Source organism: Caulobacter sp. BP25, from assembly GCF_002737755.1.
Lineage (GTDB): Bacteria > Pseudomonadota > Alphaproteobacteria > Caulobacterales > Caulobacteraceae > Caulobacter.
In genome coordinates, this window is record NZ_PEGH01000018.1 from 1 (window position 1) to 110,941 (window position 110,941).

The window sequence follows — 110,941 nt, forward strand, 5'->3', positions numbered from 1 at the left end:
TTGAGTACGGAAGAGGTATGTGGAACTCCGAGTGTAGAGGTGAAATTCGTAGATATTCGGAAGAACACCAGTGGCGAAGGCGACATACTGGTCCGTTACTGACGCTGAGGCTCGAAAGCGTGGGGAGCAAACAGGATTAGATACCCTGGTAGTCCACGCCGTAAACGATGAGTGCTAGTTGTCGGCATGCATGCATGTCGGTGACGCAGCTAACGCATTAAGCACTCCGCCTGGGGAGTACGGTCGCAAGATTAAAACTCAAAGGAATTGACGGGGGCCCGCACAAGCGGTGGAGCATGTGGTTTAATTCGAAGCAACGCGCAGAACCTTACCACCTTTTGACATGCCTGGACCGCCACAGAGATGTGGTTTTCCCTTCGGGGACTGGGACACAGGTGCTGCATGGCTGTCGTCAGCTCGTGTCGTGAGATGTTGGGTTAAGTCCCGCAACGAGCGCAACCCTCGCGATTAGTTGCCATCAGGTTTGGCTGGGCACTCTAATCGTACTGCCGGAGTTAATCCGGAGGAAGGCGGGGATGACGTCAAGTCCTCATGGCCCTTACAAGGTGGGCTACACACGTGCTACAATGGCGACTACAGAGGGCTGCAATCCCGCGAGGGGGAGCCAATCCCTAAAAGTCGTCTCAGTTCGGATTGTTCTCTGCAACTCGAGAGCATGAAGTTGGAATCGCTAGTAATCGCGGATCAGCATGCCGCGGTGAATACGTTCCCGGGCCTTGTACACACCGCCCGTCACACCATGGGAGTTGGCTTTACCCGAAGGCGCTGCGCTAACCGCAAGGGGGCAGGCGACCACGGTAGGGTCAGCGACTGGGGTGAAGTCGTAACAAGGTAGCCGTAGGGGAACCTGCGGCTGGATCACCTCCTTTCTAAGGATGCTTCTCCAGTCTCTCACGAGACTATTGAAGCTCCAGACACGGTGCGCTTGACGCACCAAAAAGAGCGGATCGCCGCCGTCTTCGTTTCTCTTTCCACTTGTTCTGGACCGTCGAGGTTCAGGACACGATCGCGAGCCCTGGAGCGGATCAACTGATCCGATCTGAGCGGCCTATGGGCCCGTAGCTCAGTTGGTTAGAGCGCACGCTTGATAAGCGTGAGGTCATAAGTTCAAGTCTTATCGGGCCTACCACTCTTTCCAAACATACGGACCGCACCGACCAGCTCCGCTGGGCAAGCAACTTACACTGAAGTGTGAGGGGCCATAGCTCAGTTGGTAGAGCGCCTGCTTTGCAAGCAGGATGTCGTCGGTTCGAATCCGTCTGGCTCCACCATTTTTCCTCGCAATCCTCGCTACCGCTTCGCTGCTTGAGCGAGGCTAGCTGGTATGGTTGGGAAAATCGCGATCGGGAATGATCAAGTTTGCAGCGGCTTTCGAGCCGATGCGAAGTGACATTGTGAAGGCAGGGTTCCTCCGCCAACCGTAGCTCACCCCTGGGATACGGACCTGGTTTAAGGATGGACTTAAGAAGACATCATTGTCTGACTAAAGGTAGAGCTCATGCTCGATCCCTTCCCGCGAGATGCGGCTAGGGTCGATTATGCATGGGTTTTGCTGAGAACGATCAAGCGCATAAGGGCTTCTGACGGATGCCTTGGCATTGAGAGGCGATGAAGGACGTGGCACGCTGCGATAAGAGCCGGGGAGGCGCGAGCACCCTTTGATCCGGCTATCTCCGAATGGGGAAACCCACCTTTATGGTCACCCAACTTAGTCTCAGCTTCGGCTGGGTCCAGGATTGGATGATCAGAAGAGGTATAATGACCTGAATACATAGGGTTCATTAAGCAAACCCGGGGAACTGAAACATCTCAGTACCCGGAGGAAAGGACATCAACCGAGACTCCCGTAGTAGTGGCGAGCGAACCGGGACCAGGCCAGTGCTGTCGTGACATAAAGCTGAAGGATCTGGGAAGGTCCGCCATAGTGGGTGATAGCCCCGTAAGCGTCAAATAGCGACAGACTCGAGTAGGGCGGGACACGTGAAATCCTGTCTGAACATGGGGGGACCACCCTCCAAGCCTAAGTACTCCTCAATGACCGATAGCGAACAAGTACCGTGAGGGAAAGGTGAAAAGCACCCCGACAAGGGGAGTGAAACAGATCCTGAAATCGGAAGCCTACAAGCAGTCGGAGCCACCGCGCGTGGTGACGGCGTACCTTTTGTATAATGGGTCAGCGACTTCATGTGCCGTGCAAGCTTAAGCCGTTAGGTGTAGGCGCAGCGAAAGCGAGTCTGAATAGGGCGAATAAGTACGTCGCATGACGACCCGAAACCAGGTGATCTATCCATGAGCAGGTTGAAGGTAAGGTAACACTTACTGGAGGACCGAACCGGTGAATGTTGAAAAATTCTCGGATGACTTGTGGATAGGGGTGAAAGGCCAATCAAACCTGGACATAGCTGGTTCTCCGCGAAAACTATTTAGGTAGTGCCTCGGACGTATTCCTTGGGGGGTAGAGCACTGAATGGATGCGGGCGGCGCGAGCTGTACCAATTCTAATCAAACTCCGAATACCCAAGAGAACTATCCGGGAGACACACGGCGGGTGCTAACGTCCGTCGTGAAAAGGGAAACAACCCTAACCATCATCTAAGGCCCCCAAGTTCTGGCTAAGTGGGAAACGATGTGGGTTTGCTTTGACAACCAGGATGTTGGCTTAGAAGCAGCCATCATTTAAAGAAAGCGTAACAGCTCACTGGTCAAGCGAACCTGCGCGGAAAATGTAACGGGGCTCAAGCCAGACGCCGAAGGTATGGGTGTGCGTAAGCACGCGGTAGCGGAGCGTTCCGTAAGCCGATGAAGGTGAGGCGCGAGCCTTGCTGGAGGTATCGGAAGTGAGAATGCTGACATGAGTAGCGATAAAGAGGGTGAGAGACCCTCTCGCCGAAAGCCCAAGGGTTCCTGCGTAAAGCTAATCTGCGCAGGGTTAGTCGGCCCCTAAGGCGAGGCCGAAAGGCGTAGTCGATGGGAATCAGGTGAATATTCCTGAACCAGTTGGAAGTGACGGATCTGGTAAATTGTCAGGGCTTATTGGATTGCTCCTGGCAGTGAACAGGTCCCTGGAAATAACTCCAACGGAGACCGTACCCGAAACCGACACAGGTGGGCAGGTAGAGTATACCAAGGCGCTTGAGAGAACTGTGCTGAAGGAACTCGGCAAATTGCACGCGTAACTTCGGGATAAGCGTGACTCTCTTTTGGGCAACCAGATGAGAGTGGCACAAGCCAGGGGGTAGCGACTGTTTATCAAAAACACAGGGCTCTGCGAAGCCGCAAGGCGACGTATAGGGTCTGACGCCTGCCCGGTGCCTGAAGGTTAAAAGGAGGGGTGCAAGCTCTGAATTGAAGCCCAGGTAAACGGCGGCCGTAACTATAACGGTCCTAAGGTAGCGAAATTCCTTGTCGGGTAAGTTCCGACCTGCACGAATGGCGTAACGACTTCCCCACTGTCTCCAGCACAGGCTCAGCGAAATTGAATTCCCCGTGAAGATGCGGGGTTCCCGCGGTCAGACGGAAAGACCCTATGAACCTTTACTGCAGCTTCGCCTTGGCGTTAGCAACAACATGTGTAGGATAGGTGGGAGGCTATGAAACTCGGGCGCCAGTTCGAGTGGAGCCATCCTTGAAATACCACCCTTATTGTTGCTGACGTCTAACCGCGGCCCGTTATCCGGGTCCGGGACATGGCGTGGCGGGCAGTTTGACTGGGGCGGTCGCCTCCCAAAGTGTAACGGAGGCGCGCGATGGTGGGCTCAGACCGGTCGGAAATCGGTCGTCGAGTGCAATGGCATAAGCCCGCCTGACTGCGAGACTGACAAGTCGAGCAGAGACGAAAGTCGGCCATAGTGATCCGGTGGTCCTGCGTGGAAGGGCCATCGCTCAACGAATAAAAGGTACTCTAGGGATAACAGGCTGATTTTGCCCAAGAGTCCATATCGACGGCAAAGTTTGGCACCTCGATGTCGGCTCATCACATCCTGGGGCTGGAGCAGGTCCCAAGGGTTCGGCTGTTCGCCGATTAAAGTGGTACGTGAGCTGGGTTCAGAACGTCGTGAGACAGTTTGGTCCCTATCTGCCGTGGGTGTACGAGACTTGAGAGGATCTGTCCCTAGTACGAGAGGACCGGGATGGACACACCTCTGGTGGACCTGTCATGGCGCCAGCTGTGCAGCAGGGTAGCTAAGTGTGGAATAGATAACCGCTGAAAGCATCTAAGCGGGAAACTAACCTCAAAACAAGGTCTCGCTGAGAGCCGTGGAAGACCACCACGTTGATAGGCCGGGTGTGGAAGTGCGGCGACGCATGGAGCTTACCGGTACTAATAGCTCGATAGGCTTGATCGTTCTTCAGTCAAACCCATGCAACAGCATGTCTCTACTTCAGACACTGATGTCTTCTTCACAATCTCCGGTCCCGCAAGGGACTGGATGATATCCTTTTCGCTGACCTGGTGGCTTTGCCGGGGGTTCCCCACCCGATCCCATTCCGAACTCGGTCGTTAAGTCCCCCTGGGCCAATGGTACTTCGTCTCAAGGCGCGGGAGAGTAGGTCGCCGCCAGGTCCGCCAAAAGGATATCTCGATTAAGTCCGCAAACCCTGCACACAATCTCACAATAACACCCTGACGCGGGGTGGAGCAGCCCGGTAGCTCGTCAGGCTCATAACCTGAAGGTCACAGGTTCAAATCCTGTCCCCGCACCCAAGGGTCTAGAACGATAAGACGCCGCCTTTGGGCGGCTTTTTTCGTGTCTGGGCCTTGGCTTCACCAGAAGGTCCGGGTGTCGCGAAGGTCCTTCAGCGCCTTACGGGCGGCGTCCAGCAGGGCCTGGTCCTCTTCGCCCAGCACCACACGCCGCGCGGCGCGCGCCAGATCGGGGTCGCCGTGGGCGGCCAGGTCGACGAGTCCTTCCCGCACCGCGCGGTCGTTGAGGGCGCCCAGTGTGTCCTGTGCGGCCTTGGCGGCCTTGACGAAGCGGTCGGCGCGATCAGCGTGCTCGGGAAACAGCGGCGCGAGGTCCTCGGCGGCGTAGCGCAGCGTCTTGCCCTTCAGGCGCAGCCGGTGGCGGGCCTCGGCGTCGAGATCGTCGAAGTGCTTGGCGCGTTTCCTAACCGCCTTGCGACGCGCGTCAAGCGCCTCGGCGGCGTAGGCTCTGGCTGGGCCGTCGCGGACCTGGGCCAGGGCCGGATCGGTCGTCCAGTCGCCGGCCTCGAGCCAGGCGGCGGCTTCCAGAAGCACGGCCCGGGTGCGAGGGCTTTCCAGGGCCGCTTCCATGCGAAGGTAGGCGTTGGCGTGGACGGCCTGAAGCCCGCGTTCGAAGGCGTCCTTGCCGGTGAAATCCGCGCCGGGCGCCGCCCCGCGCCAGACCTCGCCCACGAAGACGTCCAGATCGCGCGCCGCGTCGAACTCGCCCGCCAGCCACGACAGTTCCTGGTCGAGCCGCCGCGCGGCCTCGTCCTGGGCCAGGGGCTTGAAGATCTTCAGCAGGGCGCGCAGCCGCCGCGTCGCGACGCGGGCCTGATGCACGGCCTCCGCCCCTGGCCGGTCGCGCAGAGCCTCCAAGGCGGCGCAAAGATGGCCAAGGTCCGCGCGGCCCAGGGCCTGCAGCGTTTCGCCCACGCTCGCCTTCCGCCCCAGCTCGGTCGGATGCCGACGCCGCGGTAGGCCGGTCTCGTCGGCCGCCAGCTCGTAGCCGCGCTCGGCCTTGCTGACCAGCGACAGCCGCAGCGGCACGCGCGCGGCCAGGGTGCGGGCCAGGTCGAAAAGGGCGCGGGGCGGTCCCGCCTTCAGCTCCAGCTCCAGTTCGCAGACGAGCGCGCGGCGATCGGCGGCGCTGAGCTCGCCACGGTCGAGCGCGGTCTCGATGCTGGCCTCGCCGACCTGGATCAGCTGCGCGATCCGCTCGACATGGGTCGTGAAGACCGGCGCCAGCGGCCGGTCTTCCAGCATCGCCGCCGCCGGCGTCAGGGCCAGGGCGTCGCGGTCGGGCTCGGGCCCCTCGACGCGCGTCTCCCATTCGCCGCGCGAAAAGACGCCGCCCGCCGAGGCCGATTTCAGGGTCTGCTTGCGCCCACCCTCGCCATCGCGGACCCGAAGACCATAGCCAGCGCGGCGCAGGGCGTGGTCGGGGGTGTCGAAATAGGTGGCGTCCAGCTGACGCACCGCGCCCTCGCCGCCCTGCACGGCCTTGAGCTCGGCCAAGGCCAGGCTGGCGGCCTCGGGCGGCAGCAGGAACTTCAGCTCGATCTCGCGATCCATGACCTGATCCACTCCCGCGCGGGCCGCAACGACGCCGAGCCCGCTTCAGCCCTATGGCGACGAACGCCCACCCTGGCAAGCCGTTGCCGGCCAAGCGCGCGCCCAAACTCTTGCCAAGACCATGGCGCCGGTCCAAACGTGCGCGCCATGAGCAAGATCAACGCGTTCGAGCCCCGTCACGACTGGACCCTAGTCGAGGTCGAGGCCCTTTTCGACCTGCCGTTCATGGACCTGGTCCACCGAGCCGCCAACGTCCACCGCGCCTGGTTCGATCCCTCCGAAATTCAGCTGTCGCAGCTGTTGTCCGTCAAGACCGGCGGCTGCGCCGAAAACTGCGGCTATTGCAGCCAATCGGCCCACTTCAAGACCGGTCTCAAGGCCGAGAAGCTGATGGACGCCGACGACGTCGTGGCCAAGGCCCGCGCCGCCCGCGACGGCGGCGCCCAGCGCTTCTGCATGGGCGCGGCCTGGCGCGAGCTGAAGGACCGCGACCTGCCCAAGCTGGCGACCATGATCGCCGAGGTGAAGGCGCTCGGCATGGAGACCTGCGCCACCCTGGGCATGCTGACCGCCGACCAGGCCAAGGCCCTGAAGGCCGCTGGGCTCGACTACTACAACCACAACCTCGACACCGGCCCGGACTACTACAAGGACGTGGTGACCACCCGCACCTATCAGGAGCGTCTGGACACCCTGAGCCACGTCCGCGACGCGGGCATGAGCACCTGCTGCGGCGGCATCGTCGGCATGGGCGAGACGCGCCGCGACCGCGCCGGCCTGCTGCACCAGCTGGCCACCCTGCCGGCTCATCCTGACAGCCTGCCGATCAACGGCCTGGTCCCGGTCAGCGGCACGCCGCTGGGCGACAAGGTCCTGGCTGAAGGCAAGGCCATCGACTCGATCGAGTTCATCCGCACCATCGCCGTCGCCCGCATCGTCTGCCCCAAGTCCATGGTCCGCCTGTCGGCCGGCCGCGAGGGCATGAGCCGCGAGCTGCAGGCCCTGTGCTTCATGGCCGGCGCCAACTCGATCTTCGTCGGCGGCAAGCTGCTCACCACCCCGCTGCCCGACATGGACGAGGACAGCCGCCTGTTCCAGGACCTGGACCTCAAGCCCATGGGCTCGGTGCGGGCCGAGTTCGTGGCGGCGGCCGAGTAGGGGCGCAGCCCTATCGGCTCGCCCGGCGTTCGCGCCGGCGCATCTCGCCGACCAGGCGATCCAGCACCGGCGTGCGGCTGGGCGCCAGCATCTCGGCGCGCGCCTCGGCGAAGATCCGCCGGTTCTCGGCGCAGGTCGCTCGCATCCGCGCCAGCTCCTCGGGCGGCACGCGGTCGGCCAGCGCCTCGGCCTCGCGCTCGGCCCGGTCGGTGATCCGTTCCAGGCGATCGAAGAAGTCGACCATCCCGCGATCGTGGTTGTTCACATGGCGTGGACGCTTGCGGCGCGGCGGCTTGGACTTGGGCATGGGGTTCTCCTGTTGTGTGGGAAGGCGGCCACTCGCCCCCTCCGCGCTGCGCGCTCCTCCCCCAGAGGGGGAAGAAGGTCGGAGCATTCCTTCCGCCCCCTCCGGGGGCGGACGGCCGCGAAGCGGCCAGGTGGGGGCAAGTCGGATCGGCTTCACGCGATCGCTCGCTGAAGTTTGCTGGGGAGGCGACGGAGCGGCCGGGCGAACCCGGAGACCGTGAGTGTGATTTGCGTTTCGGCTCGATCGTCCGCTCCGCCAGGCTGTTCTTGCCCGTGAGGATGGGGGGCGTGAGCGTGTTTCAGCTCGGGACCCCACTAGCCCCCGGACGGGCGCGGACCTGCTGGTGCGGCTACATCCGTCTCCAGCTCGGCGATCCACGATAGGCGGCTTTAAACGATCACCGCCCTGTCGCTCCGCTGCCGGCTTGGTCCCAAGCGGCCCCGCCACCCGTGCGCGCTCCTAAAGAGTAAGCCGCACGACCTGACGAAATCGCCGGGAGCCGCCAGCGGCCCCGCTCAACCTATCCCCATCGCCGCGACTCCTTGCGAGAGACCGGTCTGCAAGCAGACCGTTGGGCCGGATCCAAGCGCCCTCCCCGCGACGGGGACAGCTCTGAGTATGGGGGTGGTTCCAGAGGGGGAGGATAGATTGGCGTGTAAAAGTGAGAAGTCGTTGATTTCGCTCGCTTTGATTCCGTCTACGCCGAGCGTTCAGCGCATCTGGCCCCCTTCTCCCCTTGCGGGAGAAGGTGTCCGCGAAGCGGACGGATGAGGGGTTGATCGCCCGTCCGGCCGCCGTGCTACCCCTCACCCGGCCCTGACGGGCCACCCTCTCCCGCAAGGGGAGAGGGGCGACGCCGTTTGACAGATCGCCAGCTCGGTTGTTGGTTTCCCCATGGGACACAAGGCGAGGACCACCCATGCTGAAACCCGGCGACGGAAGCCTGAACTGGCCGGCCCTGATCGGCCTGGTCGTCGTGCTCGTCATCCTGGCGACTGTGATCTGGCGCGCCGACATGGGTGAAGAGGTCACGCTGAACGTCAGGGGCGCGGGCCAGGTCCCGGTCGCCGCCGAGCGTTGAGCCGCGCCAATCCCCTCTCTTTGAAGAGAGGGTTTCGGGTGGTCGGCCTGCTGTGTCGCCCGCCCGTCCTCCAGCGACGGGAGCCATCCTTACATCTCACGGCGAGACGATCGCGGGGCTGAGCGGGTTGCTCAAGGACGACGCTCCGCGTCGCCGCACGGCGGCCGGCTGGAGGCCGGTCCTTGACCAACCCGCTCAGCCCCGCACGCTCCAGCCTCCAAGAGATGTAAGGTTGGGTCCGACCTGGGGAGGTCGGGGAGGCGAGTTCGAGATTTCGTCCGGAGGGTGCATAGATATATTAGTTGTGCATCTAGCTGCTCAAGAAGTCCCACGCTGCGTTGGCGATTTGGTCGATTTGGCTTTGCGGCAGTGTGTTGGCTGCTGCGTCAGCAAAACGCTCCTTGAAATTATTGGGCACGCCGCGAGAAAAGAACCAGTCTATCGTGCCAGGCACTGCTGCGCGAAGAGGAGCAGATACGGCTTGGCTGAGATGCTTATGGTATATTTCATGTATCTCTGACCTGGATTCCTCTATCCCTCTGGGGCCAATGATATCTGCGCAGAGTTCGACGGCCATCTTTGCTGGATAAAGAAATTCAGAAGTAAAGAAAAGATGCTCGGGTAGAATGGAGTATTTTTTACAGAAATCGGCGTTTTCGGGTGACTGTGGGAGTACCCATGCACCCAATCCGCTGGATACTTCGTGGATTTTTGCTGGAGGCGCTTTTCCGCAGATATTTTTATGGGCCGTACGGCCTGCCCGATCGTTATCAAATAGGAAAAGGACTTTAGCTTCCGGATGTATCGCGCCTGCACTTAGTAAGCGCGGCAACAGTTCGGGGGTCGTCGAGGGCGTGCCACCGAGTATGCGAACGTTGACCGCGCTCCTTGGAAGTCCAGCCCTGACGAAGGCTGCGTCGAAGAGTTCCTTGTCGAACCGGCCCTCGACAAAAAGGGTCGGTGATCTCAACTGCTCAAGTTTCCGCTTTAATTGCTCTGCCTGCGCTTCGATTGCATCGCGATCTTTCTTTAAGTTACCCCATTGTCGGATCAAATAAGGAAGTTGGAGGAGGCTTGCCTCCTTCATCCGGCTTTCGGCGTCATCTAGCGTATCTATTACGCTAATAGCGTTTTTCGGCACGACGATATCTCGGGCACCATCGCTGACCTGTTGCTTTGAGACGAACACTCGTCGGATATCGGCCTTTGTCCGATCAGAGCTGGCTAGATAAAAAGCCGGTGAATGGCTCGTTATGAAGACTTGCGTGTCGGAGCGCGCCGCCACCTCGGCAAACCGCTCTGCCTCAGCATCTGCCGCGCCCAAGTCCAGAGAATTCTCTGGCTCCTCGAAACCCCAGATGAAGAATTTTTTCCCGGACTCGTGTTCGTTTATATAGCGTAGCAGCTCAGGTAGGTGACGGGCTTTAACGCCGTCGCCCTTCTGCCGGAGTAGGGAATGGCCGTCTTCGCCATGGGCGAAGTCAAGAGATCTGAAAAGCAATCCCATGTCCGTTGGGGCGGCCAATTTTGTAGTTGAGCCAAAGAGCTTGCTCAAGCCTGCCGACAGGCCACTAGTTTGTGCCCGGATTGCTTCAACGAAGGTGTCGGTTGCGCTTTCGAAGCCGCTACTTTGAGCGGCAGCCCCGTACATGCGCTCGATCAGGTCGCCGAAGACTTGAAGATCCTTGATCGCGGGAATGTAGCTGAAGTCTATCTGGTTGAGGAACCGCGTCAGCTGAATCCTGGAGCCTTTTGAAAGGCCGCGGGGCAGTGTGTCCGTCCGCTCTCCATAGATATTCCACTGCCGCTTTATAGAGATCGTGTCGCCAAGCGAGGCGCGATAATTAGGCGGAACATTAAAGTCGATACGGATCGCGATGAACTGGCGCCCCTTGGCCGCTTTGGCCGCATCGCGCCGAATATCGCTGAAATCTAGATCGAATTCAAACTCTTGGCCTGGATCGACCTCTTCGTTGAAGAACAAGTTCAGCGCTCGCAGCAGGTTCGACTTGCCGCTGTCGTTGCGCCCGAAAACCACGTTCATGTCGCCGGGATTAACTAGCACCGCCGTGTAGAGAGAGCGGAGGTAGTTGATCTCGATACGGCGGATGAGCTGCATGAGGCGACGTCGCTCCTAGTGGCCGCGCGCGGCAACATTCGGCCGGTGCGCGAATCGGAAGGCCTACGCCACTATTAGATGATCCGCTTCACCTTTGACTGTCTACGGCCCTCGTTGAAGGCTGTCCGCCATGACTGAACGAGGCCCCATCTCCCTTCCTGCAGATGGCCAAGTTCCGCCCTTGGTACCTAACAGGTCCTCGCCCGCCCCCCTACCGCTCCTCATCAAACCGGTTCGCCACCAGCTCGCACAGCGCCTCCAGCGCCGCCTCGGCCTCGGGCCCTTCGGCCGAAATGTCGATGGTCGAGCCGATGCCGGCGGCCAGCATCATCAGGCCCATGATCGAACGGGCGTCGACGCTGGCGCCCTCGCGGCTGACGGTCACTTCGGCGTCGAAGCTGGAGGCCATCTTGACGAACTTGGCTGAGGCCCGGGCGTGCAATCCCCGCTCGTTGACGATCTCGACCGTTCTGGACGTCATGCGGCTCACTTCTCTCCGGCGAGCACGTAGGAGGCGACGGAGATGTACTTGCGGCCGGCTTCCTGGGCGTGGGCGACGCAGGCCTGCAGGGTCTCGCGCTGGCGCACGCTGGCCAGCTTGATCAGCATGGGCAGGTTCAGGCCGGCGATGACCTCGGCCTTGGTCTGCTCCATCACCGAGATGGCCAGGTTGCTGGGCGTGCCGCCGAACATGTCGGTCAGCAGGATGACGCCCTGGCCGGCCTCGTCGACGGCCGCGCAGGCCTTGAGGATGTCGGAGCGGCGACGCTCCATATCGTCCTCGGGGCCGATACAGATCGCCTTTACGGCGGTCTGCGGACCCACCACATGCTCCATCGCGGAGACAAACTCTTCCGCCAGACGCCCGTGCGTCACGATCACGAGCCCGATCATGCCAGATATCTCAAACGGGATCCCCATTCCGTCCGCGACCCTAGAGAACGCCGCGCGGGCGGCCTTGATACGCCCGTTAGAGAGGGACTCCAAGAGACTGCATGATGCGAACGATTTTCAGCGGCGCGGCGGGTTCTCGCGGCCACAGGTCGAAGACGGGGAGACTTATGCCCGCGACGACCTCGGCGCGGGGTTCGGGCAGGCGCTGGACGGCGTCGGGGGCCGCGACGCAGCGGATGATGACGGCGATCTCGCAGCAGGGCAGGGGGGCGGCGGCCTGGACGACGCCCAGGCCGCGCACCTCGATCAGCCCGGCCAGGGGCTCAGGCGCCTTGCCATAGAGGCGGCCGCCGGCGGGGAAGACGATGACCCGGTCGTCGGCGACCAGGCGAAAGCCGTGTTCCAGGGCGCGCAAGGCCAGGTCGCTCTTGCCCACGCCCGAGGGGCCCTCGATCAGGGCGCCGCGCCAGAAGCCGTCCTGGCGGCGGGCGATCAGGCCGGCGTGGCGGGGCTGCTGGGCGGCGGCGGGAGGACTCACGCCCGGGCGTCCGGCAGGTCGACGACGAAGCGCGCGCCGATCACCGCGCCGGCGGCGTCGTGGCGGTTCTCGGCGTGGATCTGGCCGCCGTGGGCCTCGACGATCTGGCGGGCGATCGACAGGCCCAGGCCCGAATTGCCGCCGAACGCCCGGCCCTTGGGGCGCGAGGTGTAGAAGCGCTCGAAGATGGTCTCGAGGTTGTCGGGCGGCATGCCCGGGCCGTCGTCCTCGACCGCCGCGATCAGCCGGCCCTTGGCGCGGGTCAGGCTGACCCGGACCTCGCCGTCGGCGGGGCTGAACGAGCGGGCGTTGTCGATCAGGTTGCGGAACACCTGGCCGATCGGGGTCTCGCGGGCCAGGGTCGTGGCGGGATGGGTCGGATCGGCGATGGCCAGGCTGACCCGCACGCTGCCGGGGGCCTCGCCCGGGCGCAGCTGCGTTTCGTAGAGGCCGGCCACCTCGGTCAGCAGGCGATTGAGGTCCAGGGCCTTGGGCGACTCGCGCGACAGCTCCGCATCCAGACGCGAGGCGTTGGAGATGTCGGTGACCAGCCGGTCCAGCCGGTTGACGTCGTTCTGCAGGATGGCCAGCAGGCGGGCCTGGGCGGCGGGGTCGGTGACCAGGTCCAGGGTCTCGACGGCCGAGCGGATCGAGGTCAGCGGGTTCTTGATCTCGTGGGCCACGTCGGCGGCGAAGCGCTCGATGGCGTCCATGCGCTCGGACAGCGAATGGGTCATGTCCTCCAGCGAGCGCGACAGGTCGCCGACCTCGTCGTGGCGACGCGAGAGATCAGGCAGGGAGATGGCCCGCGCCCCTTGCAGGCGCACGTGGTCGGCGGCGCGCGCCAGGCGCAGGACGGGCAGGGCGATCAGCCGGTGCAGCAGGACGCTGGAGGTCAGGATCGCGATCATGGCCACGACGATGAACGGCAAGAGGGCCTTGCGCTCGGCCGAGATGATCTCGTCGACGTCGCCCGCCTCCAGGGTCAGCACGCCCAGGATGGCGCGCACGTGCTGGATCGGGATCGAGACCGAGACCACCCGCTCGCCGTTCTCGGAGATGCGGGTGCCGGCCACGGTGCGGCCCTTCATGGCCTGGGCGATCTCGTCGGCCAGGGCCTTCTGGGCGCGCTGGGCCTTGGCCTCTTCGGCGGGGGTCTTGCGGGGGCCCTCGGGGGTCTGGCCAGGCTTGCGGGCGGGCGGCAGGACCTTCCAGTCGACGCGGTCGGCGACCACGAACGAGTCGGCCAGCACCTTGCCGTGGGCGTCGAACAGCCTCGCCCGCTGCGAGCGCGGGATGAACAGCAGCTGGAAGATGGCGCTGGCGGTGTAGGGATCGAGCGCGGGCTCGGGCTCGCCGATCGTCGCCGACTGGTCGATGACGTTGGCGATCAGCTCGCCCTGGGTGCTGAGGCTGTCGATCCGCGCGTTGACGAGGCCGCTGCGCAGCTCGTTCAGCACCAGCGCCCCGACGACCACGATCACCAGGGCCAGGACGTTCAGGGTGACGATCAGCCGACCCAGCCGCGAGCCGCGCGGCCAGGTCAGGCGACGGCGGGGCGCAGGCCCGCCCGCCGCCTCAGGCTTCGCGGTAACGATAGCCAACGCCGTACAGGGTCTCGATGGAGTCGAATTCCGGATCGACCTGACGGAACTTCTTGCGCATGCGCTTGATGTGGCTGTCGATCGTGCGGTCATCGACATAGACCTGATCGTCGTAGGCCGCGTCCATCAGGTTGTCGCGGCTCTTCACGAAGCCTGGACGCTGGGCCAGGGCCTGCAGCAGCAGGAACTCGGTGACCGTCAGGCGCACGGGTTTGCCTTCCCACAGGCTGTCGTGGCGGGCGGGGTCAAGGGTGAGCTTGCCGCGCTTCATCACCTTGGAGCCGGCCGCGTTCGGATCGGCCGGGACGGGTTCGCCGTCGGGCCGGGCGCGGCGCAGCACCGCCTTGACCCGCTCGACCAGCAGGCGCTGGCTGAACGGCTTGTGCATGTAGTCGTCGGCGCCGAGGTTGAAGCCCAGGACCTCGTCGATCTCCTCGTCCTTGGAGGTCAGCATGATCACCGGGATCTCGGAGTGCTGACGCAGGCGGCGCAGCACCTCCATACCGTCCATGCGGGGCATCTTGACGTCCAGGATCACGAGGTCCGGCGGGCTGGCCTCCAGGCCTTCGAGGCCGGCGACCCCGTCGTGGAAGTGGTTCACGGTGTGGCCATGCGCTTGCAGCGCCATCGAGATGGAGCTGACGATGTTCTCGTCGTCGTCAATGAGGGTGATGAAGGCCATCTATCCGATCTTATCCTTCGACTTGCGTCGTTCGCCGATCCTAACGGCCCCGGCTCAAGGCTTCAACGCGCGGCGCGGCAAAGCTTTCCAAGCCTGTCTTCCCGCCCTTTACGGCCTCAGCAAGGCGCGATTGGGGCGTCCCGAGCGGGTTTGCCTCAACCTGACCTTAATGTCTCGTACGCCATAGTCGCGCTCCAGGAGCCAGCGCCGAATGAGCCAAATCCACTACGAGCTTTTTGTCCGACGGAAGGTCGGCGCGCAGTGGACGCTCGAGATCGCCACTGAAAACCGCGCGCACGCCATCCAGACGGCGGAAGACGTCCTGGAGCAGAAGCGCGCCGTGGCCGTGCGCGTCAGCAAGGAGACGCTGAACCCAGAGACCGGCGAATACAAGTCGCTGGCCATCTTCACCAAGGGCATGGTCGACGGCGGCAAGGCGAAGAAGGAAGAGGAAGAGCGCGATCCGCTCTGCGTCCAGCCCGCCGACCTCTACACCGCCCATGCCCGCGACCGGATCGGCCGCCTGCTGGAAGGCTGGCTGAACCGTCACAAGGCCACGCCCTTCGAGCTGCTGCACCGGCCCGACCTGGTCGAGAAGCTCGAGGCGTCCGGCACCGACCTGCAGCACGCTCTGCAGAAGATCGCCATTCCCGAGGCCGAGGCGCGCGGCGTCACGGTCCATGAGATCATCCGCCACTTCCAGGGCCTGGTCGAACGCACGATCGGCAACCTGAGCAAGGCGTTCAAGAAGGGCGCTCTGCCCGACCTCGACAAGGAAGGCTTCGCCAAGGCCGCCGAACGCTTGGTCGCCGATCCCGATCGCGCCTTCCTGCTGGGGGCCGGCGTCGCCGCCTCGATCGCCCCGGCCGTCAACTGGTCGGAGAAGATCGCCCGCCTGCTGGACCTGGCCGACGCCGCCCCGACCGAGCCGCGCGCCCGGGTCGCGGCCCTCTCCGCCATCGAGCAGCCCTTGGCCGAGATCATCGGCTCGCGGGCCGGCATGGCCGACCTCTTGGACACCACCAAGGGCGACCTGGGCCACACCCTAGCCGCCATGACCCGCCTGACGGGCGGCGCGGCGGTCGAGGCCTTGATCCGGATCGAGGCCAGCGTCCGCGCCTGCATGCCCGACCTCTCCGGCACGGCCAAGCGCCTCAGCGACTGGTTGGGCGGCGACGACTTCCCCACCGTGCGCAAGGCCATCGCCGAGCGCGTGCTGACCGAGCTCAACGGCGTGCGTCGCCTCAAGCCCAGCGACGCCGAGGCCGAGATCGAGTACCTGCGATCGCTGGCCATGAGCCTGACGGCCGCCGCCGGCCGCATCCTGCAGGCCGAGGATATCCAGGCGGCCTTCACCACCCGGTCGAAGACCCTGCTGAACGGCGACTTCATCGACAGCCTGCTGGGCCGCGACCGCTCGTCCTACGAAGAGATCAAGATCCTGATCCGCCTGGCCGAGAACGTCATGGGCGCGGTCAACAAACGCAACGCCGCCCGCTGGCTGAACGGCAACATCAGCGCCATGCGCTTCGAGAAGGAAATGCGCCAGGGGCCGGACTCGCCGGTCACCAAGCTCAGCCAACTGGCCGGCCTGCAGCGCCAGCTGACGCGCTCGGGCCTGGTCCGCGAGGACTACGAGCCGCTGTGCGTGAAGCTGGGCGATATCGGCGCCCAGATAGAGGGCGACACCCGCCTTTTGACGATGCTGGTCCGCGCGCCGGCGCCGCTGCCCCACCGCCTGACCCTGCTGGCCAAGCTGGCCATGGGCGAGTCTGGTCCTACTGGCCCAGTCGCCGACAAGGCCCGCGCCGAAGCCCTGAAACTGGCCCGAGGCCCCGGCGCCCGCGAGGAGCTGGCCGAGTCGCCGCAGACGCTAGATTTGCTCAAGAGCCTGACGGGCAGGGCGGCTTGAAGGCGACGGCGCTCGCCTTCGCTTGATGCGGAGGCCGGCGGACGCCCGAGTTCCGATTTCATATAAGGATATCTTTATATCCCTCTTGACGGTGCGTCTCTCCCGGCGTCTTCTAGAGGTGTCGTGGTCTGCGGGCGTTCGCGCCCGGAGCTAAGAGGGAAGTCGGTGAGGGCGTGAAAACCCGAATCCGGCGCTGCCCCCGCAACTGTGAGCGGCGAGCCGCTGTCCGTTTCGTGTCACTGACGCGCCGAGCTGGTTCGGTGGCGTGTCGGGAAGGCCAGGGCAGGGGCGACGACCCGTGAGCCAGGAGACCTGCCTCGACAGATAACGTCCTCCGGCGGGGTGTCCGGTCTGGTCGCATGCTTAAGGCGCGGCCGGACCCTCCGTCCGAGCGCGCCTAGTTGCGCGCGTCCCGATCAGCCTCGCCACAACACCGGCAGAGGCTTTTCCAGAATGACCGTCACCGTCGCCACCCTCGGCTTCCCTCGCATCGGCCCCCGGCGCGAGCTGAAGACCGCCCTCGAACGCTACTGGTCCGGCCAGAGCGACCAGAAAGCACTGCTCGCCGCGGCAGCCGATCTGCGCGCCACGACCTGGGCGCGCCAGGCCGCGCTCGGCGCGGACCATGTGCCGTCCAACGATTTCTCGCTCTATGATCAGGTTCTGGACACCAGCGTCATGGTCGGCGCGATCCCGGCCCTCTACGGCTGGCGAGGCGGACCGGTGTCGCTGGACACCTACTTCGCCATGGCGCGCGGCGACCAGGGCGTCACGCTGGCCCCCTGCGGTCACGACCATGGTCCCAAGACCGGCGTCCCGGCTCAGGAAATGACCAAGTGGTTTGATACCAACTACCACTACCTCGCCCCCGAGGTGTCTCGCGGCCAGGTCTTCGCCCTGTCCTCGACCAAGCCGGTCGATGAGTTCCTCGAGGCCAAGGCGCGGGGGTTCCATACCCGCCCGGTGCTGCTGGGGCCGGTGACGTTCCTGAAGCTCGCCAAGACCAAGGATGCGGACTTCGCGCCGATCTCCCTGCTGAGCGCCCTGCTGCCGGTCTATGCTGAGATCTTGAAGGCCCTGGCGGCCGCCGGCGCCGACTGGGTGCAGATCGACGAGCCCTGCCTGGCCTTGGACCTCACCGACTTCGAGCGGGGCGAGCTGCGCCGGGCCTATGGCGCCTTGACCCACGTCGCGCCGGGTCTGCGCCTGATGCTGGCCAACTATTTCGGCGGCTATGGCGAGAACCTGGCCACCGCCGTCAACCTGCCTGTCGATGGGGTGCATCTTGATCTGGTTCGTGCGCCCCAAGATCTGGAGCGCGCCCTGTCGGCCAGCCGCGAGAGCCTGGTCCTGTCGCTGGGCGTCATCGACGGTCGCAATATCTGGCGCGCCGACCTGCCGGTCCTGCTCGACCGCCTGGAACCCGTGGTCGCTCGGCGCGGCGCCGACCGGATCGTGCTGGCCCCGTCGTGCTCGCTGCTGCACGCGCCGATCGACCTGACGTTGGAGACCGCGATCGACCCCGAGGTTCGCCAATGGCTGGCCTTCGCGGTCCAGAAGATCGAGGAACTGGCCGTGCTGGCCAAGGCCCTGAACACCGGCCGCGCCGCCGTCGCCGCCGAGCTGGCGGCGAGCGCGGAGGCGGCGAAGGCCCGCCGCGTCTCGGCGAAGATCCATGACCCCGCCGTGGCCGCGCGACTGGCAGTCGTCACCGAGGGCATGGCGCGCCGCTCCGCCGCCTTTGACCGTCGCCGGGCCCAGCAACTGCGGCTGCCGGCCTTCCCGACCACGACCATCGGCTCGTTCCCCCAGACCGAGGCGGTGCGCAAGGCGCGCTCGGCCCACGGCAAGGGTGAGCTGATCGACGCGGCTTATGAGAGCTTCCTGCGGGAGGAGACCGAGCGCGCCATCCGCTGGCAGGAGGAGGTCGGCCTTGATGTGCTGGTGCACGGCGAGTTCGAGCGCAACGACATGGTCCAGTACTTTGGCGAACAACTCTCGGGCTTCGTTTTCACCAAGCATGCCTGGGTGCAGTCGTACGGTTCGCGCTGCGTGCGCCCCCCGATCCTGTTCGGCGACGTCTCGCGGCCGAAGGCGATGACGGTGGAGTGGTGGCGCTATGCCCAGTCGCTGACCGACCGGCCGGTGAAGGGCATGCTGACGGGGCCCGTGACGATCCTGAATTGGTCGTTCGTCCGCGATGACATTCCCAGGTCCCTGGCCTGCCGCCAGATCGCGCTCGCCATCCGCGACGAGGTTGTCGATCTGGAAAAGGCGGGCGCCAGGATCATCCAGATCGACGAGGCGGCCCTGCGCGAAGGTCTGCCCCTGCGCCGCGCCGATTGGGACGCGTACCTGGCCTGGGCCGTCGAGTGCTTCCGCCTGACCGCCTCGGGCGTGGCCGACGCGACCCAGATCCATACCCACATGTGCTACTCGGAGTTCAACGACATCATCGCCGCCATCGGGGCGATGGACGCCGATGTGATCTCGATCGAGACGGCGCGCTCGAAGATGGAGCTGCTCGACGCCTTCGCCGACTACGCCTATCCGGCCGAGATTGGGCCAGGCGTCTACGACATCCACTCCCCGCGCGTGCCGTCGGTCGATGAGATGACGCAGCTGCTGATCGCCGCCCAGGCGCGGCTGTCGAGCGGCCAGCTATGGGTCAATCCCGACTGCGGCCTCAAGACCCGGAAATGGCCCGAGACCAAGGCGGCCGTCGCCAACATGGTCGAAACCGCCCGCCGGGCGCGAGAGGCGCTCGTCTAGACCGGGAAGCGGGGGCTCCGGACGCGCGCTCGCGTCCGGAGCCTCTACCCCAACACCGTCGCCAACGCGTCGACCACCCGCTCCACATCCCCATCCGTCATGGCCGGAAAGAGCGGCAGGGTCAGGCAGCGCGCGTACCAGGCGTCGGCGCCGGGCAAATCCGCCAGGCCCTGGCGGTTGACGTAATAGGGCTGGCGGTGGACCGGGATGTAGTGGACCTGTGTCCCGACGCCCTTGGCTTTCAGCGCCTCGACGACGGCGCGGCGGGTTGCGCCCAGGCCTTCGAAGTCGATCAGCACGGTCAGCAGGTGCAGGGCCGGATCGGAATGGGCCGGGCTTGCCGCCAGGCGGGCTTTCGGCGCGCGCTCGGGCAGCAGGCGGGCGTAGAGCGCGGTCAGTTCGCGGCGGCGGGCCACGAAGCGGTCCAGCTTGTTCAGCTGTGACAGGCCCAGCGCGCAGAGTACGTCCGGTATGCGGTAGTTGAAGCCCAGTTCTGGCATCTCGTACCACCAGGGATCGCCGCCGGCGGGCCGGACCATGCCGTGCGAGCGCAGCCGGCGCGCGCGGTCCGCCAGGCCCGCGTCGTTGGTGGTCAACATGCCGCCCTCGCCGGTGGCCAGGGTCTTGACCGGGTGGAACGAAAAGCTGGCGAAGCTGGAATAGGCGCCGTCGCCGACCGGGTGGGCGACGCCGTCGAAGGTGGCGATCGAGCCCAGGGCGTGGGGGGCGTCCTCGACCAGCACCGCGCCGGCCGCGTCGGCCAAGGCCTTCAGGGCGGGCAGGTCGCAAACGTCGCCGCGCAGGTGGACGGGCAGGATCGCCTTCACCTTGCGGCCGGCCGCGCGCTTCAGGGCGTCGGAGAGGGTTTCCGGCGTCATCAGGCCGCTATCGGGATCGACGTCGGCGAACACCACCTCGGCCCCGACATAGCGGGCGCAGTTGGCGGTGGCGAGGAAGGTCACCGAGGGCGCGATGCAGACATCGCCCTCGCCCACGCCCAGGGCCAGCATCGCCAGGTGCAGGGTCGCCGTGCCGTTGGAGACGGCGACGGCGTGGCGGGCGCCCACCGTCTTGGCGAAGGCGGTCTCGAACGCCTCGACCGTCGGGCCGGTGGTCAGGAAATCGCCGCGCAGGGCCTCCGCGACGGCCGCGATGTCGTCGTCCTCGATCGTCTGGCGGCCATAGGGGAGGAACCCGCTCATCGCGCGGCCTTCTCCTCCAGCATGGCCAAGAGGCCCTCGGGCGACAGCCAGTCGTGATTGTTGTCGCTGCTGTACGAGAACTCCTCGGCCACCGGCTTGGCGCCGTCGGCGGCGGCGTAGGGCTTGCGACCGAACTCGGCGAAGTTGGGCTCGATCGCGAAACGGTCCTCGAACTCGACGGTCGCGCGAGCGTCGTCGGCGCTGATCATGATCTCGTGCAGCTTCTCGCCGGGGCGGATGCCGATCACCTTCATGCCGGCGGTCGGCGACATGGCCTTGACCAGGTCGGGCATGGCCATCGAGGGGATCTTCGGCACGAAGATCTCGCCGCCGCGCATCATCGTCAGGGTCGACAGCACGAAGTCGACGCCTTCGTTCAGGGTGATCCAGAAGCGGGTCATGCGCGGGTCGGTGACCGGCAGCTCGGTCGCGCCCTGGGCCAGCAGGCGGCGATACAGCGGCACGACGCTGCCGCGCGAGCCCACGACGTTGCCGTAGCGCACGACGCAGAACCGCGTGCCGATGTCGCCCGACAGGTTGTTGGCCGCCACGAAGGTCTTGTCCGAGGCCAGTTTGGTCGCGCCATAGAGGTTGGTCGGGTTGCAGGCCTTGTCGGTCGACAGGGCCACCACTTGCTTCACCGCGTTGTTCAGGCTGGCCCAGACCACGTTCTCGGCGCCCAGCACGTTGGTGTGGATGCATTCCGACGGGTTGTACTCGGCCGCCGGCACCTGCTTGAGGGCCGCAGCGTGGATCACGATATCGACGCCGCGCAAGGCCAGCGTCAGGCGCTCGCGGTCGCGGACGTCGCCCAGGAAGAAACGGAGCTTGGCGAAGGTCTTCTCGTCGAACTGCTCGCGCAGCTCGATCTGCATGTCGCTCTGCTTCAGTTCGTCGCGGGAGTAGATGATGACCTTCCGCGGCGCGTAGCGGCGCAGCACGGTCTCGATGAAGCGTCGGCCGAACGAGCCAGTGCCGCCGGTGACCAGGATCACCTTGCCGTCCAGGTCGAGGGATTTGGGAGAAAAACGGCCCAAGGTGTGCCTCCGAAAGACGCGCGTCTGGCCCGCTGCCGCGACGACGAAGCGTGGTTAACGATGCTTTTTGCACCGACAGACGTAAAGAGGACGTCAACCCTGAAGCGCTATGATGATCCCATGCGTCGCTTCCGCTCCCTGCCGCTGGTCCTGGCCGTCGTCCTGTCGGCCGCGCCCCTGGCCGCGCCTGGCCCCGCCATGGCGGCGAAGGGCGCGGATAAGAAGGAAGCGCCCAAGACCTATTTCGCCCTGGCTCCGATCAATGCGGTGGTCATGCGCCGCGACGGCCGGCGCGGGGTCATGACCCTGGAGACGGGGCTTGAGGTCAAGGATCCCGAGCTGATGAAGCGCGCCGAGGCCTCCAGCCCGCGTCTGCGCGCGGCCTTCGCTCAGGTGATGATGATCTACGCCGCCGGTCTGCGCGGCGGGACGGCGCCGGACATGGACTATGTCGCCCGCGAGCTGCAGAAGGCCGCCGACCAAGTGCTGGGCAAGCCCGGCTCGAAGGTCCTGCTGGGCTCGGCCCTGATCAGCTAGATTTTTTACGGCGCGCCCGGAAGAAGCCGCGCAGGAGCTCGGCGCTCTCCTCGGCCAACACCCCGCCCGTGACCTCCGGTCGCCAGTGGCAGGTCGCTTGAGCGAAGAACTTCGGGCCGTGGACGACGGCGCCGCCTTTCGGGTCCTGCGCCCCAAACACGACCCGGCCGATCCGGGCGTGGCTGATCGCGCCCGCGCACATGGCGCAGGGCTCGAGCGTCACGACCAGGGTGAGATCAGTCAGGCGATAGTTCTTGAGCTTGGCCGCCGCCGCGCGCATGGCGGCGATCTCGGCGTGGGCGGTGGGGTCGTGGGCGGCGATCGGACCGTTGCCAGCCGTGGCGATGACCTCGCCGGTCTTGGGATCCAGGATCACCGCGCCGACCGGCGTCTCGCCCGCCTCGGCGGCCGCGCGGGCCGCGTCCAGCGCAAGGCGCATCATGCGCCTATCCTGCTCGGAGCCTTGATCCTCGTCCTGATCGGTGCGCATTAGCTGACCCTGAAAAGCCCATCGAGAGATGCGCCCAGCCCTAGAAGGACGCCGAGCATGACCCAGCCCCATGACCCCCTGTACGAGCCTGAACTCGACGGTCAAGACGGCGATCTCGACGGTGGTCCCGGCGAGCGGGTCGCCAAGGCCCTGGCGCGGGCGGGCGTGGCCTCGCGGCGCGAGGTCGAGCGGCTGATCGAGGCCGGCCGCGTGGCGATCAACGGCAAGGTGCTGACGACCCCCGCGATCAAGGTCAAGCCGGGTGATTTTCTCACCGTCGATGGCCAGCTGGTGGCCGAGCGCGAGCCGACCCGGATCTTCCGCTACCACAAGCCCACGGGCCTGATGACCACCCACAACGACCCCAAGGGTCGACCCACGGTGTTCCAGACCCTGCCCAAGGACCTGCCGCGCCTGATCTCGGTCGGGCGTCTGGACTTGAACTCCGAAGGGCTGCTGCTGCTGACCAACGACGGCGAGCTGTCGCGGGCGCTGGAGACGCCCAGCAACGCCTGGGTCCGCCGCTATCGCGCCCGGGCCTTCGGCGACACCACCCAGGCCAAGCTCGACACCCTGAAGGACGGCGTGACGGTCGAGGGCGTCAAGTACGGCCCGATCGAGGCCAAGCTGGACAAGGCCCATGACAAGGCCGGCGGCGGCAAGAACCTGTGGATCACGGTCTCGCTGTCGGAGGGCAAGAACCGCGAGGTGCGCAAGGTGCTGGAGTCGGTCGGCCTGAAGGTCAACCGCCTGATCCGCATGTCCTACGGTCCGTTCGCGCTGGGCGCGCTGGCGGCCGGTCAGATCGAGGAGGTCGGCCCCCGCGTGATCCGCGAGCTCTTGGAAGGCGTCGTGCCGCCCGAGAACATGCCGACCGGCGATCGGCCCAAGTTCGCCGGGATCGCCAATCCGGTGAAGGCGCCGGGCACGGACGGCGGCGGCGACCTCCAGCGACGGGGCGTCCCGCGCGCCGATCGCGAGCTCTTGCCCGCGGCGCCAGAAAAGCCCGAGAAGCCGGTCTATAAGGCCGGCTGGGCCAAGCCGAAGAAGAAGGTCTCGCCGCACGCGCCGGCCAAGGGCGCGGCCAAGGCCAAGCGCGCGCCCGCCAAGTCGATCGAGACCAAGTTCATCGACGACCGCAAGCCCGTCGCGCGCGGCAAGCCGGCCGCGCGTCCCGACGGGAAGTTCGCCCCGAAGGCGGCTGTCGGCGCGGCGCGCAGGGTCTCGGAGAAATCCGGCAAGCCGATGGGGCGTCCCAGCGCGCGGCCCGCTGGCTCTCGGCCGACCGGCGGTCGTGGTCCCGCGCCGCGCGGCGGTCCCAAACGCTAGAGCGCCAAGGCTTAAGCCGCCGCTGGGGCCTGCAGCCGGGTCCAGCGGCGCAGGGTCGGCCAGCGCGCGGCCAGTTCGGTCACGCCGATCAGGCCGGCCAGCATGACGACGGCGCTGGCGATCAGGCTCGCCTTGAACTCATGCGGCGCGTCGGGGCGCGTGGTCATCGGGCGGATCAGTAGCAGGATCACGGCGTTGTTGGCCGCATGGGCGCCGATGCCCAGCTCGATACCGCCCAGACGAAGGGCCATCCAAGTCAGTCCCGCCCCCATCGCCGCGCGGAAGATGAAGGTGTCGATGTTGGGGTCGAAGTGGATGGCGGCGAACAGCAGGCCGTTCAGCGTCATCAGCACGATCGGATTTCGGACATAGGCCGCGCTCTGCTTCAGCAGCCATCCGCGAAACACCAGCTCCTCGGCGGCGGCCGCCAGGATCAGCAGGCCGACGGCCATGGTGGCGTAAAGGGCGCGGCCGACCAGGTTGGGCGAGGCCCGCCACAGCGGCGGGTCGATGCTCTGGCCGGTCGCGGCGGCGATGGCCACGAGCCCAGCCATTGTCGCCCCCACGATCACCAGTCCGCCGATCAGCAGCCGCTTGCGAAACCGTCCGCTGCTGTTGACGTAGTCGGTGACGCGGCGGTGGTGCATGGCCCCGGCCGCGTAGACGAAGCCGACGGCCGCGCCCAGATTGACGCCAGCCAGCACCGCCAGCAGGAACAGCGACTGCCGCGCCGAAGGATCGGTCAGGGTCGGGTCGGTGAAGATCTGGAACAGGTCACCGGCCGCGGGCGCGCCATCCAGGCCGCTGACGACCAGCAGGGTGGTCAGGGTCGCGGTGATCGCGCCAAGCAGGGCGGCGACGGCGCCGGCCAGGACGCCGACCGGCACGGCGAACAGGCTGCGCCACGGGTCGCGGTCGCGCGGCGACAGGCCGTCCAGAAAGGGCGAACGCCTCGCCGCCTCCAGGATATCGCCCATACGCATTGTTTGATCGCCCTTCCCTTCAGAGCCGACTAAGAGGGGGCGGCGGGCGACTTGTAAAGCGCGCGCTTGTCGCGGCGCGGCGGCGACGGCACACATCCCGTTACGGGTTGTAAGAGGGACACGATGAGCGATCGGGATTCAGGCAAAGCGTCAGGGAGCGCCGTTCTCGCGCGGTGTCGCCGAGCCCGCGGTCGGACGACGGCCGCCTGATGCGTATCGTCTCAGGCCAGTATCGCGGCAAGCCCATCGTCGCCCCGCCGGGCGGCTCAACCCGCCCCACCTCCGACCGCGCCCGCCAGGCGGTGTTCAACATCCTGGAGCACGCGGCCTGGGCGCCGGAGCTGCAAGGCGCGCGGGTGCTCGACGTTTTCGCGGGCTCGGGCGCGCTTGGCTTGGAGGCCCTATCGCGGGGCGCCAGCTTCTGCCTGTTCGTCGAGACTGACGACGCCGCGCGCGGCGCGATCCGCGAGAATATCGACGCGATGCAGCTGTTCGGCGTCACGCGTGTGCATCGCCGCGACGCCACCGACCTTGGACCCCGGCCGGCCAGCGCTGGCGCGCCGTTCGACATCGCCTTCCTGGATCCGCCCTACGCCAAGGGCCTGGGCGAGAAGGCCGTGGCCGAGCTGAAGGCTCACGGCTGGCTGGCCCCTGGCGCGATCCTGATGTTCGAGCGCGGCCGGGACGAGACCGATCCCGTGCTGGACGGCTTCGAACAGATCGACGCACGCGACTACGGCGCCGCGCGGGTGCTGTTTTTCAAGCTGGTCTAGCGGCTTTCGAGCCAGCGCGCCCTTGCGTGGCCCAGCGCTTTCCTTGGCGGCTTAACCCGGCTAGCCTGCGGATCAAACAATCGTTTGAGGTGGGCGGAAGATGGCGATCGAGGCGGTGATCTGGGACTTCGGCGGCGTCTTCACGACCTCGCCGTTCGAGGCCTTCCGCCGCTACGAGACGCAAGCCGGCCTGCCCAAGGACTTCATCCGCACGGTCAACGCCACCGATCCGGACGCCAATGCCTGGGCCAGGTTTGAGCGGGCCGAGATCGACGCGGCGGCGTTTGATAGTCTCTTCCTTGAGGAGGCGACGCGGCTGGGCCACGCCGTGCGCGGGGCCCAGGTGCTGCCTTTGCTGTATGGCGACCTGCGGCCGCGTGTGCTGGACGCGCTGAGGGCCTGCAAGGCGCGCTTCAAGGTCGGTTGCATCACCAACAACGTGCCCACGGGCCATGGCCCGGGCATGGCCCAGAGCGCCGAAAAGGCGCGGGCGGTGGGCGAGATCATGGCCCTGTTCGACGCGGTGATCGAAAGCTCCAAGGCCGGCGTGCGCAAGCCCGACCCGCGCATCTACCAGATGATGTGCGAGCGCTTGGGCGTCGCGCCGGAGGCTTGCATCTATCTCGACGACCTGGGGATCAACTGCAAGCCGGCGGCGGCCCTGGGCATGACCGCCATCAAGGTCTCCAACGAGGACCAGTTGCTGGCGGACCTTGCCGAAGCGACCGGATTGGCGTTCTGAGGGTCTAAGAGACTCTCTCGGAGGAAACATGTCCCGTCCCCGGATCGGCGCCGCCGCCGCGATCGCCCAGCTCGACGGCTGGCGCGTCGCCGAAGGCCACAAGGACGCCATCGCCAAGACCTTCCGTTTTTCCGACTTCAACGAAGCGTTCGGCTTCATGACGCGCGTGGCCCTGATGGCCGACAAGCTCGACCATCATCCCGAGTGGTTCAACGTCTACAACCGCGTCGAGGTGCTGCTGACCACCCACGACGCCGACGGGGTGACGCAGCTGGACGTGACGCTGGCGAAGTTCATGGACGAGGCGGCGGGTTAGCCTCTTCCCCAGCGCGACGTCCCGGTTCAAACTCTCGTTTGAATTATAATCGGGAGGACGCCGCATGGCGCAGAGCATGGGCCGGGTCGCCGGCAAGAAGGCCTTCATCACCGGCGGGGCTCAAGGGTTGGGCGCGGCGGCGGGGCGGCGGCTCGCCGAAGAGGGGGCCAAGGTCACCCTGGCCGATATCAACCTGGCGGGCGCGGAAAGCGTGGCCGCCGAGATCAACGCCCGGCACGGCGCCGGCACGGCCTTCGCCCTGCAATTGGACGTCACCCAAGAAGACCAGTGGATCGAGGCCTTGGAGAAGGCCAACGCTCTGATGGGCGGCATCTCGGTGCTGCTGAACAACGCCGGCGTCGCGGGCGACAAGCCGCTGGAGGCCATGGAGTTCGATCTCTGGAAGAAGATCATGTCGATCAATGTCGACAGCGTCTTCCTGGGGGCCAAGCACGCCCTGACCCACATGCGCGCCCATCAGCCAGGCTCGATCGTCAATATCAGCTCGATCGCCGGCCTGATCGCCAACCACAACTCGCCCGCCTACAACGCCAGCAAGGCGGCGGTCTGGATGCTGAGCAAGAACATCGCCCTCTACTGCGCCAAGCAGGGGCTGGATATCCGCTCGAACTCGATCCACCCGACCTTCATCGACACGCCGATCCTGGACCCGCTGAACCAGCGGCTGGGCAAGGCCGAAGCGCAGGCCAAGCTGGGCCGCCAGATCCCCGTGGGCCACATCGGCGAGCCGAACGACATCGCCAACGCCGTGCTCTATCTGGCCAGCGACGAGAGCAAGTTCGTCACCGGCGCCGAGATCAAGGTCGACGGTGGGATTTCGGCGATGTGATTCGGCGTGGCTCTCTATTCCGCTCGTACCGCCATTTCGATCGCCCAGAGCCCGTCTGGGCGCATCGTCCAATAAGATATTTGAGGCCTGGATAGAACCTTGTCCTTCATCAAGCAAATGATCTGGAAATTGGGATCAATCGTTTGTATCTGGTGATGCTCTAGAAGTTTCCAGATCTTATCCGCCCATATATTGGGGTTATTGGCGTCCGTCAGTGGCGCATTTCCACTTAGGAGCTTCCTCATACTTCCCCTATGTAGGACGTTCCCGCATTCTCCATAGAGGCGAAGCAGGTCGTCTTTATTTAGAAAGCCAGACGTGATTGGTGTCAGCCGCCAAACGCCAAGTTCATCGCGCTCGACTGGCTGTTTCGACGGCTTTGGGAAGAAGTCGCTGTGCAGATTGTCCAATGATTTGATGATCGTATCTGCGTCCGCCTTTTGGAGCCGCTTCGTACCGGTTTCGGCAATATCGCCGTGGGCCGCTAAGCAAGCGAGAGCGATCGACTCGCAGATCATTCTTAGCTGCAAATAGGCAAATTCAAGTTTTGCGGCGTCCATCATTTGGGGCTGCAAGGTGCTCGCAGGCGCATGCGGCAAACCTTGATTCAAGACGTTCATCAATAATTCGTCTCGAATCAAAATCTCTTCCATGAGTCGGCAATAAATTTTGCCAATCTCTTCGCGCTCTTTGTTTGAGAGCGCCATGCTCCGTGCATCCCGATATTAGGCAAGCTGCCTAAGCGAAGCGCTCGGCTGCTTCAATATGTCGTTATGTAGACGTTGAATTGAAGTAACCGGGGGACTGCTTGTCCCCCGGTCGCTCCGGGGTAGCTACCTCAAGAGCTGTTATGTTCCCTGAGTAATCACCGCGGCGCCCGTTTCGCCAGAATCCGCTGCAGCGTGCGGCGGTGCATGTTCAGGCGGCGCGCGGTTTCCGAGACATTGTGGCCGCACATCTCGTAGACGCGCTGGATGTGCTCCCAGCGGACGCGGTCGGCGCTCATCGGGTTTTCCGGAGGCGTCGGAGCGGCGTCCTTGGCGGCCAGCAGGGCGCGGGCCACGTCGTCGGCGTCGGCCGGCTTGGAGAGGTAGTCGACCACCCCCGCCTTCACCGCCGCCACCGCCGTGGCGATGTTGCCGTAGCCCGTCAGCATGATGACCTTGGCGTCGGGCCGCGCGTCGCGCACCGCCTCGACGACCTTCAGGCCCGAGCCGTCCTCAAGCCGCATGTCCAGCACGGCGTGGGCCGGCGCCTGGGCGCGCAGGATGGTCAGGGCCTCTGCCACGGAAGCGGCCAGCGTCACCTCGAACCCGCGCTGCTCCAGAGCTCGTCCGAGCCGGGTCCGCAGCGGGCCGTCGTCGTCCAACAGAAGCAGAGTCTTGTCCGGCAGCGCCGAAACCAGCTCACCGATATCCGCCATGAAGTCAGCGCCTCCCCGCGCCAATACTCGACAAGGCCAAGTCGTGTTCTATCCTTCCGCGCATCCGCGTCAGAACTCAAGCCCCTGTATAGCCCGGGGCTTCAAGAGCGGCGCGCGGCCAGCGCGCCGACACCACGGCGCCGCCGCGACGTCCGTTGCGGAAGTCGACCGTTGCCCCGGTCCGCTCCAGCAAGGTCTTGGCGATGAAGAAGCCCAGACCCATGCCGATATGGCCCGTGCGCGAGCCCTCGGCGCCTGGTCGCGTGGTCACATAGGGCTCGCCCAGCTTGGCCAGCACCTCGGGCGAGAAGCCCGGGCCGTCGTCGCGGGCCTCGATGACAATATGTCGCGGGTCGAAGCGGGCGATGACGATCACCTCGCTGCGGGCGAAGTCGACCGCGTTCTCCACGATCGAGGTCATGGCGTGGATGATCTCGGGCCGGCGCCAGATGTCGGGGGCGGTCTCGCCCGAGGGGCCGTTGACCACGGCCTCGACCCGGATGCCGTGGACCATGTGCGGCTCGATGACGTCCTGGACCAGCTGGACCAGGCTCATGCGCTCGTGGACGGCGTCCTGGGCCTCGGGCATCTCGGTCAGGCGCTGCAGGATCTCGCGGCAGCGGGCGGCCTGGCCGATCAAGAGCTCGGCGTCCTCGCGGATCTCCTCGTTGGTGGCGTTGCGGGCCATCTCGCGCGAGACGACCGAGATGGTGGCCAGCGGCGTGCCCAGTTCGTGCGCCGCCGCCGCCGCCAGGGCGCCCAGGGCCGAGAGCCGCTGCTCGCGGGCCAGCACGGTCTCGGTGACGTTGAGGGCCAGCTCCATCCGCGCGGACTCGCTGGCCGCCTGCCAGGCGTAGGCGGCGGTCAGGATGATGCCGGCGATCCGCGCCGCGACGATCATCGCCATCATGGTCGGGCTGGGATTGAAGCCCATCGGCGCGCCGTTCACGGTGGGCAGCGGCATGTGGAAGAAGGCCAGTAGGATCGAGGCGGCGATGGCGAGGACGCCCAGGCCGATCGCATAGCGCGCCGGCAGGGTCGAGGCCGCCAGGGTCACCGGCGCGATCAGCAGCAGGGCGAAGGGATTGAGCGCGCCGCCCGTCAGGTAGAACAGCGCCGACAGCTGCAGGATGTCGAAGGCGATCTGGGCCGTGGCCTCGCCGTCGCGGGCCATTCGCTGGCCGTTGGCCGCTAGACCCAGCAGGACGTTCAGCCAGGCCGACAACGCCACCAGGGTGAAGCACATCGCCCAGGGCACGTGCATCTTCAAAGCCAGACCCGAGACCAGCAGGGCGGCCGTTTGGCCTACGACCCAGGCCCAGCGCTGGGCGAGCAGCGTGCGAACCCGAAGGCGGCTGCGACGCAGGCCGGGCGCCGTCCAACTCCAGGCGTCGTCTTGCGCCGGATCCTCGCCCGGCCTATCGAGCCCGTTGCGGCGTGGATCCTCGGGCATTCCAGCGAACGAGACGTCAGCCATGGCCGCAGGATTGTCCAGAATTGCGCGCTTTGCGAGTGCAAAAGGATGGGCTGAGACAAAAGGATGCGCCGCCGATGCTTCGTCAACGTCTGGTCCTGATCGTCGTCTGCCTGCTGGGTCTGCTGGTCATCGGCGGCCTGGCCTGGCGCGCCAGCGCTTTGAAGAGCCAGCCGTCGGCCGCGGTGGGCGGCCCCTTCCAACTGGTCGACCAGAACGGCGTCGCGACTACCGAAAAGGTGCTGAAGGGCAAGTGGAGCGCGGTGTTCTTCGGCTTCACCTACTGCCCCGACGTTTGCCCGGGAACCCTGCAAGGGCTGGCGGCCGCCACCGAGCTGCTGGGCGACGAGGCCAAGGACCTGCAGATCGTCTTCATCTCGATCGACCCCGAGCGCGACAGCGCGGCCCAGATGAAGGCCTATCTGTCGGCCGACTATGTGCCCAAGTCGACGATCGGCCTGACCGGCTCGCAGGCCCAGATCGACGCCGCCGCCAAGGCCTACAAGGTCTACTACGCCAAGGTCGGGACGGGGCCGGGCTACACCATGGACCACTCCACCTTGATCTATCTGATGGACCCCAAGGGGCGCTTCAGCACGGTGATCCCCTACAACCAGCCGCCCGCCGACATCGCCGCGCGGATCAAGGCGGCGATGGCGGGGTAAGCGCGGCGACCCCATGAAGCGGCGCGAAATGCGTTCGAAGGATAGACTCCTTTAGCTTTCGGTATGCTATGCTGCGCTGCAACATTGCGGGTGCGACATGCTCTACGCCCTTCACGAGGCGGCTTACTACGCCTCCACTCCGATGCGCCGAATGGCGCTGGCGGCCCGGGACTTCTGGGGATCGCCACTGAACCCGGCCGCTGAGTCGGCGCTTGGCCGGCGCATGCACGCCGGCGCGGACCTGTTCGCCAACGTCACCCGGCGCTATGGCAAGCCCAAGTGGAACATCGACAAGATCAAGGTCGGTCAGGTCGATGTCCGCGTCCGGCCGACGGTGGTCTGGGAGAGCCCCTGGGCCCGCCTCGTCCAGTTCGACCGCGACATGGCCGACATGCGTCGGGCCGGAAAGTTCTCGCTGGACCCGGCGGTGCTGATCGTCGCGCCCTTGTCGGGCCACTACGCGACTTTGCTGCGGGGTACGGTCGAGGCCTTCCTGCCCGACCACGCGGTCTTCATCGTCGACTGGATCAACGCGCGCGAGGTCTCGGTCCTGGAGGGTCGCTTCGACTTCCACGACTATATCGACCACGTCATCCAGATGCTGGAAGTGCTGGGCCCGCGTCCGAACGTGGTCGCCGTCTGCCAGCCCGGCCCGCCTGTTCTGGCCGCCGCCGCCTTGATGGCCGAGCAGAACCACCCCTCGCGTCCGGCCAGCATGACCTTCATGGGCTCGCCGATCGACGCGCGCCTGTCGCCGACCGTGACCAACCAGTTGGCCGAGGAAAAGCCGTTCACCTGGTTCCAGTCGAACATGATCTACACCGTGCCGCCGCCCTATGTGGGCGCGGGAAGGCGCGTCTATCCAGGCTTCGTCCAGCTGGCCAGCTTCATGAGCATGAACGCCGAGCGCCACCAGGAGGCCCATCGCCGCTATTTCAACGACCTGGTGAAGGGCGATGGCGACAGCGCCGACAAGCACCTGGAGTTCTATGACGAGTATCTGTCGGTCCTGGACCTGACCGAGGAGTTCTATCTTCAGACCATCGACATCGTCTTCCAGCAGCACCTGCTGCCCAAGGGCGAGCTCATGCATCGCGGCACACGGGTGAAACCCGAGGCGATCACCGACATCGGCCTGATGACGGTCGAGGGCGAGAACGACGACATCTCCGGCATCGGCCAGACCCAGGCCGCCCACGGCCTGTGCTCGAACATTCCCGAGGACATGAAGCTGGACTACGTCCAACCCAGTGTCGGCCACTACGGCGTGTTCAACGGCCGCCGGTTCCGCGAGGAGATCTATCCCCGCGTGCGAGCCTTCATCCGCAAGTGCGATCCGAACTTCGCCGAAGAAGCTTAAGAGGCGGCTATTCATACCCTATGGGCGGGGACCTAATACGGTCCGGAAACCAATCTCCCCGCCTTCCTAGGCCTTGTGCCTAGGGCCCATGGCGGGGCTAGACGCGGCCTTTCCTGTCGTGAGCGGCGAAGTGGGGATCGCGCCTTCCAACTCAACGTCGGTGGAACCCTGGGTCCTAGGCACGAGGCCTAGGAAGGCATGGAAATGGGCTTCCAAAAGCCGCCTCAATCCACTCACCGCCGTCTTGCGACGAACCCCGACGCATACGATCTTACCGCCCATGTTCTCACGCGCGGCTCAAAGGTTTTCGGACGGCGATCGGCTGGAGATCGGCGGCTGGCCGATCCGGCTGCGCGTCGACGGCCGGGCGCGGCGGGTGTCGCTGAGGGTTGATCGCGCCAAGTCCGAGATCGTCGCCCTGGCGCCGAGCCCCAAGCGCTTGAACGAGGCCGTCGCCTTCGCCCAGGAGAAATCCGGCTGGATCGCCAAGCAGCTGGAGGCCCTGCCCCAGCGGATGAGCCTGGCGCCCGGCGGCGTGCTGCGCTTGAACGACAAGCCCTATCGCCTGGAGGTCGGCCCTGGCCGCGCCCGGCTGGAAGAGGGCCGCATCATTGCGCCCGATGATCCCAACTGGGGGCTGAAGGTCATCCGTCTGGCCAAGCGTGAGGCGCTGAGCGTGCTGACCGAGCGCACCGCCGTCCACGCCGCCGCCCTGGGTCGCCCGATGCCGTCCGTGGCCGTCGCCGATCCGAAGGCCCGTTGGGGCTCTTGCCGGCCCGCCACGTCCCGAGCGCCGGCGGCAATCCGCTATAGCTGGCGGCTGATCCTGGCCCCGGCGGCGGTGGCCGACTATGTCGCCGCTCACGAGTGCGCCCACCTGATCGAGGCCAATCACGGGCCGAAATTCTGGGCGTTGTGCGAGCGACTGGCGGGCGATCCCGCGCCGCACCGGGCCTGGCTGCGTGCGCACGCCGCGGAGCTGCACGCGATCGGGGCTTAGCTTTGCGTAAGATCCTCCCCCGTGCTGCGGGGGAGGTGGCCCAGAGGGCCGGAGGGGGCTAACGCGGCCAATATCCAGTTCGCCCCCTCAGTCGCTCCGCGACAGCTCCCCCGCATCGCGGGGGAGCATCGTACTCAATAAGGCAGCTGACCCGGCGGTGGCGCGGTTCCCGCCGGCGTCTCGGCCGCCTGGCCTTCGGGCGCGGGATTGATCAGGTCGCCGATCGGGTCGGGCGCTTCCGGGGGCGGCGGGACGCCGCCGGGGATGGGCGTGACCTTCAGGCGGGGCAGGGCGGCGGCCATGAACGTGCGCCAGATCTCGGCCGGAGCGCCCGCGCCGCTGACGCGCCGCATCGGCGTGTTGTCGTCCTTGCCGGTCCAGACGGCGGTGACGAAGCCGCCCGTGTAGCCGACGAACCAAGCGTCGCGGTAGTCGCTGGTCGTGCCGGTCTTGCCGGCGATGTCGTAGCCCGGGACGTTGGCGCGCGTCCCCGTGCCCGAGATCACGACGTCGCGCATCATCTGGTTCATGTACTGCAGGGCCGGCGAGCCGATCACCGCCGCGCGGGCCTGCTTGTCGACATTGTGGTCGTACAGCACCTTGCCCTTGGCGGTGCGGATGCGCTCGATGCCATAGCCCTTGGCCAGGAAGCCGCCGTTCGAGAACGGGGCGTAGGCCTGGGCCATCTCCATCGGCGAGACCTCGACCGCGCCCAGGGCCATCGACGGGTCTAGTTGGATCTTGCTGGTGATCCCCAGGCGGCGGGCGGTATCGGCGACGTTGCTGGTGCCGACCTCGCTGGCCAGGCGCGCAGCGACCGTGTTGATCGACTGGGCCAGGGCCGTCTGCAGGGTGATCTCGCCCAGGTACTTGCCGGTGTAGTTGCGCGGCTCCCAGTTGCCGATCTTCACCGGCTCGTCGACGACCAGCATGTCGGGCGTGCGGCCCTGCTCCATGGCGGTCAGGTAGACGAACGGCTTGAAGGCCGAGCCGGCCTGACGGCGGGCGGTGGTGGCGCGGTCGAACTGGCTGTCGGCGTAGTCGGCCCCGCCGACATAGGCGCGGATGCGGCCCTCGCCGTCGATGGCCACCAGCGCCGACTGCTGGACGCCCTGGCTGATGTGGCCCTCGACGCCCAGCTTCACGGCGCGCTCGGCGGCGACCTGGATCGGCAGGTCCAGAGTGGTCTCGACCACCAGGTCCTCGGTCGGCTCGCCGACCAGCGAGCGGACCTGGGCGTCGATATAGTCGGTGAAGTACTGGGCGCGCTGATTGGCAAGGGTGGCTGAGACCTGCACGGGCGTGCTGAAGGCCTGGTCGCGCTGCTCGGGCGTGATGGCCTTGATGCGCACCATCTCGTCCAGGACGATGGTGGCGCGGCGCGCGGCGCGCTCCTTGGCCGAGACCGGCGAGTAGCGGGCGGGGCCCTTCATCATGCCGGCCAGCAGGGCTGCTTCGCCGATGGAAAGGTCCCTCGCCGGCTTGTTGAAATACCGCTGCGAGGCGGCTTCGATGCCGTAGGCGCCGGCCCCGAAATAGACCCGGTTCATATAGAGGGCCAGGATCTGCTTCTTGGAGAACTTCATCTCCAGCCAGATCGCCAGGATCAGCTCCTGGGCCTTGCGGCGATAGTTCTGGGCCGGGCTCAGGAACAGGTTGCGGGCCAGCTGCTGGGTGATGGTCGAGCCGCCGCGCTGGGGGCCGTCATGGGTGGCGTTCCAGATCGCCGAACGGATGATGCCCCACGGGTTGAAGCCGAAATGGTGGTAGAACTGGCGGTCCTCGATCGCCACGAAGGCGGCCGGCACGTACTCGGGCAGGGCGTCGATGTCGACTGGCGGCGCATACTGGCTGCCGCGCACGGCCAACAGGGCGCCCGAACGGTCCAGATAGTTGATCGAGGGCTGGCGCTTGACGTCGTACAGGGTCGAGGTGTCGGGCAGGTCGCGGGCGAACACCGCGAAGAAGGCCACGACGAAGATCAGGCCCCAGATGCCCAGCACCGTTCCCCAATAGACCAGGGCCTGAAGCGGGGTGCGTTGCGGCTTCGCCGGCTTGTTTCCGCCGAAGGGTCCGTTCGCCATGTTGGTATCGTTCCTGCGCGCGCCGGGGGGTCTTTGAGCGCGTTCCGTTTAGCCGAACCCCACAGAACGCGCGACAAGATTGACGAGATATGAACGCGGCGGTTTTCGGGCCTCGCCGTCAGAGAAACGCCGGCGCCGGCGATCGTGCCTTGGCGCGGCGCGGGCGGGCCGTCATAACCACGCCCGTGTACGTTCCTCCCGAATCCCCAGAGCTTGATCAGGCGCGCGATGTCCTGCGCCGCACCTTCGGCCACGCCGATTTCCGGGGCATGCAGGCCGGGGTAGTCAATGAGATCCTGGCCGGGCGTAGCGCCATGGCCGTGCTGCCCACGGGCGGCGGCAAGAGCCTGTGCTATCAGATCCCATCACTGATCCGGCCGGGGGTCGGCCTCGTCGTCTCGCCGCTGATCGCGCTGATGGCTGACCAGGTCCAGGGCCTGCGCCAGGCGGGCGTGGCGGCCGAGCGGCTGGACAGCAACATCTCGCTGGACGAGCGCTCGGACATCTGGCGGCGGATCGACGCCGGTGAGGTCGACCTGCTGTATCTCTCGCCCGAAGGCCTGATGCAGCCGTCGATGCTGGAGCGTCTGTCGCGCACGCCCCTGGCCCTGGTCGCCGTCGACGAGGCTCACTGCGTCAGCCAGTGGGGTCATGACTTCCGGCCTGAATACCGGATGCTGGGGCGGCTGGCCGAGCTGTTCCCCGACGTGCCGCGTCTGGCCGTGACCGCCACGGCCGACGCCCGAACCCGCGACGACATTCGCGCCGAGCTGCGCCTGGACGGCGCGGCCGAGTTCGTCGACAGCTTCGCCCGTCCGGAGCTGGCGCTGAACGCTGAGCGCAAGCGGGGCAAGGGCCACGATCGGGTCGTGGAGCTTGTTCTGGAGCGGCGGGGCCGCTCGGGCGTGGTCTATGCCGGCTCGCGCGACGCTACCGAAAAGCTTGCCGAGAAGCTGAACGCAGAGGGCGTGCCGGCCCTGGCCTACCACGCAGGCCTCGACAAGGCCGTCCGCGCTCGCCGCTTGGAAGACTTTCTGGAGGCCGACGCTGCGGTGATGGTGGCGACGATCGCGTTCGGCATGGGCGTCGACAAGCCCGACGTCCGCTTCGTGATCCACGCCGACCCGCCCGCCGCCATCGAAGCCTACTGGCAGGAGGTCGGCCGCGCCGGCCGTGACCGTCAGCCGGCCGAGGGCATCACCCTCTATGGCTCGGCCGACATGGCCTGGGCCGCCCGCCGCATCGAGACTCGCGAGGCGCCCGACGAGGTCAAACAGGTCCAGTCGCGCAAGCTGCGCCAGTTCTACGCCATGCTGGAAGGCGTCACCTGCCGCGCGGCGGCGGTGCGCCGCTATTTCGGCGAAGAGGGCGTGGCCCGTTGCGGGGTCTGCGACATCTGCGTCTCGCCGCCGGCCGCGACCGACGCCACCGAGGCCGCGCAGAAGGCCCTCTCGGCCGTGCACCGGCTGGGCGGGCGGCTGGGGCGCGGGCGCGTGATCGAGCACCTGCTGGGCAAGACCAAGGACGTGACGCCCAGCGAGGCGCAACTGCCGACCTTCGGCATCGGGCGGGAGATGAGCCAGCCGGCCTGGCGCGACCTGTTCGACACGCTGATCTTCGAGGGCCTGCTGCGCGAGGACCCCAATGATGGACGCCCGCTGATCGGCCTGGGCGATGTCGAAGGCGTGCGGCAGGTCTATCGCGGCGAGCGCCGTGTGGCCCTGCGCCAGACGGTCGAAGCGCCCGACGGCGGTGGTCGCGGCGGCGGGACCTTGCGCAAGCGCCGCGAGGGCAAGGCTCTGGCCATCCCAGCCGAGAACCAGGTGCTGTTCGAGGCCCTTCGCGCTTGGCGTAAGGAGGCGGCGCAGCTGCAGCACGTGCCGCCTTATGTCATCTTCCATGACGCCACCCTGGCCGAGATCGCCGCCGCGCGGCCGGCCACCCTGGCCGCGCTCGGCAAGGCCGGCGGTGTCGGCCAGGGCAAGCTCGATCGCTACGGCGAGGCGGTTTTGAAGGTCGTTCGCGAGAACTAAAGCGGGTCCGACGTGTTAGTGTGGTTCAAGCCGAGGAGCCTGCCCATGACCGACGTCACCCGTTTCCCCTCATCCGACCTCGAAGCCGCCCTGGACGGCGTCGAGAAGGTCGCGACCGAAAAGACCAAGCGCGCCAAGGAAGCGGTCAGTAAGGCCGTGAAGTCCGCGCGCGAGACCGCCGCCGAAGTCGCCGAACAGACCCGCACCTTCGCGACCGACAAGGCCAAGGTCGGCGCGGCCTGGACCCGCGAGAAGGCCCAGGAAGCCCATCACGTCGCTGAGGCCCATCCGCTGGGCGTGGCCCTGGGCGCTTTCGCGATCGGCCTGGGCGTTGGATACCTGATCGCGCGCGCCCGCGACTAACTTAAAGGCTGAGACGCTCGGCGTTCACCCCGGCCGCCCGCCAGGCGGCGAGGCGGGCGAACGCCAGCGTCAGGGCCTTGCGACGCGCCGGCGCCAGCGGGGTGAGCGGCGCCTCGCGCACGACCGCGCCGCCAAAGCCGTCGGCGACCAGCAGGCCCGGCTCGTCCGGCAGCACCCCTTCGGGAAAGTCCGGCGCTACCGCGAAGTAGAAGGCGTCGCAGAACGGCGCGTACTCGCCCCACTTACGGTCGACCCGGAAGTCTTCCAGGCTCGACTTCACCTCAACGATCAGCAGATCGCCCTTGGGGCCAAGCGCCATCAGGTCGGCGCGGCGGCCGTTCGGCAGAGTCACCTCGGCCAGCGGCGCATAGCCGAGGTCCACGAGCAGCCGCGCCGCCCCCGCGTCACGGCGAGGGTGGTCTCGGGCGGCTTTGCAGCTGGATGATCACGTCCATCGGGCGCGATCATGTTCCAGCTTTGTTCGCGGATCAAGACGCGACGCGTCGCCCGCCTCAGTTGGGGCGCGGCTCGTAGACGACGCGGCATTCGCCGTCGATCGTCGTGTAGCGGCTGCTGGCGGCGTCCACGAACGAGATGCGGCCCTCGTCATATTCGACCTTGCCGGTCGACCGGCCCTTGAAGGTCTCGGTCCCGTAGCTCCAGCAGGTGATGTCGGCCGGGCGGTCGGTCCAGGTGGCGTCATTGCGGGCGCGCTTGCTGTCGGTGCAGGCGGTGGTGGCCAGGGCGCCGAAGATGGCGAGGAGGGTCAGGGCGGTTTTCATGCCGCCACTCTTCCACGGCTTTCGCGGGATCGGAAGCCCAACCTCAGGTGGGCTCAGGGCTCAGGGCTCAGGGCTCAGGGTTCAGGGCGCTGGCTGCTGGGTCTGCCGCAGCATGCCGACGTCGTAGCCCAGCGTCTTGGCCCGCGCGGTCAGGGCCTCACGGTCGGCCGGCGTCGGCGGGCGCCGCGACAGCAGCCAGAGATACTTGCCCGAGCCTTCGCCAACGATCGCCCAGCTGTAGTCTTCGGCGCGGTCTAGCACCCAGTAGTCGCCGAAGAAGGGCCCAAAGAAGCTGACCTTCAGCTTGGCGTTGGTCGCCTGGTCGACGACCTTGGCCTTGCCTTCGGCGGTCTTGACCGGGCCGTCCAGCGCGCCCTGGCGGCAGGTGTTGAGCACCCGGATCAGGCCGTCGGTGCGCTTGGAGTATTCCGCCGTGACGCCCTCGCAGCCCTTTTCGAACCGCATGTCGTAGCGCGCGACCTCGTACCATTTGCCCAGATAGCGTTCGAGCTCGACGGTCTTGGCGGGCTGGGGCGGGTTGGGATTGCCGCTGGGGCCGGAGACGCAGGCGCTCAGCGACAGGACGAGCGGCAGGGCGAGCAGGGCGGCGCGCATGGAAGCTCCAGTCTGGGCGCGCCCATGGGCCGGGCGCTCTGACGATACGCCGTCGCAAGCTGTGCGGATGGGCGGGTCGTCTTAAAACGACGACCGCCCCGCCGGGGTTCCGGCGGGGCGGCGCTGCGCCGGGCGGGGTGGTGGGACGCCCTACTCGGCGACGATGCTGACCGCCGAAAACAGTCTTGCTACTCGGCCGCGATATTAATCGCGGCCGTTGGCCGGTCCTTGAAGTTGATCGCCTGTAGGTGACGGATGCCTTCTTCGGCGATGTCGTCGCCGACCATCCGCTCGCCTTCGCCCTTCAGCTCGTCGAGATCGACGTACATGGCGTAGAAGGCCTTGGTGCGGTCGGTGATGATGCCGGCGTTGAGCAGCGTCTTGACCAGCACCCGGAAGATGTTGGTCTGCTCCTTCATGTTCTCCCGACGCACGTCGTCGGTCATGATCTTCCCGTACTCCTCGACCACCTTGTCGGGGTCGAGGCCGAACTCGGCGTAGAGATCCAGCTGCTGGTGGGGCGAGACGAGGTTGAACAGCAGGGTCTGGAAGCAGTGCGCCGCCCAGTCCTCGATGATCGCGTGCTCTTCCGCGCTCAGTTTGGGCACCGTGCGGTCGGCCCAGATCTTCCCAAACTTGTGGTGGAAGGCCTCGTCGGTCATGACCAGCTGCAGCATCCTCTTGCCGACCGGATCATGGATCTTGTTGTAGAAGGTGGCGAAGGCGCCCATGGCCAGGCCCTCGACCAGCATCTGCATGCCGATGATCTTCTTGTAGACCTCGGGCGCGCCGATGATCTCGACCAGCAGGGTCTTCAGGGCTGGACCGCATTCGACCGGCCGGCCCCAGCGGGCCTTGATATACTTGGCGAAGGCCGTGACGTGACGGGCTTCTTCGCGGGTCTGGTTGGCCGCGTATTCCTGGGCGCCCTGGTCCTTCAGCACGTGGCAGAGGCTGGCCGACAGGTTCAGCGCGCCCTGCTCGCCGTGCAGGATCGACGAGAAGTTCCGCAAGACCGACTGGTTGATGAAGCGGATGCGCTGCTTGGGATCGGACAGGTGGTCGGAGACGTAGTCGGTCGACAGGGCGATGACCATGTCCTCGGGAACCAGCGCCTGGTTCTCCATGTCGAACGGCTCGTCGAAGTCGATATAGGCCTTGTCCAGCGGATCCCAGAAGTGATCGTGGGTCGCGGAGATGATCTTGTCGAACGCGGTCGAGCGGTTGCCGTAGCGGTCGAGTTCGAGCATCGCCTCGAAGTCGTCCGGCGCCACCGCGTCGTACATGGCGTCCTTGGTAATGTTCTTGTCCGTCATGGCGGCTCTCCCTAATCGGCCGTGGGCGAGCCCGTCTTGCGCGGGCCTTTTTTGATCTAAACAGTGTCAACTCAACGTTTGACGCCGGTCAAATGAAAAGTGACGGCGGCGTCAGGTTTGTTGACCAAGAGGGGCTCGGAATGAGGATCTTCGTGCTGACTGGAGCCGGCGTCTCGGCCGAGAGCGGGCTGGGAACCTTCCGCGACAAGGACGGGGTCTGGACGAAGTACGACCTGCGGGACGTCGCCACGCCCGAGGGCTTCGCGCGCGATCCGGCCCTGGTGCGCGCCTTCTACAACGCCCGCCGCGCCAATCTGGCCGAGGCCTCGCCCAACGCCGCCCATGTCGCCCTCGCACGGCTGGAAGCAGAGCTCGCGTCGCGCGGCGGCGAGCTTTTCCTCTGCACCCAGAATGTCGATGACCTGCATGAGAAGGCGGGCTCGTCCCGCGTGGTCCACATGCACGGCGAGCTGGCGGTCACCCGCTGCGATCACTGCCAGGCGCTGACGCCGGACATGACGGATCTGACCGCCGAGGCCGTCTGTGGAGCTTGCGGGAGGGCCGACGGCGCACGGCCGCACGTCGTCTGGTTCGGCGAGATGCCGCTATTCCTGGGCGAGATCGACGAGGCCCTGAGCCGCGCTGACCTCTTCGTCTCGATCGGCACCTCGGGCTCGGTCTATCCGGCCGCCGGCTTCGTGGCAGAGGCGCGGGCGATGGGCGTGTCGACCTGTGAGATCAATCTGGAGCCTTCGGCCAACGCCTACATGTTCGACGAGAAGCTGTATGGGCCGGCCAGCGAGATCGTGCCGACGTGGGCGGAGCGGGTGCTGGCGGCGCTCTAGCGCCCCTCCAGCGCCGCCAGCACGGCCGGCTGCAGGCGGGCCAGCTCGGCGAGGCGCTCGATCAGGGCTTCCTTGCTGTCCACCGCCAGGCCGTCGCGCAGGCGGGCCATGCGGTCGCGGACCTTACCGAGATCGGCGGCGTTGGCGGCGGCGACCACGGCCGCCTGGTGCTTGCAGGCCCCGAACTTCTCAAAGCCCGGGCAGGTGCAGGTTCCCTCGCCGGCCGGCGCCCACAGCTGCACGACATAGAGGTCGCCGACGCTGCCGGTGACGTGGGCCGTGACCTTCTCGTCCTCGATCGCGACGATATCGACGGCGCCGGCTTCGGCCATGGCCACGCCGGTGTCGAACCAGCGCTCGTCCATGCGTTCGCGCCACATGTCGGAGTCAAACAGACTCATGCCTCGTCCTCGATGCGGTGGATGTCGTCGTCCGACAGGCCGAAATGGTGGCCGATCTCGTGGACCAGCACGTGGGTGATCAGGTCGCCCAGGCTGACATCGCCGCGCTCGGCCCATTCGTCGAGGATCGGGCGGCGGTACAGGAACACACGCGAGGGCTGGGTCGCGAAGTCCAGCACCGAGCGCTGCCCCAGATCGACGCCCTGATAGAGGCCGGTCAGCTCGAACGGGTCCTGGATGCCCAGGGCGTCCAGCACTTCCTCGTCCGGGAAATCGTCGACGCGGATCACCACGTCGCCGGCCAGCGCGCGGAAGCCGTCGGGCAGGGCGTCGAAGGCCGCCTTGCCCAGGGCGGCGAAGTCGTCCAGCGACGGGGCGAGGCGATCGGACCAGGTCATGGACTTCCAAATAGAGCGATTGGCGGGCGGCGCCAGCGCCCGTTTCGGGGAAATCGCGAGGGGCGTCGTTGGCGGCTTGATCGCGCTCTGGTCAGGACCCGACTAATCTGGGATTCTGATTCGAAGACCCGCTGGGGCAGCGACCCGTTTTGATGACTTCGTATGACCTGATCCTCGCGGCGGCGGCCGGGGCGGTATGCCTCGCGCTTTGCGTCGCCCTTTGGGCGTTCGGCCAGCGGCGGGGCTTCGAGGCGCGGATCGCGGCGTTGAAAGCCCGCCTGGCCCTGCAGAGCGGCGACGCCGAGGCGCCCGGCTGGGTCGAAGCCTTCGATTCGGCCGTCATCGGCGTCGAGGCCGGTCGCCCCAGCCTGATGGCGGGCGCCGAGGGCCTGACCGTCTGCGCTCGGGTGCTGGGCGTTCCGGCCGAGGTCGAGGCGGTGGTCGCCGCGCTCGGAAGCGCCGATCCCGATCACGCCCACAAGCTTTCGGCCCTGTTCGAGCGTGGCCAGTCCTGCGCCTTCGACGCGCGCGGGCAGGGCGGCTGGGTATCCGTCGAGGGGCGCGCGGCGGGCGCCATGGTCTGGCTGCGCCTGGCGCCGGTCAGCGGCCACGACGCGGGCCTGCCCTCGGCGACGCGTTTCGCGGCCTTTGTCGACAGCGTGGTCGAACCCGCCTGGATCGCCGGCGCGGATGGTCAGGCGGTCTGGGGCAATACGGCTTTCGTTCGCGCGGTGGGGGCCGGCTCGGCCTCGGCCCCGGCGCTGATGGGCAAGAGCTTCGACCGCGCCGTCGACGCCATGGTCATCGAGGCCGCCGAGAAGGGCGAGCGCCGTGAGGCGATCCGCTGGGTGAACCTCGAGGGCCGCCGCCGCGCTTTCCGCCTGTCGGCCCAGCCGCTGGAAGGTGGCGGGGTGGGTGTGTTCTGCGCCGACGTGACCGAGATCGAGGACGTCCGCGACGCCTTCAAGAAGCACGTCGAGGCCCACGACGAGACCCTGAACCATATCGCCGAGGCCGTGGCGATCTTCAGCGCCACGCGGCGCCTGTCGTTCCACAACACCGCCTTCGCCGAGCTGTGGGGTCTTGAGCCGGCCTGGCTGGCCGACCGTCCGACCCACGGCGAGATCCTCGATCGCCTGCGCCAGCGCCGCCGCCTGCCCGAGACGATCGACTACGCCGTCTGGAAGGCCGCCGAGCTGGCCCGCTACGAGAGCCTGGGGCCCCAGGCCGACGATCTGTGGCACCTGCCCGACGGCCGGACGCTGAAGGTCGTGCGCCAGCCGCACCCCCTGGGCGGCATGCTGCTGATCTATTCCGACATCACCGGCGAGCTGCGCCTGAAGGCCCAGTACAACGCCCTGATCCAGGTGCAGCAGGCCACGCTGGACAAGCTGAACGACGCCGTCGCCGTGTTCGGCTCGGACGGTCGCCTGCGCCTGCACAACGAGGCCTTCGAGACCTTCTGGAACGTCACGCCGCACGCGCTGGAGGCGGCCGGCGACTTCGAGGGCGTGGTCGAGCTGTGCGTGCCGCGCCTGCACGACCTGGCGTTCTGGCGCGAGCTGAAGGGCCGGGTGGCCGATCCCGATCCGCAGATGCGCGCCCCGACCTCGGGCGAGGTGCGCACCTCGGACGACCGCATCGTGGTCTATCAGAGCCGGCCGCTGCCGGACGGCGCGACCCTGATCGCCTTCGCCGACGTCACCGACACCCGCGACCTGCAGAGCGCCCTGGCTGACCGTTCGGCCGCGCTGGACGAGGCCGAGCGCCTGAAGCGCGACTTCGTCGGCAATGTCTCCTACGAGCTGCGCACCCCGCTGACGACGATCATCGGCTATTCCGAGCTGCTGGAACGCGCCGACGGCCTTTCCGAGCGCGGCCGCAACCATGTCGCCGCCGTGCGCGCCGCCGCCACCCAGCTGGCCCGCTCGATCGACGATGTTTTGGACATGGCCCAGATCGACGCCGGCGAGATGGCGCTGGAGATCCAGGACATCCGCGTCTCGGACCTCTTGATGAACGCCCAGGAGCGGGCCCTGAAGGACGCTCAACTGGGCGCGGTGACCCTGGCCGTCGAGTGCGAGGAGGACGTCGGCCTGATCCGCGGCGACGCCAAACGCCTGGCCCAGACGCTGGATCATCTGGTCGAGAACGCCCTGCGCCAGACCCCGCCGGGCGGCCGTGTCACCCTCTCGGCCCGCCGGGCCCTGGGCGAGGTGCGGCTTGATGTCACCGACACCGGTCGGGGCGTTCCGTTCCACGTCCAGGCCCACATCTTCGACCGCTTCGTCGGCCGCGATCGTGGCGGGCCGGGCCTGGGCCTGGCGCTCGTTAAGGCGCTGGTCGAGCTGCACGGCGGCTGGGTGGCGCTGGAGAGCGAGCCTGGCAATGGCTCGACCTTCACCTGCCACCTGCCTGAGAAGCAGCAGCCTGGCGCGGCTCAGCCCGAACTGGGCTTCTAGCGCCGCTATCGCATAAGGATATCTTTATGCGTTAATTGCTCGGAAGGGCTGGGGGGGATATAAGGGCTGCAAGACCCCATCCCGCAGGAGCCGCACGTGGCCGATTATATCGTCAAGGACATCTCGCTCGCCGACTACGGCCGCAAGGAAATCGCCATCGCCGAGACCGAGATGCCGGGCCTGATGGCCACGCGCGCCGAGTATGGTCCAGCTCAGGTCCTGAAGGGCGCCCGCATCGCTGGCAGCCTGCACATGACCATCCAGACCGCCGTGCTGATCGAGACCCTGACGGCTCTGGGCGCCGAGGTCCGCTGGGCCTCGTGCAACATCTTCTCGACCCAGGACCACGCCGCGGCCGCCATCGCCGCCGCCAACATCCCGGTCTTCGCCTTCAAGGGCGAGAACCTGGTCGAGTACTGGGAATACGCCCACAAGATCTTCGAGTGGCATGACGGCGGCTACCCGAACCTGATCCTCGACGACGGCGGCGACGCCACCCTGCTCTGCGTGCTGGGCCCCAAGGCCGAGAAGGATCCCTCGATCCTCGACAACCCGCAGAACGAAGAGGAAGAGGCCCTCTACGCCGTGATGAAGAAGTATCTGGCCGAGAAGCCGGGCTTCTATTCGGCCATTCGCGCGGCCATCGGCGGCGTGTCGGAAGAGACCACCACGGGCGTCCACCGCCTGTACCAGATGGCCCAGAAGGGCGAGCTGCCGTTCCCGGCCATCAACGTCAACGACAGCGTCACCAAGTCCAAGTTCGACAACCTGTATGGCTGCCGTGAAAGCCTGGTCGACGCGATCCGTCGCGGCACCGACGTGATGCTGTCGGGCAAGGTCGCGGTGGTCTGCGGCTATGGCGACGTGGGCAAGGGCTCGGCCGCCAGCTTGCGCCAAGGCGGCGCCCGCGTGATCGTCACCGAAGTCGACCCGATCTGCGCCCTGCAGGCGGCGATGGAAGGCTATGAGGTCCAGACCCTGAACGACGTCGCCGACAAGGCCGACATCTTCGTGACGGCGACCGGCAACAAGGACGTCATCACGCTGGACGACATGCGGAAGATGAAAAACAACGCCATCGTCTGCAACATCGGCCACTTCGACTCCGAAATTCAGATCGCCGCCCTGCGCAACTACAAGTGGGACGAGATCAAGCCGCAGGTCCACCACGTGGAATTCCCGGACGGCAAGAAGCTGATCGTGCTGTCGGAAGGCCGCCTGGTGAATCTGGGCAACGCCACCGGCCACCCCAGCTTCGTGATGTCGGCCTCGTTCACCAACCAGACCCTGGCCCAGATCGAGCTGTGGACCAACAAGTCTGCCTACAAGAACGATGTCTACACCCTGCCCAAGCACCTGGACGAGAAGGTCGCCTTCCTGCACCTGGAAAAGCTGGGCGCGAAGCTGACCACGCTGCGCAAGGACCAGGCCGACTATATCGGCGTGCCGGAGAAGGGTCCGTTCAAGCCGGACCACTACCGCTACTAAGAAAGCCAAGCCTTCGACTTTGGGGGGGCTCGCCGCGCCAGCGGCGGGCCCTTCCGCGTTTCGGAAGCCGCCACGCCTGTTCAAGCTCGCGGGCCTCGGCTAATCGCTAGGTCATGCCGCTCGCCCTGATCCTCTCCAGCCACGTCGCCGGCAGCCAGGTCGGCGCGACCGCCCAGGCCGCCGCCCTCGCGCCGTTCGCGATCGACGCCATGGTCGTCCCCACGGTGCTGTTTGGCCGCCATCCCGGCTGGGGCCCGCCCGGTGGCGCGGCGACGCCGATCGAAATCTTCGAGGGCATGCTGGAAGGGATCGCGGCCAACGGCCTGCTTGGCCTGACCGATCTCGTCATCACCGGCTACTTCGCCAGCCCCGTCCAGGTCGAGGCCGCCGCGCGCGCCATCGACGCCGTTCGCGCCGCGCCCCGCGACGGCGCCTTCGCGTCGGCTCCGACCGTGATCGTCGACCCGACGGTGGGCGACGAGGGCAAGGGGCTCTACGTCTCGGCCGAGACCGCCAAGGCGATCGCCGAAACCCTGGTCCCCCGCGCCGACCTCGTCGCCTGCAACGCCTGGGAGCTGCAATGGCTGACGGGCGCCGAGGCCCGCGAGCCGGCGGCCGCCCTGCGCGCCGCTCGCCAGCTGGGCAAGCCGGTCCTGGTCTCGTCGGTGCGGCGCGGCGACGAGATCGGCGCGGTCCTGGCGACCGCCGACGAGGCCTGGCTGGCCCTGCACGCGAAGATCGACACGGCGCCCAACGGAACCGGCGACCTCCTCACCGCGCTCTATGCGGCGGCCGTGGTTGAGGGCCAGACCCTGTCGCACGGCCTGGCCCGCGCCGTCGGCGGCGTCGCTGAGACCGTCGCGGCGGCCAAGCAGTGGAACGCGCCCGAACTGCCGATCGTGGCCATGGGCGCGCGCCTGAAGCAAACCTCTCCCTCTGTCCGCATCGAACGGCTGGCTTAAGACATGACCGACATCACCGGCCTCTGCCCCGAGCGCTTCGCCCGCGTCCGCGAGGTCTTCGAAGCCAATTTCCAGGATGGCGGCGAGCTGGGCGCGCGTTTCGCCTTCGCCATCGACGGCGAGATCGTGGTCGATCTGATGGGCGGCTTCGCCGACCGCAAGCGCGAGGTCCCGTTCGGGCCCGACACCCTGACGGCCCTGTTCTCGACCACCAAGGCGGTGGCGGCCCTGATGGTCGCGCGTCTCGTCGACGAGGGACGCTTGGCCTATGACCAGCGCGTCGCCGATGTCTGGCCGGAGTTCGCGCAAGCCGGCAAAGAGGACGTCACGGTCGAGCAGGCCCTGTCGCATCAAGCGGGCCTGTCGGGCTTTCCGGACGAGACCGATCCGGCCATCTGGTTCGACTGGGACGCGACCTGCGCCAAGCTGGCGGCCATGGCGCCGCTGTTCCCGATCGGCTCGGCCAGCGGCTACCACCCCGTCACCTACGGCTACCTCGCCGGCGAAATCTTCCGCCGCGTCGATGGTCGAACCCTGGGGACGGCGCTGCGTGAGGACATCTGCCAACCCCTAGGCCTGGACCTCTGGATCGGCCTGCCTGACAGCGAGCACGACCGCGTCGCCGACCTGATGCGCCCCACGGCCATGCCGCAGTTTGGCGAGATCAACGCCGCCGTGACGGCCGCCTTCTTCAAGCCCTGGTCCTCGCCGGGCGGCAAGGGCGCGGCCGAGTGGCGGCGGGTCGAGATCCCCTCGGCCAACGGCCACGCCACCGCGCCGGCTCTCGCGCGGCTGATGGGGGCGCTGGCCAGCGGCGGGAGCCTGGACGGCCGCTCGCTGATCACCCCGGCGGGGATCAAGGCCGCGACCGCTGAGCGCATCCGGGGGCGGGATCTCGTCCTGCCCTACGAGATCAGCTGGGGCGCGGGCTTCATGCGCAATGAGCCCAACTTCTTCTATGGCCCGACGGCCGAGGCGTTCGGCCATTCGGGCTGGGGCGGCTCGTGCGCCTTCGCCGATCCGACTCGCGGCGTGTCGGGGGCCTATGTGATGAACAAGCAAGGCGCCGCCCTGATCGGCGACCCGCGCGCCGTGCGCCTGATCGAGGCCGCCTACGCTTCGCTTTAGGCGGCGGCCACAACCCGCGTCTTCTTCCAGGCCCCGTAGGCGAACACCGCCACGCCCAGCCAGATGAACACGAACGACAGCGCCCGCAGCGGGGTGAACGGCTCGCCGAGCGACACCCCGACCGCGAACTGCAGGGTGGGGGCGATGAACTGCAGGAAGCCCATGGCGCTGAGCGGCATCCGGCGCGCCGACCAGGCGAACAGCGCCAGCGGCACGACGGTCGCCGGGCCGGCCAGCATCAGCAGGGTCGTCACGCCCGCGCCCGCCCCCAAATGGCCCGCGCCCGTCGATTGCAGGTGAAGCACGTAGAGCAGGCCCGGAATGGCCAGATAGGCGCACTCGATGAAGAGGCCGGTCTGGGCGTCGGCCTTCACCTGTTTACGCAGGATGGCGTAGACGCAGAAGCTGAGCGCCACGCCCAGTGAGATCACCGGCAGGTGGCCCAGGACGGCGGTCTGGATGGCCACGCCGACGGCGGCCAGGCCGATGGCGATGGCGCCCTCACGGCTGATCCGCTCGCGGAACAGCAACGCCCCGGCCGCCATGTTCATCAGCGGATTGATGTAATAGCCAAGGCTGGTCTCGATCACGTGCCCGGCGTTCACCGCGAAGACGTAGATCGACCAGTTGACGAAGATCGCCAGGGTCGACAGCGCCAGGACCAGCAGCGTCTTGGGCTGCCGCAGCACCGCAGCCACCTGGCCGCCCTGCCGGGCCAGCAGCACGATCAGCAGCGCCCATGGCGCGGCCCACAGGGTGCGGTGGGCGATCATCTCCCAAGAGCCCACGCCCATTGTCGACAGTAGGTGGAAGTACAGCGGCAGGACGCCCCACAGCGTGTAGCAGCCGACGCCCGCGATCAGGGCCGCGCGGCCTTCGTCTCGGGTCTCGTTCACGCTCGCCGACATGCTTCGTCCTTCATGGCGCCGTCCTTCATGGTCGGAAATGAAAAGGGCTCCCGGGACGTCTGCCCCGGGAGCCCTGATTTCAACCCGCTTGTCGCGGGCTTCAGGCGGGGGTTTTCTGCTTGATCAGGCCCTTGTCGTGCAGGAGCTGGGCGATCTGCACGGCGTTCAGCGCCGCGCCCTTGCGCAGGTTGTCGGCGACGCACCACAGCGCGATGCCGTTCTCGACGGTCGGGTCGGTGCGGATGCGCGAGACATAGACCGGGAACTCGCCGGCGCTCTCCTTCGGCGTCATGTAGCCGCCGTCCTCGCGCTTATCGATGACTTCCACGCCGTCGGCGTCGCGCAGGATCTCGCGGACGTCTTCCTCGTCCAGCGGGGTCTCGAACTCGATGTTCACCGACTCGGCGTGGCCGACCATGACCGGCACGCGCACGGCGGTGGCGGTCAGCTTGATCGCTGGATCCAAGATCTTCTTGGTCTCGGCCATCATCTTCCACTCTTCCTTCGTGTAGCCGTCCTCCATGAACACATCGATGTGCGGGATGACGTTGAAGGCGATCTGCTTGGTGAACTTCTTGGGGGGCGGCGCGCCCAGGACGAAGACGCCCTTGGTCTGCTCCCACAGCTCGTCCATGCCCTCTTTGCCCGCGCCCGACACCGACTGATAGGTCGAGACGACGACGCGCTTGATCTTGGCTTCGGCGTGCAGCGGGGCCAGCACCACCACCAGCTGCGCGGTCGAGCAGTTGGGGTTGGCGATGATGTTCTTGGGCAGCTTGTCGACGGCGTTCGGGTTCACTTCCGGCACCACCAGCGGCACGTCCGGGTCCATCCGGAAGTGGCTGGAATTGTCGATAACGATCGGACCGGCCGCGCCGATCTTCTCGCCCCAGGCCTTGGAGATCGCGCCGCCGGCGCTCATCAGCACGATGTCGACGGTCGAGAAGTCGAACTGCTCCAGGTCCTCGCAGCGCAGGATCTGGTTGCCGAACGAGACCTCGACGCCGATGGATTTGCGGCTGGCGATGGCGTGCATCTTGTCCACGGGGAATTTTACTTCCTCGAGGATGTTGAACATCTCGCGGCCCACATTGCCCGTCGCGCCGACCACGGCGACCCGGTAACCCATCGCGCTCTCCTGAAAACTCTGGTCCGCGACAGATCGCGGAGCGGCGTTCCGTTACGCCTCATGCCCCCTTTCCGCAAGGCGAGGAAAGCTGGCGCTGTGATCAGCCGGGCTGCCCAAGGCTCAGGGTTGGCCTCCCTGCGCCGGCTTGACCGGTTCGGCGGGCGTGTCGTCGGCGAAGCTGAACTGGAAGGGAACGGTGACGGTTAGTCCGTCCAGGGTGTCGCCTTCCTTGGTCCAGGGGTTCATGCGCATCGTCGACGCGGCCTTGATCGCGGCCGCGCCGAAGTCGAGTCCCGCCGGGCTCTCGCGCGCGGCCTCGCAGTTGGTTAGCCGTCCCTCGGCCGTCACGACACAGGTCGCGGCCGCCCGGCCTGACAGCACCTTGGCCTTGATCGCGGCCTCGGGATAGATGAGCGCCATGCCCTCGGCCGTCAGGGTCGTGACCCAGCGCGGCTTGGTCAGCCTGCGATTGTCGGGCAGGCTCGGATCGCGGAAGCGGAAGGGCAGGTCGACCTTATAGTCCCGAACGCTTCTGTCGTTGGGGTCGACATTGACTTGAAAGAGTTTCGAAAGATCGAGGGCGGCGCGTCCGAAGCCTTTGCCGCGCGGCGCCTCCGAGATCACGTCGCATGACCGCAACTGGCCCGTTTTGGTTAGCACGCAGCGCAGAGCGGCTTGACCCGATTGCACCCCCGCCGCGCCCTTGGGCCAGGCGGCGTCGACCTCGGCTTGGCTGGGGACGCGTGTCCAAGGCGGATCGAGCACGACGGGCGTGCTGCCCAGCGTGGACACGCCAATGGGTTCTGACCAGATGATCGGGATGGTAACCTCACCGCCCGGCGTCGCCTTGCCGCCCCGGATCATGGGCGACATCCTGAACTGCGGCGCCAGTTGCAGGCCTGCCGCGCCGAAGTTCATGCCCTCGGGTTCTTCGAACAAGACCTTGCAGGCGTCGAGGAAGCCCTCGACTGTCACTTGGCACTTGATGGTTGCTCGACCGCCGACGCGCTTTTCCAACGCCACCTTCGGATAGACATTGGCGATATCCTGTCCGGTTGGCTTGCGGATCCAGTCAGGATTGGCGTCGCCAGGCGCGAGAAACTCAAAGCTGGTCTGTACGGGGCGTCCCTCGACCGAAGCGCCTGCCCGATCCTTCGTCTTGATCCGCTCATAGCCGACGACCGACAACGCCGCCTCTCCGAACCCCTGGCCGTCGGGCAGTTCCTTGAGAACCTTGCAGTCGACGAGCCTGCCATCCTTGGCTGCGACGCAACCGAGGAGGGCCTTGCCTGAGGTCGTGGCGGTCTTCGGGAACGCGGCTTTTATCTTGGCCTGGGGAACCGGTTGCACGAACTGGGGGCGCCAGCCCGTCTGGGCGTCATCGTTGCCGGCATGGGCGGACGACAACGATAGGCCACAGATCATCAGGCCAAGCACAAGCGGACGCGACAGCACCGGAACCCCCAACACAATCATCGAGACGCTCACGGCGATGCTCGACCCCAGGTCGAGCCTATGCCAGCTGATCGCGCCCCGCCAGAGGGTTTCCGAGGCTCTCCGGTCCCCCTATGTTCGCGGCCATGACCGACGTCGTTTCCGAATCCCCGCCCGCTTCGCACCTGACGCAGGATGGTCCCGCCCTCCGGCTCTTTCTGGTCGACGGCTCGGCCTATCTGTTCCGCGCCTATCACGCTCTGCCGCCGCTGACGCGCAAGAGCGACGGCTTGCCCGTGGGGGCGGTGCAGGGCTTCTGCAACATGCTGTGGAAGCTGCTGCGCGACATGCAGGGGGATGCGCCCACCCACCTGGCGGTGATCTGGGACCACTCGGAAAAGACGTTCCGCAACACCCTGTACGACCAGTACAAGGCCCACCGTCCGCCGCCGCCCGAGGATCTGATCCCGCAGTTCCCGCTTGTGCGCGAGGCCACGCGGGCGTTTGGCGTGCCCGCCATCGAGCTGCCTGGCTACGAAGCCGACGACCTGATCGCCGCCTACGCCTGCAAGGCGCGCGAAGTGGGCGGCGAGGCGGTGATCGTCTCGTCCGACAAGGACCTGATGCAGTTGGTCGGCGACGGTGTGTCGATGTACGACCCGATGAAGAACGTCCGCATCGAGCGCGAGCAGGTGTTCGAGAAGTTTGGCGTCTATCCTGACAAGGTCGTCGACGTTCAGGCCCTGTGCGGAGACAGCGTCGACAACGTGCCGGGCGCGCCGGGCATCGGGATCAAGACCGCCGCCCAGCTGATCACCGAGTTCGGCGACCTCGACACGCTGCTGGCCCGCGCCGGTGAGATCAAGCAGCCCAAGCGCCGCGAAACCCTGATCAACTTCGCCGATCAGATTCGCCTGTCGCGGGCGCTTGTGAAGCTGGACTGCGATACGCCGCTGCCCGAGCCGCTGGACGATCTGAAGGTGCGCGAGGCGGACAAGGATGTGCTGGCCGCGTTCCTGGACCTGATGGAGTTTCGCTCCCTGGCCCGCCGTGTCGGCGACGGCTCGGCCGCCGCTGTTCCGGGAACGCTCGGCCAAGGCATGGGGGATCGCCCCGCCGCGCCGCCGAAGGCCCCGGTCTCGACGGTCTCCTACATGGGCGCCGCCGCCCGAGCGGCCGCCTCCCCCATCGCCGAGCCGGTAACGATCGACCACGCCGCCTATGCCTGCGTGCGCGACCTCGACACGCTCAAGGCCTGGGTCGACAAGGCCACGGCCAAGGGCGTGGTGGCCTTCGACACCGAGACCGACGCCCTGTCCTCGGCCACCGCCGGCCTGTGCGGTGTGTCGCTGGCCATCGCGCCGGGCGAGGCCTGCTACATCCCGCTGGGCCACGAGGAGAAGGCCGACGGCCTGGCGTTCGAGGCCTCCGCCAATCTGGACCAGATTCCGCTGGATCAGGCCATCGCCGTCCTCAAGCCGCTGCTGGAAGATCCGGCGGTGCTCAAGGTGGCCCAGAACGCCAAGTACGACATCGCCGTCCTGGCCCGACACGGGATCCAGGTGTCCCCGATCGAGGACACCATGCTGATCAGCTATGTGCTGGAGGCGGGGCTGCACGGCCACGGCATGGACGAGCTGTCGGAGCTCTGGCTGGGTCACAAGCCGATCCCGTTCAAGCAGGTGGCTGGGACCGGCAAGGCCCAGATGAGCTTTAAGCACGTGGCCCTGGCCGAGGCGACCGCCTACGCCGCCGAGGACGCCGACGTCACCCTGCGGCTCTACGAGGTGCTCAAGCCGCGCCTGGCGCGCGAGGGGCTGCTGACGGTCTATGAGACCCTTGAGCGGCCGATGCCGGCCGTGCTGGCGGCGATGGAGAACGACGGGATCAAGGTTGACCCCGAAGCCCTGCGCCGGCTCTCCAACGAGTTCTCGCTGCGCATGGCGCAGTTCGAGGCGCGGGCCACCGAGCTGGTCGGCCGGCCGTTCAACCTGGGCAGTCCCAAGCAGATCGGCGACGTCCTCTTCGGCGAGATGCAGATCAAGGGCGGCAAGAAGACCGCCACCGGCCAGTGGTCCACTGATAGCGACGTGCTGGAGAGCCTGGCGCTGGAGCACGAACTGCCGCGCGTGCTGCTGGATTGGCGTCAGTTGTCGAAGCTGAAGGGCACCTACACCGAGAACCTGGTCGCGGCGATCGCCGAGCGCACCGGCCGCGTGCACACCTCCTACGCCCTGGCGGCGACGACCACGGGTCGGCTCTCGTCGTCCGATCCGAACCTGCAGAACATCCCGGTCCGCACCGAGGAAGGCCGCAAGATCCGCAAGGCCTTCATCGCGCCGCCGGGCAAGGTGCTGATCAGCGCCGACTACAGCCAGATCGAGCTGCGCCTGCTGGCGCACATCGGCGACATCCCGCAGCTGAAGAAGGCCTTCCAGCAAGGCCTCGACATCCACGCCATGACGGCCTCGGAGATGTTCGACACGCCGATCGAGGGCATGGATCCGATGATCCGCCGCCGGGCCAAGGCCATCAACTTCGGCATCGTCTACGGCATCAGCGCCTTTGGCTTGGCCAACCAGCTGGGCATCCCCCAGGGCGAGGCCGGGGCCTATATCAAGACCTATTTCGAACGCTTCCCGGGCATCCAGGCCTATATGGACGCGACCAAGGCCTTCGTGCGTGAGCACGGCTATGTCACGACCATCTTCGGCCGGAAGATCAACATCCCCGAGATCCAAGCCAAGTCGGTCGGCCAGCGGCAATTTGCCGAGCGCGCCGCGATCAACGCCCCGATCCAAGGCGCGGCGGCCGACGTCATGCGCCGGGCGATGATCCGTATGCCCGCGGCGCTTCGGGACGCCGGTCTCTCGACCCGAATGCTGCTGCAGGTGCACGACGAACTGGTCTTCGAGGCCCCGGAAGCCGAGGCCGAGGCGGCGCGCGAGGTCATCGCGAATGTGATGGAAAAAGCGGCAGAACCTGCGGTTGCTCTATCCGTCCCGCTGACCGTCGAAGTTCGCGCCGCGCTCAACTGGGACGAGGCGCACTAGCGCTAGAATGGTGTTCTAGAACCGAAAATGAGTTCACCATAAACCCATGTGCGACATTCCGTCGCGTCAGGGTTAATGCCCCTGAAACCCTGTCTGCGCGAATTCTAGGCGCAACGGTCACATCCTAAGCATAGGCGGTCATCTCAGACGTCTAGGCTCTTCGAACGGCCGTCGTTCTATGGACGAGGAGTTCGCGCGGTGTCTTTCGGCAACCTGAAAATCCCCCAGAAACTGATGGTGGTTTTCGCCGTCATGTTGGCGACGATCATGGCGATGGGCGCCGCCCTGTACGTCAACAAGGTCAATCTGGGTCAGTCGGTTGAGCGGACCGAACGAGCCTACGAGATGCTGCGCGCGGCCGATACGGCGGCGTTCCGCCTGACGCGCCAGGAGAACTCGCTGCGGGGCTTCCTGCTTTCCGGCGACCCCTACTACGTCAAGCGTCTGGAAGAAGCCCACAAGCCGAAGTTCCTCAAGGCGCTGGACGACATCAAGACCCTGGCCGACGGCGACACTGACGACCTGGGCCGTGTCAACGCCGTCGAGACCGCCTACGCGAACTACCGCAAGCTGGCCATCGAGCCGGGCGAGCAACTCGGCGCCGATCCGGCCACCCGCGCCCAGGCGATCGAGCTGGTCCGTAACGATGGCGTGGCCGATCAGGCCGTCGGTCCGGTCGAGGACGCGATCGAAGCGATCGTCAAGCATGCCGAGGAAGAGCTGGCCGCCGAAGCCGCCGCTCAGAAAAAGGCGATGCTGCAATGGACCCTCGTTCTGGCCGTAGGCATCCTGATCGCCGCCGGCATCGCCGTCGGTGGCGGGTTGCTATTGACCGGCGCCATCGCCCGTCCCGTCGCGGCGATGACCAGCGCCATGCGTCGCCTGGCCGCCGGCGATAACAGCGTCCAGGTTCCGGCCATGGGCCGCAAGGACGAGATCGGCGACATGGCTTCGGCCGTGGTCTACTTCAAGGACGCGGCCATCGAGAAGATCCGCATCGAGCAGGCCGCCGCCGATGAGCGTCAAGCCGCCGAAGGCGAACGCGCCGCCAACGAAGCCGAGAAGGCCGCCGCCGCCCGCGAAGACGCCGCCGCGATCACCGCGCTGAACGAGGCCCTCGACCACATGGCCTCGGGCGACCTGACCCACCGGATCGTGGCGCCGTTCGCGCCGAAGACCGAGAGCCTGAAGGTCAATTTCAACGCCGCCGCCGACCGCATGCAGGACGCCATCAAGGCGATCGGCAACGCCACTAGCGGCGTCAATCGGGGAACGGACGAGATCGCCGACGCCTCGGACAACCTGTCGCGTCGCACCGAGCAGCAGGCCGCCAGCCTGGAAGAGACCGCCGCCGCGCTGGACGAGATCACCGCCACCGTGCGCAAGACCGCCTCGGGCGCCAAGGAGGCCTCGCAAGTGGTCGCCACCGCGCGCACCGACGCCGAGCGTTCGGGCTCGATCGTCAGTCAGGCGGTCTCGGCCATGAGCGAGATCGAAACCTCGTCCACCCAGATCAGCCAGATCATCGGTGTGATCGACGAGATCGCGTTCCAGACCAACCTTCTGGCCCTGAACGCCGGCGTCGAAGCCGCCCGGGCGGGCGAGGCGGGCCGGGGCTTCGCGGTCGTCGCCCAGGAAGTGCGGGCTCTCGCCCAGCGCTCGGCCGACGCCGCCAAGGAGATCAAGACCTTGATCTCGACCTCCACCCAGCAGGTCGGGGCGGGCGTGGACTTGGTCGGACAGACCGGCGAGGCGCTGCAGCGTATCGTCGATCAGGTCGCCACCATCGACGCCCTGGTCACTGAGATCGCCGCCTCCGCCGCCGAACAGGCCACCGGCCTGAACGAGGTCAACACCGCCGTGAATCAGATGGACCAGGTCGTTCAGCAGAACGCCGCCATGGTCGAGGAAGCCACGGCCGCGACCCACTCGCTGAAGAGCGAAGCCCGCTCGCTGAGCGAGATGGTCGGCCGGTTCCGCGTCGCTCAAGGCGCCGCCATGGCCGCTCCAGCCTCGGCGTCGGCTCCGGCTCCATCCTTGGCCCCCGCGCCGAGAGCCTCGGCGCCGGCGCCCTCCGCGCCCCGACCCGCTCCGAGGCCCGCAGCGCGGCCGGGGCGGAGCTCGGGATCGGCGGCGGTGGCCGTCTCCGAGGATTGGGAAGAGTTCTAAGCTCTAGGTCTGTTAAGATCATGATGGGCTCCCCGGGCGACCGGGGAGCCCGTTTTCGTATTGGACGCCTTCTAGATCAGAAGATCTCGAACAGGCCGGCGGCGCCCCCCGAGATCGCGTGAGCGATCTCGGCTCTTTTGGCTGATGGGCGCCGTCCTCCGTCCTGATCGAAATCAGAAGATCTCGAACAGGCCGGCGGCGCCCATCCCGCCGCCGATGCACATGGTCACCACGCCCAGCTTGGCCTTGCGGCGCTTGCCTTCCAGCAGCAGGTGGCCAGCGCAGCGCGCGCCGGTCATGCCGAACGGGTGGCCGATGGCGATCGAGCCGCCGTTGACGTTGTACTTCTCCGGGTCGATGCCCAGGCGGTCGCGGCTGTAGAGGCATTGGCTGGCGAAGGCCTCGTTCAGCTCCCACAGGTCGATGTCGCCGACCTTCAGGCCGTGGCGTTCCAAGAGGCGCGGCACGGCGAAGACCGGACCAATGCCCATCTCGTCCGGCTCGCAGCCGGCGATGGCGAAGCCTCGGAAGGCGCCCAGGGGTTCGAGGCCGCGGCGGAGGGCTTCCTTGGCCTCCATCACCACCACGGCGGCCGCGCCGTCAGACAATTGGCTAGCGTTGCCAGCGGTGACGAAATTGCCCTCGCCCATGACCGGCTTCAGGCTGGCCAGGCCCTCCAGCGTGGTTTCGGGGCGGTTGCACTCGTCCCTGTTGACCACGTAGTCGACCAGGCTTTCTTCCTTGGTCTCCTTGTTGACCACCTTCATCTTGGTGGCCATCGGCACGATCTCGTCGGCGAACAGACCGGCGGCCTGGGCGGCGGCGATGCGCTGCTGGCTGCGCAGCGAATATTCGTCCTGATACTCGCGGCTGATGTTGTAGCGCTTGGCCACGATATCGGCGGTGTCGATCATCGCCATCCAGAGGGCCGGATGAGTGCCCATCAGCTTCTCTTCGGTGATGTGGAAGCGGTTCATGTGACCGCCGCCCTGCACCAGCGAGATCGACTCCACGCCGCCGCCGATGGCGACGGCGGCGCCGTCGTTGCGGACGTAGTTGGCGGCCGTGGCGATCGCTTGCAGGCCCGAGGAGCAGAAGCGATTGACGGTCTGGCCCGAGGTGGTCACCGGCAGGCCGGCCCACATGGCCGCGTTGCGGGCGACGTTCATGCCGGTGGCGCCTTCGGGGCCGCCGCAGCCCAGGACCACGTCCTCGACCTCGGCGCCGTCCAGCTTGGCCCGCTTGACCGCGTGCTGGATGGCGTGGCCGGCCATGGCCGCGCCGTGGGTGTTGTTGAAGCCGCCGCGGTTGGACTTAGCCAGGCCCGTGCGGGCGTAAGAGACGATGACCGCTTCGCGCATGAGGGCGCTCTCCCCGTTAAAACATTAGTTTGAATTGCCGCCACCCTAGACCGGCTTTTCGCGACGGGAAAGGTCACGCGCGCGTAAACGGAAATCCGGCCCATTTTTCATACGCCATATTCGAACTCGGCTCAGTGTTGTGTCTAAAACACTGATTTTCCCCACCTTCTTTTCGCGTTGACTTTCAGCGATTCCAGGATGAACGCTGGAGTTGCGTCGCGGGCTCGACCTCGCGGCCGCCAAAATAAAGGGTTGGGAGGAAAATCATGATCATTGCCACATCGCGCCGCCGCGCGCGCCGCGTCCTGCTGAGCGGGGCCGCGCTGTCCTCGCTTCTGCTCGCCCCCGCCCTGGCGGCGGCGCAGCAGGCGGACCAGACCGCTGTCGAGGAAGTCATCGTCACCGCGACCAAGCGGGACGCGACGATCCAGGACATCCCGTTCTCGATCAACGCCCAGACGGAGAAGGACATCCAGCGCTCGGGCGCCGTCACGCTGGAGGACCTGTCGCGCAATGTCGCTGGCTTGACGATCCAGAATCTCGGCCCAGGCCAAAGCCAGGTGTCGGTGCGCGGCGTCTCGGCCGGCCAGGTCGTCCGCGACCAGCCGGGGGTGAAGGAGCAGGTCGGGGTCTATCTCGACGAGTCGGTGATCTCGCTGTCGCTCTTCACGCCCGACGTCGACCTCTTCGACCTGAACCGAGTCGAGACCCTGCGCGGACCGCAGGGCACGCTGTTCGGCTCGGGCTCGGTGGGCGGCACGATCCGCTACATCACCAACCAGCCCAAGCTGGACGTTAACGAGGGCGTCTTCGAGGCCAACGCCAACCTGACGGGCGGCGACGCCTTCGGCGGCCATGTGAAGGGCGCCGTCAACATGCCGGTCTCCGACAAGGTCGCCGTCCGCGCCGTGGGCTATCTGACCCGCTATGGCGGCTTCATCGACGCGCGGAAGGAAGGCGGCAAGGTCGAGAAAAACGTCAATGACGGCACGCGTCGCGGCGGACGGCTTGCCGTGCTGATCCAGCCCAACGAGATGTTCAGCCTGACCCCGCGCTTGGTCTACCAAGAGATCCGCGCCCACGGTTTCAACCGCCAGGAGGTCTTCAATCTCTTCGCCAACAACAACACGACGACGCGGCCGAAGATCCAGCTGGGCGAGCGCGAGCAGTATCTGCTGCTGGACGAGAGCTTCGCCGACGACACCCTGCTGGCGGACCTGACGGCCAATCTGGCCTTCGACGGCGCGACCCTGACCTCGGTGATCAGCTACATCAATCGCGACATCACGGTGAACCGCGACGCCAGCGCCCTGACCGGCAGCGTCTCGGTGGATCTGGGCTTCCCGTCGGCGGCCGTGACGCTGCCCTCCAAGCTGGTCGACACCACCGACCTTGAGCAGTTCACCCAGGAGCTACGCCTGGCCTCGACGGGCGACGGTCCGCTGCAATGGGTGGTCGGCGGCTTCTATTCGAAGGTCGACCGCGTCTACAATCAGCGCCTGCCGACCACCGGCTACGACGCCTACACCGACGCGGTGCTCGGCGCGGGGACCTCGGCCGCTGTCGCCAACGGCTTCGAGCGCAACTCGCCCTACAACGCCTACCTGCCCTACGACATTAAGCAGAAGGCCCTGTTCGGCGAGGTCAACTACACGCTGGGCAAGCTGACCGCGACGGCGGGCGGTCGCTACTATGACTTCAGCGAGACGCGGCAGTTCAAGTCCGGCGGCCTGTTCGCCAACGGCGACAACCGCACCGACAAGACCTCGTCCGATGGCTTCACCCCCCGCTTCCTGCTGAGCTACGAGGCCAGCGACACCGTCACCTTCAACGCCCAGGCCTCGAAAGGCTTCCGCTTGGGCGGCGTCAACGATCCGCTGAACATTCCGCTGTGCTCGGCCCAGGATGCGGCCATCTTTGGCGGCTACCAGAACTATGACGACGAGACGCTGTGGAACTACGAGGGCGGCGTGAAGTCGCGCTTTGGCGGAATCCGCTTCAACGGCGCGGTCTTCTACACCGACATCAAGAACCTGCAGACGACCCTGGACGCCGGCTCCTGCAGCTCGCGCGTGGTGTTCAACGTGCCCAAGGCCCACACCAAGGGGATCGAGGGCGAGCTGACGGCGCGGCTGGCCAATGGCCTCGATATCGGCCTGTCGGGCAGCCTGCTGGAAGCCCAGTTCGACTCGACCGTGAAGGACGGGACGGGCGCGGTGATCGGCGGCATCCGCGAGGGTAATCGCCTGCCGTCGGTGCCGAAGTTCCAGATCTCGTTCGACCTCACCTACAGCCGCGAGGTGTTTGACGGCGCCAACGGCTATCTGAAGGCTTCTGTTCAGCACGTCGGCAGCCGCTTCACCCAGGCCAGCGACCAGGAGAACAACCCGCGCTCGTTCGTCTCGAACCTGGCGTTCGGCGGGGCCACAGGACTCGTGCCCACGGTCGTCGACCTGCAGCTGCCCAGCTACGAGATCGTCAATCTCAGCGCGGGGGTCGAGATGAAGGACGGCGTCGACATCACCGTCTACGTCAACAACCTGTTCGACGAGAACGCCCTGCTGTCCTTCGACCGCGAACGTGGCGGACGGGCGCGCCTGGGCTACTCCGTGGGCCAGCCCCGCATCGCTGGGGTGACCGTCCGCAAGACGTTCTAGGGCGCCAAGACGCGAGGTCTCCCCCGCCCAGGGCGGGGGAGATCACCGCTTGGGCAGGATGGTCAGGCCGTTGGCGAGCTCGTCGCGGTTGTCGGGGCGCGGCGGCACATGCTCGGCCAGGATGGCGCCGGCGCGGCGCACGGCGGCCACGAAGCCGTCGGCGATCGCGTCGCGCTTCATGCCCTCCACCAGGTCGGCGACCACATCGTCCCACACCGTGTTCGCGGCGGCGGCGTAGATGCCCTCGTCGGCGATCACTTCTACGCGATGCTCGGCCAGGGCGGCGAAGATCAACACGCCGGTGCGGTCGCGGGTGACGTGCAGGCCTCGGCTCAGGAACTGCTCCATGGCGGCCTTTTTGACCCGGGCGGCCTTCAGCGCGCCCGGGGTCAGGGCGCGACGAACCGACGGGATCGAGACGATCAGGGCGGCGAGCACGAACACCACGGCCTGCAGCGCGATATAGGTCGACAGGGCTGACAGGATCGCGCCGTCCATTGCTGCGGCGTGGCCGACGCTCCAGCCGCCGAACAGACGGGTCAGCATCTCGGGCCGGAAGCCGGCGAACAGCGCCGCGGCCGGCAGGACCAAGGCGGTCGCGGCGGCCCAGACCAGTGGCGTCTCGCGATAGTCCGACACCTCTGGCGCCAGGACGCAGAAGATCTCGCCGGCGGTGGTCTTTTCGGCCTCGGCCACGGCTTGCGCGATGCGGTCGAGGTCTTCTGGGGTCATTTGAGTAGGCATCTCACCAGCTCCCCGAACTGCCGCCGCCGCCGAACGATCCGCCGCCGCCGGAGAAGCCGCCGCCACCTCCGCCGCCCCAGCCGCCACCGCCGCGGCGGCTGTCGCTGAGGGCGCTGAGGATGATCCACGGCAGGGCCGAGCCCAGGCCGCCGCGCCGTCCGCCTCGGAACAGGCTGGAGAACACGACGATCAGGAACAGGATCACGAAGATCGCCGCGATCGGCGAGGCCTGGGCCTTATGGCGTTCGGGCTGGCTGGCCTCGGCGACGCGAGCCTTGGCCTGGTCGGCGGGCAGGCTGAGCTGCTCGATCAGGGCGTCGGTCCCCGCGACGACCCCGTCCGCCAGATCGCCGTCCCGAAACTTGGGCAGGATCACGCTCTGGATGATGACGCTGGACAGGGCGTCGGTCAGGACGGGCTCCAGCCCATAGCCGACCTCGATCCGCACCTTCCGCTCGGTGGGCGCGACCAGCAGGATGACGCCGGTGTTTTTGCCCTTCTCGCCGATGCCCCAGGTTCGGCCTAGCTGGTAGCCGTAGTCCTCGATCGGGTAGCCCTGGAGGCTGGGCACAGTCGCGACGACGAGCTGGCGGCCTGTGGTCGCTTCGAGGTCCTCCAGCTTGGCCGAGAGGTCGCGCTCGGCGTCCGGCGACAGCACCTGGGCCTGGTCGACCACCCGGCCAGTCAGGGCCGGAAAGGTCGGGGCGGCGAGGGCGGGCAGGGCGAGCGCCATGGCCACGAGCGCCAGCACCAGCATCCTCACCCGTGAAACGGGGGAGGTGGCGCGGCGCGGATGCGCGCCGTGACGGAGGGGGCGCATCCGGCGGCCGGACGCCCCCGCCACCGCTTCGCGGTCCCCCTCCCCCGTTTCACGGGGGAGGATGAGAGCGATCAGGTTCACGACCCTACTGCACCTTCGGCGGCGCGGCCGTCGGCGGGCTGGAGAAGTCCACCGTCGGCGCGCTCTGGGCCGAGGCCGAGGCCTGGAACAACTGGGCCGGCTTCTGGCCGCTATAGACCGTCTTGGCCCACAGGATGCTGGGGAAGGTGCGCAGGGTCGTGTTGTAGGTCTGGGCGGCCTGGTTGTAGTCGCGGCGTGCGATGGTGATGCGGTTCTCGGTGCCTTCCAGCTGGCTCTGCAGGGCCAGGAAGTTCTGGTTCGACTTCAGGTCCGGATAGCGCTCCTGGATCACCATCAGGCGGCCCAGCACGCCCGACAGCTGGTCCTGGGCGGCGGCGAACTTCTGGAACTGGGCCGGGTCGGTGATGGTCGAGGTGTCGACCTTGACCTGGGTGGCGCTGGCGCGAGCCTGGGTGACGGCGGTCAGCACGTCCCTTTCCTGGGCGGCGTAGCCCTTCACCGTGGCGACCAGGTTCGGCACCAGGTCGGCGCGGCGCTGGTATTGGTTCTGCACCTCGGCCCAGGCGGCCTTGGTCGCTTCGTCCTGGGTGGGGATGGTGTTGATCCCGCAGCCGGCCAGCGCAGCCGGGATAGCGACGATCAGCGCCACGCGCGCGGTGTTACGGACGAGACGGTTCATTCAATCCTCCAGCGGTCCGCTTTGGCGACGGACGGTCGATCGAAAGCCAAACGGGCAGGACCCTAACGCGCGAATACGACACGCGGACATGACCGTTCGCGTACCCTTGTTAGATAGCGCGTGGTTTGATCGGCGTCAGGAGGCGCGGAATTAAACCTTGTCCATATCGGCGCGACGGCGGCAGCCGAAAGTGTGAGCGGTTTCGGCGCCCGCCGCCCGCCAACTATTGGAATGCCTGCTTGCGGGGCCCGATGTAGCCGAACAGCCAGGCGGCGACCTTGCGCATCTGGATCTCCTCGGCCCCCTCCGTGATCCGGTAGCGGCGGTGATGACGATAGATGTGCTCGAACGCCTTGTGGCGGGAATAGCCGATGCCGCCGTGGATCTGCATCGCCCGGTCAGCCGCCTCGCAGCAAAGCCGGTTGGCCCAGTAGTTACACATCGAGACCTTATCCGAGAGGCGCTTTTCGACCTCCGGCTTGGTCATCTGATCCATGTCCCAGGCGGTCTTGCGGATCAGCAGGCGCAACATCTCGACCTGGGTGGAGAGCTCGACGATCGGGAACTGGATGGCCTGGTTTTCGGCGAGAGCCTTGCCGAACGGCTTGCGGGCGCGCGCGTACTTGATGCTCTCTTCTATGCAGTAGGTCGCCGCGCCCAGGCTGGAGGCCGCCTGGCGGATGCGGTTCTCGTGCACGAAGTGCTGGGCCAGCGCCAGGCCGCCGCCCTCCGGACCGAACATGGCGCTGTCGGGAACCCAGACGTCGGTGAAGCTGACGCGCGGGTGGTCGGTCGGCATGTTGAAGGTCCAGAGGTACTCCTCGATCTTCACACCCGGCGCGTGGGCCGGGACAAGGAAGGCGGTGATGCCGCGGGCGTCTCCGTCCTGGCCGCTGGTGCGGACGAAGAGGCAACAGTGGGTGGCCGCGTGCATGCCGGTGGTCCACATCTTCTCGCCGTCGATCCGCCAGCCAGCCTCTCCATGGCGCTCCTCGCGGACGGCGCGGGTCTCCATATGGGTGGCGTCCGAGCCGTGGTCGGGCTCGGTGAGGCCAAAGGTTGGGCGGAAGGCGCCGCGATCCAGCATGTCCTCGATCAGGTGCTGCTGGTCGGGGCGGCCGAAGTCGCGGATCATCAGCACGAACGGATTGTTGCCGACGATCGAGTGCTCGTTCTGCAGGTCGTTGAAGAGGCCAAGGCCCTTGGCCGCCAGATGCTCGCGGATCACGGCCATGCCCAGGTTCGTGCCGTCCTGGCCGCCGTACGCCTTTGGCAGGGCGTAGCGATAGTGACCCGCCTGGTCTGCCAGCTTGCGGGCCCTGCCCAGCAGTTCCTCCCACTCGTGGCGGGGCAGGCCGCCGGCGTCCCAGTCGGTGCGGGCCCATTCGCGGCGGTGGTCGAAGAAGCGCTGGTTGTCGTCGCGCGCCTGCAGCGGCGCGATCTCCTTCTCGATGAAGGCGTCCAGCTCCGCCAGATAGGCGGTCAGCTCCGGCGGCAGTCGGAAGTCCATGGCCAAGCCTCCCAAGCCCATTTCTGTCGTTGGGAAGAAGAGTACGCTTGTTGCGGGGCGGGCCAATCTTGCCCCGACGGAACGGTGGGGCCTGGCCGTTTCCGCGCGCTTCTGGTCGACGCCGCCCGAAACCTGCGTTTTCCACCGATGTCTAGGCGCGACCGAAAATCCGCTTGCGCTATTTATAATCACTGATATCTAAGCGATGCTTAGTTCGGGCCCGAAGCACCGGTGGGGATACCGGCGCTTGTCATCCCCCGGCTCCGAGCGGCCAGTACGCGTTCCGCCGATCAACGATCTGACCGCAACTCCCCAAACGCCGGAGGGCTTTTCCGATGAAGCTCCGCACCCTGGCGGCTTTCGCCGCCGTCTCCGTCTCCATGTTGGCCGGTTCGGCTCTCGCCGACGGCCGCATCGCCGTCACTCTGGACGCGCCGGTCGCCGCCAAGACCAAGGTGGTCGCCGGCGGCGCGGTGTTCGTCTGCGAGGGCTCCGAATGCGTTTCGGCCCAAGCGCCGTCTCGCGCCCTGACCGCCGTCGCCTGCAAGGCGCTGGCCAAGGAAGTGGGTCGCGTCTCGACCTTCGGCGGCGAGAGCCGCTCCCTGGACGCCGACGACCTGATCCGCTGCAACGCCTCGGCCAAGGGCGCCGCCCTGGCCTCGGCCAAGTAAAGAGCGCGCCTGGCGTTCTTGATCGCCTACCCAGACGCTTTGGGCCGTTCGTTTCTCCGGCCCGTCTGGCTGTTTCCTCGAGCATTCGCCTTAATGGGGCGGCGGGGCTTTCCGCCGCCTCTTTTTCTTTACGGTTCCCAGATTGAGTTGAGCCCATGGACACCAGTCTCTCCGCCCAGTTGGAAGCCGCCCTGCGCGAAGTCGCGGGCGAGGGCGCGGCTCTGACGTCGTTGACCATCGACTTCGCCGCCGGCCTTGAAGAGGCCGCATTGCAGCCCAAGGCTTGGATTGAACGGGCGACCCGCAGCCTTGTCTTTGCCCAGGGTGAGCTAAGGCGCCCTAACGGCAGCCTGGCGGCTTCAGCCTCGGCTGTATTCCGCCGCGCCGGCGACTGATCGCGCCCGCTTGGTTGCGACTGCGAAAAGCCCGTGTTATCAGGCGCGCGGCTTCGGATGGGGCGGCGCGGCAGCGCCGACCGTCCATGTGCTTTTTTCAAGCGCGCTCAAGCCTTTAAGCCGTGATAAGAGCTAAACTTCTTGTCGGCGGCCATTGCAACGCACCGGGCGGATACCAAGTGGCGGACGAAACCAAGGCGACGGATGCGGGTCAGCGTTACGCGCAGTCCCTATTCGAATTGACGATCGAGAGCGGCTCCCTGACCCAGGTCGAGGCCGATCTGAAGAGCCTGAAGGCCATGGCGGCCGATAGCGCAGACCTGCGCCGCCTGATCGAATCGCCGGCCTTTTCCGCCGAGGAAAAGGGCAAGGGCCTGACCGCCGTCGCCAAGAAGGCCGGCTTCCAGCCGCTGACCATCAAGTTCCTGGGTCTCGTCGCCGCCAACGGCCGCGCCCGTGACCTGCTGGGCGCCATTTCGGCCTTCGCCGAGTTGTCTGCCAAGCATCGCGGCGTGGTGACGGCGGAAGTCGTCTCGGCCGCTCCGCTGTCGGCCGCCCAGCTGAAGGGCGTGCAGACGGCCCTCGTCCAGGCCCTGGGCAAGACCCCTGAAGTTTCCACGCGCGTCGATCCGTCCCTGCTGGGCGGTCTGAAGGTTCGCGTCGGTTCGCGTCTCTTCGACGCTTCGCTCCGTTCGAAGCTCGATTCCCTGAAATTCGCCCTGAAGCGCGCCTGAGCGTATAAGCGCGCCTAAAAAGATTAGATCGCAGAGAGCCCTGAAGACCATGGACATCCGCGCCGCCGAAATCTCGGCCATCCTCAAGTCGCAGATCGCCAACTTCGGCGAAGAGGCCGCCGTCTCGGACGTCGGCCAGGTGCTGTCCGTCGGTGACGGCATCGCCCGCATCTACGGCCTGGACAACGTCCAAGCCGGTGAAATGCTGGAGTTCCCGAAGGCCGGCGTGAAGGGCATGGCCCTGAACCTCGAGCGCGACAACGTCGGCGCCGTGATCTTCGGCCAGGACCAGGAAATCAAGGAAGGCGACGAAGTCCGTCGCCTCGGCGAGATCGTGGACGTGCCGGTCGGCCGTGGCCTGCTGGGCCGCGTCGTCAACCCGCTGGGCGAGCCGATCGACGGCAAGGGCCCGATCCAATACACCGAGCGTCGCCGCGTCGACGTGAAGGCCCCGGGCATCATCCCGCGCAAGTCGGTGCACGAGCCCGTGCAGACCGGCCTGAAGTCGATCGACACCCTGATCCCGGTCGGCCGCGGCCAGCGCGAGCTGATCATCGGTGACCGTCAGACCGGCAAGACCGCCGTCGCCATCGACACCATCCTGAACCAGAAGGCCGTGAACGCCGGCAAGGACGAGAGCGCCAAGCTCTACTGCGTCTATGTCGCCATCGGCCAGAAGCGCTCGACCGTCGCCCAGATCGTCAAGACCCTGGAAGAGCACGGCGCGCTTGAGTACACGATCGTCGTCGTCGCCTCGGCCTCGGAGCCGGCCCCGCTGCAGTACCTGGCCCCGTTCTCGGGCTGCGCCATGGGCGAGTGGTTCCGCGACAACGGCCTGCACGGCCTGATCATCTATGACGATCTGTCCAAGCAAGCCGTCGCCTACCGTCAGATGTCGCTGCTGCTGCGCCGCCCGCCGGGCCGCGAAGCCTATCCGGGCGACGTGTTCTACCTGCACTCGCGCCTGCTGGAACGCGCCGCCAAGCTGAACGAAGACAACGGTTCTGGCTCGCTGACGGCTCTGCCGATCATCGAAACCCAGGCCAACGACGTGTCGGCCTACATCCCGACCAACGTGATCTCGATCACCGACGGCCAGATCTTCCTGGAAACCGACCTGTTCTACCAAGGCATCCGTCCGGCCGTGAACGTCGGCATCTCGGTGTCGCGCGTCGGCTCGTCGGCCCAGATCAAGGCGATGAAGCAAGTCGCCGGCCCGATTAAGGGCGAACTGGCCCAGTACCGTGAAATGGCCGCCTTCGCGAAGTTCGGCTCGGACCTGGACGCCTCGACCCAGAAGATGCTGGCGCGCGGCGAACGCCTGACCGAGCTGCTGAAGCAGCCGCAATACGCCCCGCAGGCGGTGGAAGAGCAGGTCTGCGTGATCTACGCTGGCACGCGCGGCTACCTGGACAAGATCCCGACCTCGGCCGTCCGTCGGTTCGAGGCCGAGCTCCTGGCCCGCCTGCACAGCCAGCACAAGGATCTGCTGGACGGCATCCGCACCAAGAAGGCGCTCGACAAGGATCTGGAAGCGACGCTGAAGAGCGCGCTCGACAGCTTCTCGTCGACCTTCGCATAAGGACCTGAAGCGTGGCAGACGCGCCCAAAACCTTGGAGGCCTGGTCCGGCGAGTTCGGCGACCGCTATACCGAGCGGAACGCCGTGACCGCCGAGGCCGTACGTGGTCGCGCCAAGGTCTGGGGGCAGGTGCTTCCGCGTCTGGTCGGCGATCCGCCGAAGAGCATTCTGGAAGTCGGCCCGAACGTCGGGCTGAACCTCCGGGGCATGCAGGCGATCACCGATGCGGAACTGTGGGGCATCGAGCCAAATGGCACGGCCCGCAAGCAGATCCTCGAGGACGGCGTCCTGCCGCCCGAGCGTCTGTTTGAGGGTTTCGGTCACACCATCCCGCTCGCGGATGGCGCGGTCGATATGGCCTTCACCTCGGGCGTTCTGATCCACGTGGATCCGACCCAGCTCGAGGCCACGATGCGCGAGATTCATCGCGTGTCGGCCAAGTACGTGCTGTGCGCTGAGTATTTTTCGCCACGGGCAGAAACGATTACGTACCGAGGCGAGCAGGATCTTCTGTTCAAGAACGATTTCGGCTCGCTCTATTTGGATCTATTTCCAGATCTGGTGTTGGTTGATTACGGATTCTTCTGGAGAAGGACGACCGTGATGGACGACACCACCTGGTGGCTGTTTAGGAAGGTCTGATAGGCGGATGGCAAGCCTAAAGGAAATGCGCAATCGGATCTCGAGCGTCAAGGCGACGCAAAAGATCACGAAAGCGATGCAGATGGTGGCGGCGGCCAAGCTGCGCCGGAGCCAGGACGCGGCGGAAGCCGCCCGTCCGTACGCCCGGCGTCTGGCTAGCGTCATCGCCAATCTCGCCGCTGGCGTGTCCGGGGACAGCGCGCCGAAGCTCCTGGCCGGCACGGGCCGCGACGACCGCCACCTGGTGGTGGTCGCCGCCGCCGATCGCGGTCTGGCGGGTGGTTTCACCTCGTCGATCGTCCGCGCCGCGCGCCAGCACATCGACGGGCTGATCGCCCAGGGCAAGACGGTGCAGGTGATCTGCGTCGGCAAGAAGGTGACGGCGCAGCTCGCCCGCCCCTACGCCGGCAAGGTTGTCGAGACGTTCGACCTGTCGGCCTACCGCCAGCTGACGCTGTCGGTGGCCCAGCCGATCGCCGACGCCGTCACGCGCGTGTACGAAGCCGGCGAGACCGACGTGGTCACGCTGTTCTACAGCCGCTTCAAGTCGGTGGTGCAGCAGATCCCGACGGGCCTGCAGCTGATCCCGGCCACGGTCGAGGGTGTCGAAGCCTCCTCCGGCCCGTCCGCGGTCTACGAGTACGAGCCCTCGGAAGAGGCCATCCTCGAGACCCTGCTGCCGCGCAACCTGACGGTTCAGATTCTGTCGGCGTTGCTGGACAACATGGCCGGCTTCTACGCCAGCCAGATGACCGCGATGGACAACGCCACGCGCAACGCCGGCGACATGATCAAGCGCTACACCCTCGAATACAACCGTTCCCGCCAGGCTCAGATCACCAAGGAGCTGATCGAGATCATCTCCGGCGCCGAAGCCGTCTGATCTAGCCTAACGACACAAGCACGCAGAGACCGAAAGACCCGCAAGCCATGGCCAAGACCCCGACCGAAAAGCCGGCCGCCGCCGCCGCCAAGAAGCCCGCCGCCCCTAAGGCCGCTGCTGCTCCGAAGGCCGCCACCGCCGCCAAGGCTCCCGCCGCCGCTAAGAAGCCGGCCGCTCCGAAGGCCGCCGCCGCTTCGGCCAATGCCGCCGTGAACCTGGACGGCGCCACCGGCCGTCTGGTGCAGATCATCGGCGCGGTCGTCGACATCGAGTTCGACGGCGCCCTGCCGGCGATCTTGAACGCCGTCGAGACCGTCAACACCGCCACCGGCCAGCGCCTGGTGTTCGAAGTTGCCCAGCACCTGGGCCAGAACACCGTCCGCGCCATCGCCATGGACGCCACCGAAGGTCTGGTCCGCGGTCAGCCTGTGCGTGACACCGGCGCCTCGATCCGCGTGCCGGTCGGTCCGGGCACGCTTGGCCGAATCATGAACGTCATCGGCGAGCCGATCGACGAACAGGGCCCGATCCGTTCGGACATCACCCGCACGATCCACCGCGACGCCCCGACCTTCGCCGAGCAGACCAACACGGCTGAAGTTCTCGTCACGGGCATCAAGGTCATCGACCTGATGTGCCCCTACACCAAGGGCGGCAAGATCGGCCTGTTCGGCGGCGCCGGCGTCGGCAAGACCGTGACGATGCAGGAACTGATCAACAACATCGCCAAGGCTTACGGCGGTTACTCGGTTCTGGCCGGCGTGGGCGAGCGCACCCGCGAAGGCAACGACCTCTATCACGAGATGATCGAGAGCAACGTCAACGTCGACCCGAAGGCCAACAACGGCTCGACCGAAGGCTCGCGCTGCGCCCTCGTTTACGGCCAGATGAACGAACCCCCGGGCGCCCGCGCCCGCGTCGCGCTGACGGGCCTGTCGATCGCGGAATACTTCCGTGACGAAGAAGGCAAGGACGTGCTGCTGTTCGTCGACAACATCTTCCGCTTCACCCAGGCCGGCGCCGAAGTGTCGGCTCTGCTGGGCCGTATCCCCTCGGCCGTGGGCTATCAGCCCACCCTGGCCACCGAGATGGGCAACCTGCAGGAGCGCATCACCTCGACGAACAAGGGCTCGATCACCTCGGTGCAGGCCATCTACGTGCCCGCCGACGACTTGACCGACCCGGCTCCGGCCACCTCGTTCGCCCACTTGGACGCCACCACCGTTCTGTCGCGTGACATCGCGGCCCAGGCCATCTTCCCGGCCGTGGACCCGCTGGACTCGACCTCGCGGATCATGGACCCGCTGGTCATCGGCGAAGAGCACTACACGGTCGCTCGCCGCGTCCAGGAAGTGCTGCAGCAGTACAAGGCCCTGAAGGACATCATCGCCATCCTGGGCATGGACGAGCTGTCGGAAGAGGACAAGCTGGTCGTGTCGCGCGCCCGCAAGATCTCGCGTTTCCTGAGCCAGCCGTTCCACGTCGCCGAGCAGTTCACCAACACGCCGGGCGCCTTCGTCCAGCTGAAGGACACGATCCGTTCGTTCAAGGGCATCGTGGACGGCGAGTACGACCACCTGCCGGAAGGCGCCTTCTACATGGTCGGTCCGATCGAGGAAGCCGTGGCCAAGGCCGAGAAGATGGCGGCCGAAGCCTAATGACCGAAGACGCTGATCTGGGTCACTTCTGCTGCGATGAGCTGGCCGAAGCGGTGTCTCCGGACACCACGGCCAGCCTCATCGAGCATGACAGCGGCCTGATCCTGCTGAATCTCGGCGAACGCGAGGAAGAGGGCGAGACGGGCCTGGTGCTGGCCACCATCCGCTTCTGCCCCTTCTGCGGGACCGAGATCCAGACCGACGAGGATATCGAGGCCGCGCTTGGCGGCGTCGAGGAGACTTTCAACTGATGGCCAAGCTGCACTTTTCCCTGGTCGCCCCCGAGCGCGAACTGTTCTCGGGCGAGGTGGACATGGTCCAGGCTCCGGGCGCGGAAGGCGACTTCGGCGTCCTGGCCAACCACGCGCCGTTCATGACCACCCTGCGCGAAGGCAAGGTGACCGTGAAGGACGGCGCGACGACCAAAGTGTTCGACATCCAGGGCGGCTTCGCGGACGTCGGTCCCGAAGGTCTGACCATCCTGGCCGAGCACGCTGTCGAAGCGGCCTGATCGTTCCGACCTTAGAATTTGGAGACGCCCTCGTTCCCTCGGATCGAGGGCGTTTTCATAAGCGCTTTCCCGCCTAGCGCGAAAAAATTACACTTGTGACCTAATCTCCGCGGCAATCGGTAGCCATAAGGGTTGCGAGGGATCGCTTGTCGGTTTTAATGCCGACCTCTCGTTCAGTTGGGGATATCCAGCCTATGCGCCTCGCGCTCGTCAGCCTGATCGCTCTCGGCGCGGTCTCGACCGCCGCCGTCGCCCAGGAGCAAACCGCTCCGGCTCCCGCCACGCCCGCGCCGGCTACCGCCGCCGCTCCGGCTCCGGTCCAAGCCGCCCCGGCCGCTCCGGCTGATCAAGCTGCGCCACCCGTCGCGGCTCCGGCTGAGCAGGCCGCTCCGGCCGCCCCGCCCGCCGAAACCTACACCGCGCCGGTGCGCGGCCCCAAGACCACCGATCCCGTGACGCTGAAGCTGCTGGACGTTCTGGACAAGGTCTGTAAGCCGCAGGTCGCCGGCGGCGACTTCGCCCAATTGGTCAAGGACTATGGCCTGAAGAAGAAGAAGGAGCAGTGGGTTCTTGACCTCGGCAAGCCCTTCAACATCACGCTGGATAACCCTGGCTCGAACAAGAACATCTGCACGGTCACCATCGACTACGCGCAGACGCCCGAGCAGGCTCAGGAACTGGCCAATGGCCTGCACGACTGGGCGACCTGGGAGAACAGCCCGCAGCTGCGCCTGATCCGCAACGATCAGACCGTTGGCAGCGACTTCCGCCGCTTCACCGTGTCGTGGGACGACAACTGGGCCGGCGGTCGCGCGGGCCTGGTCTATGTGCGCCTGAAGAAGCTGGACGAGAGCTCGGTCGGCAAGAACTTCGAGCGCGCCCAGATCCTGTACAGCACCAATAGCCGCTGATCGGGGTCAGGTTGCCCCGCCTTCCGGGCGGACCTATCTAGCGAAGGCGCGGGGACGACCCCGCGCCTTTTGCTTTTTCGGGGACGACCCCGCCTTTTTCGAAGAAAGGGCTCGTCGTGGCCTGGATTATTCTCCTGATCGCCGGACTGTTCGAGGTGGGCTGGGCCGTGGGTCTGAAGTTCACCGAAGGCTTCACCAAGCCGATCCCGATCCTTTTCACCGCCATCAGCCTGGCGCTGTCGATGGCCCTGCTGGGCTGGTCGGTGAAGACTCTGCCTCTTGGGACGGCCTACGCTGTCTGGACCGGGGTTGGCGCCGTGGGCACGGCGATCGTCGGCATCCTGCTGTTCAAGGAGCCCGCCACCGCAGCGCGCCTGGCGTGCCTGGGCCTGATCGTGGCCGGGATCCTGGGGCTGAAGGTGTTCAGTCCGCAGTAGAGAGGCGCTCAGGCCGCCGCCCGACCCTCGGCGGCGATGAACGCGAGGCACCGATCGGCCACCTGCTCCCAGCCAGGTTCGCCCGGCAGCCAATGGCTCATCTCGGGGAAGATCTCCACGGCGCCGCCCAGGCGCGCGGCGGTTTGGCGGACGGTCGCTGGCGGATGGATCACGTCCTTGCCGCCAGCGATCGCCAGCACGGGACATGCCGGCGCGGCCACGCTGGTCGTCATGAAGGGGTCGAGCCACCAGTTCAACGTCTCCCACAGCGCCCGGCCGCTCTCGGCCGTCATGCGGGCGAAGATGGCCTTGCGGACGGGGCGGGGCAGGCGGTCGACGCTGTAGCGGCGCACGACTCCATAGTCCGGCGCGACGGCTTGCAGCCAGTACGGCCCCAGGGCGTAGAGGCTCATGGCCGAGGCGGCTTCCTCCAGGCTGGCGCCGCTCACGCCCCAGGGCGCTGAGGGAGCCAGCAGGATCAGTTTGGAGACGCGAGCACGCGTGGCGGCCATCTGAGCGACAAGGCCGCCCATCGAGTGGCCGATGAGAATGGGGGGCGTTTCGCAGGCTTCGACCAGACGGGCGATCTGCCGAGCGTAGTCGGTCATTGAGACGCCCGTAACGCCGCCCACGCCGTCATGGCCGATCAGATCGGGTGTCAGCACTGTATAGCCGGCGGCCTCGAACGGCGCGCGGAACACGTCGAAGGTCCAGCCGCCGCAGAAGGCCCCGTGGACCATGATAACCGGTGCGCGCATGGACGCCCTTGAACTCGACTAAACCCCGCCGACCAGCTTGGCCGACGGGGCAGAGTACACGGTCTACTTCGACTTGGGCGAGGTTTTGGCGGGCGCCTTTGTCGCAGGCTTCTTGGCGGCTGGGGCCTTGGGCGCGGCGGGCTTCGCAGCGGTCGCCTTGGCGGCGGGAGCCTTCTTGGCGGCGGCGGCTTTGGCGGGAGCCTTCGCCGTCGCGGGCTTAGCGGCGGTCTTCGGAGCAGCGGCCTTCGGCGCTGCGGTCTTGGCCGGAGCCTTGGTCGCGGCGGGTTTGGCGGCAGGAGCCGGCTTGGCCGGCGCGGCGGCCTTCGGCTTGGCGGCGGCTTTGGCGGGCGCCGCAGCCTTTGGCGCGGGCGCGGCCTTTGCCTTGGTTGCGGGGGCCTTGGCTGCAGGGGCCTTGGCCGCAGGCGCCTTCGCAGCCGGCGCCTTGGCTGGCGCGGCGGCCTTCTTCGGCGCGGCGGCTGCCTTCGGCTTCGCGGCCGCCTTCGGCTTGGCCTCGGCCTTCGGCGCGGCGGTCGCCGCCGGGGCGGGCTTTGGCGCGGGGGGCGGCGCGGGCGTTGGCGCCGGAGCCGGAGCGGGTTCGGCCGCCTTCACAGGCGCGGCCGCCGGGGGCGGGGCTTTCGCGGGCGTCGGCGCGGGCGTGGCGGCCAGCGTTTGCTTCTTGCCGCCCAGCCAGGCGATCAGGTCGTCGAGGATCTTCATCGTGTTTGGCTCATCTATTAGATAGTGGGCGTTGTTGGGGTACTCGCGGAACTCGGCGCCGGCGTACTTCTTGCCGACGAGACGCACGTCCTCGACGGGTGTCGTGCGATCCAGGGCGCCGCCCATGACCAGCATCGGCGCGGTGACCTTGCTGGCGTCGACATAGGCGGCCTTGTTGGGGTCCTTGGCGGGATAGGCCAGGTCGGCCAACACCCGTCCGCTGTCATGGACCATGGTGGCGTAAAGAGCGTCGTGACGCTCGGCGGGCACGGCGTTGACCACGCCGAACTTGAAGCCAGTCTTCCACATCTTGCCGGCCTTGGCCTCGGGCTTGCCGGTAAGGATCAGATTCAGGAAGGTGAAGACCGGAGCCAGCTTGGGCTTACCGCGCGCATCGGCGGGCGAGGCTGGGGCGAATAGCACGACGGCCGAGGCGTTCCCCGCCTCGGCGATCTTTTGGGCGATCAGCCCGCCCATCGAATGGCCCATCACGATCGGCTTCTTGCCGGTCTCTCGGGCGAGCGTCTGGGCGTAGGCGACCATTTCAGCGACGTAGTCGGCCAAGGTCAGGCCGATCAGCCCCGCTCGGGGGCCATCGACCGTGCGCACCGCCGCCCGGATCGTGGGCGTCTCGACGCGATAGCCCTCGGCGCGTAGGCGAGAGGCCACGGGGCCCCATACGTCGCCGGCGCAGCCGTAGCCGTGAATCAACAGAACTGTATCCACCACCGTTTTCCCCCGCGCAGTGAACCTGAAAATCAGGTCCCTCGCGCGAACCCCGCGAACGCCGCGACGACTGCTTCGTAGACGCCGCGCTTGAAGGGTACGATCAGTTCGGGTGCTTCGTCGAGCCTACCCCATCGCCAGGCGTCGAACTCGATGTGTTCGTCCGCCGTAAGATTGATTTCCGCCTCGTCTCCGGTGAAGCGATAGGCGAACCAGACTTGCTTCTGGCCGCGCCAACCGCGCGCGGCTTTCGGATCGGCCAGAACCTCGGGCGGGAAGTCGTAGGTGATCCAGCCCGGTGTGCGTCCGAGCCGTTCCACGGAGACCACGCCGGTCTCCTCGGCCAGTTCCCGGCGAGCGGCGGCCTCGAGGTCCTCGCCATCGTCGATCCCGCCCTGCGGGAACTGCCAGTTGTAAGGCGGCGCTTGCTTGTGGCGGCGGCCCAGCCAGACGCGGCCGTCCGGATGGAACAGGACGACGCCGACGTTGGGGCGGTGCTGCGGATAGTCGGGCTCTGCGATCATGAGAGCCTTGTTCCACAAAGCCTAGAGCCTGTCCGCTTCAAATGGCGACATTTGAAGCGGGTAAACAGGCTCTAAATCAAACATTTAGAGCGTGATAGCCGGCGAAACCGCCTACACTTTCGCCTATCACGCTCTAGCGATGGGCGAGGGCCGAGGCTGGGGCCAGCTGCAGGCCACGCGCCTGCAGGCCGGCGGCCCAGAGACGAACCTGATTGATGGTCACCGGATAGGCGAAGCCCGACCCCAGCGACTGGCCCCGGGCCGAGGCGCCGTTCTCCAGCGCGCGCAGCTGGGCGTCGATGGCGCTGGCCGACAGCTCGTCGTCGATCACCCGGTCGGCCGAGGCGCGCGGGATCTCACCCGCGCGGCGAGCCGCAAGGCCATCGTCGATGAAGGCCAGGCCCCGCGCTTTCAGCACGGTGTTGAAGGTCGCCATCGCCTGGTCGTTGTCGACGAAGCGTGCGCCCAGATAGTTCGACAGGCCGAAGTAGCCGGTGGCCCGCGACATCAGCCATTCCAGCTTGCGCACGGTGTCCTCGGGCCGGTTGGCGGCGATCAGGGTGTAGGGGCCAGGATCGTTGGCCGGATAGTCCGCCGGCTCCATCGGCGTCTCCAGCAGCACCTCGTGGCCATGCTCCCGGGCCAGGTCGATCCAGCCTTGCAGGCCCTCGGCATAGGGCGCGAAGGACAGGGTGATCTCGGGCGGCAAGGTCTCGATGGCCGCGCGGGTGGTCTGGGCGTTCAGGCCAAGGCCGCCGATGACGACCGAGACCTTCGGACGGCCGTTCGGCGTGAAGGGGCGAGCGTAGGCGTCGGCGGCCGTGCGGCCGTCGGCGGCGATGATCGGCAAGGGCGCGCCGCCGGGGCCGGGCGCGGTCAGGCCGGCGATCGGCGCTTGCGGCAAGCCAGGGCCCTGATGGAGCGGCGGTGGCGGCTGCTCACCCTCGAAGGCGGGTTTCTTGGCGTCTTCAGCGCCTGCGGGCGGGAAGGGCGCGCGGGAAAGCTGGAGTTCGGCGGACTTTAGCGGGGCCTCGTGCGGGCCCTCGGCCGTCAAAGCTTCGCGCCAACCCTCCGGCGGGTTCTTGGTGGCGCCGATCTTGGTCAGCTCCACCCGGACAATCGGATTGCCCGCATGCGGGTCGCTGGTCACCAGGACTAGGGTGGCCAGTGAGGCCAGGAACAGGCAGGCCGCGCCGCCAGCGCCGATATAGGGGTTGGTCAGCGCCGTTCCCAGCTTTGCGCGCAGCGCGGCCGACCCGCCGGACGCGGGCTTGGCTGCGGCGTAGGCGGGCTTGCGGGAGAAGGTGGCGGCCATCGTCTCGCAGGCTAAGCGCAAGGGCCGAAGAGATGGTTAACAAGCCGTCGCCAGCCGCGTCGTTCAGCGCGGCGGGTCGCCGCACGAAAACGCCGCCTGGCTCTGGGCCAGGCGGCGTTGGTTTTCGAGCGGTCGCGATGAGGCCTACTTTTTCTCGGTCGCGGGCGTCTTGGTCGCGGCGGCGGCTTTTGCGGTCACCTCGGCGATCTTGGCCGCGGGCTTGGGCAGCTTGGGCGTGTTAGCCACACCGCCGGCCTTTAGGACGGCCAGGGCGCGTTCCAGCTGGAAGTCGCCCTTCTTGTCGTCGAAGCCGGTGGGCGGAGCCTCGGCCGGCGCGTGCGGCGCCACCCGAGTCTTGCCCTCATCGCCGTTCAGGGCGTTCTTGAAGCTGGCTTCGCTAAACCAGACGCGGTTGGCGATGTCCTGGGCCTGGTCGCGGGTCTGGGCGACCTCCAGGTCCGGGGCGATGCCGGTCTTCTGGATCGAGCGGCCAGACGGCGTGAAGTAGCGCGCCGTGGTCAGCTTCAGGGCGCCGTCGGCCCCGCCGCGCAGCGGGATGACCGTCTGCACCGAGCCCTTGCCAAAGCTGGTCAGGCCGACCAGCTCGGCGCGGTGACGATCCTGCAGAGCGCCAGCGACGATCTCCGCCGCCGAGGCCGAGCCCTGGTTGATCAGCACGACTACCGGCAGGCCATTGAGCAGGTCGCCGGGCTTGGCGTTGTAGCGCTGGATATTGCGGGGGTCGCGGCCGCGCTGGCTGACCACCTCGCCGCCGTCCAGGAAGATATCCGCCACGCCGACGGCCTGATCCAGCAGGCCGCCAGGATTGTTGCGAAGATCCAGGATCAGGCCCTTCATCTTCGGGTTCTTGGTCTTCAGCTCGGTGATCGAGCTGGACAGGGCGTCGGTGGCCTTCTCGTTGAAGCCGGGCAGGCGGACATAGCCATAGTCGCCTTCCATTCGGGCGATGGCGGCCTTGGGCTTGATGATCTCGCGGATCAGCTTGACGTCGAACGGGTCGTTCTTTTCACGGGCGATCGTCAGGGTCACGGCCTCGCCGGCCGGACCGCGCATCTGCTTGACCGCTTCGTTGACGGTCAGGCCCAAAACGCTCTGGCCGTTGACGGCTGTGATGTAGTCGCCGGCCTGGACGCCCGCCCGCGAGGCTGGGGTGCCGTCCATCGGCGAGATCACCTTGACCACGCCGTCTTCGCTGGTGACTTCGAGGCCCAACCCGCCGTACTCGCCGCGAGTGGTGTCCTGCATGTCCTCATAGCTGTCGGGCGACAGGTAGCCCGAGTGCGGGTCGAGGCTGGTCAGCATGCCGTCGAGAGCGGCCTCGATCAGCTTCTTGTCGTCGACCTCGGTGACGTATTGATCCTCGACCGTGCCCAGCACGTCGCCGAATAGCTCCAGAAGCTTGTAGGTCTGGGTCTTGGGCGCGTTGTTCGCCTGAGCGATGGGGCTGATATAGGCCATGGTCCCCGCGCCGAGGACGAAGGCGGAAACGCCGATGAGCAGATACTTGCGCATTAAGGCCCAGAAGGCTCCCTGGCGACGCGCGGCGTCGCAAACCAAATTTAGCCCCGTCCTACCGTATGTGGTGACGATCTAACGACAAGTCACCATTACCGAAAAAGCCGCTTATCGCGACTCCTGTTTGAGCCAACGTTCCGGATCGGCCGGTTCGCCGTTCTCCCGTACTTCCATATAGAGCTCCGGATCGGAGGATACATGGTCCGGCATCTTTCCGATCGGGGCGCCGGCCGCGACAGATTGTCCGGGCGCGGCGGTGATCTGGTCGAGGCCGGCCAGCACGATGTGGTAGGCGCCCTGTGCCCGTAGAATGATCACCGCGCCCCAGCCGTTCAGTGCGCCGGCGTACTCAACGGTTCCAGCGACGGGCGCGGCGACGGTGAGCCCCTTGTCGGTCCGCAACGTCAGGCCGGGCGCCTTGCCGCCGGCCGGCATCTCCTGGCCAAAGCGGCGGACGATCGCGCCCGAAGCTGGCGGACGCAGCGCTAGCGGCCCCGTCGCCGCCGCGCGGCCCAAACCATCGCTCAGCGCGCCCAGGGTGCGCAGCTCGGTCTCCTGGACCAGGGCTTCCTGGGCGTAGGCGCGCTCCAGCTGGGTCTTCTCGATGATCAGTCGCTCGATCTCGCCCTTGCGGTCGGCGACCACGCTTTCGGCGGTGAACAGCTCGGCGGAGGCCGCAGCGGCCTCGCGGCGAAGAGTCCCGACCGCCGTGGCCTGGCGGGCATAGGCCTGAGCCCGATATTGCAGGTCGGGCGTCATGGCGCGGATCAGGATCGCAGCGCGCACCGCGTCGCGGGCGTTGTCGGGGGAGACCAGCAGGGCCGGCGGCGGATCGCGGCGGAACAGCTGCAGCGCCGACAGCAGCAGGGCCAGCCGCTGCCGGTTGACGCCCAGGTCCGCCAGGATGGCGCGCTCCTTGGCGTTCAGCGCTTCCAGTCGCGCCCGTTTGGCGTCGACATCGGCGCCAGCGGAGACGCGGGCGTGGTCCAGGCGGTCGAGCTCGGCGCGCAGGTCCTCGATCTCGCGGCGGGTGTCGGCGGCGTTCTGGCGGTCCCTGGCGCGCTGCTCCATGGCGGCGCGGTCGACGCTCTGCCAGGCGATCCCGACCGTGGGAACGGCCAGGGCCAGGGCGGCGAGCGCGAAGACAAAACGCGAGGGGCGGCGAAGCATCGCGGCCTTGATAGCGCTAATCGCGGTGATAGGGCGAGCCCGACAGGATGGTGGCGGCGCGATAGACCTGTTCGGCCAGCATCGCCCGGGCCAGGGCGTGAGGCCAGGTCTGCGGCCCGAAGGCCATGGTCTCGTGTGCGCCGGACAGGATCGCGGGATCCAGGCCGTCGGCGCCGCCGATCAGGAAAACGACGCGACGCGTCCCGTCGTCGCGCAGCTTGGCCAGATGGTCGGCGAAATCGCGGCTCTTGCGGACCTTGCCGTGCTCATCGCAGGCGATGACGTGGGCGCCCTCGAGGTGCGGGCGCAGCACCTCGGCCTCAGCCGCCTTGCCGGGCTTTCTGGCCTCGACCTCGACGATCTCGACCGGGCCCAGCGCCAGCGCGCGCCCCGAGGCGGTGGCGCGCGACGCATAGTCCAGGGCCAGCTGCGCCTCGACCATGCGGCCGAGCTTTCCGACGGTGAGGATGGTGATCTTCATGCAGGCAAGCGTGGCAGCCGAAAGTGTGAGCGGTTTCGGCGCCCGCCACGCGCCAAGCTCAGGAAGCGCTCAAGGCCGTCGCCCTGAGGCGACGGCCGAGCAAGAGAGATCAGTTCGCCGCGGTGCGGTGCGGGGCGTCGACCGCCCAGATCTTCTCGATGTTGTAGAAGCTGCGCACTTCGGGACGGAACAGGTGAACGACGACGTCGCCGGCGTCGATCAGCACCCAGTCGCAGTGCGGCAGGCCTTCGACCTTCGCCTTGCCGTAGCCGTTTTCCTTCAGCGCCCGCAGCAGGTGGTCGGCCAAGGCGCCGACGTGACGGTGCGAGCGGCCCGACGCCACGATCAGGCTGTCGGCGACCGAGCTCTTGTCCGTCAGGTCGATGTGGACGATGTCCTGGGCCTTGTCGTCGTCCAGGCGCTCCAGGATCAGGCGCTCAAGCGCCTTGAGATCAAGAGGGAGACTCAGGCCCGGGGATTCAATCGAGGATTCGGCTCCAGCCGGTCCCTCGTGCGCACTAAGCGCGGGGTCGCTACGCAGCGTATTGCTCCTTATGGGGTCGCTGTGGACAGTTCTCTTAGCACGGAATTGGGCGAAAAGAGAGAGGTCGCGTTCATTGACGTCGATTTGCGCTTTCGCGCCGCGCTGAAGCTATCGGCGAAGCTTGCCCTTTTGCCGCGCCCGCATCGCCGTCGACGACGCGAAATTGAGTGGGCCCGTCAGATAGACCCAGGCCGGCGCGGTGGCGTCGGGAAGCTTTGCTGCGGCGCTGGCCGGCCAGCGGGCGAAGGCGAAGCGGCGGGCTGCGGGGGCGGTGCGGGCCTTCAGCGCGATCCACGGCCGCGAGATCACCGCCACCGGGACCTCGCGCATGATCTGGGTCCAGCCGCGCCAGCGGTGGAAGCCGGCCAGGCTGTCGGCGCCCATCACCCAGACGAACTTCACGCCTGGGAAGCGGGCCTTCAGCACCCGCAGGGTGTCGATCGTGTATTGCGAGCCCAGCCGCGTCTCGGCGTCCGAGACGATCATGCCCGAGCCGCGCGCCCAGCGGCGCGCTTCGGCCAGGCGTTCGGCCAACGGACGGGTCTCATGCGAGGACTTCAGCGGGTTCTGCGGCGAGACCAGCCAGATGACTCGGTCCAGCTCCAGACGGCGCATGGCGGTCTCGGCCACGTGGGCATGGCCCTCGTGCGCCGGGTTGAAGCTGCCGCCGAACAGGCCGACGCGCATGCCTGGCTCCAGGTGGAAGCCCAGGCGCTGCGCTGCGGGCCGGCCGGCGTCAGGGACGAGTCTGGCCGGTCCCGCGAACCACATATTTGAACGTCGTCAGTTGCTCGGCCCCAACCGGGCCGCGGGCGTGAAGTTTGTCGGTGGCGATGCCGATCTCGGCCCCGAAGCCGAACTCGCCGCCGTCGGCGAACTGGGTCGAGGCGTTGACCAGCACGATGGCGCTGTCGACCGCCGCGACGAAGGCCTCGGCGACCGTCTCGTCCTCGGTCACGATCGCGTCGGTGTGGCCCGAGCCGAAGGCGGCGATGTGCGCAGCCGCGCCCTCGACGCCGTCGACCACGGCCACGGAAAGGATCGCGGCCAGGTATTCGGTGGTCCAGTCCTGCGTCGTCGCGGCCTTCATGGCCGGAACGATGGCGCGGGCGGCGTCGTCGCCGCGCAGCTCGCAGCCGGCGGCGATCAGCGCCTCCGCGATCAGCGGCAGCAGCGTCTCGGCGGCGGCCTTGTCGACCAGCAGGGTCTCGGCCGAGCCGCAGACCGAGACGCGGCGCAGCTTGGCGTTGACGACGATGTCGACGGCCTTCTTGGGATCGGCGGCGGCGTCGACGAAGACGTGGTTGAGGCCTTCCAGGTGGCCCAGCACCGGGGCGCGGGCCTCGGCCTGGACGCGGGCGACCAGGCTCTTGCCGCCGCGCGGGATGATCAGGTCGATCGAGCGGTCCAGGCCTTGGAGGATCATGCCGACGGCCGCGCGATCGGGCGTCTTGACCGCCTGGACGGCGCTGGCCGGCAGGCCGGCGGCCAGCAGGCCGCGCTCGATCGCGGTGTGGATCGCGAGGTTGGAGGCGATGCATTCGGAGCCGCCGCGCAGGATCACCGCATTGCCCGAGCGCACGCACAGCGCCGCGGCGTCGGCGGTCACGTTGGGGCGGCTCTCATAGATCATGGCGATCACGCCGATCGGCGTGCGCACCCGGCTGATGTCCAGGCCGTTGGGCCGCGTCCAGCGCGAGGTCGCCACGCCCAGCGGATCGGCGATCTCGGCGACGGCCTCGACCCCGACGGCGACGCCTTCCAGGCGCGCGGCGTCCAGCGCGAGACGGTCGAGCATCGGGCCCGAGACGCCGTTAGCCTCGGCGCGGGCCAGGTCTTGGGCATTGGCGGCCAGGATGGCGGGGGCGGCGGCGCGGATCTCGGCGGCCATGGCGCGGATGGCGGCGGTGCGCTGCTCTGGCGAGGCCAGGCGCAGGGCGCGCGCACCCGCGCGCGCGGTGCGGCCCATGTCCGCCATCGTCGCCTGCAAGCTCACCACGCCCGCGTCGTCCATGTTCGTTCGTCCCTGCAAGGTTATGCTCAGGTTGAGGCTTACCTAGGCGCTTTCAGGGCAGGATGAAACTAGGTTCGTCTGAAAACGGAGAGAGTTTGGCTGAGGACACGCTGCGGCCGCTTCACGCGGCTTGCCGCTGAAGGGATGGAAGGGGATGCGGAGCGCCGGACATCCGTCCGGAGGTTTGGATAGTGATTACCGTTTCGACGAAGCCAGACGCTCCGCGTAATCGTTATCCGGTGAGCCCGCGAGGCGCGGGGTTTTAACCCGCTCTCGCCGCTAGGCCCCCGACGGGCGGGCCGGGCTGGCGACCCGGTCCCCGGACCGTTCGGGCGATTTCAGCCCGAACCTAAAGTCCCGTTCGACCACCCCCGACAGCCGTCACGATCGCCGGCCGGACGTCCCTTCCAAGCCATCGGGTGAGATCAGTATGGAGGGGGATTCAACGCGGATGATAGAATGGCGTGTAAAAGTGAGAGGTCGTTGAAAACGCTGGGTTCGATTCCGGATACGCGGATCATAGAGCGCGACGAACGCTCGTACTTGCCCCCTCCGCGCCTGCGGCGCTCCGCCCCCGGAGGGGGAAGAAGGCTCGCGTTTCCTTCTGCCCCCTCCGGGGGCGGACGACCACGCGGAGCGTGGTCAGGTGGGGGCCCGCGGCGGTGGCCGACTGGCGCTTTGAAACCCGTCACAGCGACAGGAGCCATCCTTACATCTCATGGCGAGACGATCACGCCCCTTAGGTGACGTCTATGCGGTCAGCTTTCAGCCTATCGGCTCAGCGCGCCAAGTTAGGCGGAGCGCAGCACGATTGATCTCAAAGGCGCTTTCCGTGAAGAACGGACAGCCGGCAAGTACCTCTTCTCGCATAGCTTCGTGATCCAGCCCGGCAAGCTTCGACAAAGCAACGCCGGCTGCTTCGTCGGGCCGCTTCCTGGGATCGGGCTCGATCAGGTCGCTGTCAAAAACCCACACCCCAAAGTTCGGCGACTCCCAAGCGCGATCGTCCACAATGATCTGAAGGTCGCCGCCTCGATTGATCATGCCGGCTTGCCGGTAAGCCTCGATCACAAGCGGAATTGAATTGAGGGGCCATGACGCGGTCCCGCTGCCGAGTTTAGCAATGGACTGGAGGTAATCTGGAAGTACAGCGATCATGAGCGAGTGGTTCATTGAAGCAGGCTACGAGCCTTGGAAAGCCACGCCAACAGCCGCCCCCTCGCCCCTACTCAGCGTCCCACTGGTACGCCTTGTCGATCCAGTCCCCGATCCGCCCATCGGGCCGCGCCAGGCCGTGAATCTCCGCCATCTCCTTCTCGGTCAGTTCGAAGTCGAGGATGTCGAAGTTCTCCTCGATGCGCCCCGGATTGCTGGTGCGCGGGATGGCGATGACGCCCTGCTGGATGATCCAGCGCAGGGTGACCTGGCCGGGGGTCTTGCCGTGGGCGCGGGCGATGTCGATCAGCAGCGGTTCCTGGGCGACCTTGCCCTGGGCCAGCGGCGACCAGGCGGTGATGGAGACGCCCAGGGCGTCGGCCTTGGCCTTCAGGGTCTTCAGCGACAGATAGGGGTGGTACTCCACCTGGTCGGTGGCGATCGGGGCGTCCGACAGCTTGGCGGCCTCTTCGAGCTGGGCCGAGGGGTAGTTCGAGACGCCGATGGCGCGGGTCCAGCCCTTGGCGCGGACCTCGTTCAGGGCGGCCAGGGTCTGCGCGATGGACGGGCTCGGCTTGGGCCAGTGCAGCAGCAAGAGGTCGACATGGTCGAGGCCCAGCTTCTCCAGGCTGATCTGCGCCGAGCGCTGCAAATCACCGTCGGCGAAGTTGTCGATCCAGATCTTGGTGGTGACGAAGAGCTCGTCGCGCTTGATCCCGCTGTTTTTGATCGCCGCGCCGACGTCCTGCTCGTTGCCGTAGATCTGGGCGGTGTCGATGTGGCGGTAGCCGACCTCCAGCGCCTTCTCGACCAGCGGGACGGCGGTCCCGTTCTCCAGCTGCCAGGTGCCAAAGCCGATGGCGGGCATCAGGACGTCGCCGGAGCGAATGGCGGGGACGAGCTTGGACATTGGGAAACTCCGGAAAGGCAGTCAGGCGGATAGGGGGGCGGGTTTCGCGGCCGCCCTCCTGGTCCGAACGCGCAACAGGGCGACGAAGATCAGGCAGACCAGCGCGAAAGCAACGCCCATCTGAACGATCGTCACAAGGACGGCCGGATAGCCGCGCTTGGGCACGTCCATAAACGGATAGGGGTAGAAGCCCGAAAGGGCGCCGTGGGCCAGGGTCCAGACGCCGAACAGGGCGGGGAAGGCCATCGACTTCAAGGCCGCGATCCAGCGCGCCTCGCCTTGGCCGCCGCGCAGGACGAGATCCAGCAGGAAGGCCGCCGGCGTGATCGTGTGGTTGAGCGTGGTGGCTGCGAGCCGCAGGCCGTGCGGGTCCCAGGTGTGGGCCAGCATCGTGTGATAGACCACGGCCGTGATCGCCAGATAGGTCGCGATCGCCGCGCGCGGACCGGCCTGCTCAGCCCAGAGCGCCAGCCGGCTCTCCGGCGCGATCAGCGGCGCGGCCAGGGCGATGGCCGCCAGCGCATTCGACAGGATCGTGAAATAGCTGAAGAACTCGACGGTCTTGGCCGGCAGGGTCGCCAGCGTCTCGTCATAGGCCATCAGGCCATACTGCAGGATCGGCCCCGAGGCGGCGACCAGCGCGATCAGGATGCGCCAGGTCTTGGTCTTGTCGCTCATGCGGTCTCCGTCGGGTGGGCCTCGTCCCAGGCCTTCAGCACTGTCTTGGGCGCGGTGGTCCGCCAGTGGCGCAACACCATCCGCTCGACCGTTCCGGGATGGACGCCGGCCAGGCGGATCAGGACATAGGGATAGTTTCGGAAATGGTCGGTGAAATGGAACACGTCCGGCTGCGCCTCGACCAGCATTTCGCGCTCATCAAACGGCACGCCGGGGCAGACCAGACTCTCGCCGTCCTCGAACAGGCGGGTCAGGAACTTGCCGTGCGCCTTCAGGCACGGGCGGCCATAGGCGGTTCCGTGCTCGACGCCGGGCAGGCGCAGGGCGAAGGCGACAACCTCGTCATAGGTCATGGGCAAGCTCCCGAGGGCGGGACTATATGTTGCCCATGGACTCCGACAACACCCTCAAGACGCCCATTCTGGTGCTGGGCGCGACCAGCCTGATCGGCGGCCACCTGATGGCGCGCCTGGCGCAGGAAGGGTTCGATCCCGTCGCCCTCAGCCGCCGGCCGCCCGCCGGCGACGCCTGCTGGGTCGATGGCGATCTGACCGATCCGGATATCGGCCAGCATCTGCCGCCGGCGGCCACCGTGTTCGCGCTGTCGCCGATCTGGCTGCTGCCGGCGGTGCTGCCGGGCCTGAAGGCGCGGGGCATGGTCCGGCTGATCGCCTTTTCCTCGACCAGCCGCTTCACCAAGGTCAGCTCGCCGGAGGGCGGCGAACGCGCCGTGGCTCAGGCCCTGATCGACGCCGAGCGGGCGGTCGAGACCTGGTGCGCCGAGAACGGCGTCGCCTGGACGATCCTGCGTCCGACTCTGATCTATGACGAGGGCCGCGACGGGAACATCAGCCGCATCGCGCGTCTGGTGACGCGGTTCCACGTCATGCCGCTGTCGGGGCGAGGCGAGGGCCTGCGCCAGCCGGTGCACGCGGCCGATCTGGCGGTCGGCGCCCTGGCGGCGGCCAAGGCCCCCGCGGCGCGGGACCAAGCCTATAACCTGGTCGGCGGCGAGACCCTGAGTTACCGCGTCATGGTCGACCGGGTGTTCGAGGGGCTGGGCAAGACGCCGCGATCCCTGCCGATGCCGCCCTGGCTGTTTGCGCTGCTGATGCGGCTGGCCAAGCCCTTCTATCCCGGCGCCACGGCGGCGATGGGCGCGCGAATGGGCCAGGACCTGACGTTCGACTCGTCGGCGGCGGCGCGGGACTTTGGCTGGACGCCGAGGGCGTTCCATCCCCGGTTCTAGTCCGCCTCGGCCAAGACCATGGCGAAGGGCGTAAGCGCCCCGTCCTGCTCGACATAGCCGCTGACCAGCTTGCGGTCGGGCGGCAGGACGCCCAGGTCGATCTCCTCGGTGGGGAAGACCACGGTGCGGCGGTCGCCCAGGCAGACCACCAGCTCGTAGCCGTCCAGCGCCCGGCGCGACATCGCCTTGATGTAGGAATAGTACGGCTCGCGCCGCCAGGCGGTCGGCTTGCCCGGGTCGACCACGACGTTCAGCCGCTTGCCGTCGCGGTCGGGGTACATGACGAAGCCGGCCTTGTCGGGCCGCCATTCGTCGCCCAGCCGGGCCGAGGTCAACCATAGGCACTCGAAGGCCCGGCAGGCCGGCGGGCGATGCTCGTAGAAGCCGCAGCCGCCGCCCTTCTTGAAGTGGCCGCACCAGACGCCGTCGGGCTTGTCGAGGGCCTCGATCGCCAGGACCTTGCAGCACAGGCCGCAGGACCCGCAGCTCTTGTCCGCCGTCATCGCCAAGTCCCTGTTGGCCCCCAATCGTCAGGCGGCGGACAGTAGCGGCGCTGTGTGACGGTTTGATGCGGCCGGCCGCCGAGCCTACTTCGCCGGGCAGTCCGCGCGGGTCAGGGCGTAGGCGGCGAACGGCGCGTCCTTGCCGCCGGCCCGGGCGACGATGCTCCAGGACAGCGTGCCGCCGTCCAGCCGCCAGCGGTTGACGAAGGCCGCGTCGGCATAGGGATAGGTGATGTCGAAGCCGCCGGGAACCGCTTCGCCCTTGCCGACGGCGGTGAAGTCGCCTCCGAAGCTGTCGGCCCAGAAGCCCGAGACGCCTGTCGCCGGGCCGTCCTTGGGCGCCGGACCGCGACCGGCCAGAACGAGGTGGGCGGCGTAGCGGTCGGTTGGATCGGCCTTGGCGTGGCTGTCGGCGTCGACGGTCAGCGCGGTTCCGAGCGCGGCGCGCTTAACGGCCAGGGTCATCTCGACCGGCTTGCCCATCACGTCGCCGCCACCGCGCCAGCAGCCTTCCAGCGCCTTGACTGGAGAAGGGATCGGGGCCGGCGGCGGATCCTCGGCGCGCGCGACGCCGCCCATCGCGACTGAAGCCGTCCCGATCAGCGCCAGACCTACAGCCCATCCCCGCATGTCATTCCCCTCGAAAACACAAGGCGGCGAAGTCGCCTCGATTCGCCGCGCCGGCCTACTCGACGCCAGAAGCGCTCCAGACGCCCAGCTCGTTGCCGGACGGGTCGCTGAAGTGGAAGCGGCGGCCGCCGGGGAAGCTGAAGATCGGGGCGGTGATCGTCCCGCCGGCCTTCGTGACCTTGTCCAGCATGGCCTCCAGGTCGTGAGCGTACAGAATGACCAGCGGTCGATCGCTGGAGCCTTCCTGCGGCTTGGCGAACCCGCCGTCCACGCCCTCGCCCTCGAAGGCGGCGTAGTCGGGGCCATAGTCGGCGAAGCGCCAGCCGAAGGCTTCAGAATAGAAGCTCTTTGTGGCGGGCAGGTCGCCGGCGGGCCACTCGATGTAGTCGATCTTGCCGTCTTCACGCATGGTGCGCTCCGCTATTGGCGTTCTCTAAATGTTCTTATCGACCGCTCAGGGCAGAGTCCAGACGCTGGTGCGCTTTATGGCCAGGTCTTCCAGCTCGCGGGTGGTCGGCACCTGGTACTCGGCCAGCTTCTCAAGACCGTCCTTGGAGAAGTAGGTGCGGCCGGGATCGCCGATCAGCACGGCTGCGCCCGCCGCGCGACCTTGGGCCAGCCAGGCCATCACCGCCTGCGCCATCGGCCGCTCGTAGCAGATGTCGCCGGCCAGCAGGACGTCGGCCTGCGGCGGCGGGGCGGTGAGCAGGTTCTGGTCGGTGAAGGCGATTTCGACGTTGTTGGCGTCCGCGTTGAGGCCCACGGCCGCCTCGCAGAAGATGTCGATGTCCGCCGCCAGCACGCTGGCCGCGCCGGCCTTCATGGCCGCCACCGCGACGATGCCCGAGCCGGTGGCGAAGTCGATCACATGCTTGCCGGCGACGAGCTCGGGGTGGTCGAGGATGTAGCGCGCCAGGGCCTGGCCGCCCGCCCAGGCGAAGGCCCAGAACGGCGGCGGCAGGCCGATCTCCTCCAGCGCCTCCTCGGTCAGCTTCCAGATCGGCGTCACCTCGTCGGCCAGATGCAGCGAAAGCTCGGGCGTATGTGGCGGCGCCTGCAGGCGGGTGTTCTCGCGGATGAAAGCGCGCCGGCCTTCCAGGGTCTGGACGATCATGAGACCGTTCTAGAAGCTAACCCCCGGCTTCCAAAGCCCCGCGACAAGGCCGGCGACGACCAGCAACCCCGCCAGGGCGTTCGACCTGAACAGCTTCAGCGCGCCGGGGCCGTCGTCCAGCCGCACGGCGGCGGCCTGGCGCGACAGGTGCAGGGCGAAGGCGCCGGCGAAGGGCAGGAACAGCGGGCCCAGCCCCCCGACCCAGGCCGCCGCGATCACCAGAACCGCCGAAACCGCGTAGAAGCCGGCCACGCCCAGCTTCACATGCTTGCCCAGGCGTCGGGTCGAGGACTTGATGCCGGCCAGGGCGTCGTCCTCGATGTCCTGGATCGCGTAGATCGTGTCGTAGCCCAGGGTCCAGAAGATCCCGGCGGCGTAGAGCAAGGCGGCCGACCACGACAGGTGTCCGACGGCGGCGGCGTAGCCCAGCAGGGCGCCCCAGTTGAAGGTTAGGCCCAGCCATGCCTGCGGCCACCAGGTGATCCGCTTCATGAACGGATAGGCCGCCACCAGGCCCAGCGACAGCACGCCCAGCAGGATCGCCGTCCAGCCCAGGCAGATCAGGATCAGGAAGCTGACCAGGCTGCAGCCGACCAGAAAGCCCCAGGCCTGCTTGACGCTGATCAGGCCGGCGGGAATCGGCCGCATCGCCGTGCGGGCCACCTGGGCGTCGAAGTCGCGGTCGACGATGTCGTTGAACGCGCAGCCGGCCGCCCGCATCAGCGCCGCCCCGACGAAGACCGCCAGCAGCAGCAGCGGATTGGGCCAGCGGCCCTGCTCGGCGGCGGCCAGGGCGATCCCCTGCCAGCCGGGCAGCATCAAGAGCCAGATGCCCGCCGGCCGGTCGAAGCGGCCCAGCTTCAGCCACGGCCGCAGACGCAGGGGCGCGTAACGGTCGACCCAGTTTGTGGCCGCGGCGTCTGGCAGGATGGCGTTCGTGTTCATGGGCGGCAGGCTTACCCGCGCCAGTCCAAGCGGAAAAGAGCGGGCCAGCGCTTAGAACCCGATGGGTCGCCAAGAATAGATAAATTCGATTACACCGAGAAAAACGATCAATTGGTTTTATCGTTTCTTGAGGGTCAAGGTGGCGACACAACGGCGAAGGCGCTCCTGACCAAGACGCCGATCGCCGGTATCGCCATCGTCGCCCAACGGGCGGCGATTTCGGGGAGGGCCGCACCAGCGCTTCGTTGGCCCTCCCCGACTCTTTGATCGAGGTTCCGTCATGACCGCCACCGCTGTTCGCATCCTGGGTTGGAGCCTGCTGCTGGCGGGTGGCGCGGCCGGGATCGTGCTGCCGCATCCGGTGACCACCGCCCTGTGGACCGCCGCCGCCCGGCTATTCCAGCAGGCGGGCGACCAGCGCATGGTCGACCGCCTGACCTCAGCGACCAAGTTCGGGCCGCGCATCCGTAAGCGCCTCGCCAAGGATCGGCGACCGACGGCCTTGCATCTCAGCCTCGCTTAAGGGCTCGCGACGTTGCGAGCGGCTCTCAATTCTCTCGACAGCGGGTTCGCCGGGCGCGAGGATCGGGCCATGGCTTCCGCCGTCCCGGATCGAAAATTACGCCGCCGTCGTCTTACCCGCGCCGAACGATGGGTCCTGGACGGCCTGGGCGGCGTGCTGGTCGCCACCGGCGCGGTGGGCCTGGTCGTTCCCTACATGCCCACCACCGTCTTCTGGATCGGAGCGGTGGTCTGCTTCCTGAAGACCCGCCCCCACGCCGTCCGGCCAATGCTGCGCACCCCGGTGATCGGGCCCGCGATCCGCTGGTTCCTGCGTTGGCGGCCGTTTGGTCTCGGAAAAAGCGCCTCCCGCTAAGGGCTCTGAGGCCCTATCTAGCGCGCCATGACCGACATCCTCGAGGACGAAGACGAAATCGGCGCCAGGAAGCGCGCGCTGTCCAACCGTCAGGTGCTGGCCTTCATTGCCCGCTTCTGGAAGCGGCGGCCGGTGCTGTTTGGCCTGGGCGTCGGCCTGACCCTGGTGGCGGTCGCCTTCGACCTGGCCTTGCCTTACGCCGCCGGACACCTGGTGGACACCGTGGCGACCAAGCCGCGCGGCGACTCCGGCGCCTGGTCGGCGCTGGGCGTCTTCATCGGCGTCTATTTCGCGTTCGCGGTGGTGCGCAATATCGCCCACCGGTTCTGGATCCCGCTGGCGGCCCGGAACATGGAGGAGATGACCAACGAGGGCTTCGCCAAGGTGCAGGCCTTCTCGTCGGACTGGCACGCCGACAGCTTCGCCGGCGCGACCGTGCGCAAGCTGACCCGCGCCATGTGGGGCTATGACAGCGTCACCGACGCGGTGACCATCTGGCTGGGGCCGGGCGTCATCGTGCTGATCGGCCTCTCCGTCGCCATGCTGATCCGCCAGCCGCTGGCCGGCGGGATCTCATTGGTCGTGGTCGTCGCCTATCTGTCGGTGAACCTGTGGGTTACCGAGCGCTATGTGCGGCCCAGCAACCTGAGGTCCAACGCTTTCGATTCGCAGATTGGCGGCGCGCTTGCCGATGCTGTGACCTCTAACCCGACCGTGAAGAGCTTCGGCGCCGAGCAGCGCGAGGCCCAGCGCTTGGCCGAGGTGACGGCCGCGTGGCGCGAGGCGGTGATGATCACCTGGAACCGCTTCACCGACGTATGGCTGGGTCAGAACCTGCTACTCGTCGTGCTGCAGGCGGGCCTGACGGGGGCCATGGTCTGGGGCTGGACGCAGGGCACGGCCACGCCCGGCGATGTCGCCTTCGCGATCACCGCCTTCATGCTGATGAGCGGCTACCTGCGAAACCTCGGCGAGAACATCCGCATGCTGCAAAAGGGCCTCGACGACACCGAGGACGTCGCGGCCTGGACGCGTCTTGCGCCCCAGATCGCCGACGCGCCCGGCGCGCCCGACTTCCAGCCGGGCCCGGGCGCGATCGCGTTCCAGAACGTGACCTTCCGCTACAAGGCCGCGGGCGCGCCGCTGTACGACCACTTCTCCCTGAAGATCGCGCCTGGCGAGCGGGTGGCCCTGGTTGGGCCGACGGGCTCGGGCAAGTCGACCTTCGTCAAGCTGGTCCAGCGCCTGCACGACCTGCAGGACGGCGCGGTCCTGATCGACGGCCAGGACGTCTCGACGGTGACGCAAGCCTCCCTGCGCCGCGCCATCGCGGTGGTGCCGCAGGACCCGGCCCTGTTCCACCGCTCGCTGTATGAGAACATCGCCTACGGCAAGCCTGACGCCACCCGCGAAGAGGTCGAGGCGGCGGCCAAGAAGGCGCGCGCCCACGACTTCATCCTGAAGCTGCCCAAGGGCTATGACACCCTGGTCGGCGAGCGAGGCGTCAAGCTGTCGGGCGGCGAGCGCCAGCGCGTGGCCATCGCCCGCGCCTTCCTGGCCGACGCCCCGATCCTGGTTTTGGACGAGGCGACCTCGTCGCTGGACGTCGAGACCGAAGGCCTCGTGCAGGCCGCCGCCGAGGCGCTGATGGAGGGCCGAACGACGATCGTGATCGCTCACCGCCTGTCGACGGTGCGCGGCGCCGACCGCATCCTCGTCTTCCAGAAGGGCCGCGTCGTCGAGGAAGGCCGCCACGCCGAGCTCAAGGCGAAGGGCGGTGTCTATGCGCGGCTCAACGCGATCAGCGAGGGCGTGGGCTGACTTACCGACGTTCTATCGGCGAGGACGACAGTGGGGAGTCTCCGTTCTTGCAGGCATACCCCCTTGGCCTGATCGTCAGCAGTTCGTCGCCAACGGCCAGATCGTAAAATCTGGACGGCGGGCCTAGACGCACCTTGCCGGCCTTCAACGCCGCTTCCGGGGCTCCGATATCGCAGGACGAAGTGGCCTCCGCAACAATACGCCAGCGCCCCTCCCTCATCTGGAACACATCGAACTGCGACCCCCACTGCAGCAGGATCTCATCCACGCCGTCCTTGTCGATGTCCAGTACGAGCGCCGGGCAGGTGGAGGATGGGTCCAGGCACAGGGACTCGCGGTCGTCCCAGTGTTGAGCCTTAAAACTATCCGGCAGTCTGGCGCCGGAGGGATAGACGGTGGTCTTCGTCCAATCCGGTCGCCAGTCGATCTCTTGTGTTGAGGAAGCGCGGCCGCTCTGCGCGGATACCTCCTTGGACTTCGACGCCGTCGCGGGATCGCGGCTCGTCTTCAAGTGCTCCAGCGCCTGCCGCCCATATCGTCCGCTATCGAAGCGCAGAAACTGGAAGTCGAACGTCTCCGCCGAGACCTTGCCCGACTCCAGCCGCTTGACCTGGCTGGCCACCGACAACCGCGCTGGATCGGCGATCGGGGTGAAGAGGGCGATCAGCAGGAGGACGCTGACAGCCGCCATGACCAGGTTGGTCCGCTCCAGCGGCTTCATCCAGCCGCCGGGCCGGATGGCGGCGAGCGTGTAGCCCAGGGTGAACCCCGCCGCGACGACCAGGTAAGCGCAGGCCATCACCCGATCGGGCGTCAGTCCATACTGGTGGATCCGCAGCCATAGGGCGTAGGCGGTCAGGGCGACGATCGGGATCAGCAGCAGGCTGGCGGCGCGCGCGGCCCAGCGCAGGATCGGATTGGGCGGCTCGAGACCGTCCTGATAGGCGGCGTTGATCAGGACGATCAGGGCGGCGGCGGCCGACAAAAGCAAGCTCGCGGCGGCCTTGGTGCTCCACAGCGGGGTCAGGCCCGTGAACGGCAGGGTGGCCAGGAAGCCGCCGGCGATCACCACCATCAGCGGCAGCAGCCAGGCCAGGAGGACGAGGCCGACCGTCCGCACGCCGCGCACCAGGCCCGCACGCGCCTCGGTCAGCTGCACGGCCATGTGGACGGCGGCGGCGAACATCAGGCCGGTGGCGGGGAAGGCGAAGGCGGTTTCACCGATCAGCTTCTGGATCGCCTCGACGCCGATCAGCTTGAACAGCGCGCCGGCCAGGAACAGCAGCAGCCAGAAGGCGCCGGTGAAGGCCAGGGACAGGAAGAGGCGGACGGCGTTGGTCCCGACGAGGTCGAAATAGTCGGCGTAGGGCGCGACCGGCTTGCCCGCGGCCTCGGCGGGCTGGACCAGATGGTGGGCGATGAACAACAGGGCGGCGACGGCGAAGAACAGCGGCGGCGACAACGGTCCGGCCCCTAGGCGCTCGGGGCCGGCGCCGACCCAGGCGGCGTGGATGGCCATGATCGCGACCAGGCCGGCCGCCACCGCGCTCCAGGCGAGCAAGGCGCTCCGACGCATCGCCGACAGGGCCGAGAGCGGCAGCAGCGGAACCGCCAGGGCGCAGACCAGCAGCGGAGCGTAGAGCAGGGGCGTCGTCGCCGGCCAAGCCTTGGACTCGTCGGCCTTCTGCAGCAGGAACAGCGCGATGCCCTGCGCCAGGCCGATCGCCAAGCGCGTAAACGCGGCGGCTCGCGCGCTGCTCCTATCCATCCTCGGCGTCTCCCTGATTTTTCCGCAAGCGAGCACGCTTCGGAACGGTTGTGAAGGTTAGCCGGTTGCCCTAGCAATTTCGTCCTCAGTTGAGGGGACGAGCATGAAAAAGGTTTTCGGCGCGGGCGTCGCGGCCGTGATGATGTCGTTGGTGTTGGCGGGCGGCGCTCCGGCCTGGGCCCAGGACAAGAGCGGCGACAAGCCCGCCGCGGAAAAGTCGGGCCTGGATCTCCCGGCCTTCCCCGCCGACAGGTCGGTCAAGCAGACCGCCGTCATCGCCGGCAAGACGATCGCCTACACCGCCACTGTGGGCGTGCTGCCGGTGCGCGACGAGAAGGGCAAGAAGGTCGCCGAGGTGGTCTATACCTCGTACGTGCTGGACGGCCCGCGCGACCCGAACCGGCCGATCACGGTGGCCTTCAACGGCGGCCCCGGCGCCGCCAGCGTGTATCTGAACTTCGCCCTGGGCCCCAAGCGGGTGCAGTTCGGCGCCGAAGGCGACAGTCCTTCGGCCTTCACCAAGCTGGAAGACAATCCGGCCAGCTGGCTGGACTTCACCGATCTCGTCTTCATCGATCCGGTCGGCACGGGCTTCTCGCGCTCGCTGGTCGGCGAGGAGGAGACCAAGAAGCGCTTCTACGGCGTCAAGCAGGACATCGACTACCTGTCGCGTATCGTCTTCGACTACCTCGTGAAGACCGAGCGCCTGACCTCGCCCAAGTACCTGGTCGGCGAGAGCTATGGCGGCTTCCGCGGCCCGCGCCTGGCCTACACCCTGCAGACCGATCTGGGCGTGGCTGTGAAGGGCGTCGTTTTGGTCTCGCCGTTGCTGACCAGCGCGGGCCGCGCCTCGCAGGAGATCTCGCCCCTGCCGGCCATGTGGACCCTGCCCTCGATCGCGGCGGCCAAGCTGGAACGGGACGGCAAGCTGACCCCCGAGACCATCAAGGCGGTCGAGGACTACACGCGCGGCGAATACATGGTGGACCTGATGAAGGGCTCGGACCCGGCCGCCCTGGACCGCCTGACGGCCAAGGTCTCGGCCATGACCGGCCTCGATCCGGACTATGTCCGCCGCGCCGGCGGGCGTCTGGAGACCCAGTCGTTCCTGCGCGAGGTGTTCCGCGATAAGGGGCGCCTGGGCAGCCGCTATGACAGCAACGTCACCTCGCTGGACCCCTTCCCGAACGCGCCGACCCAAGAGGTCAACGATCCGATCCTCGACGCGATCATCGCCCCGACCACCAGCGCCATCGTCGACTTCACCACCCGCATCGTCGGCTGGAAGCCCGAGGCGCGCTACGAGGCCTTGTCGGGCGATGTGAACCGCATGTGGGATCGCGGCCGGGGCCCCGACACCGAGTCGGTCACCGACCTGCGCAAGGTCGTCTCGGTCGATCCGAAGCTGAAGGTGCTGATCGTCCACGGCTACAACGACCTGTCGTGCCCGTTCTTCGCCTCGCGCCTCGTGGTCGACGCCATGCCGGCGACGGCCAACGGCCGCGTGACCCTGTCCAACTATCCGGGCGGCCACATGTTCTACAGCCGGCCCGACAGCGGCGCGGCGTTCCGCAAGGACGTCATGGCGCTGTACGGCGTGAAATAGTCGAAGGCTCTGTCGGCGGGGAGCTTCGCCAAACGTCCTAGGTCCGTTCCACGGAGAAGCGAACGATGATGAAGCCCCCCGCCGCGTCCGTCGACGACTACCTCGCCAAGCTGCCCGCCGAGCAGCGCGCGGCTCTGGAGACCCTGCGTGGTCAGATTCGCGCGATCGCTCCGGAGGCGACCGAGGCCATCAGCTACGGCCTGCCGACCTTCAAGCTGAACGGCAATCTCGTCCATATCGGCGCGGCGGCGAAGCATTGCGCCTTCTATCCTGGCGCGGTGATCGAAGCGTTCGCCGAGCGCTTGAAGGGCTTCGAGACCGCCAAGGGCACGATCCGCTTCCAGCCGGATGCGCCGCTTCCGCCCGACTTGGTGAGGGACATCGTGGGCCACCGCGTCGCGCAGAACGCGGCGCTGGCGGCGGAACGGGCGGCGCGGAAGAAGCGCTAACGCGCCAGCCGCCCGTCCTCGAGCGCGCTGGGCTCGAAGGAAAAGATCACCTCCGGATCAGGCCGCGCCACGCCCTTGGCGATCTTCTTGTCGCCGGCCGCGTGCAGCAGCCAGCGAATGACGTTGAGCCGGGCGGCCTTCTTGTGATCGGCGCGGACGCAGATCCAGGGGGCGACATCGCTGTGGGTGCGGATCAGCATCTCGTCACGGGCCTTGGTGTAGTCGTCCCACTTTTCCTCGGCGACCTTGTCGAGGTCGCTGGTCTTGAAGGCCTTCAGCGGGTCCTCGCGGCGAGCCTTCAGGCGCTTGGCCTGTTCCTCGCGGCTGATGTCCAGCCAGAACTTCACATAGCGGGTGTCGTTCTCGACCAGCATCCGTTCGAAGGCGGGCACGTCGCGCAGGAACTGCTCCTGCTGCTTCGGCGTCGAGAAGCCCATCACCCGCTCGACCCCGGCGCGGTTGTACCAGGAGCGGTTGAACAGAACCGCCTCGCCGCAGGCCGGCAGGTATTCGACATAACGCTGGAAGTACCACTCGCTGGCTTCGCGATCGGTCGGCTTGGGCAGGGCGACCACGGTGGTGGCGCGCTTGGACAGGTGCTCGACGATGCGGGCGATCGTGCCGTCCTTGCCGGCGGCGTCGCGGCCCTCGAAGACGGCCAGGATCTTCCAGCCCTCCTTGATGGCCTTCTTCTGCATCTCGATCAGGGCCAGCTGCAGCTGGACGAGCTCGTTGTCGTAGTCGTCGGACTTGCTCATCGGGCGAGCCTACCCCTGGAAAGCTGAGTTAGGCTAGAAGGACGCCATGATCCGTCTATTCGTTCCCAACGATCTGTCGGCCGGGGCCGGCGTCGTCCCCTCCGTCGACCAGTCCCGCTACCTGACCTCGGTCATGCGCCTGTCGGTCGGCGACGAGGTGCTGCTGTTCAACGGCCGCGACGGCGAGTGGCGCGCCAGTCTCGTAGAGTCGACCAAGCGCGGCTGCCTGCTGAAGGCCGACGCCCAGACCCGACCGATGGAGACAGGTCCCGACCTTGATTTGATCGTCGCCATGGTCAAGCGCGGCCGCGTCGAGACCATCGTCGAAAAGGCCGCCGAGCTGGGCGCGCGGCGCGTTCGCCTGACGATCACGCGCCGCACGAATGTCGACTTCGTCAAGCTTGGCCGCCTAGACGCCATCGCCATGGAAGCGGCCGAGCAGACCGGACGCCTGGACGTGCCCGAGATCGTCGATCCCGAGAAACTGGATAAGATCCTGGATGGCTGGGATCCGGCGCGGCGTCTCGTCTTCTGCGACGAGGGCGGCGACGCCAAGCCGGCGATCGAGGCGCTCGCTGGAACCGGCGCCCCGGCCGCGATCCTGATCGGGCCGGAGGGCGGTTTCGCGCCCGAGGAGCGCGAACGGCTGCGGGGGCTTTCCTTCGTCACGCCGGTGTCGCTGGGGCCTCGCATCCTGCGCGCCGACACCGCCGCGATCTCGGCCATGACCCTGTGGCAGGCCGCGGCGGGAGACTGGCGCTAGAATATTATGCTCAAGGCTGCCCCTTGAGGTTCGCAAAGAAAACGCCCAACTGGGCGTGACTGATTAGTATCGCCGTCGGCGGAGAGCATGGGCCCTCTCCACCCTCTGCATCGCAACCCCTGGGGAGGGCCTGCTTGCATGGCCGAGACCGCTAGCGTCCAGGAGCGTCAACTGACGCTCTCCGATCTGACCGACTATTTCGCCCGGGGCAGCAAGCCCAAGGACGCCTTCCGCGTGGGGGCCGAGCACGAGAAGTTCGGCTTCTACCTGGGCTCGCACGCGCCCGTGCCCTACGAGGGCGATAAGGGCGTCCACGCCCTGCTGACCGGCCTGCAGCGCTTCGGCTGGACGCCCGTCATGGAAGGCGAAACGATCATCGGCCTCGAGCGCGACGGCGCCAATGTCAGCCTTGAGCCAGGCGGCCAGTTCGAACTGTCGGGCGCGCCGCTGGCGACCATGCACGACATCTGCGACGAGACCGGCAAGCACCTGGACGAGGTCAAGACCGTCGCCGATGAGCTGGGTCTTGGCTTCGTGGGCCTGGGTTTCTCGCCGCTGTGGAAGCGCGAGGAGGTCCCGGTGATGCCCAAGGGCCGGTACGTCATCATGCGCAACTACATGCCCAAGGTCGGTAACCTCGGCCTCGACATGATGCTGCGCACCTGCACGGTGCAGGCCAATCTCGACTTCTCCAGCGAAGCCGACATGGTCGCCAAGTTCCGCATGAGCCTGGCTTTGCAGCCCATCGCCACGGCCCTGTTCGCCAATTCGCCGTTCACCGAAGGCAAGCCCAACGGCTTCCTGTCGGCCCGCGCCAACGTCTGGACCGACACAGATCCCAACCGCACGGGCCTGCTCGATTTCGTGTTCGAGGACGGTTTCGACTTCGAGCGCTACGCCCGCTACGCGCTGGACGTGCCGATGTACTTCGTCAAGCGCGGCGACAAGTACATCGACGTCGCCGGCCGTAGCTTCCGCGACTTCATCGAGGGCAAGCTGCCCGAGCTGCCGGGCGAGATCGCCACGATGAAGGACTGGGCCGACCACACGACCACGGCCTTCCCGGAAGTGCGGCTGAAGACCTATCTGGAGATGCGCGGGGCCGACGCCGGGCCCTGGAGCCGCCTCTGCGCCCTGCCGGCGCTGTGGACCGGCGTCTTCTACGACGACGCGGCCCTGGCGGCTGCCTGGGACCTCTGCAAGGACTGGACGATCGAGGACCGCGAGGGCCTGCGCCGCGATGTGCCCAAGCTTGGCCTCAAGGCCAAGGTCGCCGGCCGCACGGTCCAGGACGTGGCCAAGGACTTCGTCGCCATCGCCAAGTCGGGCCTGAAGGATCGCGCCCAGATGAACGGCGGCTTCCTGGACGAGACGATCTATCTGGGTGACCTGGAAGAGATCGCCGACAGTGGGATCACGCCGGCCGAACGCCTTCTGCGGCTCTACGAGGGCGCGTGGAAGGGCGACATCAGCCGGGTGTTCACCGACTGCGCTTATTGAGTTAGGCGAGGCCGGTGGCGTATCGTTATGTAGTTTATCTACATAACGAGGTGGCTATGGTTCTCCGCGCCCTTCTTTTCGTCGCGACCCTGAGCGCGCTGGCCGGCTCCGTGGCGGCCCAGGATTTGGCCGTGGTCGGACTGGACGGCAAGGCGGCTGTCCTGTCGGCGGCCGACCTGGCGGCGCTGCCCCGCGCGAGGGTGGACCTCGACGCACACGGCGAACGCCATCGCTACGAGGGACCGTTGCTGATCGAGGTGCTGGCCAAGGCGGGCGCGCCGACGGGCAAGGCCCTGCGCGGGCCGGCCATGGCCAATGTGGTGCTGGTGGAGGCGCGCGACGGCTACGCGGTTGCGCTGGGCCTGGCTGAGGCTGATCCAGCCACGCGTTCCAACCGGATAATTCTAGCCGACCGCCGTGATGGCGCGGCGCTGCCCGCCGACGAGGGGGCCTATCGTTTGGTCATCGAGGGAGATCTGCGTCCGGCGCGTTCCGCCCGGATGGTCAACCGTCTGGTCGTCCGACGTCTTGGGGGAGGGGGTGACGGCCTAGAAAAGGGCCCGCACGCCGGCGATGATGGCCATCCACGAGCCGAGCGCGAAGGCGACCGCAGCTAGTCGACCCCAGGCGATGCGGGGACGGTCGATCGCGGTGTGAACGGCGTCCGCGTGATTGAACGAAACGTAGGCCATGGTTTCCTCCGCGCTCCTCTGACGGGAACTCGACCATAGGGTCGCGCTAGCAGCTCTTAACGCGAACTTAAGTCCGGTGGGATGCGACCAAATGGCGACGGGCTGCGACTAAATGGCGCCTGCGCTCTTGCCGGGCCGGTGGCGGTCGGGCTCGACCTTGTCAGGATCGGGCATGTCGACATTCGGTGGCCAGCGCTCGGCCTGGCTGCTCCCCGAGCCGCTATCGGTGTGCTGGACGATCGCGTCGACGTCCATCGCCTCGGTCTCGGCCGGCGAGCGGTCACCAAGCTGGAACTCGACGTGCTCGGGATAGAAGGCCACCCGCCCGGAAATCAGACCGACGGCAAGATAGGGGTCTTCATACGACCAGGCGGCGTTCTCGATGATCTGGCGGTCGCGATAGATCGTGAAGTAGGCCGCGTCGCCCTTATAGGGGCAGTGGGTCACCTTGTCGGTGCGGCGCAGAAAGGTCATCTGCACGCTGTCGCGCGGGAAGTAATAGACGGGCGGATAGTCGGCTTCCCGCAGCACGAGCACGTCGTCGCTGTCGGCGATTCCGTGGCCCTCGAACAGCACGCGCACCGTGCCGGACATGCGGTCGATCGTGATCGGATGGCTCTCGTCGGGGATCTTCATCCGCGGCTCCCGGAAAACAAGACGGTCGCCCCATCAACGCGCGAAGGCGCGGCCAAGCTCCCACGGCGCCAGCGCGACTGCGTTTGATCCGGCAAGGCGTTGCTTGTGAAACCGCCTGCCGCGTGATCTTCTCCCCGCCAATTGGGGCCAGCGAGGGCGATTTGACCGAGGGCGCGTCGGGGACGCGCCAGGTCGGTCCGCGTGGCTCGTCACGTTCAAGGTTCGTGTATGAACATTGTTATCGCCGCGGGCGTCCTGATCACGCTCGTGACGGGGCTTCCCGTCCTTATCCAGCTTCTGCGAGGCCATCCGCGCGGCTTGATCATCTGCTTCCTGGCCGAGATGTGGGAGCGGTTCTCCTACTACGGCATGCGCGCCATCCTAATCTTCTATCTGACGCAGCATTTCCTGTTCGATCCTAAGACCGCGTCCGGGCACTACGGCTCCTACACCTCGCTGGTCTATCTGTTGCCGCTGCTGGGCGGGATGCTGGCTGACAAGTGGCTGGGCACCCGCAAGGCCGTGGCGTTCGGCGCGCTCCTGCTGGTCGCCGGTCACCTGGCGATGGCGGTCGAAGGCAAGCCCGCCGTCCAGACCCTGACCTATGGTGGGGCGACCTATGAATTCCAGTCCGAGGGCCGCGGTCAGGAACGCGTCTCGCGCCTGGTCGTCGCCGAAAAGCCCTACGAGGTCTCCGCCACCAAGACGGGCGATTTCGAGATCAAGGGCCTGCCCGCCGATGCGCCCCTGCCCGCCGTGCTGCCCAAGGCCGACTACAAGCTGGACGTCGCCGGTCGCGACCCGTTCTATCTGAACGTCTTCTGGTTCGCCCTGTCGCTGATCATCCTGGGGGTCGGCTTCCTGAAGCCGAACATCTCGACCATCGTCGGCCAGCTTTACCCGCAAGGCGACCCGCGTCGCGACCCGGGCTTCACCCTCTACTACTACGGCATCAACCTGGGCTCGTTCTGGGCCTCGATCCTGTGCGGCCTGCTGGGCGTCAGCGTCGGCTGGTGGGCCGGTTTCGGCCTGGCTGGTCTTGGCATGCTGGCCGGCTTTGTCGTCTTCGTGCTGGGCAAGCCCTGGCTGGAGAACAAGGCCGAGCCCCCGAACCCGGAGGCCTTGAAGGAAAAGGTTCTGGGTCCGATCAACCGCGAGACCGCGATCTATGGCGGGTCTCTGCTCGGCCTTCTGGTCATCTTCTTCCTCGTGCAGTTCAACAGCGTCGTCGGCCTGGCCCTGAACGTCGGCATCATCGCCTCGCTGGCCTATATCGGCTGGTTCATGACTCGGTGCGCCAAGGCCGAGCGGGAGCGCCTGGCGCTGGCGGTGTTCCTGATCTTCGGCGCGGTGGTCTTCTGGACCCTGTTCGAACAGGCCGGATCCTCGCTCAGCCTGTTCGCTGCGACCAACGTCCAGCTGGATCTGGTGCGCGAGCCTGTCCGGCTTCTGGGTGGGGCGATCACCCTGGCCACCGCCGAACAGCTGAGCGCCGCCAGCATCGACCCGGCGTCCACCTTCTGGGTCAACACCAGCTTCAACGCGCCCCAGACCCAGATGCTGAACGCGGGCTGGATCCTGATCTTCGCGCCGGTCTTCGCCGCCCTGTGGACGTTCCTCGGCGCGCGAGGCAAGGACCCCAATCCGGTCATGAAGTTCGGCCTGGCGCTGATCCAGGTCGGGGCGGGCTTCCTGCTGCTGCGGTGGGGCGCCACCTTCGCCGACGGCGCCTTCCGCCTGCCCCTGCTGTTCCTGGTGCTGATGTACATGTTGCACACCACCGGCGAGCTGTGCATGTCGCCGGTCGGCCTGTCGCAAATGACCAAGCTGTCGCCGCTGTCGATGGTCTCGTTCATGATGGCGGTGTGGTTCCTGGCCATCGCCATCGCCCAGTGGGTCGGCGGCAAGATCGCCGGCCTGGCGACGACCGAGACGGTTGGCGGGCAGGTTCTGGATCCGGCCCTGGCCCTGGCGTCGTCGCTGAAGGTGTTCAACGTGATCGGACTGATCGCGGTGGCGATCGGGATCGGCTTCCTGGCCCTGTCGCCGGTCCTGAAAAAGTGGTTGCACGGCGCCGACGACGTCACGGCCTGACCTAAATGAGCGAGGGGCCCCGGCGACGATCCGGGACCCCTCTGGGACGTGGAGGGGCCACGTCCCTACTCCAGGTGGGAACGGCCCGGCGATGGCTCAAATCGCCGAGCCGCTTTCCGCTCCTACCCGAAGCCCTGAGCGCGGCGCCGGCGCCGCGCGATGTTCGAAGGTCCGGGGGCTGATCTAGCCGATCTGGTCGCGACTCTTGTGTCGGTCGCCGGACTTGAACGCACCGTGCCGACGCGAACGGCGCGGGGAAAGTTACAAGCCGGAAAGCTGGATTAAACCTTCGACAGAAAGGTCGGCGGAGATGGCCATGGACGACATGACGACGGCGTTGACGGTCGACGACCTGAGCGGGACGGACGGCCAGGCGCTGCTGGCTTTGAACAACGCCCACGCCCTGGAGCTGTCATGGCTGGAGCCAGAGCGACTGGCCAAGCTGGTCGCCGAGGCGTTCGTCGCGCGCCGGGTCGGCGTCGCAGACGCCCTGCTGCTGGCCTTCGACCAGTACGCCGACTACGACAGCGTCAACTTCCTGTGGTTCCGCGAGCGTTTCGATCGTTTCGTCTATGTCGACCGCGTGGTCGTCGCCGACGCGGCGAGGGGCAGGGGGCTGGCCCGGCGCCTGTACGATGACCTGTTCGCCGCGGCGCGTGACGCGGGCCACGCGCGGATCGTCTGCGAGGTCAATTCAGAGCCGCCCAATCCGGCGTCGGACGCCTTCCACGCGGCGCTGGGCTTCGTTCCGGTCGGAACGGCCCAGATCCACGGCGGCGAGAAGACGGTGACGTATCTAGCGCGGGGTCTTTAACCCGTCCTCGACCTTCCCGGCGAATGCCGGGACCCAGATCGTAGAACTCTGAGGCGCACGCAAAAACGCCCGCGATCCTCTCGGGCGCGGGCGCTCTTGCATCTGGGCCCCGGCATTCGCCGGGGAGATCGGATGTGTGGGGTTAAACCGCCGTCCCGCCGACGGTCAGCCCGGTGATCTTCAGCGACGGCTGGCCCACGCCGACCGGCACGCCCTGGCCGGACTTGCCGCAGACCCCGATGCCCGGATCGAAATCGAAGTCGTTGCCGATCATCGTCACCTTGGTCAGGGCGCTGGGGCCGTCGCCAATCAGGGTCGCGCCCTTGACCGGAGCGGTGATCTTGCCGTCCTCGACCAGATAGGCCTCGGTGCACTGGAAGACGAACTTGCCGTTGGTGATGTCGACCTGACCGCCGCCGAAATGGGCGCAGTAGAGGCCGCGCTTCAGCGAGGCGATCATTTCCTGGGGATCGTCCTTGCCCGCCAGCATGCCGGTGTTGGTCATGCGCGGCATGGGCATGTGAGCGTAGGACTGGCGGCGGCCGTTGCCGGTGGCCTTCATGCCCATCAGGCGCGCGCTCATCCGGTCGTGCATGTAGCCCACCAGGATGCCGTCCTCGATCAGGATGGTCCGCTCGGTCGGGGTGCCTTCGTCGTCGACGGTCAGCGAACCGCGACGACCGGCGAGCGAGCCGTCGTCGAACACGGTGACGCCCGGGGCTGCCACCCGCTCGCCGATGCGGCCCGAGAAGGCGCTGATGCCCTTGCGGTTGAAGTCGCCCTCCAGCCCGTGGCCGACGGCCTCGTGCAGCAGCACGCCGTTCCAGCCGGGGCCCAGCACCACGTCCATCTCGCCAGCGGGGCAGGCGACGGCGTCCAGATTGACCAGGGCGCGGCGCAGGGCCTCGTCGACCTGCTCCTGCCACTTGTCGGGGCTGATCCAGGCGGCGAAGCCGGCGCGGCCGCCAGCGCCTGAGCTGCCCGTTTCGCGGCGGCCGTCCTTCTCGACGGTGACCTGGACATTGACCCGCACCAGCGGACGGACGTCGCGGATCAGGCGGCCGTCGGCGCGCAGGATCTCGACGACGCGGCGCTCGCCGGCCATCGAGGCCATGACCTGCACCACGCGCGGGTCGCGAGCGCGGGCGAAGGCGTCGATCTCCTGCAGCAGGGCGACCTTGTCGGAGAAGTCGGGCGCGGAGACGGGATTGTCCTCGCCATAGAGCTTTTCGTTGGTGGCGCGGGGGCCTTCGGCGGCGACCCCGGCGTGGCCGCGCTTGGCCAGGCTGGCCGAATCGGCGGCGCGGCGGATGGCGGCCTCGGAGATCTCGGCGGCGTGGGCGTAGCCGGCCGTCTCGCCGGCCACCACGCGCAGGCCAAAGCCCTCGCCGCTGTCGTAGGAAGCGCTCTTCAGCCGTCCGTCGTCGAACACGAAGGACTCGCTCTCGGAGCGTTCGAGGAAGAGCTCGCCGTCGTCGGCGCCGGCGAGCGCCTCGCCCAGCACCTGGCGGGCGCGCTCGGGATCGACGCCGGCCGCGTCGAGCAGGGACAGGGAAGAGGCGGGGAAGGGAGCGTTCATGAGCCTACAGGTAGGCCTTCGAAGCGCATCCGTCACCCCGCCCCTTTTGTCGCGGATCAGTATTCGCGGCGGATTTCACCCGAGCCGGTGATGTCGCTGCTCACGGTCTTAGGTTCTGTGCGCAGCTCAACGTCACCGCTGCCTGAGATGGCGATCTTGGCCTTGGCTGTGGCGAAGATCGCACCGCCGCCGCTGCCCGAGACGTCGACCATGGCCTCCTTGGCCTTCAGGTCACCAAGATCCACATGGCCCGAGCCGGAGTTGTCGATCGTGGCCAGGTCAACCCGGCCCGCCGCCTCGACGTCGCCGCTGCCGCTGACGTCGACCGAGAAGGTCGGATGGTCGTAGCGGCGGATATCGAGATCGCCCGAGCCGCGCACGTCGAACTTGGTGACGTCCGGGGCGATGACGGTGATCTTCACGCGCTCGGACTCGCTCTGCACGTGGACGCCGAAGGCGTTGATCGTGACGCTGGCCTCGTCGCGGTCGTCAGCGTCGGACAGGGCGATTCGGCCGCCGTCGACGCGCAGCCGGTCCAGATAGGACTTCGGGCCCGAGGCGACGATCTTGGCTTCCGGCCCTTGCACGAAGACGACATCCACCGGCACGTCGACTTGCAGCCTGTCCTTGCCCGTCCAAGGGAACGTGCGGTCGATGCTGGGGGTGACGGTTCCGCGGCGGGCGTCGAAGCGGCGCTCAGTGTGGATCACCTTGCCGTTCTCGCGGATCACGACCGTATCGGTGCGGTTCAGCGGGAAGGTCCAGCCGTCGTTGAGGATCTGCGGGCCGGCGATGACCGCCACCCCGGCGAAACAGCCGATGGCGAGCGCGAAGCTGGCCCCGGCGACGATGAGCGTATTGCGGATCAACATGGTCCCCTCCTAGGCCGCTCAGGCTTGTTCGATGGCCGGCTTGAGCAGCCGGTAGTGGAGGCGGGCGTACCAGACGACCGCGTTGAAGACGCCGACGGTGACCAGGGTCAGCAGGGCGCCCAGGCACGTGGCCACGCCCATCAGGCCAAGCCCCGCCAGGAAGGCGGTGAGCGGGCCGCCGGGCGGTCCGGTCAGCGGGCCGGCCGCGAACACCACGCCGCCGGCGAAGAACACGGCCACGACCGCGACCAGCACCCCGAACAGCGCGCCCAGCACGCCCATCAGGACCGGCAGCAGGATCAGCACGTCGATGGCTCCAAGGCCGAGGAGGGCGATGACCGCCGCCAGGGCGTTGGAGGGGTTCTTGCGCTCTTCCCACTGCTTGAGCCCGGCCTCGGCGCGCAGCTCGCGGGCCAGGCGGTCGGGATCGCCCAGGGCGGCGGCCACCTCGGCCTCGCTGCGACCAGCGGCCACGGCGTCGGCGAAGTGGGCTTCATGATCGGCGACGATGTCGGCGATCGTGGTGACCGGCAGGCCGGCCAGGCCCCGGCGCAGACGGGTCATGAACTCAGCGCGGGTCATGCGGCGGCTCCCACGATGGCGTTGACGGCCTGGGTGAAAGCCACCCACTCGGTCTTTTGCTGTTCCAGGCTGCGACGGCCCTCCGCCGTCAGGCGGTAATATTTGCGCGGCGGACCGCTCTGGCTTTCCACCAGATAGGTCTCGACCAGACCATCCGACTGCATGCGGCGCATCAGCGGATAGATCGTCCCTTCCCCCATATCGATGTCCTTCGTGAGCCTGCTGGCGATCTCATAGGCGTAGCTGTCGGCGTGCGAGAGCAGGGCCAGCACGCACAGCGCCAGCACGCCTTTCTTCAATTGGATTTCAATGGCTTCGGGCACGTCGTCCTCGCCTCGTTGGATGCTCACTGGTACCGCATGGTACTGATCATCACAAGGTACCTATCCATGAATGATACGTAATGATGCGGACGTGGCGGTTGGTCCGAAGAGCGGGCTGACTTGGCGTGGGAGGAAATGCGCGCGCGCTAAAGCCGCGCCCAGAGTGTGGTCTCTGGCGCTTGGCAACGGCTGGCGATGCGCGTATGCAGCCTCGTAAGGGCCTTTTTGGGGCGGGCTGCGCGTGACTTCGCGTCTTGTTGGACGCCGTCGCTCGCACGACCGCATCGGGGGCCGTCATAAGCAAGTCGGCGCGGCGTGGCTTTGATCGACGTCAAACGATCATCGTCAAATCGCCGCCGAAACGGGCCGTGAGGAATATGAAGGCGCAATTTTCGGGGATTCGGCGGGTCTTGACGGGCGCCAGCGCGCTCGCCGCCAGTGTCGTTTTCGCGGGGCACGCCCTCGCCCAGGATCTGATGGGGCAGCCGACGCCGGGGGCGATCGACCTGCAACCGGCCGCGTCGGAGCTGAAGCACCACGCGATCTGGTTCCACAACGTGATCCTGCTGCCGATCATCACGGCCATCACCCTGCTGGTGCTGGGCCTGCTGATCTGGATCGTCGTTCGCTACAACAAGAAAGCGAACCCGGTCCCGGCCAAGTTCAGCCATAACACCACGGTCGAGATCATCTGGACCCTGGTGCCGGTGCTGATCCTGATGGTCATCGCCATCTTCTCGTTCCGGCTGCTGTTCCACTACAACGACATGCCCAAGCCCTACATGACCGTGAAGGCCACGGGCTATCAGTGGTACTGGGGCTACGAATATCCCGACCAGAAGATCAGCGAGATTGTGTCGCTGCCGCTCACCAAGGAGCAGGCCGACGCCAAGAAGGTCCCGTATCTGCTGGCCGCCGACAACGCCATGGTGGTTCCGGTCGGTCAGGTGGTCCGCGTGCAGGTCACCGGCGCCGACGTGATCCACGCCTTCGCCCTGCCGGCGTTCGGCCTGAAGACCGACGCCATCCCTGGCCGCCTGAACGAAACCTGGTTCAAGTCCGACCGCACTGGCGTGTTCTACGGCCAGTGCTCGGAGCTCTGCGGCGTCGACCATGCCGCCATGCCGATCGAGATTCAGGTCGTGACCCAGGCCCAGTTCGATGCGTGGGTGAAGTCCAAGACGGCCCCGCCGGCTCCGGTCGCCGCCCCCGCCGAGGCCGCTCCGGCCGCCGCGACGCCCGCAGCGACCCCGGCCGCCGCTCCCGCTTCCGCTCCGGCCGCGGCGCCCGCCGCGCCGGCGGCTTAAGATACTCGCAGGATAAAGTCCGATGGCTCACGCCGCTGACATCGACCACCACGACGGCCACGACGCCGATCATAAGCCGCCCTTCTTCGCCCGCTGGTTCTTCTCGACGAACCACAAGGACATCGGCACGCTGTACATCCTGTTCGCCATCATGGCGGGCATCGTCGGCGGCGCCCTGTCGGGCCTGATCCGCTGGGAGCTGATGGAGCCGGGCATCCAGGTGTTCTCCGACACCGGCCTGCTGGCTCAGCTTGGCGTCTTCCAGGGCAAGCACGGCTACAACGCCGTGGTCACCGCCCACGCCCTGATCATGATCTTCTTCATGGTCATGCCCGCCATGATCGGCGGCTTTGGCAACTGGTTCGTGCCGATCATGATCGGCGCGCCGGACATGGCCTTCCCGCGGATGAACAACATCTCGTTCTGGCTGCTGGTCGCCGCCTGGATCGTGCTGTGCGTGTCGATGTTCGTCGACGGCGGGCCGGGCATGGGCTTCGGCGGCGGTTGGACGATCTATCCGCCGCTGTCGACCATCGGCCACAAGGGTCCTGCCATGGACCTGGCGATCCTGTCGCTCCACCTGGCCGGCGCTTCGTCTATCCTGGGCGCGATCAACTTCATCACCACGATCTTCAACATGCGCGCGCCGGGCATGACCCTGCACCGCATGCCGCTGTTCGCCTGGTCGGTGCTGATCACCGCCTTCCTGCTGCTGCTGTCGCTGCCCGTCCTGGCCGGCGCTATCACCATGCTGCTGACCGACCGCAACTTCGGCACCCACTTCTTCGACCCGGCCGCCGGCGGCGACCCGGTGATGTTCCAGCACCTGTTCTGGTTCTTCGGTCACCCGGAAGTGTACATCCTGATCCTGCCGGGCTTTGGCATCATCAGCCACATCGTCTCGACCTTCTCCAAGAAGCCGGTGTTCGGCTACCTGGCGATGGCCTACGCGATGGTCGCCATCGGCTTCGTCGGCTTCGTCGTGTGGGCGCACCACATGTACACCGTCGGCATGAGCATCAACCTGCGCGCCTACTTCGTGGCCGCCACGATGATTATCGCCGTGCCGACCGGCGTTAAGATCTTCAGCTGGATCGCCACGATGTGGGGCGGCTCGCTGGACTTCAAGACGCCGATGCTGTGGGCCATCGGCTTCATCTTCCTGTTCACGGTCGGCGGCGTCACCGGCGTCGTCCTGTCGAACGCCGGCATCGACTACAGCCTGCACGACACCTACTACGTGGTGGCCCACTTCCACTACGTGCTGTCGCTGGGCGCGGTCTTCGCCATCTTCGCGGGCTTCTACTACTGGTTCGAGAAGATGTGGGGCGTGAAGTACAACGAGTTCCTGGGCGCGACCCACTTCTGGATCATGTTCATCGGCGTGAACCTGATCTTCTTCCCGCAGCACTTCCTGGGCCTGCAAGGCATGCCGCGTCGCTATATCGACTATCCGGACGCCTTCGCGCTGTGGAACTACGTCTCGTCGGTGGGCTACATGATCACCGTCGTCGGCGTGGGCGTGTTCATGCTGGTGCTGATCGAGGCGGCGATCCGTCGTCGCAAGGCCGAGGCCAACCCGTGGGGCGAAGGCGCCACCACGCTGGAATGGACCCTGTCCTCGCCGCCGCCGTTCCACCAGTTCAGCGAACCGCCGGTGATCAAGGCCGACGACCACCACTAAGGGGACGTCGGGGCTAAACCAAGCGGGGGCGCGGTCGGGATCCAAGCAGGGTCTTGGCCGCGCCCTTCGCCCTTCGAGCGAGACAGAAAAGCTCAGTATCGAACACCCATGAAGACCGCCGCCATGACCTCGGAAACCGCCTCGACCTCGGGGACGGACGCCTCGCAAGCCGCGCGCTGGCAGGACTATTTCCAGCTGATGAAGCCGCGCGTCATGTCGCTGGTGGTGTTTACCGGCCTGACGGGGCTGCTGGCGGCGCGCGCGCCGATCCACCCGGTTCTGGGCGCGGTGGCGGTGCTGTGCATCGCGATCGGCGCCGGCGCCTCGGGCGCGCTGAACATGTGGTACGACGCCGACATCGACCAACAGATGCGCCGCACGCGCGGCCGTCCGGTGCCCGCCGGCAAGGTCAAGGGCGAGGAAGCCGCCTCTCTGGGCGTGGTTCTGAGCCTTCTGTCGGTGATGTTCCTGGGCTTTGCGATCAACTGGCTGGCGGCAGGCTTGCTGGCCTTC

103 protein-coding genes, 3 tRNA genes, 3 rRNA genes, 3 pseudogenes and 1 riboswitch (1 of these 113 cut by a window edge) are annotated in these 110,941 nt (G+C 66.9%); of the genes and pseudogenes, 55 read left to right on the top strand and 57 right to left on the bottom strand.

All coding sequences use genetic code 11. The features are described 5' to 3' along the window. The 6 genes from CSW59_RS13815 to CSW59_RS13840 form a co-directional block, all read left to right on the top strand. Nucleotides 1-890: ribosomal RNA gene (locus tag CSW59_RS13815) — 16S ribosomal RNA — on the top strand; the annotation flags it as partial. Between the two features lie 183 nt (nt 891-1,073). Continuing rightward, nucleotides 1,074-1,150 (top strand) — tRNA-Ile (locus CSW59_RS13820). 66 nt (nt 1,151-1,216) lie between these two features. Next, nucleotides 1,217-1,292, top strand: a tRNA-Ala gene (locus CSW59_RS13825). Between the two features lie 289 nt (nt 1,293-1,581). Continuing rightward, a 23S ribosomal RNA gene (locus tag CSW59_RS13830) occupies nt 1,582-4,367 on the top strand. Nucleotides 4,368-4,470: 103 nt separating this feature from the next. Beyond that, nucleotides 4,471-4,585, top strand: a 5S ribosomal RNA gene (gene rrf, locus CSW59_RS13835). 64 nt (nt 4,586-4,649) lie between these two features. Then, nucleotides 4,650-4,726: transfer RNA gene (locus CSW59_RS13840), tRNA-Met, on the top strand. Between the two features lie 60 nt (nt 4,727-4,786). Here CSW59_RS13840 and CSW59_RS13845 read toward each other — a convergent pair. Next, complete coding sequence (locus CSW59_RS13845) at nt 4,787-6,280, bottom strand: CHAD domain-containing protein (protein WP_099444600.1); 1,494 nt, start codon at nt 6,278-6,280, stop codon at nt 4,787-4,789. 147 nt (nt 6,281-6,427) lie between these two features. Here CSW59_RS13845 and bioB point away from each other — a divergent pair, with 147 nt between their 5' ends. Next, nucleotides 6,428-7,438, top strand: a complete 1,011-nt coding sequence (gene bioB / locus CSW59_RS13850; protein WP_099444601.1) for a biotin synthase BioB — start codon at nt 6,428-6,430, stop codon at nt 7,436-7,438. Between the two features lie 10 nt (nt 7,439-7,448). Here the strand turns inward: bioB and CSW59_RS13855 are convergent, their stop codons facing one another. Next, on the bottom strand, nt 7,449-7,745 hold the full coding sequence (locus CSW59_RS13855; RefSeq protein WP_099445248.1) for a hypothetical protein: 297 nt from the start codon (nt 7,743-7,745) through the stop codon (nt 7,449-7,451). 35 nt (nt 7,746-7,780) lie between these two features. Further along, nucleotides 7,781-7,901: pseudogene (locus CSW59_RS20965) on the bottom strand (hypothetical protein); the annotation flags it as partial. 763 nt (nt 7,902-8,664) lie between these two features. On the opposite strand from CSW59_RS20965, the gene CSW59_RS20805 reads away from it, so the two are divergent. Then, nucleotides 8,665-8,826, top strand: coding sequence for a hypothetical protein (locus CSW59_RS20805; protein WP_161495055.1), 162 nt, complete (start codon nt 8,665-8,667; stop codon nt 8,824-8,826). 310 nt (nt 8,827-9,136) lie between these two features. On the opposite strand, the gene CSW59_RS13865 is transcribed toward CSW59_RS20805, so the two are convergent. From CSW59_RS13865 to CSW59_RS13890, 6 genes are all read right to left on the bottom strand, one after another. After that, nucleotides 9,137-10,945: an ATP-dependent endonuclease gene (locus CSW59_RS13865; protein WP_099444602.1), complete on the bottom strand. Its 1,809-nt coding sequence runs from the start codon at nt 10,943-10,945 to the stop codon at nt 9,137-9,139. A 211-nt stretch (nt 10,946-11,156) separates the two neighbouring features. Further along, on the bottom strand, nt 11,157-11,435 hold the full coding sequence (locus CSW59_RS13870) for an HPr family phosphocarrier protein (RefSeq protein ID WP_099444603.1): 279 nt from the start codon (nt 11,433-11,435) through the stop codon (nt 11,157-11,159). Then, nucleotides 11,432-11,839 carry a PTS sugar transporter subunit IIA gene (locus CSW59_RS13875; protein WP_099444604.1) on the bottom strand — a complete coding sequence of 136 codons (408 nt, stop codon included), beginning with the start codon at nt 11,837-11,839 and terminating at the stop codon, nt 11,432-11,434. The genes CSW59_RS13870 and CSW59_RS13875 overlap by 4 nt, the downstream gene beginning before the upstream one ends. A gap of 76 nt (nt 11,840-11,915) precedes the next feature. Then, nucleotides 11,916-12,377 carry an HPr kinase/phosphorylase gene (locus CSW59_RS13880; RefSeq protein WP_099444605.1) on the bottom strand — a complete coding sequence of 154 codons (462 nt, stop codon included), beginning with the start codon at nt 12,375-12,377 and terminating at the stop codon, nt 11,916-11,918. Further along, complete coding sequence (locus tag CSW59_RS13885; RefSeq protein WP_099444606.1) at nt 12,374-13,981, bottom strand: ATP-binding protein; 1,608 nt, start codon at nt 13,979-13,981, stop codon at nt 12,374-12,376. The genes CSW59_RS13880 and CSW59_RS13885 overlap by 4 nt, the downstream gene beginning before the upstream one ends. Continuing rightward, nucleotides 13,956-14,663 (bottom strand): response regulator transcription factor, encoded by a 708-nt coding sequence (locus tag CSW59_RS13890; RefSeq protein WP_099444607.1) that lies wholly within the window; start codon nt 14,661-14,663, stop codon nt 13,956-13,958. The genes CSW59_RS13885 and CSW59_RS13890 overlap by 26 nt, the downstream gene beginning before the upstream one ends. Before the next feature lie 211 nt (nt 14,664-14,874). Between CSW59_RS13890 and CSW59_RS13895 the strand changes: the two genes are divergently transcribed. Next, entirely contained in the window at nt 14,875-16,575 is a 1,701-nt protein-coding gene (locus tag CSW59_RS13895) for a hypothetical protein (RefSeq protein ID WP_099444608.1), read from the top strand. A gap of 107 nt (nt 16,576-16,682) precedes the next feature. After that, nucleotides 16,683-16,910: riboswitch (cobalamin riboswitch) on the top strand. 118 nt (nt 16,911-17,028) lie between these two features. After that, nucleotides 17,029-19,347 (top strand): 5-methyltetrahydropteroyltriglutamate--homocysteine S-methyltransferase, encoded by a 2,319-nt coding sequence (gene metE, locus CSW59_RS13900; RefSeq protein WP_099444609.1) that lies wholly within the window; start codon nt 17,029-17,031, stop codon nt 19,345-19,347. Nucleotides 19,348-19,391: 44 nt separating this feature from the next. On the opposite strand, the gene pseC is transcribed toward metE, so the two are convergent. Then, entirely contained in the window at nt 19,392-20,549 is a 1,158-nt protein-coding gene (gene pseC / locus CSW59_RS13905; RefSeq protein ID WP_201722809.1) for a UDP-4-amino-4,6-dideoxy-N-acetyl-beta-L-altrosamine transaminase, read from the bottom strand. Continuing rightward, a complete protein-coding gene (gene pseB / locus CSW59_RS13910) occupies nt 20,546-21,586 on the bottom strand; it encodes a UDP-N-acetylglucosamine 4,6-dehydratase (inverting) (RefSeq protein ID WP_099444610.1) in 1,041 nt (346 codons plus the stop codon). Before pseB ends, pseC begins: the two co-directional genes overlap by 4 nt. A 120-nt stretch (nt 21,587-21,706) precedes the next feature. Here pseB and CSW59_RS13915 point away from each other — a divergent pair, with 120 nt between their 5' ends. Then, the gene (locus CSW59_RS13915) at nt 21,707-22,123 is read left to right on the top strand and encodes a hypothetical protein (protein WP_099444611.1); all 417 of its coding nucleotides are present in this window, start codon (nt 21,707-21,709) and stop codon (nt 22,121-22,123) included. On the opposite strand, the gene tadA is transcribed toward CSW59_RS13915, so the two are convergent. Further along, nucleotides 22,116-22,613: a tRNA adenosine(34) deaminase TadA gene (tadA, locus tag CSW59_RS13920; RefSeq protein ID WP_099444612.1), complete on the bottom strand. Its 498-nt coding sequence runs from the start codon at nt 22,611-22,613 to the stop codon at nt 22,116-22,118. The two genes, CSW59_RS13915 and tadA, sit on opposite strands and share 8 nt — an antisense overlap. A 57-nt stretch (nt 22,614-22,670) precedes the next feature. Here tadA and CSW59_RS13925 point away from each other — a divergent pair, with 57 nt between their 5' ends. After that, on the top strand, nt 22,671-23,942 hold the full coding sequence (locus tag CSW59_RS13925) for a pseudouridine synthase (RefSeq protein WP_099444613.1): 1,272 nt from the start codon (nt 22,671-22,673) through the stop codon (nt 23,940-23,942). Between the two features lie 11 nt (nt 23,943-23,953). On the opposite strand, the gene CSW59_RS13930 is transcribed toward CSW59_RS13925, so the two are convergent. Then, nucleotides 23,954-24,925 carry a CPBP family intramembrane glutamic endopeptidase gene (locus tag CSW59_RS13930; protein WP_099444614.1) on the bottom strand — a complete coding sequence of 324 codons (972 nt, stop codon included), beginning with the start codon at nt 24,923-24,925 and terminating at the stop codon, nt 23,954-23,956. 209 nt (nt 24,926-25,134) lie between these two features. Here CSW59_RS13930 and rsmD point away from each other — a divergent pair, with 209 nt between their 5' ends. The 4 genes from rsmD to CSW59_RS13950 all read left to right on the top strand — a co-directional run bounded on the left by rsmD (nt 25,135) and on the right by CSW59_RS13950 (nt 27,606). Beyond that, nucleotides 25,135-25,698 (top strand): 16S rRNA (guanine(966)-N(2))-methyltransferase RsmD, encoded by a 564-nt coding sequence (gene rsmD, locus CSW59_RS13935; RefSeq protein WP_099445250.1) that lies wholly within the window; start codon nt 25,135-25,137, stop codon nt 25,696-25,698. A 100-nt stretch (nt 25,699-25,798) separates the two neighbouring features. Further along, a complete protein-coding gene (locus CSW59_RS13940) occupies nt 25,799-26,440 on the top strand; it encodes an HAD-IA family hydrolase (protein ID WP_099444615.1) in 642 nt (213 codons plus the stop codon). A 28-nt stretch (nt 26,441-26,468) separates the two neighbouring features. Next, on the top strand, nt 26,469-26,756 hold the full coding sequence (locus CSW59_RS13945; protein WP_099444616.1) for a 4a-hydroxytetrahydrobiopterin dehydratase: 288 nt from the start codon (nt 26,469-26,471) through the stop codon (nt 26,754-26,756). Nucleotides 26,757-26,820: 64 nt separating this feature from the next. After that, entirely contained in the window at nt 26,821-27,606 is a 786-nt protein-coding gene (locus tag CSW59_RS13950) for an SDR family oxidoreductase (RefSeq protein ID WP_099444617.1), read from the top strand. A gap of 14 nt (nt 27,607-27,620) precedes the next feature. Here CSW59_RS13950 and CSW59_RS13955 read toward each other — a convergent pair whose 3' ends face one another. The 3 genes from CSW59_RS13955 to CSW59_RS13965 form a co-directional block, all read right to left on the bottom strand. Then, nucleotides 27,621-28,313, bottom strand: coding sequence for a hypothetical protein (locus CSW59_RS13955; RefSeq protein ID WP_143755001.1), 693 nt, complete (start codon nt 28,311-28,313; stop codon nt 27,621-27,623). A 158-nt stretch (nt 28,314-28,471) separates the two neighbouring features. Next, nucleotides 28,472-29,029 (bottom strand): stationary phase response regulator transcription factor SpdR, encoded by a 558-nt coding sequence (spdR, locus tag CSW59_RS13960; RefSeq protein WP_013077392.1) that lies wholly within the window; start codon nt 29,027-29,029, stop codon nt 28,472-28,474. A gap of 76 nt (nt 29,030-29,105) precedes the next feature. Continuing rightward, nucleotides 29,106-30,506 (bottom strand): ActS/PrrB/RegB family redox-sensitive histidine kinase, encoded by a 1,401-nt coding sequence (locus tag CSW59_RS13965; RefSeq protein WP_099444619.1) that lies wholly within the window; start codon nt 30,504-30,506, stop codon nt 29,106-29,108. 74 nt (nt 30,507-30,580) lie between these two features. Here CSW59_RS13965 and CSW59_RS13970 point away from each other — a divergent pair, with 74 nt between their 5' ends. The 3 genes from CSW59_RS13970 (at nt 30,581) to CSW59_RS13980 (ending at nt 33,528) form a co-directional block, all read left to right on the top strand. After that, nucleotides 30,581-31,168 (top strand): SCO family protein, encoded by a 588-nt coding sequence (locus CSW59_RS13970; RefSeq protein WP_099444620.1) that lies wholly within the window; start codon nt 30,581-30,583, stop codon nt 31,166-31,168. Between the two features lie 97 nt (nt 31,169-31,265). Beyond that, the gene (locus tag CSW59_RS13975; RefSeq protein ID WP_099444621.1) at nt 31,266-32,528 is read left to right on the top strand and encodes a polyhydroxyalkanoate depolymerase; all 1,263 of its coding nucleotides are present in this window, start codon (nt 31,266-31,268) and stop codon (nt 32,526-32,528) included. Nucleotides 32,529-32,808: 280 nt separating this feature from the next. Next, on the top strand, nt 32,809-33,528 hold the full coding sequence (locus CSW59_RS13980; protein ID WP_099444622.1) for a M48 family metallopeptidase: 720 nt from the start codon (nt 32,809-32,811) through the stop codon (nt 33,526-33,528). Between the two features lie 134 nt (nt 33,529-33,662). Here the strand turns inward: CSW59_RS13980 and CSW59_RS13990 are convergent, their stop codons facing one another. Then, nucleotides 33,663-35,612 (bottom strand): transglycosylase domain-containing protein, encoded by a 1,950-nt coding sequence (locus CSW59_RS13990; RefSeq protein ID WP_099444623.1) that lies wholly within the window; start codon nt 35,610-35,612, stop codon nt 33,663-33,665. A gap of 185 nt (nt 35,613-35,797) precedes the next feature. On the opposite strand from CSW59_RS13990, the gene recQ reads away from it, so the two are divergent. Together recQ and CSW59_RS14000 are read left to right on the top strand one after the other, a co-directional pair. Continuing rightward, on the top strand, nt 35,798-37,645 hold the full coding sequence (gene recQ / locus CSW59_RS13995) for a DNA helicase RecQ (RefSeq protein ID WP_099445251.1): 1,848 nt from the start codon (nt 35,798-35,800) through the stop codon (nt 37,643-37,645). A 45-nt stretch (nt 37,646-37,690) separates the two neighbouring features. Further along, nucleotides 37,691-38,008, top strand: coding sequence for a hypothetical protein (locus tag CSW59_RS14000; protein ID WP_099444624.1), 318 nt, complete (start codon nt 37,691-37,693; stop codon nt 38,006-38,008). A 1-nt stretch (nt 38,009) separates the two neighbouring features. Here CSW59_RS14000 and mmcB read toward each other — a convergent pair. The 4 genes and pseudogenes from mmcB to CSW59_RS14020 form a co-directional block, all read right to left on the bottom strand. Further along, nucleotides 38,010-38,463 (bottom strand): annotated as a pseudogene (mmcB, locus tag CSW59_RS14005) (DNA repair putative endonuclease MmcB). A gap of 57 nt (nt 38,464-38,520) precedes the next feature. Continuing rightward, a complete protein-coding gene (locus CSW59_RS14010; protein WP_099444625.1) occupies nt 38,521-38,790 on the bottom strand; it encodes a hypothetical protein in 270 nt (89 codons plus the stop codon). Nucleotides 38,791-38,871: 81 nt separating this feature from the next. Then, the gene (locus CSW59_RS14015) at nt 38,872-39,405 is read right to left on the bottom strand and encodes a lipocalin family protein (protein WP_099444626.1); all 534 of its coding nucleotides are present in this window, start codon (nt 39,403-39,405) and stop codon (nt 38,872-38,874) included. A 188-nt stretch (nt 39,406-39,593) separates the two neighbouring features. Then, the gene (locus CSW59_RS14020; RefSeq protein ID WP_099444627.1) at nt 39,594-40,721 is read right to left on the bottom strand and encodes a ferritin-like domain-containing protein; all 1,128 of its coding nucleotides are present in this window, start codon (nt 40,719-40,721) and stop codon (nt 39,594-39,596) included. Between the two features lie 140 nt (nt 40,722-40,861). Between CSW59_RS14020 and CSW59_RS14025 the strand changes: the two genes are divergently transcribed. Continuing rightward, the gene (locus CSW59_RS14025; protein WP_369825780.1) at nt 40,862-41,566 is read left to right on the top strand and encodes an NAD-dependent deacylase; all 705 of its coding nucleotides are present in this window, start codon (nt 40,862-40,864) and stop codon (nt 41,564-41,566) included. Here the strand turns inward: CSW59_RS14025 and CSW59_RS14030 are convergent. Continuing rightward, on the bottom strand, nt 41,563-41,967 hold the full coding sequence (locus CSW59_RS14030; RefSeq protein ID WP_099444629.1) for an SWIM zinc finger domain-containing protein: 405 nt from the start codon (nt 41,965-41,967) through the stop codon (nt 41,563-41,565). The two genes, CSW59_RS14025 and CSW59_RS14030, sit on opposite strands and share 4 nt — an antisense overlap. After that, nucleotides 41,964-42,365, bottom strand: a complete 402-nt coding sequence (locus CSW59_RS14035) for a metallopeptidase family protein (protein ID WP_099444630.1) — start codon at nt 42,363-42,365, stop codon at nt 41,964-41,966. The genes CSW59_RS14030 and CSW59_RS14035 overlap by 4 nt, the downstream gene beginning before the upstream one ends. A 152-nt stretch (nt 42,366-42,517) precedes the next feature. Between CSW59_RS14035 and CSW59_RS14040 the strand changes: the two genes are divergently transcribed. From CSW59_RS14040 to CSW59_RS14055, 4 genes are all read left to right on the top strand, one after another. Then, on the top strand, nt 42,518-44,827 hold the full coding sequence (locus CSW59_RS14040) for an ATP-binding protein (protein ID WP_099444631.1): 2,310 nt from the start codon (nt 42,518-42,520) through the stop codon (nt 44,825-44,827). A 96-nt stretch (nt 44,828-44,923) separates the two neighbouring features. Next, nucleotides 44,924-46,315 carry an adenosylhomocysteinase gene (ahcY, locus tag CSW59_RS14045; RefSeq protein WP_099444632.1) on the top strand — a complete coding sequence of 464 codons (1,392 nt, stop codon included), beginning with the start codon at nt 44,924-44,926 and terminating at the stop codon, nt 46,313-46,315. A gap of 113 nt (nt 46,316-46,428) precedes the next feature. Beyond that, the gene (locus tag CSW59_RS14050; protein WP_099444633.1) at nt 46,429-47,277 is read left to right on the top strand and encodes a bifunctional hydroxymethylpyrimidine kinase/phosphomethylpyrimidine kinase; all 849 of its coding nucleotides are present in this window, start codon (nt 46,429-46,431) and stop codon (nt 47,275-47,277) included. Nucleotides 47,278-47,280: 3 nt separating this feature from the next. Further along, a complete protein-coding gene (locus CSW59_RS14055) occupies nt 47,281-48,405 on the top strand; it encodes a serine hydrolase domain-containing protein (protein ID WP_099444634.1) in 1,125 nt (374 codons plus the stop codon). Here the strand turns inward: CSW59_RS14055 and rarD are convergent. From rarD to CSW59_RS14070, 3 genes are all read right to left on the bottom strand, one after another. Next, the gene (rarD, locus tag CSW59_RS14060) at nt 48,402-49,313 is read right to left on the bottom strand and encodes an EamA family transporter RarD (protein ID WP_099444635.1); all 912 of its coding nucleotides are present in this window, start codon (nt 49,311-49,313) and stop codon (nt 48,402-48,404) included. The genes CSW59_RS14055 and rarD overlap by 4 nt on opposite strands. Nucleotides 49,314-49,413: 100 nt before the next feature. Then, nucleotides 49,414-50,442, bottom strand: a complete 1,029-nt coding sequence (locus CSW59_RS14065) for an aspartate-semialdehyde dehydrogenase (protein ID WP_099444636.1) — start codon at nt 50,440-50,442, stop codon at nt 49,414-49,416. A 120-nt stretch (nt 50,443-50,562) separates the two neighbouring features. Next, complete coding sequence (locus CSW59_RS14070; protein ID WP_099444637.1) at nt 50,563-51,930, bottom strand: TonB family protein; 1,368 nt, start codon at nt 51,928-51,930, stop codon at nt 50,563-50,565. 92 nt (nt 51,931-52,022) lie between these two features. Here CSW59_RS14070 and polA point away from each other — a divergent pair, with 92 nt between their 5' ends. Further along, nucleotides 52,023-54,929, top strand: coding sequence for a DNA polymerase I (gene polA, locus CSW59_RS14075; RefSeq protein WP_201722810.1), 2,907 nt, complete (start codon nt 52,023-52,025; stop codon nt 54,927-54,929). A gap of 198 nt (nt 54,930-55,127) precedes the next feature. Further along, the gene (locus CSW59_RS14080; RefSeq protein WP_099444639.1) at nt 55,128-57,098 is read left to right on the top strand and encodes a methyl-accepting chemotaxis protein; all 1,971 of its coding nucleotides are present in this window, start codon (nt 55,128-55,130) and stop codon (nt 57,096-57,098) included. A 173-nt stretch (nt 57,099-57,271) separates the two neighbouring features. On the opposite strand, the gene CSW59_RS14085 is transcribed toward CSW59_RS14080, so the two are convergent. Beyond that, on the bottom strand, nt 57,272-58,459 hold the full coding sequence (locus tag CSW59_RS14085; RefSeq protein WP_099444640.1) for an acetyl-CoA C-acyltransferase: 1,188 nt from the start codon (nt 58,457-58,459) through the stop codon (nt 57,272-57,274). A 266-nt stretch (nt 58,460-58,725) separates the two neighbouring features. Between CSW59_RS14085 and CSW59_RS14090 the strand changes: the two genes are divergently transcribed. Then, nucleotides 58,726-61,116, top strand: a complete 2,391-nt coding sequence (locus CSW59_RS14090; RefSeq protein WP_099444641.1) for a TonB-dependent receptor — start codon at nt 58,726-58,728, stop codon at nt 61,114-61,116. A gap of 42 nt (nt 61,117-61,158) precedes the next feature. Here the strand turns inward: CSW59_RS14090 and CSW59_RS14095 are convergent, their stop codons facing one another. From CSW59_RS14095 to CSW59_RS14110, 4 genes are all read right to left on the bottom strand, one after another. After that, the gene (locus CSW59_RS14095) at nt 61,159-61,860 is read right to left on the bottom strand and encodes a TPM domain-containing protein (RefSeq protein WP_201722811.1); all 702 of its coding nucleotides are present in this window, start codon (nt 61,858-61,860) and stop codon (nt 61,159-61,161) included. A gap of 1 nt (nt 61,861) precedes the next feature. After that, entirely contained in the window at nt 61,862-62,680 is an 819-nt protein-coding gene (locus CSW59_RS14100; RefSeq protein ID WP_099444643.1) for a YgcG family protein, read from the bottom strand. Nucleotides 62,681-62,765: 85 nt separating this feature from the next. Next, nucleotides 62,766-63,401, bottom strand: coding sequence for a LemA family protein (locus tag CSW59_RS14105; RefSeq protein ID WP_099444644.1), 636 nt, complete (start codon nt 63,399-63,401; stop codon nt 62,766-62,768). A 223-nt stretch (nt 63,402-63,624) separates the two neighbouring features. Next, complete coding sequence (locus CSW59_RS14110) at nt 63,625-64,917, bottom strand: acyl-CoA dehydrogenase family protein (protein ID WP_099445252.1); 1,293 nt, start codon at nt 64,915-64,917, stop codon at nt 63,625-63,627. A 329-nt stretch (nt 64,918-65,246) separates the two neighbouring features. Between CSW59_RS14110 and CSW59_RS14115 the strand changes: the two genes are divergently transcribed. The 11 genes from CSW59_RS14115 (at nt 65,247) to sugE (ending at nt 73,334) form a co-directional block, all read left to right on the top strand. Then, entirely contained in the window at nt 65,247-65,582 is a 336-nt protein-coding gene (locus CSW59_RS14115) for a hypothetical protein (RefSeq protein ID WP_099444645.1), read from the top strand. Between the two features lie 155 nt (nt 65,583-65,737). Further along, entirely contained in the window at nt 65,738-65,977 is a 240-nt protein-coding gene (locus CSW59_RS14120) for a hypothetical protein (protein ID WP_099444646.1), read from the top strand. A gap of 179 nt (nt 65,978-66,156) precedes the next feature. Continuing rightward, the gene (locus CSW59_RS14125; protein ID WP_099444647.1) at nt 66,157-66,711 is read left to right on the top strand and encodes a F0F1 ATP synthase subunit delta; all 555 of its coding nucleotides are present in this window, start codon (nt 66,157-66,159) and stop codon (nt 66,709-66,711) included. 49 nt (nt 66,712-66,760) lie between these two features. After that, on the top strand, nt 66,761-68,293 hold the full coding sequence (atpA, locus tag CSW59_RS14130) for a F0F1 ATP synthase subunit alpha (RefSeq protein WP_099444648.1): 1,533 nt from the start codon (nt 66,761-66,763) through the stop codon (nt 68,291-68,293). An 11-nt stretch (nt 68,294-68,304) separates the two neighbouring features. Further along, the gene (locus CSW59_RS14135; RefSeq protein ID WP_099444649.1) at nt 68,305-68,934 is read left to right on the top strand and encodes a pseudaminic acid biosynthesis-associated methylase; all 630 of its coding nucleotides are present in this window, start codon (nt 68,305-68,307) and stop codon (nt 68,932-68,934) included. Between the two features lie 7 nt (nt 68,935-68,941). After that, nucleotides 68,942-69,817, top strand: coding sequence for a F0F1 ATP synthase subunit gamma (locus CSW59_RS14140; RefSeq protein WP_099444650.1), 876 nt, complete (start codon nt 68,942-68,944; stop codon nt 69,815-69,817). A 47-nt stretch (nt 69,818-69,864) separates the two neighbouring features. Continuing rightward, entirely contained in the window at nt 69,865-71,475 is a 1,611-nt protein-coding gene (atpD, locus tag CSW59_RS14145) for a F0F1 ATP synthase subunit beta (protein WP_099444651.1), read from the top strand. Continuing rightward, nucleotides 71,475-71,726 (top strand): hypothetical protein, encoded by a 252-nt coding sequence (locus CSW59_RS14150; protein WP_013077432.1) that lies wholly within the window; start codon nt 71,475-71,477, stop codon nt 71,724-71,726. Before atpD ends, CSW59_RS14150 begins: the two co-directional genes overlap by 1 nt. Next, nucleotides 71,726-71,986, top strand: a complete 261-nt coding sequence (locus CSW59_RS14155; RefSeq protein ID WP_010921274.1) for an ATP synthase F1 subunit epsilon — start codon at nt 71,726-71,728, stop codon at nt 71,984-71,986. The genes CSW59_RS14150 and CSW59_RS14155 overlap by 1 nt, the downstream gene beginning before the upstream one ends. A 158-nt stretch (nt 71,987-72,144) precedes the next feature. Then, nucleotides 72,145-72,897: a hypothetical protein gene (locus CSW59_RS14160; protein ID WP_099444652.1), complete on the top strand. Its 753-nt coding sequence runs from the start codon at nt 72,145-72,147 to the stop codon at nt 72,895-72,897. A gap of 116 nt (nt 72,898-73,013) precedes the next feature. Continuing rightward, complete coding sequence (gene sugE / locus CSW59_RS14165; RefSeq protein WP_099444653.1) at nt 73,014-73,334, top strand: quaternary ammonium compound efflux SMR transporter SugE; 321 nt, start codon at nt 73,014-73,016, stop codon at nt 73,332-73,334. 8 nt (nt 73,335-73,342) lie between these two features. Here sugE and CSW59_RS14170 read toward each other — a convergent pair whose 3' ends face one another. From CSW59_RS14170 to CSW59_RS14215, 10 genes are all read right to left on the bottom strand, one after another. Beyond that, a complete protein-coding gene (locus CSW59_RS14170) occupies nt 73,343-74,092 on the bottom strand; it encodes an alpha/beta hydrolase (protein ID WP_099444654.1) in 750 nt (249 codons plus the stop codon). A gap of 63 nt (nt 74,093-74,155) precedes the next feature. Then, nucleotides 74,156-75,538 carry an alpha/beta hydrolase gene (locus CSW59_RS14175; protein ID WP_099444655.1) on the bottom strand — a complete coding sequence of 461 codons (1,383 nt, stop codon included), beginning with the start codon at nt 75,536-75,538 and terminating at the stop codon, nt 74,156-74,158. Between the two features lie 29 nt (nt 75,539-75,567). Next, on the bottom strand, nt 75,568-76,056 hold the full coding sequence (locus CSW59_RS14180; RefSeq protein ID WP_099445253.1) for an RNA pyrophosphohydrolase: 489 nt from the start codon (nt 76,054-76,056) through the stop codon (nt 75,568-75,570). A gap of 136 nt (nt 76,057-76,192) precedes the next feature. After that, entirely contained in the window at nt 76,193-77,374 is a 1,182-nt protein-coding gene (locus tag CSW59_RS14185) for a divergent polysaccharide deacetylase family protein (protein ID WP_099444656.1), read from the bottom strand. A 144-nt stretch (nt 77,375-77,518) separates the two neighbouring features. After that, entirely contained in the window at nt 77,519-78,907 is a 1,389-nt protein-coding gene (locus CSW59_RS14190) for a S41 family peptidase (RefSeq protein ID WP_099444657.1), read from the bottom strand. Between the two features lie 111 nt (nt 78,908-79,018). Continuing rightward, nucleotides 79,019-80,080 (bottom strand): murein hydrolase activator EnvC, encoded by a 1,062-nt coding sequence (locus tag CSW59_RS14195; protein ID WP_099444658.1) that lies wholly within the window; start codon nt 80,078-80,080, stop codon nt 79,019-79,021. Nucleotides 80,081-80,096: 16 nt separating this feature from the next. Then, a complete protein-coding gene (rlmH, locus tag CSW59_RS14200) occupies nt 80,097-80,561 on the bottom strand; it encodes a 23S rRNA (pseudouridine(1915)-N(3))-methyltransferase RlmH (RefSeq protein ID WP_099444659.1) in 465 nt (154 codons plus the stop codon). Between the two features lie 109 nt (nt 80,562-80,670). Further along, complete coding sequence (gene rsfS / locus CSW59_RS14205) at nt 80,671-81,102, bottom strand: ribosome silencing factor (protein WP_201722834.1); 432 nt, start codon at nt 81,100-81,102, stop codon at nt 80,671-80,673. Between the two features lie 111 nt (nt 81,103-81,213). Continuing rightward, entirely contained in the window at nt 81,214-81,876 is a 663-nt protein-coding gene (locus CSW59_RS14210; RefSeq protein WP_099444661.1) for a nicotinate-nucleotide adenylyltransferase, read from the bottom strand. Continuing rightward, nucleotides 81,842-83,119 (bottom strand): glutamate-5-semialdehyde dehydrogenase, encoded by a 1,278-nt coding sequence (locus CSW59_RS14215; protein ID WP_099444662.1) that lies wholly within the window; start codon nt 83,117-83,119, stop codon nt 81,842-81,844. The genes CSW59_RS14210 and CSW59_RS14215 overlap by 35 nt, the downstream gene beginning before the upstream one ends. A 118-nt stretch (nt 83,120-83,237) precedes the next feature. On the opposite strand from CSW59_RS14215, the pseudogene CSW59_RS21905 reads away from it, so the two are divergent. Further along, a pseudogene (locus CSW59_RS21905) lies at nt 83,238-83,345 on the top strand (hypothetical protein); the annotation flags it as partial. A gap of 539 nt (nt 83,346-83,884) precedes the next feature. Here CSW59_RS21905 and CSW59_RS14225 read toward each other — a convergent pair. The 4 genes from CSW59_RS14225 to CSW59_RS14240 are packed head-to-tail and all read right to left on the bottom strand — an operon-like array spanning nt 83,885 to nt 86,221. Continuing rightward, nucleotides 83,885-84,292, bottom strand: a complete 408-nt coding sequence (locus CSW59_RS14225) for a hypothetical protein (protein ID WP_099444663.1) — start codon at nt 84,290-84,292, stop codon at nt 83,885-83,887. A gap of 52 nt (nt 84,293-84,344) precedes the next feature. Next, entirely contained in the window at nt 84,345-85,184 is an 840-nt protein-coding gene (locus tag CSW59_RS14230; protein WP_099444664.1) for an aldo/keto reductase, read from the bottom strand. A gap of 21 nt (nt 85,185-85,205) precedes the next feature. Beyond that, entirely contained in the window at nt 85,206-85,862 is a 657-nt protein-coding gene (locus tag CSW59_RS14235) for a Pr6Pr family membrane protein (protein ID WP_099444665.1), read from the bottom strand. Further along, nucleotides 85,859-86,221, bottom strand: a complete 363-nt coding sequence (locus CSW59_RS14240) for an MmcQ/YjbR family DNA-binding protein (RefSeq protein WP_099444666.1) — start codon at nt 86,219-86,221, stop codon at nt 85,859-85,861. Before CSW59_RS14240 ends, CSW59_RS14235 begins: the two co-directional genes overlap by 4 nt. Nucleotides 86,222-86,250: 29 nt before the next feature. Here CSW59_RS14240 and CSW59_RS14245 point away from each other — a divergent pair, with 29 nt between their 5' ends. Further along, nucleotides 86,251-87,111 (top strand): NAD(P)-dependent oxidoreductase, encoded by an 861-nt coding sequence (locus CSW59_RS14245; RefSeq protein ID WP_099444667.1) that lies wholly within the window; start codon nt 86,251-86,253, stop codon nt 87,109-87,111. Here the strand turns inward: CSW59_RS14245 and CSW59_RS14250 are convergent. The 5 genes from CSW59_RS14250 to ubiA all read right to left on the bottom strand — a co-directional run bounded on the left by CSW59_RS14250 (nt 87,108) and on the right by ubiA (nt 90,303). Further along, entirely contained in the window at nt 87,108-87,614 is a 507-nt protein-coding gene (locus CSW59_RS14250; RefSeq protein WP_099444668.1) for a YkgJ family cysteine cluster protein, read from the bottom strand. The two genes, CSW59_RS14245 and CSW59_RS14250, sit on opposite strands and share 4 nt — an antisense overlap. 84 nt (nt 87,615-87,698) lie before the next feature. Further along, the gene (locus CSW59_RS14255; protein WP_099444669.1) at nt 87,699-88,244 is read right to left on the bottom strand and encodes a hypothetical protein; all 546 of its coding nucleotides are present in this window, start codon (nt 88,242-88,244) and stop codon (nt 87,699-87,701) included. A gap of 55 nt (nt 88,245-88,299) precedes the next feature. After that, nucleotides 88,300-88,653: a VOC family protein gene (locus tag CSW59_RS14260; protein ID WP_099444670.1), complete on the bottom strand. Its 354-nt coding sequence runs from the start codon at nt 88,651-88,653 to the stop codon at nt 88,300-88,302. 45 nt (nt 88,654-88,698) lie between these two features. Then, nucleotides 88,699-89,358, bottom strand: coding sequence for a methyltransferase (locus CSW59_RS14265; protein ID WP_099444671.1), 660 nt, complete (start codon nt 89,356-89,358; stop codon nt 88,699-88,701). Nucleotides 89,359-89,367: 9 nt separating this feature from the next. Continuing rightward, the gene (gene ubiA / locus CSW59_RS14270; RefSeq protein WP_099444672.1) at nt 89,368-90,303 is read right to left on the bottom strand and encodes a 4-hydroxybenzoate octaprenyltransferase; all 936 of its coding nucleotides are present in this window, start codon (nt 90,301-90,303) and stop codon (nt 89,368-89,370) included. Nucleotides 90,304-90,583: 280 nt separating this feature from the next. Between ubiA and CSW59_RS14275 the strand changes: the two genes are divergently transcribed. From CSW59_RS14275 to CSW59_RS14285, 3 genes are all read left to right on the top strand, one after another. Continuing rightward, entirely contained in the window at nt 90,584-90,826 is a 243-nt protein-coding gene (locus CSW59_RS14275; protein ID WP_099444673.1) for a hypothetical protein, read from the top strand. Between the two features lie 69 nt (nt 90,827-90,895). Further along, nucleotides 90,896-91,180, top strand: a complete 285-nt coding sequence (locus CSW59_RS14280) for a DUF454 family protein (RefSeq protein WP_099444674.1) — start codon at nt 90,896-90,898, stop codon at nt 91,178-91,180. 27 nt (nt 91,181-91,207) lie between these two features. Continuing rightward, nucleotides 91,208-93,001, top strand: coding sequence for an ABC transporter ATP-binding protein (locus CSW59_RS14285; RefSeq protein WP_099444675.1), 1,794 nt, complete (start codon nt 91,208-91,210; stop codon nt 92,999-93,001). 1 nt (nt 93,002) lies between these two features. On the opposite strand, the gene CSW59_RS14290 is transcribed toward CSW59_RS14285, so the two are convergent. Further along, nucleotides 93,003-94,769, bottom strand: a complete 1,767-nt coding sequence (locus CSW59_RS14290; RefSeq protein WP_099444676.1) for a DUF4153 domain-containing protein — start codon at nt 94,767-94,769, stop codon at nt 93,003-93,005. 103 nt (nt 94,770-94,872) lie between these two features. Here CSW59_RS14290 and CSW59_RS14295 point away from each other — a divergent pair, with 103 nt between their 5' ends. Both CSW59_RS14295 and CSW59_RS14300 read left to right on the top strand, forming a co-directional pair. Further along, complete coding sequence (locus CSW59_RS14295; RefSeq protein WP_099444677.1) at nt 94,873-96,375, top strand: S10 family peptidase; 1,503 nt, start codon at nt 94,873-94,875, stop codon at nt 96,373-96,375. Nucleotides 96,376-96,440: 65 nt separating this feature from the next. Then, on the top strand, nt 96,441-96,824 hold the full coding sequence (locus tag CSW59_RS14300) for an iron chaperone (RefSeq protein WP_099444678.1): 384 nt from the start codon (nt 96,441-96,443) through the stop codon (nt 96,822-96,824). Here CSW59_RS14300 and ppk2 read toward each other — a convergent pair. Next, on the bottom strand, nt 96,821-97,582 hold the full coding sequence (ppk2, locus tag CSW59_RS14305) for a polyphosphate kinase 2 (protein WP_099444679.1): 762 nt from the start codon (nt 97,580-97,582) through the stop codon (nt 96,821-96,823). The two genes, CSW59_RS14300 and ppk2, sit on opposite strands and share 4 nt — an antisense overlap. A gap of 46 nt (nt 97,583-97,628) precedes the next feature. Here ppk2 and CSW59_RS14310 point away from each other — a divergent pair, with 46 nt between their 5' ends. The 3 genes from CSW59_RS14310 (at nt 97,629) to CSW59_RS14320 (ending at nt 100,462) form a co-directional block, all read left to right on the top strand. Further along, a complete protein-coding gene (locus tag CSW59_RS14310; RefSeq protein ID WP_099444680.1) occupies nt 97,629-98,345 on the top strand; it encodes a 16S rRNA (uracil(1498)-N(3))-methyltransferase in 717 nt (238 codons plus the stop codon). Between the two features lie 138 nt (nt 98,346-98,483). After that, nucleotides 98,484-99,845 (top strand): glutamate--cysteine ligase, encoded by a 1,362-nt coding sequence (locus tag CSW59_RS14315; RefSeq protein WP_099444681.1) that lies wholly within the window; start codon nt 98,484-98,486, stop codon nt 99,843-99,845. Between the two features lie 56 nt (nt 99,846-99,901). Further along, nucleotides 99,902-100,462, top strand: coding sequence for a molybdopterin-binding oxidoreductase (locus CSW59_RS14320; RefSeq protein ID WP_201722812.1), 561 nt, complete (start codon nt 99,902-99,904; stop codon nt 100,460-100,462). Between the two features lie 183 nt (nt 100,463-100,645). On the opposite strand, the gene CSW59_RS14330 is transcribed toward CSW59_RS14320, so the two are convergent. Continuing rightward, the gene (locus CSW59_RS14330; protein ID WP_099444683.1) at nt 100,646-101,173 is read right to left on the bottom strand and encodes a DUF427 domain-containing protein; all 528 of its coding nucleotides are present in this window, start codon (nt 101,171-101,173) and stop codon (nt 100,646-100,648) included. A gap of 228 nt (nt 101,174-101,401) precedes the next feature. Here CSW59_RS14330 and CSW59_RS14335 point away from each other — a divergent pair, with 228 nt between their 5' ends. Both CSW59_RS14335 and CSW59_RS14340 read left to right on the top strand, forming a co-directional pair. Beyond that, nucleotides 101,402-103,267, top strand: coding sequence for a peptide MFS transporter (locus CSW59_RS14335; RefSeq protein WP_099444684.1), 1,866 nt, complete (start codon nt 101,402-101,404; stop codon nt 103,265-103,267). Between the two features lie 316 nt (nt 103,268-103,583). Continuing rightward, nucleotides 103,584-104,081, top strand: a complete 498-nt coding sequence (locus tag CSW59_RS14340) for a GNAT family N-acetyltransferase (protein ID WP_099444685.1) — start codon at nt 103,584-103,586, stop codon at nt 104,079-104,081. Nucleotides 104,082-104,223: 142 nt separating this feature from the next. Here the strand turns inward: CSW59_RS14340 and tldD are convergent, their stop codons facing one another. The 4 genes from tldD to CSW59_RS14360 are packed head-to-tail and all read right to left on the bottom strand — an operon-like array spanning nt 104,224 to nt 107,437. After that, a complete protein-coding gene (tldD, locus tag CSW59_RS14345; protein ID WP_099444686.1) occupies nt 104,224-105,660 on the bottom strand; it encodes a metalloprotease TldD in 1,437 nt (478 codons plus the stop codon). A gap of 56 nt (nt 105,661-105,716) precedes the next feature. After that, nucleotides 105,717-106,532 (bottom strand): GIN domain-containing protein, encoded by an 816-nt coding sequence (locus CSW59_RS14350; protein WP_099444687.1) that lies wholly within the window; start codon nt 106,530-106,532, stop codon nt 105,717-105,719. Nucleotides 106,533-106,550: 18 nt separating this feature from the next. After that, nucleotides 106,551-107,114, bottom strand: coding sequence for a DUF1700 domain-containing protein (locus CSW59_RS14355; protein WP_099444688.1), 564 nt, complete (start codon nt 107,112-107,114; stop codon nt 106,551-106,553). Beyond that, nucleotides 107,111-107,437: a PadR family transcriptional regulator gene (locus CSW59_RS14360; protein WP_099445254.1), complete on the bottom strand. Its 327-nt coding sequence runs from the start codon at nt 107,435-107,437 to the stop codon at nt 107,111-107,113. The genes CSW59_RS14355 and CSW59_RS14360 overlap by 4 nt, the downstream gene beginning before the upstream one ends. A gap of 377 nt (nt 107,438-107,814) precedes the next feature. Here CSW59_RS14360 and coxB point away from each other — a divergent pair, with 377 nt between their 5' ends. The 3 genes from coxB to CSW59_RS14375 form a co-directional block, all read left to right on the top strand. After that, nucleotides 107,815-108,744, top strand: a complete 930-nt coding sequence (gene coxB, locus CSW59_RS14365) for a cytochrome c oxidase subunit II (protein ID WP_099444689.1) — start codon at nt 107,815-107,817, stop codon at nt 108,742-108,744. Nucleotides 108,745-108,766: 22 nt separating this feature from the next. Next, a complete protein-coding gene (ctaD, locus tag CSW59_RS14370) occupies nt 108,767-110,428 on the top strand; it encodes a cytochrome c oxidase subunit I (protein WP_099444690.1) in 1,662 nt (553 codons plus the stop codon). A gap of 108 nt (nt 110,429-110,536) precedes the next feature. Then, a protein-coding gene (locus CSW59_RS14375; RefSeq protein ID WP_201722813.1) for a heme o synthase crosses the window boundary here: on the top strand, nt 110,537-110,941 show its 5' end (the start). 609 nt of this gene lie beyond the right edge of the window; 405 of the gene's 1,014 nt are visible here — the first part of the coding sequence; the start codon lies at nt 110,537-110,539; the stop codon falls past the right edge of the window.

Bases quoted from the DNA above. Each gene is read 5' to 3' on its own strand.
- ctaD (WP_099444690.1), top strand. From the start codon at position 108,767: ATGGCTCACGCCGCTGACATCGACCACCACGACGGCCACGACGCCGAT.
- CSW59_RS14010 (WP_099444625.1), bottom strand. From the start codon at position 38,790: ATGAAAACCGCCCTGACCCTCCTCGCCATCTTCGGCGCCCTGGCCACC.
- CSW59_RS14155 (WP_010921274.1), top strand. From the start codon at position 71,726: ATGGCCAAGCTGCACTTTTCCCTGGTCGCCCCCGAGCGCGAACTGTTC.
- CSW59_RS14115 (WP_099444645.1), top strand. From the start codon at position 65,247: ATGAAGCTCCGCACCCTGGCGGCTTTCGCCGCCGTCTCCGTCTCCATG.
- CSW59_RS14095 (WP_201722811.1), bottom strand. From the start codon at position 61,860: ATGCCTACTCAAATGACCCCAGAAGACCTCGACCGCATCGCGCAAGCC.
- CSW59_RS13930 (WP_099444614.1), bottom strand. From the start codon at position 24,925: ATGCGTATGGGCGATATCCTGGAGGCGGCGAGGCGTTCGCCCTTTCTG.
- CSW59_RS14195 (WP_099444658.1), bottom strand. From the start codon at position 80,080: ATGCTTCGCCGCCCCTCGCGTTTTGTCTTCGCGCTCGCCGCCCTGGCC.
- CSW59_RS14025 (WP_369825780.1), top strand. From the start codon at position 40,862: ATGAGGATCTTCGTGCTGACTGGAGCCGGCGTCTCGGCCGAGAGCGGG.
- CSW59_RS14030 (WP_099444629.1), bottom strand. From the start codon at position 41,967: ATGAGTCTGTTTGACTCCGACATGTGGCGCGAACGCATGGACGAGCGC.
- CSW59_RS14100 (WP_099444643.1), bottom strand. From the start codon at position 62,680: ATGCGCCCCCTCCGTCACGGCGCGCATCCGCGCCGCGCCACCTCCCCC.
- CSW59_RS14300 (WP_099444678.1), top strand. From the start codon at position 96,441: ATGATGAAGCCCCCCGCCGCGTCCGTCGACGACTACCTCGCCAAGCTG.
- rlmH (WP_099444659.1), bottom strand. From the start codon at position 80,561: ATGAAGATCACCATCCTCACCGTCGGAAAGCTCGGCCGCATGGTCGAG.
- CSW59_RS14295 (WP_099444677.1), top strand. From the start codon at position 94,873: ATGAAAAAGGTTTTCGGCGCGGGCGTCGCGGCCGTGATGATGTCGTTG.
- CSW59_RS14250 (WP_099444668.1), bottom strand. From the start codon at position 87,614: ATGACGGCGGACAAGAGCTGCGGGTCCTGCGGCCTGTGCTGCAAGGTC.
- CSW59_RS14210 (WP_099444661.1), bottom strand. From the start codon at position 81,876: ATGTGGTTCGCGGGACCGGCCAGACTCGTCCCTGACGCCGGCCGGCCC.
- CSW59_RS14215 (WP_099444662.1), bottom strand. From the start codon at position 83,119: ATGGACGACGCGGGCGTGGTGAGCTTGCAGGCGACGATGGCGGACATG.
- CSW59_RS13940 (WP_099444615.1), top strand. From the start codon at position 25,799: ATGGCGATCGAGGCGGTGATCTGGGACTTCGGCGGCGTCTTCACGACC.
- CSW59_RS14050 (WP_099444633.1), top strand. From the start codon at position 46,429: ATGCCGCTCGCCCTGATCCTCTCCAGCCACGTCGCCGGCAGCCAGGTC.
- CSW59_RS14035 (WP_099444630.1), bottom strand. From the start codon at position 42,365: ATGACCTGGTCCGATCGCCTCGCCCCGTCGCTGGACGACTTCGCCGCC.
- atpA (WP_099444648.1), top strand. From the start codon at position 66,761: ATGGACATCCGCGCCGCCGAAATCTCGGCCATCCTCAAGTCGCAGATC.
- CSW59_RS14090 (WP_099444641.1), top strand. From the start codon at position 58,726: ATGATCATTGCCACATCGCGCCGCCGCGCGCGCCGCGTCCTGCTGAGC.
- CSW59_RS14140 (WP_099444650.1), top strand. From the start codon at position 68,942: ATGGCAAGCCTAAAGGAAATGCGCAATCGGATCTCGAGCGTCAAGGCG.
- CSW59_RS14105 (WP_099444644.1), bottom strand. From the start codon at position 63,401: ATGAACCGTCTCGTCCGTAACACCGCGCGCGTGGCGCTGATCGTCGCT.
- metE (WP_099444609.1), top strand. From the start codon at position 17,029: ATGACCGTCACCGTCGCCACCCTCGGCTTCCCTCGCATCGGCCCCCGG.
- CSW59_RS14230 (WP_099444664.1), bottom strand. From the start codon at position 85,184: ATGTCCAAGCTCGTCCCCGCCATTCGCTCCGGCGACGTCCTGATGCCC.
- CSW59_RS14285 (WP_099444675.1), top strand. From the start codon at position 91,208: ATGACCGACATCCTCGAGGACGAAGACGAAATCGGCGCCAGGAAGCGC.
- CSW59_RS14055 (WP_099444634.1), top strand. From the start codon at position 47,281: ATGACCGACATCACCGGCCTCTGCCCCGAGCGCTTCGCCCGCGTCCGC.
- CSW59_RS14020 (WP_099444627.1), bottom strand. From the start codon at position 40,721: ATGACGGACAAGAACATTACCAAGGACGCCATGTACGACGCGGTGGCG.
- CSW59_RS14310 (WP_099444680.1), top strand. From the start codon at position 97,629: ATGATCCGTCTATTCGTTCCCAACGATCTGTCGGCCGGGGCCGGCGTC.
- CSW59_RS14340 (WP_099444685.1), top strand. From the start codon at position 103,584: ATGGACGACATGACGACGGCGTTGACGGTCGACGACCTGAGCGGGACG.
- CSW59_RS14320 (WP_201722812.1), top strand. From the start codon at position 99,902: ATGGTTCTCCGCGCCCTTCTTTTCGTCGCGACCCTGAGCGCGCTGGCC.
- CSW59_RS13845 (WP_099444600.1), bottom strand. From the start codon at position 6,280: ATGGATCGCGAGATCGAGCTGAAGTTCCTGCTGCCGCCCGAGGCCGCC.
- CSW59_RS14235 (WP_099444665.1), bottom strand. From the start codon at position 85,862: ATGAGCGACAAGACCAAGACCTGGCGCATCCTGATCGCGCTGGTCGCC.
- polA (WP_201722810.1), top strand. From the start codon at position 52,023: ATGACCGACGTCGTTTCCGAATCCCCGCCCGCTTCGCACCTGACGCAG.
- CSW59_RS14190 (WP_099444657.1), bottom strand. From the start codon at position 78,907: ATGCGCAAGTATCTGCTCATCGGCGTTTCCGCCTTCGTCCTCGGCGCG.
- atpD (WP_099444651.1), top strand. From the start codon at position 69,865: ATGGCCAAGACCCCGACCGAAAAGCCGGCCGCCGCCGCCGCCAAGAAG.
- CSW59_RS14275 (WP_099444673.1), top strand. From the start codon at position 90,584: ATGACCGCCACCGCTGTTCGCATCCTGGGTTGGAGCCTGCTGCTGGCG.
- CSW59_RS14335 (WP_099444684.1), top strand. From the start codon at position 101,402: ATGAACATTGTTATCGCCGCGGGCGTCCTGATCACGCTCGTGACGGGG.
- CSW59_RS14015 (WP_099444626.1), bottom strand. From the start codon at position 39,405: ATGCGCGCCGCCCTGCTCGCCCTGCCGCTCGTCCTGTCGCTGAGCGCC.
- tldD (WP_099444686.1), bottom strand. From the start codon at position 105,660: ATGAACGCTCCCTTCCCCGCCTCTTCCCTGTCCCTGCTCGACGCGGCC.
- CSW59_RS14265 (WP_099444671.1), bottom strand. From the start codon at position 89,358: ATGATCGTCCAGACCCTGGAAGGCCGGCGCGCTTTCATCCGCGAGAAC.
- CSW59_RS14085 (WP_099444640.1), bottom strand. From the start codon at position 58,459: ATGCGCGAAGCGGTCATCGTCTCTTACGCCCGCACGGGCCTGGCTAAG.
- CSW59_RS13855 (WP_099445248.1), bottom strand. From the start codon at position 7,745: ATGCCCAAGTCCAAGCCGCCGCGCCGCAAGCGTCCACGCCATGTGAAC.
- bioB (WP_099444601.1), top strand. From the start codon at position 6,428: ATGAGCAAGATCAACGCGTTCGAGCCCCGTCACGACTGGACCCTAGTC.
- CSW59_RS14120 (WP_099444646.1), top strand. From the start codon at position 65,738: ATGGACACCAGTCTCTCCGCCCAGTTGGAAGCCGCCCTGCGCGAAGTC.
- pseC (WP_201722809.1), bottom strand. From the start codon at position 20,549: ATGAGCGGGTTCCTCCCCTATGGCCGCCAGACGATCGAGGACGACGAC.
- CSW59_RS13865 (WP_099444602.1), bottom strand. From the start codon at position 10,945: ATGCAGCTCATCCGCCGTATCGAGATCAACTACCTCCGCTCTCTCTAC.
- CSW59_RS14225 (WP_099444663.1), bottom strand. From the start codon at position 84,292: ATGAACCACTCGCTCATGATCGCTGTACTTCCAGATTACCTCCAGTCC.
- CSW59_RS14255 (WP_099444669.1), bottom strand. From the start codon at position 88,244: ATGCGGGGATGGGCTGTAGGTCTGGCGCTGATCGGGACGGCTTCAGTC.
- CSW59_RS14355 (WP_099444688.1), bottom strand. From the start codon at position 107,114: ATGACCCGCGCTGAGTTCATGACCCGTCTGCGCCGGGGCCTGGCCGGC.
- CSW59_RS14315 (WP_099444681.1), top strand. From the start codon at position 98,484: ATGGCCGAGACCGCTAGCGTCCAGGAGCGTCAACTGACGCTCTCCGAT.
- CSW59_RS13925 (WP_099444613.1), top strand. From the start codon at position 22,671: ATGACCCAGCCCCATGACCCCCTGTACGAGCCTGAACTCGACGGTCAA.
- CSW59_RS13970 (WP_099444620.1), top strand. From the start codon at position 30,581: ATGCTTCGTCAACGTCTGGTCCTGATCGTCGTCTGCCTGCTGGGTCTG.
- CSW59_RS13990 (WP_099444623.1), bottom strand. From the start codon at position 35,612: ATGGCGAACGGACCCTTCGGCGGAAACAAGCCGGCGAAGCCGCAACGC.
- CSW59_RS14280 (WP_099444674.1), top strand. From the start codon at position 90,896: ATGGCTTCCGCCGTCCCGGATCGAAAATTACGCCGCCGTCGTCTTACC.
- CSW59_RS14350 (WP_099444687.1), bottom strand. From the start codon at position 106,532: ATGTTGATCCGCAATACGCTCATCGTCGCCGGGGCCAGCTTCGCGCTC.
- CSW59_RS20805 (WP_161495055.1), top strand. From the start codon at position 8,665: ATGCTGAAACCCGGCGACGGAAGCCTGAACTGGCCGGCCCTGATCGGC.
- CSW59_RS14065 (WP_099444636.1), bottom strand. From the start codon at position 50,442: ATGGGTTACCGGGTCGCCGTGGTCGGCGCGACGGGCAATGTGGGCCGC.
- CSW59_RS14260 (WP_099444670.1), bottom strand. From the start codon at position 88,653: ATGCGTGAAGACGGCAAGATCGACTACATCGAGTGGCCCGCCGGCGAC.
- coxB (WP_099444689.1), top strand. From the start codon at position 107,815: ATGAAGGCGCAATTTTCGGGGATTCGGCGGGTCTTGACGGGCGCCAGC.
- CSW59_RS13895 (WP_099444608.1), top strand. From the start codon at position 14,875: ATGAGCCAAATCCACTACGAGCTTTTTGTCCGACGGAAGGTCGGCGCG.
- CSW59_RS13915 (WP_099444611.1), top strand. From the start codon at position 21,707: ATGCGTCGCTTCCGCTCCCTGCCGCTGGTCCTGGCCGTCGTCCTGTCG.
- rsmD (WP_099445250.1), top strand. From the start codon at position 25,135: ATGCGTATCGTCTCAGGCCAGTATCGCGGCAAGCCCATCGTCGCCCCG.
- CSW59_RS13980 (WP_099444622.1), top strand. From the start codon at position 32,809: ATGTTCTCACGCGCGGCTCAAAGGTTTTCGGACGGCGATCGGCTGGAG.
- CSW59_RS13945 (WP_099444616.1), top strand. From the start codon at position 26,469: ATGTCCCGTCCCCGGATCGGCGCCGCCGCCGCGATCGCCCAGCTCGAC.
- CSW59_RS14245 (WP_099444667.1), top strand. From the start codon at position 86,251: ATGGACTCCGACAACACCCTCAAGACGCCCATTCTGGTGCTGGGCGCG.
- CSW59_RS14040 (WP_099444631.1), top strand. From the start codon at position 42,518: ATGACTTCGTATGACCTGATCCTCGCGGCGGCGGCCGGGGCGGTATGC.
- CSW59_RS13955 (WP_143755001.1), bottom strand. From the start codon at position 28,313: ATGGCGCTCTCAAACAAAGAGCGCGAAGAGATTGGCAAAATTTATTGC.
- CSW59_RS14160 (WP_099444652.1), top strand. From the start codon at position 72,145: ATGCCGACCTCTCGTTCAGTTGGGGATATCCAGCCTATGCGCCTCGCG.
- CSW59_RS14330 (WP_099444683.1), bottom strand. From the start codon at position 101,173: ATGAAGATCCCCGACGAGAGCCATCCGATCACGATCGACCGCATGTCC.
- CSW59_RS13950 (WP_099444617.1), top strand. From the start codon at position 26,821: ATGGCGCAGAGCATGGGCCGGGTCGCCGGCAAGAAGGCCTTCATCACC.
- rarD (WP_099444635.1), bottom strand. From the start codon at position 49,313: ATGTCGGCGAGCGTGAACGAGACCCGAGACGAAGGCCGCGCGGCCCTG.
- CSW59_RS13965 (WP_099444619.1), bottom strand. From the start codon at position 30,506: ATGGCTGACGTCTCGTTCGCTGGAATGCCCGAGGATCCACGCCGCAAC.
- ppk2 (WP_099444679.1), bottom strand. From the start codon at position 97,582: ATGAGCAAGTCCGACGACTACGACAACGAGCTCGTCCAGCTGCAGCTG.
- tadA (WP_099444612.1), bottom strand. From the start codon at position 22,613: ATGCGCACCGATCAGGACGAGGATCAAGGCTCCGAGCAGGATAGGCGC.
- CSW59_RS14150 (WP_013077432.1), top strand. From the start codon at position 71,475: ATGACCGAAGACGCTGATCTGGGTCACTTCTGCTGCGATGAGCTGGCC.
- spdR (WP_013077392.1), bottom strand. From the start codon at position 29,029: ATGGCGGATATCGGTGAGCTGGTTTCGGCGCTGCCGGACAAGACTCTG.
- ubiA (WP_099444672.1), bottom strand. From the start codon at position 90,303: ATGAACACGAACGCCATCCTGCCAGACGCCGCGGCCACAAACTGGGTC.
- CSW59_RS13875 (WP_099444604.1), bottom strand. From the start codon at position 11,839: ATGATCGGGCTCGTGATCGTGACGCACGGGCGTCTGGCGGAAGAGTTT.
- CSW59_RS14170 (WP_099444654.1), bottom strand. From the start codon at position 74,092: ATGCGCGCACCGGTTATCATGGTCCACGGGGCCTTCTGCGGCGGCTGG.
- CSW59_RS14290 (WP_099444676.1), bottom strand. From the start codon at position 94,769: ATGGATAGGAGCAGCGCGCGAGCCGCCGCGTTTACGCGCTTGGCGATC.
- CSW59_RS14000 (WP_099444624.1), top strand. From the start codon at position 37,691: ATGACCGACGTCACCCGTTTCCCCTCATCCGACCTCGAAGCCGCCCTG.
- CSW59_RS14185 (WP_099444656.1), bottom strand. From the start codon at position 77,374: ATGGCCGCCACCTTCTCCCGCAAGCCCGCCTACGCCGCAGCCAAGCCC.
- CSW59_RS13890 (WP_099444607.1), bottom strand. From the start codon at position 14,663: ATGGCCTTCATCACCCTCATTGACGACGACGAGAACATCGTCAGCTCC.
- CSW59_RS13975 (WP_099444621.1), top strand. From the start codon at position 31,266: ATGCTCTACGCCCTTCACGAGGCGGCTTACTACGCCTCCACTCCGATG.